Raw genomic sequence first — 115343 nt, forward strand, 5'->3', positions numbered from 1 at the left:
CAGCGAATACCCCACCGATCCGGTGCGGTTGCGGACAGCACCCGAGAATGCGGCTTACCTCATCTACACCTCCGGCTCCACCGGGGAACCCAAAGGCGTGGTGGTCACCCATACCGGCTTGGCCAGTTTGGCCGACAGCCTGGTCGAGCGGCTGGATCTGACCGCGCGGAGCCGGGTCCTGGCACTGGCATCGCCGAGTTTCGACGTCTCGGTGCTGGAACTGCTCATGGCAATCGGTGGCGGCGCGGCACTGGTGGTTCCGCCCGAGGGCGTGGTGGCAGGTGAAGAGCTGGCCGAGGTGCTGTCCGGCCAGGAGATCACCCATGCGTTGATCCCGCCCCCCGTGTTGGCCACCGTCCCCGCATCATCCGAGACGGTACTGCCATGCCTGGTACTCGGCGTGACGGCGTGCCCTCCTGAACTCGTGCACCGGTGGTCGCGCGGGCGCCGGATGATCAACACCTACGGGCCGACCGAGGCGACTGTCGCCATGACCATCGGCCGGCGGATTCCGATCGGTGATGAGGTTCCGCCGGTTGGATATCCGACCGCTAATGCGCGGGCGTTCGTGCTGGACCAATGGCTGAGATGGGTGCCACCGGGTGCGGTGGGCGAGTTGTATATCGCCGGTGTGGGCGTGGCGCGGGGGTATCTGGGGCGAGCCGGGTTGACCGGGGCACGGTTCGTGGCTGATCCGTTCGGCTCCGGTGAGCGGATGTACCGGACAGGGGACCTGGTGCGGTGGAACCAGGAAGGGGAGTTGGTCTTCGTCGGTCGCGTCGATGACCAGGTGAAGGTGCGGGGATTCCGCATCGAGCCCGGTGAAGTCGAGGCGGCGCTGGTGGCGCAGGAGTCGGTGGGGCAGGCGGTGGTGGTGGTCCGTCACAGCAATACCGGCGAACGGCTGGTCGGGTATGTGACCGCCGCCGGGGAGACCCCAGTGGACGCGGTGGCGGTGCGCGAGGGTGTGACGGCCCGGTTGCCGGAATACATGGTGCCGGCGGCGGTGGTGGTGCTCGACGCACTTCCCTTGACGGCGAACGGGAAGATCGACCGCAAGGCTCTACCGGATCCGGACTTCAGCGGGCGCGTTTCGGACCGGGAGCCGGTCACAGAGGTCGAACGGATGCTGTGTGATCTGTTTGCCGAGGTGCTCGGTCTGCGGCGGGTCGGTGCGGACGACAGCTTCTTCGAGTTGGGCGGGGATTCGCTTCTCTCGATGCAACTGGCGGCGCGGGCCCGCCGTGACGGCATGACCTTCGGCTCGCGGGAGGTGTTCCAGCACCGGACGCCTGCGGGCATCGCGACGATCGTGGAGCTGGGCGCGGATGATCCTGCTGCGGGCGGACCTCTCACATCCAGTGTCGATCTCCTCGACCTGGACCAGGGCGAGATCGACGCATTCGAGGCCGAGTTCGACCACCAGTAATTCGACCACCAGTAAGAGGTCGCCTTCTCCCGCTGTTTCCTCTCGTGACGCGTAAGTGTTCCGGTGATGCCGGGCCGCCAGGAGGCGGTGGCCTTGTCGGTGGGGCGCCGGGATCGGTGAGGCGGCGGCCATGAGATCGGTCATGGCCAGGGTGGATCCCGGCTTCGGAACGGGCCGGGAGAGTCCCGCAGCCGCGGGCCGGGCGGCGGTGGAGCATCGCCATCCGTAGGTGCGCTCCACCGTCCATCGCTTCGGGAGACCGGGGCGAATCCTCTGGCCCCCGGGGGGCGTTCGACGATTTGCCTGTCGCTCGGGCGGGGTGGCAGGTCGGCGGTGGGCGGTGCGGCCTTCGCCGGGCGCGAGCGCGGGGCCTGTCGCAGTTCGCGGTGCTCCGCCTCCAGCCGTCGGGTTGCGTTCGGTGACGGCCGGCGGCGGGCTGGTCGCGGAGCCGGGCACGGGAGACGCCCGCATTTCGGGCGACGGTTTCGAAGCTGATCGCGGCGCCGACGGTGTCCATGCCCGCGGTGCGGCGGTCGCTCCGCGGCGGATTGCCGCGGCCCGCCGGTGCTCTGGGGGAAGCGCCGTCAATTGCCCCGCTCGGCGCCGACCGGACACTTCATGGCCCGCGGCACGGGGGAGTCACCGCCGCTCCTTGAGCTGGAGTTCCGGCGTGGCGTTCATGCGCTGCCTGCGCAGAGCCCATTCGTCTCCAGGGCACCCCATGTGGCGGCCCCCGGCCGCCCGGCACCTCGCGGATGGCCAGTCCGACAAGGTCTGGATGTCGCTCCGGTAGCAGGCCGCGGACCAGGTCTGCGGTGATCCCGGCCCCGGCCCCCGGCCCCCGGCCCCGGACATGCGAATTCACACCGCTGAGGCGGCAGGCGGAGCGGTTCGCGTTCTCCGGAACATCTCGCTGTGGCCCCCGGCATCACCGATCCGGATTCAGAGAGCTACAGATCAGAGGCTTTGGGACGGAACAGCACCAAAGTTCTCAGAAGTCAGGTGTGACTGGACATGTTGTCCGGGCTTGCCCGTCAGGCGGATGATTCTTCTGCGCGGCATGTTCCGCATCCGACGTCGACCTCCTCGGCCTGGATCAGGGCGAGTTCGAGGAATTCAAGCTGTGTTCGACGGCGAACGTCAAACCCGTAGCTGACCGAGGGAGACATTGATGGCCCAGTCGCGGATCGAGGACATCTGGCCGCTTTCGCCACTGCAGGCCGGTTTGCTCTTCCACGCGGTTTACGACGGCGAAGGGCCCGACGTCTACATAGGCCATTGGATCCTGGACCTGGACGGGCCGGTGGACGCGGCCAGGCTGCGCGCGGCATGGGAGGCACTGCTGACCCGGCACGCCCCGCTGCGGGCCTGTTTTCGGCAGCGCAAGTCGGGTGAGACGGTGCAGATCGTCCTCAAGCAGGTGGAACTGCCGTGGCGGGTGGTCGATCTTTCCCACCTCGATGACCCCGAGGAGGCCGTGCGGGAGCTGGCCGAGGAGGATCGGACGAAACGATTCGACCTCGCGCAGGCGCCGTTGCTGCGGCTGACCTTGATCCGTCTCGATGACCGTACGCATCGACTGGTGATGACCTGCCACCACACGATCATGGACGGCTGGTCGCTGCCGGTCGTGGTCAACGAACTCTCGATGCTGTACCCGGCCGGCGGCGACCCGCTGGCACTGCCGGCGGTGACGTCGTACCGGGACTACCTCGCGTGGCTGAACAGGCAGGACAAGGAGCGGGCGCTGTCGGCATGGACGGCGCAGCTGCGTGGTGCCGAGGAGCCGACGCTGGTGGCGCCCGCCGATCCGGGGCGAGCGCCCGGCGTGCCGGACAGCGTCGAGGTCGAGCTGCCGCAGGACCTCACGCGCGCGTTGGACGAACTGGCTCGCGGCCAGGGGCTGACGCTGAACACTGTGCTGCAGGGCGCGTGGGCGATGGTGCTGGCGCGGCTGGCGGGCCGGACGGACGTGGTGTTCGGGGCGGCGGTATCGGCGCGCCCGCCGGATCTGCCCGGCGTGGAGGAGATGGCGGGGCTGTTCCTCAACACCGTCCCGGTGCGCGTGCGCCTCCACGGCTCGACGCCGGTCATGGAGCTGCTGGCGGAGTTGCAGAATCGGCAGGCGGCGCTCATACCCGACCAGTTCGTGGGGTTGGTGGACATACAGCAGGCGGCCGGTCCCGGCGCGGTCTTCGACACCTTGCTCGTCTTCGAGAAATTCCCTCATAAGCCCGCTGAATCGGACTCGGCGGGGACTTTCGGTATCCGAGTGAATCAGGGCCGGGTAGCCGCCCATTATCCCCTGACGCTGGTCGTCGTCCCCGGCGAATCGATGCTCCTCAAACTCGACTATCTGACGGAGCTCTTCGACCGGACCACAGCGTTCTCCATCGTCGAGCGTGTGAGGAAAGTTCTGCATCAGCTGACGGGTGCGGGCGAACTGACGGTGGCCGAGGTCGATGTGACGAGCGCGGCCGAGCGTGCGGTGGCGGTCAATGAATGGGGCGCGGCATCCGGCGTGACGCCGAGCCGGCCGGCCCCGGATCTGTTCGACCGCCAGGTGGAGCTCCGCCGCAACCGGGCAGCGGTCCTCGATGGTGACCGGGCGATGTCGTTCGGGGAACTGGCCGAGCACGCGGAGCGGCTGGCCGGCTATCTGCGCGGCAGGGGAGTCCGGCGCGGGGACCGGGTGGCCGTGGTCATGGACCGGTCGCCCGAACTGATCGCGACGCTGCTCGCGGTGTGGAAGGCAGGAGCGGCGTACGTCCCGGTGGATCCCGCCTACCCGGCGGAACGCCTGAAGTTCATGCTCGCGGACGCGGAGCCGGCCGCCGTGATCTGCGCGGAAGCGTACCGGGACGCCGCGCTGGACGGAGGGCTCGATCCGATCGTCCTGGACGATCCCCGGACACGGCAGGCGGTGGCGGAGTGCGCCCGTCTGTCCGTCGGCGCGAGCGCCGACGACCTCGCGTACGTGATGTACACGTCGGGCTCGACGGGAACACCGAAGGGCGTCGCGGTCTCGCACGGCAACGTCGCGGCGCTGGTCGGGGAGCCGGGATGGGCGATCGGCCCCGACGACGCCGTGTTGATGCACGCCTCGCACGCCTTCGACATATCCCTGTTCGAGCTGTGGGTGCCACTGCTGTCGGGTGCCAGGGTGGTGCTGGCCGGATCGGGCGCGGTGGACGGGGAGGCCCTGGCCGGATATGTGGCCGGCGGTGTCACGGTCGCCCACCTGACCGCGGGGGCCTTCCGGGTGGTGGCCGAGGAGTCACCGGAGTCGCTCGCCGGTCTGCGCGAGGTGCTGACCGGCGGGGACGCGGTGCCGCCCGCGGCGGTGGAGCGGGTGCGGCGAAGTAGTCCCGGCGTGCGGGTGCGGCATCTCTACGGCCCGACTGAGGCCACGCTGTGTGCGACGTGGTGGCTGCTCGAACCCGGCGACGCGACGGCATCGGTGCTGCCGATCGGACGGCCGCTCGCCGGGCGGCGCGTCTACGTCCTCGATGCGTTCCTGCGGCCTGTGCCGCCGGGTGTGGTGGGCGAGTTGTATGTCGCCGGAGCCGGTGTGGCGCAGGGCTACCTCGGCCGTGCGGCACTGACGGCCGAGCGGTTCGTCGCCGACCCGTTCGCTCCCGGCGACGCGGCGGCGCACAGCGCCACCATGGGGGATGGTGGCCGGGCGGCGGGCGGGAGGATGTACCGGACCGGGGACCTGGCGTACTGGACGGACCAGGGTGCGCTGGCGTTCGCCGGACGTGTGGATGACCAGGTCAAGATCCGCGGGTACCGAGTGGAGCTCGGCGAGATCGAGGTGGTCCTCGCCGGGCTGCCGGGCGTCGGCCAGGCCGTGGTGTCGGCACGGGGTGAGCACCTGATCGGATACGTGGTCGCCGAAGCGGGGCACGAGATCGACCCGGTGCGGCTGCGCGAACAACTCGCCGGGACGCTGCCCGAATTCATGGTTCCGGCCACGGTGCTGGTGCTGGACCAGTTGCCGTTGACGGTCAACGCAAAGGTGGACCGGCAGGCGCTTCCCGAGCCGGACTTCGCCGCGAAGGCGGCCGGCCGGGAGCCGGACACGGCAGCCGAGCGGACCTTGTGCGGAGTGTTCGCCGAAGTCCTCGGCCTGGAACGAGCCGGGGTCGAGGACAGCTTCTTCGAACTGGGCGGGGACTCGATCTCCTCGATGCAGGTGGCCGCCCGTGCGCGGCGCGAGGGGATCTCCCTCACCCCGCGGCAGATTTTCGAGCACCGGACTCCCGAACGACTTGCGGCACTGGCACAAGAGGCCCCGACGACACCACCACGGGACCGTTCCGAGGCCGTCACAGGCGTGGGGGAAATCCCGTGGACGCCGGTGATGCGTGCCCTCGGGGAGGCCGCGGCGCGCCCCGGCTTCGCGCAGGCGAAAGTCGTCGTCACTCCCGCTGACCTGAGTCCGGATGCCCTGGTGAGCGCCCTGCAAGCGGTACTGGATGTGCACGATCTGCTGCGGGCACGGGTGGAGCCCGACGGGCGGCTGATGGTGGCCGAGCGCGGCGCGGTGGACGCGGCCGGCCTGGTCACGCGGGTGGCGGCCGGGACCGGAGACCTCGATGAGCTCGCCGGGCACGAAGCCAGGACGGCGGCGGGCACGCTGAACCCGTCGGCCGGAATCATGGTGCGGGCCGTGTGGGTCGATGCCGGAAGCGCCCGGCCGGGCCGGTTGGCTCTGGTGGTGCACCATCTGTCGGTCGATGCGGTCTCGTGGGGAACCCTGCTGCCGGATCTGCGTTCGGCCTACGACGCAGTGGTCTCCGGGGAGGCCCCTGCCCTTGAGCCCGCGACGACATCGTTCCGGCAGTGGGCGCGGCGGCTGAGCGAGCAGGCGTTCAGCGAGAGCACGATCGCTGAAGTCGATCACTGGGTCGCCGTACTGGACGGTGCGGATTCGTCCCTCGACAGGCAGACGGGGCAGTCCCACTCGTGGTCATGGACGCTGTCCGGAACCACGGCGCGCAATGTGGTGACCCGACTGCCGGGGGCGTTCCACTGCGGGATTCACGAAGTCCTGCTGGCGGGCCTCGGGGGCGCGCTGGCGCGCCGGCGCGGTGTCGGCGCCGGGATCGTGGTGGACGTGGAAGGCCATGGCCGCCATGCCCTCGACGGTGAGGATCTGTTGCGCACCGTGGGCTGGTTCACCAGCGTCCACCCGGTCCGCCTCGATGTCTCCGACATCGACCTTTCCGCCGCGGCAGCGGGGGACGCCGCGGCCGGGCAGCTGCTGAAGACCGTGAAGGAACAGGCCCGCGCCGTCCCCGGCGACGGTCTCGGCTACGGGCTGTTGCGCTATCTGAACCCCGAGACCGGGGCCAGGCTGGCCGAGTTGCCGTCCCCGCAGATCGGATTCAACTACTTCGGCCGCTCCAGCCCCGCCGTCGGGGACACCGCGTGGCAGGTGAGTGAAGAGCCGCTCGGTGGCGGTCCGGAGATGGCCGCGGCCCACCCGGTGGAAGTCGCCGCGGACGTTCAGGACACGCCCGACGGACCCCGGCTGAGGCTGGCCATCGACGGCAGGGACCTCGACCCCGCCACGGTGGAGCGGCTCGGCGAGGCATGGCTGGAGATGCTGACCGGCTTCGCGGCGCTGGCCGAGGATTCCGGCGCAGGCGGGCACACACCGTCCGACTTCGACCTCGTCGAGCTGACGCAGCGGGACGTGGCGGAACTGGAGGCCGCGGCGCCACGGCTGACGGACGTCTGGCCACTGTCACCGCTGCAGGAAGGCATGCTCTTCGAGCGGGCCTTCGACGAGGACGGCGTGGACGTCTACCAGAGCCAGCGGATCCTGGACCTCGACGGACCGCTCGACGCGCAACGGCTGCGTGCGGCCTGGAATCGGCTGGTCGCCAGGCACGAATCGCTCCGGGCGAGCTTCCACCAGCTCGGATCCGGCGAAACGGTACAGGTCGTCGCGGGCGAGGTCGATGTCCCCTGGCGTGAGGCCGATCTGTCGCACCTCGACGAGGCGGCGGCGTCCGCGGAGGTGGACCGCCTGCTCGCGCGGGATCAGGCGGAGCGGTTCGATGTGACCGAGGCGCCGCTGCTGAGGCTGCTGCTGATCCGTCTCGGTGAGAGCACGCACCGGCTCGTCGTGACGTCGCATCATGTTGTCCTGGACGGCTGGTCCACACCGGTCGTCCTGGGCGAGATGTCGGCGGGTTACGCGGGTGGACAGGGCTCGTCGGCGCCACCGTCCTACCGGGAGTACCTGGCGTGGCTGCGCCGTCAGGATCAGGAGGCGACACGAGCGGCGTGGCAGTCCGAACTCGCCGGGCCGGACGAGCCGACCCTGATGGACGCCGACGCGGACAAGACGATGGTCATGCCGGACGGGCATGCCGCATGGCTGCCCGAGGAGGCGACGCGGGCGCTCACCGACTTCGCACGTGGCCATGGAGTGACACTGAGCACGATCGTGCAGGGCGCATGGGCGTTGGTGCTGGCGCGGCTGGCGGGCCGGACGGACGTCGTGTTCGGGTCGGTGGTGTCGGGGCGTCCCGCTGAGGTGCCGGACGTCGAGCGGATGGTGGGGATGTTCATCAACACCGTTCCGGTTCGCGTGCGGCTCGAAGGCAGCCGGCCGGTGCTGGACATGCTCCAGGACCTGCAGAGGCGTCAATCGGCGTTGATGGAGCATCAACACCTGGGGCTGCCGGAAATCCAGCGGCTGGCGGGGACGGGCGCGGTCTTCGACACGATGGTGATGGTCGTGAACTACCCCGACGACGCCGCCGGCCCCGGCGGCGACGGTGGTTTCGCGATCAGCTCGGTCCGCACCCGGACCGGTACCAGCTATCCGCTGACCGTGAGCGTCTCGCCCGGAGACCGCTTGCGGATCGACGTGGCCTACCGGCCCGACCGGATCGGCCGGGGAACGGCCGCTGAGGTTGCCGGGCAGGTCGCGCGGGTCCTTGAACGGATGGTGGCGCAGCCCTCGCTTCCGGTGGGCCGCCTGGCCGTGACGGAGGAATCGACGCGTGCGTCGGTGCTGGAGCACGGGAACCCGGCCGGCGAAGCGGCCGGCCGCCAGTCGGTGCTGGAGCTGTTCCGGCGGCAGGTCGACAGGTCCCCGGGCGCGGTGGCGGTCATGGATGGGGGACGCACCCTGTCCTACGCCGACCTCGACCGCGGATCGGACCGGCTGGCGGGGCACCTCGCCGGGATGGGCGTGCGGCGCGGCGACCGCGTCGGTGTGGTGATGGAACGCGGCGCGGACCTTTTCGTCGCCCTGCTCGCGGTCTGGAAGGCCGGGGCCGCGCAGGTGCCGGTGAATGTGGAATACCCCGCGGAACGGATCGACCGGATGCTGGCCGATGCCGGCGCACGGGTGGCGGTCTGCCGGGGAGCGACCCGCGACGCGGTGCCGGACGGGGTCGAGCCGGTGGTCATGGACGCACCGGCGATCGAGGAGGTGCCGCACGGGGCACCGGCACTCGCCATCGGGGCGCACGATGTGGCCTACGTGATGTACACGTCCGGCTCGACCGGGGTCCCGAAGGGCGTCGCGGTGCCGCACGGAAGCGTGGCGGCGCTGGCGAGCGACCCTGGATGGTCGCAGGGCCCGGAGGACTGCGTGCTGCTGCACGCGTCGCATGCCTTCGACGCGTCGCTGGTGGAGATCTGGGTGCCACTGGTCAGCGGGGCCCGTGTGCTGGTCGCGGAACCGGGCGCGGTGGACGCGCAGCGGCTGCGTGAAGCGATCGAACGCGGCGTGACCACCGCCCACCTGACGGCGGGGAGTTTCCGGGTGGTGGCCGAGGAATCGCCGGAGTCCTTCCGCGGGTTGCGCGAGATCCTCACCGGCGGGGACGCGGTGCCACTCGCGTCCGTCGCGCGCGTGCGCCGGGCGTGCCCGGAGGTTCGGGTCCGGCAGCTCTACGGCCCCACCGAGGCCACCCTCTGCGCCACATGGCACCTCCTCGAAGCCGGGGACGAGACCGGCGACACCTTGCCGATCGGCCGACCGCTGGCCGGACGGCAGGCTTACGTGCTCGACGCGTTCCTCCAGCCGGTGGCGCCCCACGTGACCGGCGAGCTCTACCTCGCCGGCGCCGGCCTCGCGCACGGTTATCAGGGCGCGAGCGGGCCGACCTCGGAGCGGTTCGTCGCCAGCCCGTTCGCCCTCGGCGACGCGGCGGAGCCGAGCGCCACCACGGGGGGTGGCGGCCGGGCGACGGGCGCGAGGATGTACCGCACGGGCGATCTGGCGCGCTGGACGGACCAGGGTGAACTGCTGTTCGTCGGAAGGGCCGACGGCCAGGTGAAGATCCGGGGCCACCGTGTCGAGCCCGGGGAGGTCGAGGCGGCCCTGGCCGAGGTTCCGCAGGTCGCACAGGCGATCGTGGTGGTGCGGGAGGACCACCCGGGCGAGAAGCGGCTGATCGCGTATGTCACCACGGAAGGGGGTCCGGGACCGGATTCCGACGCGGTCCGCGAGCACCTCGCGGCGCGGCTGCCGGAGTTCATGGTGCCCGCGAGGGTGGTGGTGCTGGACAGCTTCCCGCTGACGCTCAACGGAAAGATCGACCGTGCGGCCCTGCCCGCCCCGGAGTTCACCGGGAAGGCGGTCGGCCGCGAGCCGCGTACCGAGGCCGAGCGAGTGTTGTGCGACCTGTTCGCCGAGATCCTCGGCCTGGACCGGGTCGGCGCCGACGACGGCTTCTTCGAGCTGGGCGGCGACTCGATCCTGTCGATGCGGTTGGCCGCCCGCGCGCGTCGCGAGAACTTCGTCTTCGGGGCGAAGCAGGTCTTCGAGCAGAAGACGCCCGCGGGGATCGCGGCGGTCGCCGAGCGTGGCGGACCGGCGCGGGCCGACCTCGCCGACGGCGTCGGAGAGGTCCCCTGGACGCCAGTGGTGCGGGCACTGCTCGAACGCGATCCCCGCGCGATGACCCGCCGCGCACTGGCGCAGTGGGTGACCGTGGGCGCGCCCGACGACCTCTCCTCGGACGTGCTGGCGGCCGGACTGGCCGCGGTGATCGACACCCATGACATGCTGCGCAGCCGGATCGTCGAGACCGACGGAGAGCAGCCCCGGCTGATCGTGTCCGACCGGGCGGCGGTGGACGCGGCGACGCTGATCGAGAGGGTCGAGGCCGGTGGCGGCGACGCGGACGAGATCGCGGATCGCTGCGCCGGCGAGGCAGCCGCTCGGCTGGATCCCGCCGCAGGCGTGATGATCAGGGCGGTGTGGGTGGACGCCGGACCCGGCCGCGTCGGACGGCTCGTGGTGGTGGTCCACCATCTGCTCGCCGACGTCGTGTCCTGGCGGGTCCTGCTGCCGGACCTTCAGACGGCATGCGCGGCCGTGGCCGCGGGCCGGGAACCGGAGCTGGATCCGGTCGACGTCTCCTTCCGGCGCTGGGCGCGAACCCTGGCCGATCAGGCCGAGACCCGGACCGCGGAGCTGGAGACGTGGACGGCGATTCTCGACGGAGCGCAGCCGCGACTGGGCGAGTTCGACCCCACGCGCGACACCATGGCGACCGCGGGACACAGGTCCTGGACACTGCCGCGGGACAAGGCCCGCGTGCTCGTGGCGAAGGCGACCTCGGCCTTCCACTGCGGTGTCCACGAGGTGCTGCTGGCCACCTTGGCGGGTGCGGTGGCCCGGTGGCGCGGTGGCACGGCCGTCGTGGTGGACGTCGAGGGCCATGGCCGCCGGCCCCTCGGTGAGCTGGACCTGTCCCGGACGGTCGGCTGGTTCACCGACATACACCCGCTCCGGCTGGATGTGACCGGGATCGACACGGCCGAAGCCGTCGCGGGCGGCGACGCGGCAGGCCGCCTGCTGATGGGCGTCAAGGAGAACGTGCGAGCCGTGCCCGACGGCGGGCTCGGCTACGGGATGCTGCGCTACCTCAACGCCGAGACCGGGCCGGCCCTGGCGGCGCTGCCGCAGGCGGAGATCGGTTTCAACTACCTTGGCCGCTTCTCCTCCGGGCCCGAGGGTGCCGCTCAGCCCTGGCAGATGGTGGGGACCATCGGCGGTACGGCGGACCAGGACGCGGCGCTGCGGCACGCCGTGGAGATCAACGCGGTCGTGCTGGACGCCGCCGAGGGACCCGAGTTGGAGCTGACCGTGACCTGGGCCGGGCGCATACTCGGCGAAGCCGAGGCGGAGTCGCTCGCGCGGGGCTGGCTGGAGATGTTGACCGGCCTCGCCGCACACGTCGAAGCCGGCGGCGCCGGCGGGCACACGCCATCGGACTTCCCGCTCACCGCGCTGACGCAGCGGGAGGTGGCGGAGGTCGAGGCCGCCGTACCGGGCCTGCTCGACATCTGGCCGCTGTCCCCGCTCCAGGAGGGTCTGCTGTTCCACGCCGCCGACGAGCGCGGCCCGGACGTCTACGCGAGTATGCGCACCCTCGTCATCGAGGGACGGTTGGACGTCGCCCGCTTCCGCAGGTCGTGGCAGGTCCTGCTGGACCGGCACCCCGCCCTGCGGGCGAGTTTCCATCAGCTCGGGTCCAGCGCGACCGTGCAGGCGATCGCCGGCGAGGTGACGCCGCCCTGGCAGGAGACCGATCTGTCCCATCTGCCCGAGGACGAGGCGCTGGCGGAGACCGACCGTCTCGCGGCGGAACTGCACGCCGAACGGTTCGACCTGACCCGGGCGCCGCAGCTGCGTCTGCACCTGGTGCGTCTCGGCGAACGCCACCACCGGCTGGTCTTCACGTCGCATCACATCGCGGCGGACGGATGGTCCCTGCCCCTCATCACCGCTGAGGTGCTGGCGGCCTACCGAGCCGGCGGTGAGGGCGGGGCGTTGCCGGCCCCGATGTCGTACCGCGACTATCTCGCCTGGACCCTCCGCCAGGACAAGGGTGCCGCCCGGGAGGCGTGGCGGACCGAACTCGCGGGGTTGGACGAGGCGACCCACGTCGTGCCACCGGAAACGGTCATCGCACCGGTCGAGCCCGACCGGGTCGCCTTCGAACTCGACGACGATCTGAGCCGGCGTCTGGTGGAGTTCACCCGCCGGCACGGCGTGACGGCGAACACGCTCTTCCAAGGGGTCTGGGCACTGCTGCTGGCCCGGCTGACCGGACGCGGCGACGTGGTCTTCGGCGCCGCGGTGGCCGGGCGTCCGCCCGAGATTCCCGGTGTCGAGTCCGCGGTCGGCCTGTTCATGAACATGCTGCCGGTCCGGGCCCGCCTGGCCGGCTGTGAACCCTTCCTCGACATGCTGGCGGACCTGCAGCGACGGCAGGTCGCGTTGATACCGCATCAGCACATCGGGCTGACCGAGATCAATCAGCTCGCCGGGCCCGGCGCGGCGTTCGACACGATCGTGGTGTTCGAGAACTACCCGCCCACGCCGCCTTCGTCCGAGGACCCCGACGCACTCGTCATGCGTCCCGCGGGAATTCCGAACGACACCGGGCACTATCCGCTGTCCATGCGCGCGTCCGTAGCGGGTCCCGTCCACGGTGAAGTCATCTTCCGCCCGGACGCCTTCCCGCGAACCCAGGTCGAGGAGTTCCTCGCGTCGATCCTCCGGGCTCTCGAACAGGTCGTGGCCGATCCGCGGACCCCGGTGGGACGCGTCGGCCTGATCGGTCAGGAGCAGCGCCGCCTGGTGGTGGAGGAGTGGAACAAGACCGACGTGCCGTTCGCGGCGGAGACGCTGCCGGTGCTGTTGCGCAGGCAGGTGGAGCTGTCGCCGGACGCGGTGGCGATCGAGGACGCGGGGCGGAGCCTGTCGTTCGGTGAGCTGCTCGACGAGGTGGAGGCGCTGGCGCGGCTGCTCGTGGGATCGGGCGTGCGGCGTGAGGCCCGGGTGGGCGTGGTGGTGGAGCGCTCGGCCGAGCTGGCGGTGACCTTGATGGGGGTCTCGTTCGCCGGTGGGGTGTTCGTTCCGGTCGATCCGAACTATCCGGCTGAACGGATCGAGTACATGCTGGCGGACTCGGCGCCGGAGGTGCTGGTGTGCACGGCGGCGACCCGAGCGGTCGTGCCGCGGGAGTTCGCGGGCACGGTGCTCGTGCTGGACGAACTGCCCGCAGCCGCTTCCGAGGTGGCCCTGCCGCCGGTCGCGCCGGACGATGCCGCGTACGTGATCTACACATCAGGATCGACGGGGGTGCCCAAGGGCGTCCTGGTCACCCACTCCGGGCTCGGCAATCTGGGGCGCGCACACATCGAGCGGATGGGCGTGACGTCCACCTCGCGGGTCCTGCAGTTGTCCGCCATCGGGTTCGACGCCATCGTCTCCGAGCTGTACATGGCTCTGCTGGCCGGCGGGACCTTGGTGCTGCCCGACGCGGAGAGCATGCCGCCCCAGGTGACGCTGGGCGACACGCTGCGCCGGTGGGGCATCACCCACCTCACGGTGTCGCCGAGCGTGCTGGCGGTCGAGGACGACCTGCCCGACAGTCTGGAGACCGTGCTGACGGGCGGCGAGGTACTGCCGCCCGCGCTGGTGGACCGCTGGTCGCCGGGCCGTCGGATGATCAACGCCTACGGGCCGACGGAGACGACCATCTGCTCGACGATGAGCTCCCCGCTGTCTCCGGGACACGAAGTGGTCCCACTCGGCGGACCGATTCGCAACGTGCGGCACTACGTGCTCGATGCCTTCCTGCAGCCGGTGCCGCCGGGTGTGGCAGGCGAGCTCTACATCGCGGGAGTCGGACTGGCCCGCGGCTACTTCCGGCGCCCTGGCCTGACGGCGGAACGGTTCGTCGCCGACCCGTTCTCACCGGGTGGCCGCATGTACCGCTCCGGCGACCGGTTCCGCTGGACCGCCGAGGGCCAGCTGGTCTTCGTCGGCAGGGCCGACGCGCAGGTCAAGGTGCGCGGATACCGGGTCGAACCCGCCGAGATCGAGGCTGTGCTGGCGGAGCATCCCGACGTCGCCCAGGTGGTGGTCGCCGTCCACCGGGACAGGCCGGGCGACAAGCAGCTGGTGGCGTATGCCGTGTCGGCCGCAGGCGCTTCCACCGACGGCGGCGCGCTGATCTCCGCGCTGCGCGAGCTGGCGGCCGAACGCCTGCCGGAGTACATGATGCCCGCGGCATTCGTGCCGCTGGAGCGGATGCCCCTGACCCCCAACGGCAAGCTCGACCACCGGGCGCTGCAGGCTCCCGACTACGCCGGGATGTCTTCCGGGCGGGACCCGCGCACGGCGATGGAGGCGAGGCTGTGCGAACTGTTCGCGGAGGTACTCGGCCTGGACCGGGTGGGTGCCGAGGACAGCTTCTTCGAACTCGGCGGCGATTCGATCATGTCGATGCAGCTATCGGCCCGAGCCCGCAGGAAGGGGCTGGAACTGACCTCGTGGCAGGTGTTCGAAGAAAGGACGCCGGAACGGCTGGCGGTGCTTGTCGCGGAACTCCCTGCCGACAGCGATGCCACCGCGGCGCCCGAGTCCTCGGCGGGCACGCTCGTCGATCTCTCAACGAACCAGATGGACCAGCTAGAGGCCGGACTGGCCGGCGAACAGGCGCTGTGAGGAGCAGACTGTGACAGTTGACGGCACTCGCCCGAAGCCCCGCTCCAGCGTGGAGGACGTCTGGCCCCTTTCCTCGTTGCAGGAAGGGATGCTGTACCACACCGCACTCGACCACGACGGGCCGGACACCTACACGGTGCAGACCGTTTACGGCATCGACGGCCCACTGGACGCCGCCCGGCTGAGGGCGTCGTGGCAGGCCGTCGTGGACCGGCATGCCGCGCTGCGGGCCTGCTTCCGCTATGTCAGCGGCGCGCAGATGGTGCAGGTCATCGCGCGGGACGCCGAGGTCCCCTGGCGGGAGACGGATCTTTCCGGGCTGCCGGACGACAACGCCGACAGCGAGGTGGACCGGCTGGCCGCGGACGAGGTGTCCGAGCGGCTGCACATCGAGACGGCGCCGCTGATGAAACTGCACCTGATCCGGCTCGGCCCCGAGCGCCACCGGCTCGTGCACACCCTTCACCATGTGCTGGTGGACGGCTGGTCGATGCCGGTCATCCACCGCGAACTGGCCGCGATCTACGCGGCGGGCGGGGACGCGTCCGGGCTCCCGCCCACCGTGTCCTACCGGGACTATCTCGTATGGCTGGCCCGGCAGGACAAGGAGTCGGCCAAGGCAGCCTGGCGCGAAGAGTTCGCGGGGCTGGACACGCCCACCACCGTCGCCCCGGCCGATCCGACCCGCGTGCCGGACATCGACACGGTGATGATCGAGCTGTCCACGGAACTGACGGACGGTCTGGCCGGGCTGGCGCGCGGTCACGACCTCACTCTGAACAGCATCGTGCAGGGCGCGTGGGCCGTCGTGCTGTCGCAACTGGCAGGCCGTACCGACGTCGTATTCGGCGCGACCGCCTCGGGGCGGCCCGGCGACCTCGCCGGTGTGGAGTCGATGGTCGGCCAACTGCTCAACACCCTGCCGGTGCGAGTCCGGCTCGACGGCGGGCGGCGGGCCGTCGAACTCTTCGCCGAACTGCAGCGCGACCAGTCGGCACTCATGGCCCACCACCATCTCGGCCTCCAGGACGTGCAGGCCGCCGCCGGACCCGGAGCGGTCTTCGACACGCTCATCATCTACGAGAACTTCCCGCGCAAGGGACTCGGCCAGGCGCCGGAAGGCGGCCTGATCCTGCACCCGATGAAGCGGGGGCGCAACTCCTCGCATTACCCGTTCACCCTGATCACCGGCCCCGGCGAGCGGATGCCGCTCATCCTCGACTACGACCGGGGCCTGTTCGATCACGCGGTCGCCGAATCGGTCGTGGGCGCGCTGGCTCGCGTGCTGGAGCGGCTGGTCACCGAGCCCGATGTGCTCGTGGGCCGCCTGACGCTGCTGAGCGAGACCGAGCGCGCCCTGGTGGTGGACGAATGGAACGCGACCGCGGGCCCGGTGCCGGGGGAGTCCGTGGTCGGGATGTTCGCGCGGCGGGTGGCCGCGGCGCCGGACGCGGTGGCGGTCACCGACGCCGGCGGCGCCGACCTGACCTACGCCGAAATCGACCGGGCTTCGAACCGGCTGGCCGGCCACCTCGCCGCTCGTGGCGTCTGCCGCGGCGACCGGGTCGGGGTGGCCATGGACAGGTCGCCGGACCTGCTGATCGCGTTCCTGGCGATCTGGAAGGCAGGTGCGGCATACGTCCCGGTGGACGTCGAGTACCCGGCCGAGCGGATCGCGTTCATTCTCGACGACTCCACGGTCTCCACAGTCCTGTGCACCGAGGCGACCAGCGCAGTCGCACCGAAGGACGCGATCGTCCTCGACGCCCCGGAGACGCGGGCTGCCGTCGAAGGCTGTGCCGCCACGGCGCCGCGGACCCAGCCGAGCGCCGGCGACCTCGCGTACGTGATGTACACCTCCGGATCCACCGGCCTCCCGAAGGGCGTTGGCATCCCCCACGGGGCCGTGGCCGGCCTGGCCGGTGACGCGGGCTGGCGGATCGGTCCGGGCGATGGCGTGCTGATGCACGCGACGCACGTCTTCGACCCCTCGCTCTACGCGATGTGGGTGCCGCTCGCCATGGGCGGCCGGGTCCTGCTCACCGAGCCGGGAGTGCTGGACGCCGCCGGGGTACGCCAGGCAGTCGAGCGGGGCGCGACCGCCGTCCACCTCACCGCCGGTACCTTCCGCGCCCTGGCGGAGACATCTCCGGAGTGTTTCGCGGGTCTGGTCGAGATCGGGACCGGCGGGGACGTGGTTCCCGCGCAGTCGGTGCGGAACCTGCGGCGGGCCCAGCCCGCCCTGCGGGTGCGGAACACCTACGGACCGACCGAGACGACCCTGTGCGCGACGTGGAAGCCGATCGAGCCCGGCGAGGAACTCGGGGGGGAGCTGCCGGTCGGCCGTCCCATGACCAACCGCAAGGTCTACATCCTCGATGCCTTCCTGCGCCCGGTCGCGCCGGGAGTGGCCGGCGAGCTGTACATCGCCGGAACGGGGCTGGCCCGCGGGTACCTCAGCAGCCCCGGCCTGACGGCCGAACGGTTCGTGGCATGCCCCTTCCTCGCCGGGGAGCCGATGTACCGCACCGGAGACCTGGCGCGCTGGAACCGGGACGGCGAGGTGGTCTTCCTCGGCCGCGCCGACGACCAGGTGAAGATCCGCGGCTACCGGGTGGAGCTGGGCGAGGTGGAGGCCGCGTTGGCGGCCCAGCCCGGGGTGGTCGAGGCGGTCGTCATGGCGCGGGAGGACCAGCCGGGCGAGAAGCGTCTGGTGGGCTGGTTCGTCTCCGACGGCAGTGATGCCGGAGCAGCACAGATCCGGCGGAACCTGGCCCTGGTCCTGCCCGCGTACATGGTCCCGGTGGCGGTTGTCGCCCTGCCCGGCCTGCCGGTCACCGCGCACGGCAAGGTGGATCGCCGGGCCCTGCCCGCCCCGGATCTCGCGGGACACGCGTCGGAGAAGGCCCCGGAGAGCGAGACCGAGAAGGTGCTGTGTGCGCTGTTCTCCGAGATCCTCGGCGTCGACCAGGTAGGCGGCGACGACACCTTCCACGACCTCGGCGGGAGTTCGGCGCTTGCCATGCGGCTCATCGCGCGGATCCGTGAGGAACTCGGCGCGGATCTGCCCATCCGGCAGCTGTTCTCCTCGCCGACACCCGCGGGTCTGGCGAGGGTGCTTGCCGCGAAGTCACGCCCCGCGCTGGAAGCCGCCCGGCGGCCGGACCGGGTGCCGGTCACCGTCCGGCAGCTGCGCGCCCGGCTGCTCGCCGATCCCGGGAAGGAGACGGCCGGCCTGCACGCAGCGGTCGCACTGCGCCTGCGCGGCCGGTTGGACGTGCCCGCGCTGGCGGCGGCGCTCGGCGATGTCGCGGCCCGGCACGAAATCCTCCGCACGACCTTCCCCGGCGATGCGCAGAGCGTCCACCAGCACATTCAAGACACCCTGGCGGTCGAGCTGACTCCCCTCCCGGCCACCGAGGAGGACCTCCCCCGGCTGCTCGCCGAGCAGCGCGAGCAGGTGTTCGACCTCACCGAGGACGTGCCGTGGCGATGTGACCTTTTCGGACTCTCGGAAAAGGAGCACCTGCTGCACCTGCGGGTGCACCGGATCCTCGCCGACGACGACTCGCTGGACGTCTTCTTCCGCGATCTGGCAGCCGCGTACGGCGCGCGGCGCGAGGGCCGGGTCCCGGAACGCGCGCCCCTGGCACTGCAGTTCGCCGACTACGCCATCTGGGAGCAGCGTCTGCTCGCGGACGCGGACGAGCCGCGTAGCCTCACCAACGAGCAGGTCGCCTTCTGGCAGGACAACCTGGCCGGAATCGACGGAGAGACGGTGCTGCCGTTCGACCGCCCGCGGCCGGCGCTCCCCTCGCGTCGGGCCGGTGCGGTCGGACTGCGGCTGGACGCGGGCCCGCACGCCCGGTTGATGGACACAGCGGATTCGGCCGACGCGGACGCGTTCTCGGTGGTGCACGCCGCGCTGGCCATGCTGCTGACGAAACTGGGAGCGGGCCACGACCTGGTGATCGGCACGACGCTGCCCCGGGACGAGGACCTCATCGACCTTGAGCCGATGATCGGGCCGTTCGCCCGGCCGGTCGCCCTGCGCACGGACGTCTCGGGCGACCCGACCTTCCTGGAAGTCGTCACCCGCGTGCAGGAAGTGGTCCAAGCCGCACACGAGCACGTGGACGTGCCCTTCGAGCGGGTCGCCGAGCTGCTCGGCCTGCCCGCCTCACTCGCCCGCCACCCCGTCTTCCAGGTGGGACTGGAGGTGTTGGAGGAGGGGCTCGGCACCTGGGACGCGACGGAACTGCCGGGCCTGCGCACCGATGTCGAACCCGGCGGGGCCGAGGCCATGGAGCTGGACCTCGCGTTCACGCTCACCGACCACCGCGACGACGACAGCGAGGACGGCTTCGAAGGCACCCTGCGCTATGCCACCGACCTGTTCGACCGGGACACGGCCGAGTCGGTGGCCCGGCGGCTGGTCCGCGTCCTGGAACAGGTGGCGGAGGATCCCCAGCGGCGGATCAGCGACCTGGACATCGTCCTGGACGACTCCGAACGCAGCCGTCCGGTCCTCGCACCGGCGCGGTGGCCCGGGGCCGTGCCCCCGGCGCTCGCCGGCCTGGACGAGGACGGTCCGCTCGGCGCGCTCCTGCTCGACGACCAGCTGCGCCCGGTCCCTCCGGGGGCCGTGGGCGATCTCTACGTCACCGGGCCGGCAGTGGACGCGGGCAGGGCCGGTCAGCCGACCGTGCCCTGTCCGTTCGGGACTCCGGGACATCAGATGCTGCGCACGGGCTCGCTCGCCCGGAAGACCTCCGTCGAAACCCTGGTCGTCGTAGGCGAGCGGCGGCGCTCGACCCCTTCGGTGAAGACGGGTGACTACGAGATCCTGCTGCCGCTGCAAGTCGGCGGTGACCGCCCGCCACTGTTCTGCCTCCACGCGAGCGGCGGCCTGAGCTGGAACTATCAGCCGTTGCTGCGGCATCTTCCGGCGAATCAGCCGGTCTACGGAGTGCAGGCGCGCGGCTTGGCCCGTACCGAACCCCTGCCCGGCAGCGTCGAGGAGATGGCGGCCGATTACCTCCAGCAGATCCGCGCGCTGCAGCCGACCGGGCCGTACCACCTCCTCGGCTGGTCCCTCGGCGGGCGGATCGCGCAGGCGATGGCCGCGGTGCTGGAGGCGGAAGGGGAGGAGGTCGCCCTGCTCGCCCTGCTCGACGCCTATCCCGTCTACATGGGACGGAACGCGACCGGCACGGTGAGCGAAGAAGCCATGCGCGACGAGGAGGCCGTGGAAAAGCGCAAGCAGCAGGACCTGGAGCTCGCCGGTGGAATGGTCCAGGGGCCCGGCGCCAGGAAGCGCCTTGAGGCGGTGATGCGAAACCTCTGGAAGGTCGGGCCGCAGCACACCGCCTCGCCCTTCGCCGGCGACATCCTGCTCTTCATCGCCTCGGTGGACCGGCCGGCGCATCTGCCCGTACCGGAGGCGATAGCCAGCTGGAGGGACTTCACCAGCGGAACCATCGAGCCCCACGAGATCCCGTCCAACCACTACGACCTGGTGCAACCCGCGGCTCTGGCCCAGATTGGATCCATCGTCGCCGAGAAACTCCGTTCCCGGCCGAAGAGTGAAAGGACACAACGATGACCAACCCGTTCGACGACGAGAACGGTTCCTTTTTCGTGCTGGTCAACGACGAGGGCCAGCATTCCCTCTGGCCGTCCTTCGCGGAAGTGCCGGCCGGCTGGACCAGTGTCTACGGCGAGGCCGCCCGTCAGGAATGCCTCACCTACATCGAGGAGAACTGGACGGACCTCCGGCCCAAGAGCCTCATCCAGGAAGCCGGCGCCTGAGAAGTAAGGCGTCCAGCTGCTCAATGCGGACGGTTGGACGAGCTCGACGCTCGTCCGGCCGACTCGCGACAACCCTTCCGCATCCGAGGACTGGACGAGGCGAAAGGACCTGTGCAGTGTTCGAGGAGAACAACGTTGTCCGGGGCACGTTCGAGGAGATCAACGTTGACCTGGGCTTGGACATACACCGGCGGGACCGGTTCGATCCGGTGCCGGAGTTACGCGCCCTGATGGCCAAGGGCCCCATGGCCGTACTGGGCGTCGAGGATGCCCCCGAAGGGCGGACCGCGTGGCTTGCCGCCGGGTACGACGAGATCCGGCAAGTTCTCGGCTCGGACAAATTCAGCTCCAAGCTGCTCTACCGTGGCACCGCGGCCGGTTTCATATTCCCCGGCTTCCTCACTCAGTACGATCCACCGGAGCACACGCGCCTGCGCCGGATGGTGACGGGCCCGTTCGCCATCCGGCGAATACAGGGATTCCGGCCGCAGGTCGAGAAGGTCGTCGAGGCCACCCTTGACGACATCGAGACCACCGGTGGCCCGGTGGATTTCGTCCCGCGTTTCGGGTGGCCCATCGCGACGACGGTGACCTGCGACTTCGTCGGCATTCCACGAGATGACCAGGTGGAGCTGTCCCGCGCCCTGCACGCCAGCCGGGCCGAACGGTCGGGCAAGCGGCGCCTGGCGGCGGGAAACAAGTTCTGGGCGTACATGAACCAGGTCGTCACCCGTACCCGGCGCGATCCCGGTGACGACCTGTTCGGTGTGGTGGTGCGGGAGCACGGCGACGAGATCACCGACGCGGAGCTGATCGGAGTCGCCGCGTTCGTCATGGGTGCGGGCGGGGACCAGGTGGCTCGCTTCCTCGCGGCGGGCGCATGGCTGATGGTCGAGGAGCCCGAGCAGTTCGCCCTGCTGCGGGAGAGGCCGGACACCGTGCCGGACTGGCTGGATGAGGTGGTCCGGTATATCACCAGCGACGAGAAGACCACTCCGCGCGTCGCGTTGGAGGACGTGCACATCAGTGGTTGCCCCATCAAGGCGGGCGACACCGTCACACCCTCCTTCCTGGCCGCGAACCGCTGGAACTTCCCCGGCCCCGACGACCGGTTCGACATCACCAGGGGAAAGCCCGCGCATGTCGCGTTCGGGCACGGCATCCACCACTGCCTCGGCCGGTCGCTGGCCGAGTTGGTGTTCCGGGTGGCGATTCCGGCTCTGGCGCACCGCTTTCCCACCCTGCGGCTGGCCGAACCGGATCGCGAGGTCAAGTTGGGCCGGCCGCCGTTCAACGTGGAGGCTCTGCGGCTCAACTGGTAGCGCCGGTCTGGGAGGAGAATCGATGGTGGGGGAGGAGCTTCCCGTTGAGTGACGACGACTCGCGGCCCGTCCACGTTCGCAGGCAGGGTCTCGATCCGGCGGACGAACTGCTCGCCTCGGGACCGCTGACGAGGGTCACCGTCGGATCCGGAGCGGACGCCGAGACCCGCTGGATGGCGACCACGCACACCCTGGTCCGACAGGTGATGGGCGACCACGGAAGGTTCAGCACCCGGCGACGCTGGGACCCCCGGGACGGGGTCGGCGGGGAGGGCATCTTCCGGCCGCGCGAGCTGGTCGGGAACCTGATGGACTACGACCCGCCGGAGCACACCCGGATGCGGCAGAAGCTGACCCCCGGGTTCACTCTGCGCAAGATGCAACGTCTACAGCCGTACATCGAGCAGATCGTGACCGAGCGCCTCGATGCCATGGAGCAGGCGGGATCCCCCGCGGATCTGATCGAGTTCGTCGCCGACCAGGTGCCCGGGGCCGTGCTGTGCGAGCTGCTCGGCGTGCCCCGTGACGACCGGGCCATGTTCATGCAGCTGTGTCACGGACACCTCGACGCCTCGCGAAGCCCGAAGAGGCGGGCCGCGGCGGGCGAGGCGTTCTCCCGCTACCTGTTGGCGATGATCGCCAGGGAACGGAAGGATCCGGGCGAGGGGATGATCGGAGCCGTCGTCGCCGCGTACGGCGACGCAGCGACGGACGAGGAGCTGAGAGGCTTTTGCGTTCAAGTGATGCTGGCCGGCGACGACAACATCTCCGGCATGATCGGGCTGGGCGTGCTGGCGCTGCTGCGGCACCCGGAGCAGATCGGCGCGCTCCGGGACGATGAGAGGTCGGCGCAACGGGCGGTCGAGGAGCTGCTCCGCTACCTGACGGTCACCTATTCCCCGACACCCCGCATCGCCATGCAGGACGTCACCATCGGGGATCAGCTGGTCAAGAAGGGGGAGAGCGTCATCTGCTCGCTCCCGGCGGCCAACCGTGACCCTGCCCTGACGCCGGATCCGGAGCGCCTCGATGTCACGCGCGAGCCCGTCCCGCATGTCGCGTTCGGGCACGGCGTCCATCACTGCCTGGGAGCTGCTTTGGCCCGCCTCGAACTGCGGACGGTCTATACCGCTCTGTGGCGGCGTTTCCCCACGCTGAGGCTTGCGGACCCGGCCCAGGAGAACATGTTCCGTTCGACCACCCCCGCGTATGGACTGACGGAGCTGATGGTCGCTTGGTGATCGCCTGGGACAACTGCTGTGACCCGTGCTGCAAAGTCCACTGAGGAGCAGGTATGAACGGAATCCGATGGATCGCGTCCTATCCCAAGGCCGGGAACACGTGGCTCAGGTGCATGCTGGCCGCCTATATAACGGGCAAGACACCGCAGGTCTGGAACGATGTGTACGCCACGACCCCCGTGCTTGAGGGGATGCTGCGTTTCGGCGACCTGCCGCCGACAGAGCCGGCGGAACCGGTGCTGGTGAAGACGCATCTCAGGGCCGACGTACCGGTGCTGGACGTATTGCGGAAGGCGACCGTCAAGGTTCTCTATCTCGTGCGCAATCCCAGGGACATCCTGCTCAGCTCGCTGCGCATGGCCGCGATACCGCTCGACGACCTGGAGAGAAGCCGCGCCTTCGCCCACGAGTTCATCGCCACAGGCGGCCATCAACTGGCGGCACTCTCGCCGGGGGTCGGTATCGGGTCGTGGCCGGAGAACGTGCGGAGCTGGACCGAGTCGCCGAGTGACCGCTTCCCGGACGCGGGCCTGCTGACGGTGCGTTATGAGGATCTACGGGCCGATCCGGTAGCACGGTTCTCCGAGATCATCGAATTCCTCGACCTCGGGCAGCCCGTCGAGATCGGGGACATACGCCGCGCGGTGGATGCCAGCACCCTGGAACGAATGCGCGAACTGGAGCACCAGAGCGCGCGGTCGGGGGGCGGTACATCGCCCACTGGCCAGGAGGCCAGCGGCGATGGGCCGAAATTCGTGGGCGAGGGCAGGTACGGCGACCGGTCGCTGTCCTTCCTGGGCGAGGATGTCGAGTCCGCCTACCAGGAGTTGTTGCACGGCGACTCCGGATTCGCTCATTACGCGAAGCAGTACGGGTATGCCGGCTAGACGGCTACCTCCGAACGCCGGTCTCGGCCAGTGAAGGAGATTGCACTCGGATGGGGCAGGATATCGGTCAGCTCGCGCCACTCTTACGAGAGCCGCCGAACTTCAAGCTGAGAACGAACTGCGATCCGCATGAGGACAACTTCGAACTCAGAGCGCACGGACCGCTGTTCCGGATCGTCGGGGAGGCATCCGCGCAGCTGGGCCGGGACTATGTCTGGCAGGCATTCGGCTACGAAGTCGTGCGCAGGATATTGGGTGATCACGAGAATTTCACGACACGGCCCCGGTTCACCCATGCGGAATCAGGGGCGCGCATCGAGCCGCAGTTCGTCGGGCAGATATCGACTTACGATCCGCCAGAGCACACACGCCTGCGAAAAATGCTGACACCGGAGTTCACGGTCCGGCGGATCCGCCAGATGGAGCCCGCGATACAAGACCTCATCGGTGATCGGCTCGACATGATGGAGGCTGCGGGACCATCCGCGGACCTCCAGCGGGAGTTCGCCGATCCGATCGGCGCGGGTGTCCTGTGCGAGCTGCTCGGCATTCCGCGGGATGACCGGCGCGAGTTCGTCCGGCGGTTGAGGCGGAACGTCGATCTGAGCCGCGGGCTCAAGGCGAGAGCCGCCGACAGCGCGGCGTTCAACCGGTACCTGGACAACCTCATCACCCGGCAGCGGAAGGACCCCGGCGAGGGGCTCCTCGGCATGCTCGCGCAAGCGCACGGAGACAACATCACGGACGAGGAGTTGAAGGGCCTGTGCATGGCGCTGATCCTCGGGGGTGTCGAGACCGTCGCGGGGATGATCGGATTCGGGGTCGTCGCGCTGCTGGATAATCCCGACCAGATACCGCTGTTCTTCGCAGGCCGCGAGAAGGCCGATCGCGTGGTCACTGAACTGGTGCGATACCTGTCACCCGTGCAGGGGCCGAATCCCCGTCTGGCCATCAAGGACGTGGTCATCGACGGCCAGTTGATCAAGGCGGGGGATTATGTCCTGTGCTCGATTCTCATGGCCAACCGGGATGACGCGCTGACGCCGAATCCCGACATCGTCGACGCGGACCGAGAACCGGTCTCGGACGTCGGATTCGGGCACGGCATCCACTACTGCGTGGGCGCGGCGTTGGCAAGGGCGATGCTGCGAATCACCTATCAGGCCCTCTGGCGACGGTTCCCCGGGCTGCGGTTGGCAGTGCCCATCGGCGAAGTGAAGTATCGAAACGCGTTCGTCGACTGCCCGGACCAGGTGCCGGTGACCTGGTAGCGATCGAGCGCCGCACAGCCTGAAACCCAGCCGTAACAAAGTGACCCGCAACAGAGGAGACGGTGGCGAGATGTCGGTCGAAGAATTCGATGTGGTGGTGGCTGGTGGCGGGCCGGGTGGTTCGACTGTGGCCACGCTCGTGGCCATGCAGGGCCATCGGGTGCTGCTGCTGGAGAAAGAGAACTTTCCCCGGTACCAGATCGGTGAGTCGTTGCTGCCTGCCACGGTGCACGGGGTGTGCCGGATGCTCGGTGTCGCGGACGAACTGGCCGATGCCGGGTTCCCGCTGAAGCGGGGCGGCACGTTCCGCTGGGGCGCCCGTCCGGAGCCGTGGACGTTCCACTTCGGCATCTCCGCACTGATGGCCGGCTCGACGTCGCACGCCTATCAGGTCGAGCGGGCGCGGTTCGACGAGATCTTGCTGAACAACGCCAGACGCAAGGGTGTGGTCGTGCGGGAGGGGTGCGCGGTCACCGATGTGGTGGAAGATGCCGAGCGCGTCACCGGTCTGCGTTACGCCGATCCCGACGGCAGGGAGCATTCGGTATCGGCGCAATTCGTGGTCGATGCGTCGGGCAACAAGAGCCAGCTGTACGGCAAGGTCGGCGGCACGCGGAACTATTCTGAGTTCTTCCGCAACCTGGCACTGTTCGGGTACTTCGAGGGCGGTAAGCGGCTGCCCGAGCCGATCTCGGGCAACATCCTGAGTGTGGCCTTCGACAGCGGCTGGTTCTGGTACATCCCGCTGAGTGACACGCTGACCAGCGTCGGCGCGGTGGTGCGCAGGGAGGAGGCCGAGAAGGTCCAAGGAGACCGGGAGAAGGCGTACCACGCCCTGATCGCCGAGTGCCCGATGATTTCGGAATACCTGTCGGGCGCGACCAGGGTGACGACCGGCACGTACGGGGAATTGCGGGTCCGCAAGGACTACTCCTACCAGCAGACGACTTTCTGGCGGCCAGGGATGGTCCTGGTCGGCGATGCCGCGTGCTTCGTGGACCCGGTGTTCTCTTCCGGGGTGCATCTGGCGACCTACAGCGGGCTGCTCGCGGCCCGGTCGATCAACAGCGTCCTCGCAGGCGAGCTGGATGAGAAGACGGTACTGACCGAGTTCGAGGCGCGGTATCGCCGCGAGTACCAGGTGTTCTACGAGTTCCTCATGTCGTTCTACCAAATGAACGTGAACGAGGACTCGTACTTCTGGCAGGCCAAGAAGGTCACGAACAACCAGAACACCGATATCGAGGCGTTCGTGGAGCTGATCGGTGGGGTGTCATCCGGTGAGACGGCGCTGACGGCGGCGGACAGGATCGCCGAGCGCAGCGCCGAGTTCGCCGCGGCCGTGGACCAGATGGCGGACGGCGACCAGGGCGACATGGTGCCGATGTTCAAGTCGCAGGTGGTCAAGCAGGCGATGCAGGAGGCAGGGCAGGTGCAGATGAAGGCGCTGCTCGGCGAGGACGCCGAGCCCGAGCTGCCGCTGTTCCCCGGCGGGCTCGTGACCTCGCCCGACGGGATGAAATGGCTGCCCCATCATCCGGCATGACCCTCCGCACCACGGGCAGTTCTCCTCCCGGTTTTCGGCCGGGAAGACCCCCAGAGCAGGGGAGGCTCCATTCAAGGACTTCCGGCCGCCTTGCGATCGCACGCTGCCCCACGCTCGGCTCCGCTCGCGCGGGCGGTGCCCCCCACGACGACGCTCCTTGACGGGCAGACATCGCCGGTCACCGCACGAGGAAACAGGGGATGCGAAATGCGTGTGTTGTTGTCGACGTATGGCAGCCGTGGAGACGTCGAACCACTGGCGGCACTGGCGGTGGGGTTGCGGGAACTCGGCGCGGAGGCGCTGCTGTGCGCACCGCCGGACTGCGCGGACCGGCTGGCCGAGGTCGGTGTGCCGCATCTGCCGGTCGGCCCGTCGGCGCGCGCGCCGAGACACGGAGCCGCGCCGCCGTCGCCCGAGGACATGCTCAGATTCTCGGCCGAGGCGATCGCCGTGCAGTTCGACCAGCTCCCGGCCGCCGCCCAGGGGTGCGCCGCGGTGGTGACGACCGGCTTGCTGCCCGCCGCGATCGGCGTGCGGTCGGTGGCCGAACAGTTGGGCATCCCCTACTTCTACGCCTTCCACTGTCCGAGCTACGTGCCTTCGCCGTACTACCCGCCGCCACCGCCCCTCGGCGAGCCGCCCGCACAGGATGTGACCGACATCGGGGCACTGTGGGGCGGGAACAACCAGAGCGCCTACCGGCGGTACGGCGGCCCGCTCAACAGCAGTCGGGGCGCGATCGGCCTGCCACCGGTGGAGGACATCTTCACCTTCGGCTACACCGATCATCCCTGGCTGGCCGCGGACGCGACCCTGGCCCCGTTGCAGCCGACGGACCTCGGCGCCGTGCAGACCGGCGCGTGGATCCTGCCGGACGAACGGCCCCTTTCGGCGGAGTTGGAGGCGTTCTTGGATGCCGGGTCACCGCCGGTGTACGTGGGTTTCGGAAGCCTGCGCGCGCCGGCTGACGCCGTCCGGGTGGCCGTCGAGGCGGTCCGCGCCCATGGCCGCCGGGTGATCCTCTCCCGCGGATGGGCCGATTTGATCTTGCCCGACGACTGGCGGGACTGCTTCACCGTCGGCGAAGTGAACCAGCAGGTGCTGTTCGGCCGGGTGGCCGCCGTCATCCACCACGGCGGCGCGGGCACGACCCACGTGGCCGCGCGGGCAGGCGCCCCCCAGGTCCTGGTGCCCCAGATCGCGGATCAGCCGTACTACGCCTCTCGGGTGGCCGAACTGGGCATCGGGGTGGCGCATGACGGTCCGACCCCGACGTTCGACTCCCTGTCGGCCGCGCTCGACACGGCACTTGCTCCGGGAACCCGAGCGCGGGCGACGGCCGTGGCGGGCACGATCCGCGGCGATGGGGCGACGGTGGCCGCGGAACTGCTGCTCGACGCGGCCGGCCGGGACGAGCCGGCTGTCCCCGTGTGAACCACACAGAGCCGGCGAACCGGCGGGCGGCCGAATGTCCGGACTGCGTGCCCCGTCCCCTCGACGGCAAGCACAGCGGAGACCGCATGCCGGTCGCGTCGCGGTGCCGTATCTGCGACCGCACCGTCAACGCGTTCATCGACCTCGGGCCCCGGCCGCTTTCAGGCGTGTTCGCCGCTCCCGGTGGCAGGCCCGGCTCAGTCCCGGGCAGCACATCCCGGTCCACGAGCGGTAGGTGCCGGACGTGCATGTGCACTGACCTGCCATGCGGGTCATCGCGGTGAATCAGGGAAAGAACGTCCGTCCAGTCCTCACTTGTTGCGTCGTGGGAACGCCGTCAATAAATTGACTGCCATGTTTCGTGGCTCCGACCGGACCCGATTACTGGCCATATCCCCTCATTTGGACGAAGCGGTCCTGTCCTTCGGGGCGGGCCTCTCCCAGGCGGAGCAGGACGGTGCACAGGTGACCGTCTACACGGTATTCGCCGGCACCGTGTCGCCTCCTTACTCTCCGGCGGCGAAGCGATTGCACGGAATCTGGGACATCTCGCCGGACCAAGACGCATCGCTGTATCGCCGAAAAGAAGACATCGCCGCGCTCGACCTCCTGGGGGCCGATCACCGGCATGGCCGATTCCTTGATGCCATTTATCGCAAGTCGCCGGACGGCCAATGGCTGGCCGAGAACGTACCAGGCCGACAGAAGGTGGCGATCACCAGGCAATCGTCACAGAACGATTCGGATCTGTTTTCCGCGGTAAAGGGCGACATCGAGTCGGTTGTCGATGAGTTCGCTCCGACGCTGATCATCACCTGCGCGGCTGCCAACGGTCATATCGACAATGCGATCGCACGGGATGCCGCGCTGTTCACGGCGCATGAGCGGGATATTCCGATGCGACTCTGGGAAGACCTTCCGCACGCGATCTTCGGGTTGGATGCCGTCGAACTGCCGAAGGGCTTTCATCTCGGTCCTCCCGATTTCAGCTCCGTCAAGACGGAGGCGTGGACACGGAAATGCGAAGCCCTGCGGCTCTACTCGTCTCAAATGTCGATGCTCAACGGGCCCGGCAAGGATTTGTTCGCCCAGCTGGAAGAGCATGCCCGGGAAAGCTCGCCACACGGCGGCTACAGCGAAAAGACCTGGTCTGTGGTCTCTCGCGAAGACAGCAACTGAAATCATGGACGCTCTGTTCGCGTCTCTGCCGGTAGATCCCACCGGACCGGCGTCAGGATCTGTGTGAGGTGGGCCGGAATGCGGACACCCTCATCCGGTGGCGCCTCAGACGAATGTCGACCAGGAGGTTGGCCTTATGAGTAATCAGCTGGAGCGTGGCCCGGTACGGACCACTCGCGCGGAAGCTTTGCTGGCCTCCGTGGGGGAGCGGGGCGTCCTGCGCAGTTTCTATGACGAGGACGTCGGGGTCGATCTGATGCAGGAAGCGGACGGCACCTCGGAAGCACGGGAGATGGCCGCCCGCATTCGTCCTGCGTCCGGACCGGTGCTGGAACTCGCCGCCGGGACGGGCCGGTTGACGTTCCCTTTCCTGAAGCTCGGCTTCGAGATGACCGCACTTGAGCTGTCGACCGCCATGCTCGCCACTCTCCGGGGGCAGTTGGAAGACGCGCCGGCAGATCTTCGCGATCGGTGCACTCTGGTTCAGGGGGATATGAGCGACTTCGCGTTGGGCAAGCGCTTTGGAACCGTGGTCATCAGCTACGGCTCGATCAACCTCCTGGACGACGCCGACAGGCCCGGCTTGTACGCGTCGGTTCGCGAACACCTGGTGCCCGGCGGACAGTTCATGATCAGCATGGCCGACACCAGCAGGTCGGAGTCGCTGGAGCGCCAGCAAGAGCTATCAGGCCGGAGCGGTCGGCGGTACGTGCTGCACGTAAGGCGGTCTCCAGCGGAGGGCATCCAGGAAATCACCACCTGCCCCGCCGATGAGACGTCCGCCCCCTTCGTCGTCTGCACGAGCCGCTTGAGGCTCCTGGAGGCGAATCAGGTGGTACGGGAACTCGAACAGGCCGGCTTCGATGTGATCGCGCCGACCTCGTTCAGGTCCGCCGGGGATCGCGGTGGCCATGACGCCTTGTTGCTGGAGGCATCACCGAAGAGCGATCCCGCATGACCAACTGAGCCCGGATCAGGGGAGGTGTGCGGCGATGAGTGCCGCGAGCCGGGAGACGGCCTCCTCGATCAGCTCCGGTGTGAGCAGGCTGATCGAAAGCCGGAGTTGGTTGAACCCGTCCTTGCCGCCGTAGAAGTGGTGCATCGGCGTGAACAGCACGCCGTAGTCGCGGGCGGCGTCTTTGAGCAACTCGTCGTCGACGACGAAGGGCACGGTGACGGTGACGAAGAACCCGCCCGTCGGCGTGTTCCAGCTGACCCCAGGGCAGCCGCCGAGCCTGCGGGCGAGTTCGCCCAGCGTGTGCTGGAGGTTGCGTTGGTAGATGGCGATTTCCCTGGCGTTGGCCTTGAGCAGACTGAACTCGCTGAGCAGGAGCTTTCCGGCGATCACCGCTTGCGCGATGGGCGAGGTGTTCACCGTGAGCATGCCCTTGAGCTTCGAGAGCTGGTCGGCGAGCATGCCGCCCCCGGCGAGGTGCTGATCCGCCACGACGTAGCCGACCCGGGCGCCGGGCATGCCGGTCTTGGCGAAGGAGCCGATATAGGCCACCGTCCCCGACCGGTCGAGCGCCTTCAGAGCAGGAAGGCGCTCGGATCCGTAGAGCCCGTACGCGTTGTCCTCCAAGAGGAGGATGCCGCCCGCCTCGGCGACCTCGAGGAGCCGGTGGCGGGCGGGCACATCCATGCTGGTGCCCGTGGGGTTGGCGAAGTTGGGCGTCACGTAGCAGGCCCGGACACGCTTGCCCTGCTCGTCGGCACGCTTCAGCTGGCGGACGAGGTCCTCGGGGTCGATGCCGTTCTCGGTGGAGCGGACCGGCCAGACCGGGGTGTCGGTCAGCAGCGCGGCCCCGGTCAGTCCGACGTAGGTGGGGGCGGGGGCGAGCAGCACGTCCCGCTCGTCGGCCCGCAGCGTGCGGAGCACCAGAAACATGGCCTCCTGCGCGCCCACGGTGACGACGATGGACTCGGGGGCGGCGTCGATGTGCTCGTCCTCGGAGAGGTTACGGGCGATGAGATCGGCGATGACGCCCTTCGTGGTGCCGTACTGGAAGAGCGTGCGGGTGACCTCCGCCTCGTCGAGCTTCCGCTCGTGCCGGAGATGGTCGCAGTAGGCGTCGATGTACTCGTGGATGAGGCGGACATCGAAAAACTCTTCGTACGGCCGGCCTGCCGCCATGGAAATGGCCACAGGGTATTCGTCGATCAGCTCATTGAGCAGGTTCATCGACGAGATGGCCGGATCGGCGAGCGATCCGTGGAGATTTTCCAGGCTCAATCGAGTGGACAGATCGTATGAATCCATGAATGCTAGGGTTTCCAAACGCGATCGAGGTGTCAAGCAGCGGCCGTGGACGCGATCCGATGGCGATTCCCGCTGATTCGCGCTGCGAGCGTCCGAAATTATGGATGTCTATCGCCGCTCTTCCAGATACCCGATATCCGAAGGTACGGTCACACGTGTGCCACAGCACTCCGGGGAGGACACGACCGTTGCGGGGAAACGAAAACTCTGCGCGCAGTGGATGTGGGCGGAGGACCTTGCATGCTGATGACAACTGAGAACGGGATCCGGTTGTCCTACCACGACCATGGCAATGGTCCGCCCGTCCTGCTGCTCACCGGTACGGGGGCGGCGAGTTCGGTGTGGGACCTGCACCAGGTGCCGGCGCTCCGCGCTGCCGGATTCCGGGTGATCACCATGGACAACCGCGGGATCCCGCCCAGCGACGAGGGCGCGGACGGATTCACCGTCGACGACCTCGTCGCGGACTCGGCCTCCCTGATCGAGCACCTCGGCGTGGCGCCGTGCCGCGTGGTCGGCACCTCGATGGGCTCGTACATCGCTCAGGAGCTGGCACTCGCCCGCCCCGAACTGCTGGATGCGGTCGTGCTGATGGCGGCCTGCGGCAGGAGCAGTCTCGTCCAGCGGGTGCTCGCGGAGGCCGAGGCGGAGCTGATCGAACGCGGTACCGAGCTGCCGCGGGGGTACCTCGCCGCCGTTCGCGCCCTGCACAACCTGGGCTCCGTGACGCTCGCCGACGACGACCTCACCGCCGACTGGCTCGACCTGCTCGCGGCGTCGAATCCGGGCGGCCCGGGAGTCCGGGCCCAGCTGCTGCTGAGCGCGTTGCCCGACCGCATCGCGGCCTACCGCGTGATCAAGGTGCCCTGCCACGTCGTCTCGTTCGAGCACGACCTCGTGGCGCCGCCGGCAGCCGGACGGGAGCTGGCCGCCGCGATTCCCGGCGCGACACACCGCACGATTCCCGGGTGCGGGCACTTCGGCTACCTGGAGAACCCGGAAGCGGTGAACCGCGAGCTGATCCGGTTCCTCCGCGCCGATTCCCGCGCACGACTGGAGGAGACCGCATGACACCCCTTGAGTCAACTGGGGCCTGCCAAGGTGACCACGGAGCGCGCCCTGGGCCGGAGGCCCTGCTGTCGGGGCGGCGGGGTGCGTGCGGCGGTGACGATGTGCTGGGCCGTGCCGGGCGCCCCGCCGATACGATCGGAGCCGCGGAGGAGCGAGCATGACCGGGGCGATAGTGCCGCCGTCCACGGCGCCCGCACTGTTCGAGGCAACTGCCGCTGCGGTGCCGGACCGGCCGGCAGCGGCGATGGGCGACACCACACTGACCTACGCAGAGCTGAACGGTGAGGCCAACCTCTTAGCGCGCCGGCTCGTCAAGCACGGGGTCGGACCGGAACGGCTGGTCGCCCAGGTGATGCCGCGGTCGATCGAGTTCGTCATCGCGATCCTGGCCGTGCACAAGGCGGGTGCCGCGTACGTGCCCGTCAACCGGGACTATCCGGAGGAACGCAGGCGGCAGATGCTGGAGGACGCGTCAGCGCATTGCGTGTTGTCCCTGCCGGGACAGGATGTGGCCGGTGCTCCCCTCGCCATGAGTGTGGAGCGCGAGCCATGCCGGTCCGAGCCGAACCTGGAGGACCACGACCGGCTCAGCCCGTTGCTTCCCGATCACCCCGCGTACGTCATCTACACCTCGGGCTCGACCGGACGGCCGAAAGGCGTGCTGGTCACACACCGCGGGATACCGAACCTCGCTGCCGACTACGTGCGCCGCCAGCGGCTGCTGCCGGAAAGCAGGTTGCTGGCTTTCGCGTCGCCCAGCTTCGACGCCGCCGTCGCCGAGTTCTGGCCGATCTGGCTGGCCGGTGGCTGCCTGGTGCTGGCTCCCGCGGCGGACCTGGTCCCCGGCGAGCCGCTCGCCCGGCTGGTGCGCGATCAGGGCATCACCCACATCACCTTGCCGCCGTCCGCGCTGGCGCCGCTGGAGGAAGCCGGTGGCCTGCCCCCCGGGCTGACCCTCCTGGTCGCGGGTGAGGCGTGCCCGGCACCGGTCGCGAAACGCTGGGCCACCGACCGCCTGATGATCAACGCGTACGGCCCGACCGAGGCCACCGTCGCGGTGACCGCGAGCGAGCCGCTGACCGGCGAAGGAACGCCGCCGATCGGCAGGCCGATCACCGGTGTCCGCACCTACGTCCTGGATGACCGGCTACGGGCCGTCCCGGACGGGGACGTGGGCGAGTTGTACATGACCGGCCCCGGCCTCGCCCGCGGCTACCTGTACCGGCCGGCGGCGACCGCGCAGCGGTTCCTGCCGGACCCGTTCGGCGGTCCGGGCGATCGCATGTACCGCACCGGCGACCGGGTGCGGGCGCGTTCGGACGGCCAGCTCGTCTTCGTCGGCCGCGCCGACGACCAGCTGAAGGTCCGCGGACACCGGATCGAGCCGGGCGAGGTCGAGTCCGCCCTGTTCGAGGTGGACGGGGTGGCCCAGGCGGTGGTGACCGAGCACGAGAACAGGCTGGTCGCCTATGTCGTCGGCACGGGGGGCGCGCGGGTGGCAGCCGAGCACCTCCTGGCGCAGCTGCGCAGGCGGTTGCCCTCCTACCTGGTTCCCGACGTGGTCGTCTACCTGCCGCGCCTGCCGACAACGCCGAACGGCAAGGTCGACCGAGCCGCTCTGCCCGATCCCGAGGACGCCGAACGCGCGACATCGGGGCGAGCGCCGAGCACACCCACGGAGGTCCACCTGGCCGCGCTGTTCGCCGAAGTGCTCGGCGTCAGCAGCGTCGGCGTCGAGGACAGCTTCTTCGAGGTCGGTGGCCACTCGCTGCTCGCGACTCGGCTGGTGGCCCGCATCCGCGAGAGCCTGAACGTCCGGCTGCGGGTGCAGGCATTCTTCAACGCGCCGACCGTGGCACAACTCGCCAAGGTGCTCGACGGCGCACCGACGTGACCTGGAGACCATCCATGCGGACGACGAAAACCGTCGATGAGGCTGATCTCGGCGATCCCGATCTGTACACGACGCCCGACCGGCACGCCCGCTGGCGCGCGCTGGCGGCGGAAGATGCGATGGTGTGGAGCGATCCGGGCAGTTCACCCGCCGGCTTCTGGTCCGTGTTCTCGCACCGGGCGTGTGCCGCGGTCCTCGCGCCCTCCGCGCCGTTCACCTCCGAGTACGGAATGATGATCGGGTTCGACCGCGACCATCCGGACACCTCGGGCGGCCGGATGATGGTGGTCTCCGAACAGGAGCAGCATCGCGAGCTGCGCAGGCTGGTCGGACCGCTGCTCTCCAGGGCGGCTGCGCGGGAACTGGCGGAGCGGGTGCGGACCGAGGTGAGCGGCGTTCTCGACCAGGCGCTCGACGGCGAGGTGTGCGACGTCGCCGCGGCGATCGGCTCGCGTATCCCCGCCGCGGTCGTGTGCGACATCCTCGGAGTACCGGCCGAGGATCAGGACATGCTCATCGAGCTGACGCAACACGCGTTCGGCGGTGCGGACGAACAGTTCGACGGGATGACGCCGCGCCAGGCACACACCGAGATCCTCGTCTACTTCGACGAGTTGATCAGCGCGCGCCGCAAGCGCTCGGGCAGTGACCTCGTCAGCACGCTGGTGGCCGATGACCGCCTCACCACCGATGACGTGATTCTCAACTGCGACAACGTGCTGATCGGCGGCAACGAGACCACCCGGCACGCGATCACCGGTGCGGTGCACGCGCTCGCCACGGTGCCCGGCCTGCTGACCGGCCTGCGCGACGGGAGCGCGGACATCGACACCGTCGTGGAGGAGGTGCTGCGCTGGACCTCACCGGCGATGCACGTGCTCCGGGTGACGACCGGCGAGGTCACGATCAACGGCCGTCACCTGCCGCCCGGCACCCCGGTGGTCGCGTGGCTGCCCGCCGCGAACAGGGATCCCGCCGAGTTCGACGACCCCGACACGTTCCGCCCGGGGCGAAAGCCCAATCGGCACATCACGTTCGGCCACGGGGTGCACCACTGCCTCGGTTCCGCACTCGCCCGGATCGAGCTGTCGGTCGTGTTGCGCGCGCTCGCCGAGCGGATTTCACGGGTGGAACTCGTGAAGGAGCCGGCCTGGTTGCGCGCGATCGTCGTGCAGGGATACCGGGAGCTCCCGGTGCGTTTCACGGGACGCTGACCCGGGAGCCGATTCCCCGGATCGCGCCGCGCGAAGCGCTCGCGTATCCGGGAATTCGCCGCGCTCGCTGTCGTGTGTGGAATGCACACGCCTGGCGTGGTCGGTCTTTGGGGGCGCAAACGGCGTTTGTCCAACCGAAAGCCATTACGTGCGTGCCCGGGATACGTCAAGCTGACACCGTTGATGCGAAATTGGCTCGGCGTCATGCTGTGAATGGCCATCCATCTGTTTCTTGGAGGAAGCCTTGAGTGCTGTGCAGAATTTCGAGACCGAATACGTGGAAATGTATGTCGAGAATCTGGAGGAGGCCGCGTTCGGCTGGGTGGAGAAGTACGCATTCGCCGTCTCCGGTACGAGCCGCTCGGCGGACCACCGGAGCGTCACACTGCGGCAGGGGCCGATAAAGCTGGTCCTCACCGAACCGACGTCGGATCGTCATCCGGCGGCGGCCTACCTCCAGACGCACGGCGACGGCGTGGCCGATATCGCGCTGCGCACCCCGGACGTGACCGCCGCTTTCGAGGCTGCCGTGCGGGGCGGGGCGGTCGCTGTCCGCGAGCCGGCGCGGCTCACCGGGACCGAGCCGCACGGGCCGGCCGTCACGGCAGCCGTCATCGGTTTCGGCGATGTGGTGCACACCCTGGTCCAGAGCGACGAAACCACCGCCGCGCCGGACGCGAACGGCCATCGCGGGGGAGACGTGGGCCTGCTCGGGATCGATCACTTCGCGGTCTGCCTGAGCGGGGGCGACCTCGGTCCTACGGTGGCGTTGTACGAGCGGGCACTGGGATTCCGGCAGATATTCGAGGAGCACATCGTCGTCGGTGCCCAGGCGATGAACTCCATCGTCGTGCAGAGCGCGTCGGGAGCGGTCACCCTCACGTTGATCGAGCCCGACGGGAGCGCCGACCCGGGCCAGATCGACGACTTCCTCAAGGAGCACCACGGGGCCGGCATCCAGCACATCGCATTCACCAGCGACGACGCGGTCCGCTCGGTCCAGGCGCTGTCCCGGCGCGGGGTGGAGTTCCTGCAGACGCCCGGTGCCTACTACGACATGCTCGGTGAGCGGATCGCGCTGGAGACGCACAAACTGGATGATCTGCGGGCGACGAACGTGCTCGCTGACGAGGATCACGGCGGCCAGATGTTCCAGATCTTCACCGCTTCCGCCCATCCGCGGCGGACGATCTTTTTCGAGATCATCGAGAGGCAGGGGGCGCAGACCTTCGGCAACTCCAACATCAAGGCCCTGTACGGGGCCGTGGAGCTGGAACGGACCGGGCAGAACGAGCCGGGCGCCGCTCGACGATGACGTACGTCTGCCTGGCCGACCTCGAACGCGCCGCCCAGGGAGTCCTCCCCGGCGAGATCTGGGATTTCCTCGCCGGGGGCAGCGGCACCGAGGCATCTCTGGCGGCCAACCGCACCGCCTTCGAGCGGACCTTCGTGGTGCCCCGGATGCTGCGTGACCTGACCGACAGCAGCACCGAGACCGACATCCTCGGCCGGCGCGCCGAATTGCCGATGGCCGTCGCGCCGATTGCGTACCAGCGGCTGTTCCATCCCGAGGGCGAGCTCGCGGCGGCCCGCGCGGCTCGGAACGCCGGTGTGCCGTACATCATCTGCACGATGAGCAGCATTCCGCTGGAGGAGATCGCGGCGGTCGGCGGTCGGCCGTGGTTCCAGCTGTACTGGCTGCGCGACCAGAAACGATCCCTGGAATTGGTGCGCAGGGCGGAGGACTCCGGCTGCGAGGCGATCGTGCTCACCGTCGATGTGCCGTGGATGGGGCGGCGGTTGCGTGACATGCGCAACGGCTTCGTGCTGCCGGAGGGGGTGACGGCTGCCAACTTCGAAGCGGGCGCGGACGTGCACCGCCGTACCCGGGGGGTCTCGGCCGTGGCCGCCCACACCGCACGCGAGTTCGCCCCGGCCGACTGGGACTCCGTGGCGGCGGTGTGCGCGCGCACGAACCTGCCGGTGGTGCTCAAAGGGATTCTCGCTGTCGAGGACGCCCGCCGTGCCGTCGAGGCGGGTGTCAGCGGCATCGTGGTGTCCAACCACGGAGGCCGTCAACTGGACGGCGCCGTGCCCGGGATCGAGGTGCTGGGCGAGGTCGCCGCCGCGATCGCCGGCGGCTGTCAGGTGCTGATGGACGGCGGAATCCGCAGTGGCGGAGACGTCCTCAAGGCGGTCGCCCTCGGCGCCTCGGCCGTGCTGGTGGGGCGGCCCGTGATATGGGGGCTGGCCACGGCGGGCGAGGACGGCGCGCGACAGGTGCTCGAACTGCTCGCCGCCGAACTCCGGGACGCGATGGGCCTGGCGGGCTGCGAGTCGGTGCACGCGGCCGGCCGGCTGAGCACGAGGGGGCCCCGGTATGGCTGATGCTCCGCCGGAGGGGCCCGGCGGCGACACCGGCCCCCGGCGGGGTTCCGGCTACGACGGCGAACGGCTCCGCACCGCCTCCTGCCAGGCTGGTCGAGGCGCGCTGTCCGCGGTGAACCCGGCGAATGGTGGTGCTGCGTCTGGTAGTTGAAACCCCGGGAATGTCCGCCCGGCTGTCACGAGGCGGCCAAGCCGCGTTCATGGCATCCGTTGAGACCCGCGAAAGGTGAGATTGATGACCGCGTCACAGATAAAGCCGGTGCGCCGTAGCAAGCTCAGGACATGGAGCTGGATGTATCGATGACGACCAGTATCGCGCCGGCTGCGGACCTTCCCGTCCTCACCGGACCAACCGAGATCACCAGGTGCGCCGGCGTCGGGACCGCGGTCTCCGACACGTCCTACTCCCAACCCGAGCTGCTCGAAATTCTCGGCATCGAGGATCCCAGGATCCGATCTGTCTTCCTGAACAGCGCGATTGACCGGCGCTTTCTCACGCTTCCGCCGGACGGGCCTGATGGAGTGCGCGTATCGGAACCCCAGGGCGATCTCCTGGACAAACACAAGAAGATCGCTGTCGACATGGGGTGCCGCGCGCTCGAAGCCTGCCTGAAGTCGGCGGGAGCGACGCTTTCGGACCTGCGTCACCTGTGCTGCGTCACCTCGACCGGCTTCCTGACTCCCGGCCTGAGCGCACTGATCATCCGTGAACTCGGTGCAGACCCGCACTGCAGCCGTTCGGACATTGTCGGCATGGGATGCAATGCGGGTCTGAACGCGCTCAACGTGGTCGCGGGCTGGTCCGCTGCGCACCCGGGTGAGCTCGGCGTCGTCCTGTGCAGCGAGGCATGTTCCGCTGCCTACGCCCTGGATGGCACGATGCGGACCGCGGTGGTCAACAGCCTGTTCGGCGACGGAGCCGCCGCCCTCGCCCTCGTCTCCGGTGAGGAGCGGGTGCCCGGCCCCCGCGTGCTGAAGTTCGCGAGCTACATCATCACCGACGCGCTCGACGCGATGCGCTACGACTGGGACCGGGGCCAGGACCGGTTCAGTTTCTTCCTCGATCCGCAGATTCCCTACGTGGTCGGTGCGCACGCCGAGATCGTCGTCGAGAGTCTGCTGTCCGGTACGGGGCTGCGCCGCAGCGACATCAGCCATTGGCTGGTGCACTCCGGCGGCAAGAAGGTGATCGACGCCGTCGTGGTCAACCTCCGCCTGAGCCGGCACGACGTCCGGCACACCACCGGTGTGCTCCGCGATTACGGGAACCTCTCCAGCGGCTCCTTCCTCTTCTCCTACGAGCGACTCGCCGAAGAGGAGGCCGCCCGGCCTGGCGACTACGGCGTACTGATGACCATGGGGCCCGGCTCCTCGATCGAAACGGCGCTGATCCAATGGTGACGCGTGCGGAAACGGATGGCGAACTGATGCTGCGCTTGGACGGCACTCGGCCGCTGTCGGCCGCGTCGGTCGAGGAGATGGCCGACCTCTGCGACCGCGCCGAGGACCATCGGGAATCCGGCCCGGTCACCATCCACGTCACGGGTGTCCCACCAGCCGGCTGGTGGACCGAGCTGACCGTCGGCATGGTCTCCAAATGGGAACGGGTGGTGCGCCGGTTCGAACGACTCGGCCGGCTCACGGTCGCGGTGGCGTCGGGCGACTGCGCCGGAACGGCCCTGGACGTTCTCCTCGCCGCCGACGTCCGGATCGTCACTCCTGGCACCCGGTTGCTGCTCTCATGGGCAGGCGGTGCCACCTGGCCGGGGATGACCGTGTACCGGCTCACCCACCAGGCCGGTGCGGCAGGCATCCGGCGGGCCGTGCTGCTCGGGGCCCCGATCGAGGCGGACCGCGCGCTCGCGCTCAACCTGATCGACGAGGTGACCGAGGATCCGGCGACGACGCTTGCCGGCCTGGCCGAGGCGGCCGGTGCCATGGACGGCGCGGAGATGGCGATTCGCCGGCAGCTGATTTTCGAAGCCGGCTCGACCACCTTCGAGGACGCGCTCGGCGCGCACCTGGCCGCGGCGGACCGGGCCCTGCGACGGGGAGCCGTGTCGTGACCGCGGGTTCCACGACTCTGCCGCCAGGGCCGCTGCTCGACCACCGGGCCCTGGCGAAGGCGGCCCAGCGAGTCGACGATCTGCTCGCCGGCCTGCCCTCGCATCCCGTGCGGACTCCTGAGCAGCGCGAAGCCGCGTCCTCGGCACTGGACGAGATCAGGGCGATGCGCACGGACTACATGGAGGCGCACGCCGAGGAGATCTACGACGCACTCACCGCGGGCCGGACCCGGTACCTGCGCATCGACGAACTCGTCCGGACCGCCGCCCGGGCCTTCCCCGGCCTGGTGCCCACTGAGGAACAGATGACGGCCGAACGCGCCCGGCCGCAGGCGGAGAAGGAAGGGCGCGAGATCGATCAGGGCATATTCCTGCGCGGAATCATGCGCGCCCGGACAGCCGGTCCCCACCTGCTCGACGCCATGCTCCGGCCCACCCCCCGGGCGCTGCGGCTGCTGCCCGAATTCACCGAGACCGGCGTCGTGCGGATGGACGCGGTCCGGCTGGAGCGCCGTGACGGCGTCGCGTACCTGACCCTGTGCCGGGAGGACTGCCTGAACGCCGAGGACGTCCAGCAGGTCGACGACATGGAGACCGCGGTCGATCTGGCGCTGCTCGACCCCTCCGTCCGGGTGGGACTGCTGCGGGGCGGGGAGATGAGTCATCCCCGGCATCAGGGACGCCGGGTGTTCTGCGCGGGCATCAACCTCAAGAAGCTCAGCTCGGGCGACATCCCGCTGGTGGATTTCCTGCTGCGGCGGGAGCTGGGCTACATCCACAAGATCGTTCGTGGCGTGTTCACGGACGGATCGTGGCATTCGCGGTTGACCGACAAGCCCTGGATGGCGGCCGTCGATTCGTTCGCCATCGGCGGCGGGGCTCAGCTCCTCCTGGTCTTCGACCATGTGCTGGCGGCGTCCGACGCCTACATCAGCCTGCCCGCGGCCACGGAGGGGATCATTCCCGGGGCGGCGAACTTCCGGCTCACCCGGTTCACCGGGCCACGCATGGCCCGGCAGGTGATCCTCGGCGGCCGTCAGGTGCGGGCGGACGAGCCGGACGCACGGTCGCTCGTGGACGAGGTCGTCTCGCCGGAGGAGATGGACGCGGCGATCGGTGGCGCACTGGCCCGCCTCCGCGGAGACGCCGTGCTGGCCAACCGGCGCATGGTGAACCTGGCCGAGGAGCCGCCCGCGGAATTCGTCCAGTACATGGCCGAGTTCGCCCTGCAGCAGGCGCTGCGCATCTACGGTGCGGACGTGATCGGCAAGGTCGGCAGGTTCGCGGCGGGATCGGCATGAGCGATCCCCCTTCCGGGAGGGTCCTGGGGAGATCCCGGGTGCCCCGGGGTGAGCCAGTGCACGGCCAGGACCCTGCCGGGGTCGCGGGAGAGGCCGAGTTCCTCCCGGACTTCGCGCCGGCACGCCGCCTCGGGACTCTCGCCCGGCTCGGCGCCGCCTCCCGCCCGCAGCCACTGGCTGCGGTAGGTCGGCTTCAACAGCAGGACGCGGCCCAGCTCGTCGGTGAACAGGGCTGCCGCGACCAGCCGGACCGCGTGCCGGGAGTGGGCGTACTCCTCCTGACTCGTCCTCGGCTGCTCCGGGACCTGTGAGGTGCTTCGAGCCGGTGAATCCATCTCGGCCTCCACGACGTGGACGGTCGGTCGGTACGACAACCGTGCGGCGGGAGACCGCCGTACGGGAGGGGCGAAGGTCAGGGCGTAGGCGGCTGCTCCAGGTAGCAGACCGAGCCGCTGCGGCGGGCCTCGGCCACCGCGGCGAGACGGCGGAAGGCGAAGCCGCTCATCCGGGTGCGCCAATCCTCCAGCGGGCGGATCGCGACTTCGGTGTGCTCATCCGGGTCCAGGACGATGCGGTCGATCTGGTCCTGGTCGAGCCGGCCGCCGTCGAAGACGAAGCCGACCTTGTGGGTGGTCCAGTCGCCGAGGGGCGGCAGGAAGTGCACGGCCGGCAGCCGTGGCACATCGGCGATGTGCAGGCCCGTCTCCTCCATGCACTCGCGGACCGCGCAGCCCCACGGTGTCTCGCCCGGGTCGTCCAGATTGCCGCCGGGCCACTGCCACACCGCCGGATTGCGGACGGCGCGCAGTTGGATCGGCCGGTCGGCCTGGTCGGTGACGAAGAAGCATCCGTAAATGGTGGCTTTGGGCAGGGTGGCGATGTACTGCTCGGGCGGAAGCCAGGTACCGCTCATGCCGTCTCCTGAAAGGTCTCGTTGTCGAAGCCGGGGGCCGCGACCTCCTCCCGGCCCTTCACGCGGAGGCCCCCCTCGTGCGGACGCTCCGCGCAGCCGGGGTGAAGCACACCCGGCCGCACCGCCGGTCGCCGGCCTGGTACCGGTGTGGAGGGCGGCTCGCGGCGGCGCCGTCAACCGGACGCCACGGGCGCGGAACGGGCAGCTCGCCGAGATGGCGATGTTCGATTGCGGCCAAGGCGGGTGCTGAATCGGACCGGGGTGCCACGGTGTCCTCCGGATGGGCGCGTGAGGGGTACTGGCGCCCTAAGAACAGGGCCGCAGAGGGTGTGCCGTTACGGGTAATAGATGGACAGGTGTTCTGGGTGGCGGGGGTTTGCCCACCCTGGTAGGCGCGTTGGATTCCGGTGTCATTCGAACGGAGGGCAGTCACCCTTGCGGGCCCCCTTACGGTTACCGGCATCGTGGATGCCGCACCCGCACCCTGGGAAGGCCGTGGAGGGCCGGCGGCTCCAGCGGCTGGAGCCGGATCCGTACACGGCGCGCGTCGTGCTGCGCGTCTTCCGTGCGTACCTGCGCGGACACGGCCTACGTCATCGCAGAGGGGCTGACCAGAGATGGTGCCCTCTGCCCATCGGCACACGACCGCGGTAGGAATGCGCATCTGTCCTCAGATCTCGACCTCCTACGACGGCTGGCCCGGACTCTTGGCAGGGCATCACACGTAGGAAGACGGCCAGCCCTGTGCGATGGCAGGGCCCGTCTGCGTCGGCGGGAATCGGGAGACATCCTGCGGCGCTTGACGGTGAGGCACGGGCCCGCTCGGTAGCTTCCGGGTATGGATGCATCCGAAGGCGTACGTGAACTGCCGATCCGCACAGTCCGGACAGTCCGCACGGAGAGAGCGCTCTCCACCACGGAACGCCCCGCGTGAGTGCTCCGGTTTCCGCCTCTCTCCTGAGTCCGCGGCTCGCCCGCCTGCGTGCGGTCGTGTTCGATACCGACGGAGTGCTGGTCGACTCCGCTCGTCTCCATGCCGCTGCCTGGAAGGTGGCCTTCGATGCTCTGCTGGAAGCCGCGCCGCCTTCCTCCTCCGAAAGCCGGCGGCCCTTCGGCACGGAGGAGTACCGCCGGTATGTGGACGGCCGGCCGCGGATCGAGGGGGCCGGTGCGTTCCTGGCATCGCGCGGGATCCGGCTGCCGCTCGGGGACGAGAAGGACGCCCCGGGCATCGACAGCGTATGGGCGGTCGCCGCGCGTAAGGAGCAGGACTTCACGGCGAGGCTGCGTACCGGAGAGGTCCGGGTGTGGCCGGGTACCGTCCGCCTGCTGAGCGTCTTGCGGGCGGCACGGGTGCCGTGCGCCGCGGTGTCCGCCTCGCGCCACGCTCGCGAACTGTTGACGCGTACGGGGTTGTTGGTTCCCCCGCTGGTTGTGCTGGTGGACGGCCAGGAGGCGGTGCGGCTGGGTCTGGCCGGAAAGCCCGAGCCTGACCTGTTCAGAGAAGCGGCGGCGCGGCTGGAGACCGCGGTCCTGGACACAGCGGTGGTCGAGGATGCGCTGGCCGGGGTGGAGGCTGGGCGCCGCGGTGGCTTCGGGCTGGTGGTGGGAGTGAACCGCAGCGGAGATCCGGATGGTGCGGACGACTTGCTCGAATATGGGGCTGACCTGGTCGTCGACGATCTGGGCGACCTTGTGGAACAGGGAAGAGACGCGTGAGGGGCCCGCACCGCCGTACTGGCTGTCGTCGGCGGGCGGTTCAACCGTGGGGGATGACCGCGACCGGGGGAGTGGCGTGATGCACGGCCGCTTGGGTGACGGGACCCAGCTGCGGTCCGAGGGCCGGATGACGGACTCGGCGCCCGACCACCAGCAGCGACGCGTCGTGTGAGGACGCGACGAGGTGGCGGGTGGCGTTGCCGGGCGCCACGCTCTCTTCCACGGTCACCCCGGGGTGTCGCTCCCGCCAGGGACGGAGCACCTTGGTGAGCATTTCCCGCTCCCGCCTCTCCAGGTCGCCTCGGAGCCGCTGGTCCACCATTCGCGGGCCGTAGGAGAAGACGGGCGGCACCCTCCACGCGTACACCGCGCGGAGGGCGGCGCCACGCAGGGCTGCGGTCTCGAAGGCGAATCGCAGCACCTGTTCGCTGGGCTGGACGAGGTCGAGTCCCACGGCGACGGGGCTGTCGCCGGGGTGCTGTGCGGGCGTCGCGCCTTCCTGGTCCTCGCCCTCGTCGAAGGGCGCACGGACCATCACCACGGGCCCCTCCGTGCGCGACAGGACTTCTTGCCCGACCGAGCCGAGAAGGTATCCGCCCACCCTGCCCAGTGCCCGGGAGCCGAGTACCAGGAGTGTTGTCTCCGGCGCCGGGTCGCTGAGTACATCGGCCGGCACTCCGGGCACGTTCCGGTGATCGATCCGGAGACCGGGATGGCGTTCCGCGAGCCGGCGCGCGGCCCGCCGGGGTACCCGCTCCACCCACTCCTGTTCTTTGTCCGGGTCGGCGGTGAGCGCGTAGGGCTGCCAGCTCCAGACGTGGAGCAGCTGGAGCGGGAGATCCCGTCGCTCGGCTTCGAAGGCCGCCCATTCGAGGGCCGCCTGGCTCTCCGCCGAACCGTCGAAACCGACTGTGACAGCGCTTTTCGTCATACCTGTCTCAGTCCTTCCGCTCCCGGCTTGGCCGTTCCGTTCCGTAGCCGAGTCAACCCGCTGGTGGGGTCGCCTGCACTTTTTCCGGTCCGGAGGGGACGCGGGCCCACCTGCCGGGCTGGCCGACACCGGGTCGAGGGGTCAACCTGGACAGGGGTGAGGGAGGTGAACGATGCCGACTACGGAGATCAACGACGAGACGGTGACGGGACTGGTCGGCGACGCGGTCGCGGCTCCGTCCATGCACAACGCGCAGCCCTGGCGGTTTCTCTATCACCGTGGCGATCACTTGATCGACCTCTATGCGGATCCTCTGCGAACGATGCCGACGGCCGACCCTGAAGACAGGGCTCTGAGGATCGGCTGCGGTGCGGCCCTGCTGAACCTGCGGGCAGCCGCCTGGCACGCCGGGCTGCGGCCTGATGTCTCGGTATCCAGTTCGCCCGACGGGGGCGGGCTGGTGGCCACAGTGCGGCTCCGTGGCGCTGATCCCGGAGAGATCGACTACGACCTCGCGGGTCTCTACGAAATGATCAAGGAACGGCACACGAGCCGGTATCCCTACGCGGACGAGCCGATTCCCGACGGTCTCAAGCAGCGGCTCACGGAGCAGGCCGCGGCCGAGGGAGCCAAGCTCAGCTTCCCCACCGGCTGGCATCTGTCTTTCATCCTGGAGGTCATGGAGGAGGCCGAGGCCGACGCGGAGTACGAAGGCGATCCCGACGAGCAGAAATGGGTGCGCACGGGCACCGCACAGTCCGACACCGCGCGGGACGGCATCACGGAGTACAGCCTCGGGTCCCGTAGGCGGGAGGGGCGAGCGCCGGTACGCAACTTCGCCCGTGGCCACGCGGCGACAGACCGGGGCGCAGCGGCATTCGAACGTATGCCGCAGATGGCGGTCGTCTCGACCGCTGAGGACGATCCCAAGGCGTGGCTGGCCGCCGGGCAGGCCATGGAGCGGGTACTCCTGCTGGCGACCCGGGAGGGGGTGGCCAGTTCCTTCGCCACTCAGGCACTGGAGAGGTCCCACCTGCGCTGGGTCCTGCGCGATCCGGTCCGCGGCGCCGGCCCGGTCCAGATGATCCTGCGTCTCGGCTACGGGCCGATGGGACCGCACACCCCGCGTCGTACCGTGCGGGACGTTCTGGAGATGGCTCCGTGAGGAGGCACCATGGGCACTCAGCGTGTACCGCCGACACAGGACACGGGCGCGGCAGATGCCTCCGACCCCGTCGAGAAGGCCCCGGACTCTCCCGGCGTCGGACTGCCCTCGCCGAGAACGGTGGGCGACGCGATGACGCACACGGTCGTCGCGGTGGGCCGCGAGGCCGACTTCAAGCGCATCGTGAGCACGATGCGGGAGTGGAACGTCAGTGCGCTGCCCGTGCTGGAAGGCGACGGCCGCGTGATCGGCGTCGTTTCCGAGGCCGACCTGCTCCCCAAGGAAGAGTGGCAAGGCCAGGATAGTCGCCTCCGCCCTCCCCCCGAGCCCTCCGAGGAACTCCGGAAAGCAGCGGGCGGGAGAGGCGCGGACCTCATGACCTCGCCGGCCGTCACCGTGCACCCGGACACACTTCTCAGTGAGGCGGCACGCGTCATGGCAGAGAAGAGCGTCAAGCGGCTGCCGGTCACCGACGACGCCGGTTACCTGAGAGGGATTGTCAGCCGCAGCGATGTGCTCAGCGTGTTCCTCCGGCCCGACGCGGAGATCGCCGACGAGATCCGGCGAGAGGTCGTCCACCCGCTTGCGCGGACCTTCGGCGAAGTACAGGTAGCCGTCAAGGACGGTGTGGTGACCCTCTCCGGCGACATCCGGGACCCCGACATCGTTCCGCTGATGGTGCGGATGGTGCTCTCTGTCGACGGTGTGGTGAACGTTCATTTCGCACCGTGACGAGGCGTCAGGAACGTTGGCCGACAGATCTGCTGCCGAGACGGCTGCGGAGTCTCTTCTGCCCAGAGTGCCGGTAAGGGGGGCGGAAGCCTCCGGCGCACTCAGCGCCGGACGGCGCGAGAAGGAGGGTTGACCATGAGCCATCGAACGGTCCGGGACCTGATGACCTGGCCTGCCGTGGTCGTGAGCCCCGGGACAGGGCTCAAGGACACCGCTCGGCTGTTTGCCGAGCACGACATCAGCGCCCTGCCCGTGGTCGACAACCAGGAACGTCCCGTGGGAGTGGTGTCCGAGGGGGACTTGCTGAGGGCTCAGGCCGAACTGCCGGAACCCGCCTCTCTGCTGCCGGTGGGCCGAGAGGGCCATCGGAGGCGGGGCCGGGACAAGAGGGGATTCGGTACCGCGGGAGACTTGATGACGAGCCCCGCCGTGGTGGTCGAGCCCGAGCGGACGGTGGTGGAAGCCGCCCGGCTGATGCGGTCGAACGGCATCAAGCGACTTCCGGTGGTGGACGAATCCGGGCGAGTGACCGGCGTGCTGAGCCGCGCTGACGTACTGCGCGTCTTTCTCCGCAAGGACAGCGCCATCGAAGACGAGATCGTCGACGAGGTGCTCGCCCATGTCCTCGGACTGTCCAGGACACAGGTGGCGGTGAGTGTCGCGGACGGCGTGGTGAGCCTGCGCGGGGAGGTCGGCGGGGGCGACTCCCTGCCGTTGATCGAGCGGCTGTGCCGGAACGTCGACGGTGTCGTGGACGTGCGTCTCGATCTGACCGTGGCCGGGAAGGCAGGAGCGGGACCTGCCGGAATGTGATCCGGGACGCGGCCGGCAGGGGGCGTTTCCGGGGGCCCGGATGCCGCGGAGCGATGGCACGTTCACTGCCGCGATGCTGTGCTGATCTGGAGTGTCGCGGGCAAGAAGGCTGTCCGGCCGGGAGGGTGGTAGGTGATCAAGTCCTGTCATCGGGAGCCAGTACGTGGAGCGTGAGGTGGCGAGGTTGAGGGAAGCGGTGGCGGTCGGTGCCGACGGCTCGGCGGAGAGCATGGAGGCTGTCCGATGGGCGGCCTCGGAGGCCGTGTCGCGTGGTGCCGCGCTGCGCGTCGTCACCGGGGCCGGGCGATGGGCGGCGACTGCAACCGCGGCGGACGGCGGCGCGGATTCGTGGCCGCAGGAGAACGTGCGAGCGGCGGCACGAGTGGCTTCGGACGCCTGGCCGCAGCTTGAGGTCCGCGAGGAAGTGGTCGGCGAGGGCCCTGTCAAGGTCTTGCTGCGTGCGGCCGAGGAGTCGGAAGTACTGGTCATCGGCTCCCGCGCCCTCGGAGCGTTCACCGGATTCGCGGTCGGGTCGGTCGGCCTCTCGGTCATCGCCCACGTGAGAGCGCCGGTGGTCGCCGTTCGAAGTCACGACGGTGCGGAGAGCGGCTCCGCCGCGCCCGTGGTCGTGGGGGTGGACCTGGGGCATTCGTACGACCCGGTGCTCGGCTTCGCGTTCGAGGCTGCCGGTCGCAGAGGGACGGGAGTGCGGGTCGCACACGCGTGGAATGTCGAGTCGCTCTACTCGTACCCGTCCGCCCTGCCGAGTCCGCCAGTGGTCTCGAAGGTGGAGAGACGCGTGGGGCAGGAACTGGAAGAAGCACTCCGCCCCTGGCTGAGGAAATTTCCGCGGGTTCCGGTGGAACGGGCCGTGGCGATGGGCGGGGCCGCGCCCTTCCTGTTGGACGCGAGCACTGGCGGAAGCCTGCTCGTTGTGGGCCGGCGACTGCGCGGCCACCCCTTCCCCACCCGTATCGGGCCCGTTACCCACGCGGCTTTGCATCACGCGCAGTGCCCGGTGGCTGTGGTTCCGCATGAATAGGGAATCGCCGTGCGTCGCGTCAGAGCTTCTCCGGATCAGGTCGAGCGGTCGCGGGCGCCCGCGATAAGAGGGATATGCCGCGAGCAATCCGGCCAAGGGCGGTGAAGAGACGTATGACGGCGTGATTCCTGAGCCGGCTCAGCGGTGAATGCGGTGCGTGAGGACGCTCCTTCCGACGCCGTTGGACAGCAGCCCCGCGCGGGGGGAACCTGGAGACGGCCGGCACAATCGCGGGTCTGCCTTCCCCGGCGAAGGAGCGAGAAATGGCCCATGTCGTCACAGTGGGTATTGATGGCACGCTGGAAAGCTCGGCCGCAGCGGTATGGGCCGCCCAAGAAGCTGTGACCAGAGATTCCTCGCTCCAAGTTCTGCACGTGCGAATCGGGGACAGCGCACTCGACCCGGCGCTGGTACACGCCGAGACGGCGGTTCGGCACGCGGAGCAGGTACTCCGCGAGGCGACCGGGATGCTGGCGGACCGGTTCCCGGCTCTCTCCGTCGAGGGGAAGACGCCCGTCGGAGATCCCGCGCAGGTCCTCACGGAGTTCTCCCGGACATCGGAACTGCTGGTCGTCGGATCGCGTGGGCTCACTCCTCTGGGCGGATTCCTGGTCGGGTCCGTCGCCCTGCCCTCCGTGGCCCACGCCCATTGCCCAGTCGTGCTGGTCAGAGCCGACGGTGGCAACGCGGAGGAGAGGGCGGGATCCGAAACCGAGGCGGGGCGCCAGGAAGGTGAGTCGCGCAGCACCGTGGTCGGGGTGGATATCCGGCACCCGTGCGAGGTACTGCTGGATTTCGCCTTCGAGACCGCTCGGCGCCATTCGACGGAATTGAAAATTCTCCACGGCTGGGACCCGCCCCCTTATTACGGATCCCGGCCTTTTCCGCTGGCGGGTTTGGCCATCGAGGACCTTCTGGCGGAGCGCGCGGCCACATTGGCCGAGACGGTGCAACCGTGGCGCGACAAATACCCCGGAGTGACGGTGGACGCGCGGGCCGTGGGCGAACGGCCCGCCTCCCTGCTGGCGTACGCAGCCGAGGACGCCGGCTTGCTGGTGGTGGGCCGTCGTCGGCGAACACACGGCTTCGGTTCCCACGTCGGCCCGGTCGCGCATGCGGCCATGCACCACGCACGTGTCCCGGTCGCCGTCGTTCCGCATGCCTGAGTAGCCGCGGCCGTGCCCCGGATGTCGGAGAGGCGGACACCCTATGCCCGGAGAAACGACGACGGATCTGTACGAGGTGTCGATGGCGCTGGCGTACCTGCGTGAGGGAATGACGCAGCCTGCCACCTTCGATCTGATTGTCCGCGACCTCCCCGAAGGGCGGGGATTCCTGGTGATGGCCGGCCTGGAGCAAGTCGTCGATCATCTGACTGATTACCGGCTCGACTCCGAAGACCTCCGGGACTTCGCCTCGGCGCTGGGCCGGCCGCCGGAGGACCTTGAGCCGCTCCGGGGGCTGACGTTCACCGGCGAGGTGCGCGCCGTTCCCGAAGGCCGGGTTGTCCTGGGCGGGGGACCGGTACTGGAAGTGACCGCGCCTCTTCCGGTGGCCCAACTGGTGGAGAGCTACGTGCTGAACCAGATCAGCCACCAGACCACGCTCGCCTCCAAGGCGGCGCGGTGTGTACTCGCCGCCGACGGGCACCCCGTGGTGGATTTCTCTCTGCGCCGGACGCATGGAACCGGGGCCGCGCACCATGCCGCAAGGGCGGGGGCGATCACGGGATTCGCGGCGACGAGCAACGTCGCCGCCGCGCTCGAACTGGGCCTGCCTGCCGTGGGCACCATGGCCCACTCCTACATCGAGGCCATAGGCGCGGAAGACGCCGCCTTCCGGGCGTTCGCCCGCGCACACCCCGGACCGGTGACTCTCCTGGTCGACACCTATGAGACCCGACAGGGCGTGCACACCGCCGCCCGAGTCCTGCGCGAGTTGGACATCGCGGAGGGCTCGGCGATCCGCATCGACAGCGGCGACCTCGGCGACGAGGCGCGGCATGCCCGCGGCATCCTCGACACCTACGGGCTGAACACCGTGCGCATAGTCGCCAGCGGCAGCCTGGACGAATACGCGATCGACCGACTGGTGCGGGCGGGCGCGCCCATCGACATCTACGCCGTCGGCACTCGCGTGGGGACCTCGGCCGACGCCCCCTACCTGGATTCCGCCTACAAACTGGTCGAGTACGACTCCCGCCCCGTGATGAAACTGTCCGCCCGCAAAGTGACCCTTCCGGGACGCAAACAGGTTCACCGGCTGGAGGGCTTCCACGACGTCGTCGCACTCGCCGATGAACCACCGCCCGCATCCAGCCGCCCGCTGCTGCACACGGTCATCGAGGCGGGCACCCGTACAGCCCCGCCGCCCGGTCTCGAAGACCTGCGCGAGCGCTGCGCCGCCGACCTCGCCGCACTGCCTGAAGAAGCACGGCGGATCATCGGTCCGGTACCGCTGAGCTGTACGACCTCACCGCGACTGCGGGAGCTCGCCGACACAGTGCGGCGGAACATACGGGACGCCTATCTGCCGCACGCCTCGCGGTAGCCGTGGACCGCGAGGCCGCGGCCCGGCGTCGGGACTGAGGAGCGCCATGGACCATCTCTTGCGCCGAGCGTTCGCGGCGGTTCTGGGTCCGCGTCCCGAATCCCTCCTACTGGCCGTAACGGCCGCCACGCTGACAGCCGGGGGCGTCGCCTGGCTCGTCGGCGCCGGTGGCGTCGCCGACCTGTGCTGGGGACTGTGCACGGCGGCAGCCATCGTGCCCGCCGCAGCGTGGGTGCTGAGCGAGCTCCGAGCGCACCATGCCGGCGTGGACCTGATCGCGGTGCTCGCACTCGGCGGCACGCTGGCCGTCAGGGAGTACCTGGCCGGGGCGCTGATCGCCTTGATGCTCGCCACCGGCCGCACGCTGGAGACGGCCGCCCGGCGACGGGCTTCCCACGACCTGCGGGCCCTCCTGGAACACGCACCGCGCTCCGCCCGCCGCCGTACCGGCAGCGGCGTGCGGGCCGTACCGCTCGCCGAGGTCGCCGTCGGCGATCAGCTCGTCGTCGGCCCCGGGGAGGTCGTCCCCGTCGACGGCCGGGTGGCCGGAGCCACGGCCGTACTGGACGAGTCGGTGCTCACCGGAGAGCCCCTGGCCGTGGAACGTCCGGCCGGTCGGACGGTACGCAGCGGTGCGGTCAACGCCGGCGGCGCCTTCGACCTGCGGGCCACCGCCACCGCTGACGACAGCACGTATGCGGAGATCGTGCGACTGGCACGGCAGGCCGGAGCGGAGTCGGCCCCGCTCGTCCGCCTGGCCGACCGGTACGCCGCCTGGTTCCTGCCCCTGGCCGTCGCGGTCTCGGGCCTGGCCTGGCTGGTCAGCGGTTCCGCGGTGCGTGCGGTGGCGGTCCTGGTGGTGGCCACCCCGTGCCCGCTGCTTCTCGCGGCGCCGGTCGCCATCGTCTCCGGTCTCTCCCGGGCCTCCCGCCTCGGAGTGGTGATCCGCGACGGTGGCGCGCTGGAGAACCTCGGACGGGCCCGCACCCTGCTGCTCGACAAGACCGGCACGCTCACCGGTGGCCGACCGCACGTCCTCGACCTGGCCGCCGCACCCGGCTGGAGACCGGTCGACGTGCTGCGCATGGCGGCCTCGGCCGACCAGTACTCCCCGCACGTCCTGGCGCGGGCCATTGTCGATGCCGCCCGCGACCGAGGACTGGAACTGTCTCCGCCCACGGAGGCTACCGAGGAGCCGGGACGCGGCGCCGCCTGCACCCTCGACGGGCACCGGGTCACCGTCGGCCGCCTTGATCCCCGCCACGAGCTTCTCGGCTGGGCCCGTGCGGCGGACAACCGGGCTCTGCTGGACGGGGCGGCCCTCGCCTGGCTCACCGTGGACGGCCGCCCCGTCGGCGCGGTCCTCCTGCGCGACCCGCCGCGCCCGGACGCGCCGCGGACGCTGCGTCGCATGCGCACGGCGGGCATCCGACGGCTGGTGATGCTCACCGGTGACCGGCCGGAGCCGGCCCGCGAGACCGGAGCCGTCCTCGGACTCGACGAGGTGCGGGCGGAACTCACCCCGGCCGACAAGGTCGCCACTGTGCGCGACGAACGTGCACGGGCGATCACCGTGATGGTCGGGGACGGGGTGAACGACGCCCCGGCGCTCGCCGCCGCGGACATCGGTGTGGCCATGGGCGCCCGCGGCTCCACCGCATCCTCCGAGGCCGCGGACATCGTCCTGACCACCGACCGGGTGGACCGCCTCGCCGACGCCGTCGTCATCGCCGTGCGGGCACGGCACATCGCGGTGCAGAGCGCCCTCGGCGGCATGCTGATGTCACTGGCCGCCATGGCCGCTGCTGCCCTGGGGCTGCTCCCGCCCGCTGCGGGTGCCCTGCTCCAGGAAGGCATCGACGTCGTGGTCATCCTCAACGCGCTGCGGGCGCTGCGCCTTGGCCGGGCCGCGCGGCCTGCGCTCCCGCCGGCCGCGGAGGCGCTCGCCCACCGTTTCGCCGCCGAACACGACGACCTCCAGGAAGTCCTCGAAGCGGTACGCGACGCGGCCGACCGTCTCTCCGACAGCCCCGGGCCGGAGGCCCTCGCGGCGGTGGACCACGCGCACCGGTTGTTGACCGAACGTCTGCTGCCGCACGAACACGCCGAGGAACACCAGCTCTACCCCGCCCTCGCGTCCGCGCTCGGCGGTCCGGAGACCATGGCGGGCATGAGTCGCGCCCACGTCGAGGTCGAACGCCTCGCCAGGCGCATCGCCACCCACCTGGACCTTGCCCGTCCTCGCGAAACCCTGGCGCCGGAGCAGCTGGACGATCTGCGTGCCTGCCTGTACGGCCTGCACGCGCTGCTGCGCCTGCATTTCACGGAGGAGGAAGAGACGTATCTCTCCCTGGCCCCATGACATGTCCCGTCGCGTCCGGTCTCCTCGACCGGACGCGACGGAAGGCCGGTGACGAGTGCGTCCTCGTCGTCACCTGCCACGGCGACGACGAGGTAGCGGCTCAGCGCACGGCGGCCTCCCGACGGAATGGACCGCGTCCCCGATCCCGAGGAGAGCATCGTGCGCCGAGCCGCGGTCACCGCCTGCGGTGATCGCGACGTCTCCCGGCGGTGGCGGTTCCACCAGCGCCCCCCCGCAGGTGCGGTCGGCCACCGGTCCGGGGCTGCACCGGCTCCGTCATCGACACCCGGTACGGGCCCGTCCGGGTCGAGGTCACGCTCAGGGCGGGTGGCTGACCGCCGCACCGGTGCCCCGGCCATGCGACCGCTCTCAGCCACAGCTACCGGCCCCGCCTGGCCTGGCCTGGCCGTTTTCTACGCCACCGCCGCGCTGGGTCTGGGGCCCGATGCGACGGAACGGCTCGCGGGAACGGACGGATACGGCCTGCTGACCGTTTCGCGGGACGAAGTCGTCCCGGGCCCCGCTGGGCCGCTGCGGGAGTCCTCGTCGGGTCTCTCGCTCCGATCGCTGCCCGTGCACTCCGCGGGCAGAGCGTGGTCCGACGGGCTCGGGCGGGACACCGGCCGCTGGCGTGCCGCCGGCCCGGCCGGGCTGCCGTCAGCGGGCCGCGGGTTCCGGAACCACGAGGACGTGACTCCGTGCGTGGCGCAGCACTCCCTGGCTGACGGACCCCAGCAGCATGCCCGTGAAACCGCCGTGCCCGCGTGTTCCCACGACCAGTCCGAGGGCGCCCTCGGCGGCCTGGGACAAGACCTCGACGGGATGGCCGCGAACCACCTCGCGGTCGTAGGGGACACCGGGGTGCTCAGCTCGGGCGGTCGCGATCTCCTTGTCGAGGAGATGCTCTGCTTCCCGGACCGCGGCGCGTTCGTCCAGGACTCCCAGCCGTGGCGGCTGCCAGGCGTACCGGACCCTGACGGCGGCTTCCCGGGCGGCTGCTTGCGCGAACGCGAGGTGCAGCGCACGGGCCGAGGTCGGGCTGCCGTCGGCTCCGGCGACGAAGAACGGCGGCACGGCCGGTTCCGTGTTCTCCCGTACCACGGCGACCGGGCAGTGGACGTGGGCGATGACCGGACCCGCCACGGGCGATGCGGCGATGTGGTGGCTCTCCTGCCAGGGGCGGGTGCCGAGGACGAGCAGCGAAGCGCTCTTGGCATGTTCGCGCAGGGCCCAGATGGGGTCTTCTTCCTCAAGGACGGTGGACACCTCGACGTGAGGACAGCGCTTCAAGACGATCTGCGCTGCCGCTTCCAGGACCCGCTGACCCCGGTCGCGCAGGAGAACGATGAGGTCGGAGCCCATCTTGGGGTCGGTGTAGGCGGGAAAGAACATGGTCCAGGCGTGGAGCAGCAGGAGAGAGGCGCGCTGCCGTGCGGCTTCGTCAGCCGCCCACGTGAGCGCCGTCTGGCCAGCGGGGTCGGGATCGACCCCCACCAGGATGCGGGTACCGGTCAAGGCGGACCTCCATCGCGCGAGGTGTCCCTCGTACCAGAGGACCATCCGCCACGGCTGTCGGCCAGGCGAAGGGGCCCCTGCCCCGGAATCCAGGGGCTCCGCATCCCGGCAGCCGGACGGCCTTCCCTCTCCGCGTCGGCCGCGTCACCCGAGCGGCGCCGCCTCACGCGCGCGCTCCCGCTGCTGTGGTCCCGCACGGGTGCTCTCGCGTCGCCTCCGCCGCGCCCGGTGGAACTCGTCGGATCCCCAGATCAGGAACGGGAAGGTGAGCAGCAGGCCGAGGACCTCCGCGGGCGACATCCGTGCCGCCCACCCCCATGGCCACGCCGATGTGGGCACGGTGCAGGGCCGGGGCGTCGTTGACCCCGTCACCGGTCATGGCCACGATCTGCCCCTGGGCGCGCAGCGCGTCGGCGACCCGGAGTTTGGTCTCCGGCGAGGAGCGGGCGAAGACGATCTCGCACGGCTGTGTGAGCAGTTCGTCGAGTTCGTGGTCCGGCACGGACTCGGCAGCCGGGACGACCCGCAGCTCCGGTTCCCCGATACCCACCTCTCGCGCCACGGCCGCGGCCGTGGCGCCGTTGTCCCCGGTGACGATGTGGACGCGCAGCCCCGCCTCGTGGCAGCGCCGCACCGCGTCCGGTACCTCGTCCCTCGGAGGGTCGTAGAGACCGACAAGACCGAGCAGACGCAGGCCGCGCTCGGCGTCGCCCCGGTCAATCGGGGCAGGCGTACCGGCAGCCAGCTCGCGAGTCGCGACCGCCAGGACGCGCAGTCCGGCGCCGGCCATCTCTTCCCCGGCCGCCTGCGCCCTCGCCGCGCACTCGTCGTCCTGAAGCCGGGACAGGACCGCTTCGGGGGCGCCTTTCACGCTGATCACCAGCCGGTCCCCGTCCATCGCGACGACCGACATGAGGCGCAGGCGCGGGTCGAACCGGAACACGGCCCGGCGCCGTTCGTCGCGCGCTCGCGGGTCCGGCGTCTCGCCGAGCAGCCCGGCGCCCTCCACGAGCGCCGTCTCGGTCGGATCTCCGGCCCACTGACCGTGCTCGTCGAGGCCGACGCTGCTGCACTCCGTCATCGCGCGGGCCAGTTCGCGTGCGTCCTCGCCCGCGGTCGGGAACTCTTCCTGCCCGCGGGCGCCGCCGTCCGGCGTCCAGACCGACCGGAGCCGCATCCGGTTCTTCGTCAGGGTTCCGGTCTTGTCTGTGCAGATCACGTGGGTGGAGCCCAGCGTTTCCACCGCGCTGAGCCGTTTGACGACCGCCCCTCGCCGGGCCAGCACGCGTACCCCCACGGCGAGGGCCAGCGTGATGATCGGGAGCAGACCTTCCGGGACGTTGGCGACCAGCAGACCGATGGCGAAGGTCAGCGCGTCCCGCAGGGGAAGGCCCGTCGCGGATCCCACGACGAGGAAGGCCGCGCCCATACCGGTCGCCACCATCGCGATGAGCCATGCGACGCGTTTGACCTGATGCTCCAGCGGGCTCTCCTCGCGGCGGGTGTGCTGGCTCAGGGCCGCGATCCGGCCCAGCTCGGTGCGTCCTCCGGTCGCGAACACGATCGCCCGCGCCCGTCCCCCGAGGCACGCCGTCCCGCTGAAGACGAGGTTGGGCTCCCGCAGGGTCGGCAGGCCGGCCGGTGCCTCGCCGGTGGTCCGCTCCACTGGTGCGGACTCCCCCGTCAGCATGGAGAGGTCCACTTCCAGGGCCCCCTCGACCAGCCGTCCGTCGGCCGGAACCTTGTCGCCCTCCGCCAGGACGATCACATCCCCCGGGACCAGGTCGCGGGCCTCGACGGTCTTCTCCGCGCCGTCCCGCACGACGGTGGTCCGGTCGGGCAGGTATCCGGCCAGAGCCTCGACCGCGCGCTCGGCCTGCCGTTCCTGGAGGAGCGCGAACGCCGCGTTGAGGAGCACCACCGCGACGATGGCGAAACCCAGGACCGCGGTTCCGGCGACGAACGCCAGGGCGGCGGCGCCCCACAGCAGCAGGGCGAGAGGGTGGACAAGTTGCTGCACGGCCTCTTGCCCCAGCCGGTTGCGCTGCTCGCGGCGCACCTCGTTCGGACCGTGGACCGCCCGCCGGCGCTCCGCTTCTCTGCTGGAGAGACCGCGGGAGCTGGTTCTCAGCTCCGCACGCAGCCGGGGGAGCGGCTCGCGGGGGTCCACGTCCTCTTCTCCCGCCGGGCCGGCGGGGGGTGTCGTGTCCACGACGTCACCTTGTCCGCGGTCCGGCTACCTGTTCAGCACGACCTTGAGCGCTCTTGTCTCCGACGGCCGGGAGAAGATGTCGTAGGCGTCCTCCATCTCCCCCAGGTCGAAGGTGTGGGTCACCAGCGAGGAGACGGGTAGCCGTCCGGCTCGGAGCATTCCGAGGAGCATCGGTGTCGAGTAGGTGTCGACCAGGCCGGTCGTCACGGTCACATCCTTGATCCACAGGTCTTCCAGATGCAGCTGAGCCGGTCCGCCGTGGACGCCGACGTTGGCCACATGCCCTCCCGGGCGCACCATGCGCGTGCACATCTCGAACGTCTCGGCCACTCCCACGGCCTCGATGGCCACATCGGCCCCCAGACCGTCTGTCAGCTCCGAGACGACTCGCTCCGGCCCTTCGCCGGCGGCGACCTTGGTGTCCGCCCCGAGCCGTTCGGCCGCGTCCAGCCGGGCCGTCGCACGGTCCACGGCGATGATCTGCCCCGGGGAGAACAGCTTCGCGGTGGCCACGGCCGCCAGGCCGATGGGTCCGGCACCCACGACCACCACCGTCTGCATGGGGCGCACCGCCCCGTTGAGCACCCCCACCTCGTACCCGGTGGGGAAGATGTCGGCCAGCAGCACCGCGTCCTGGCTGCGGACGCTGTCGGGCAGAGGATGCACCGACAGGTCGGCGAAGGGCACGCGTACATATTCGGCCTGGGCGCCGTTGATCGTGTGTCCCAGGACCCAGCCCCCGCCGGCCCGGCACTGGCCGTAGGACCGGTTGCGGCAGTAGGAGCATCTGCCGCAGGCCGTGATGCAGGAGACCAGCACGCGGTCACCGGCCCGGACGGTGCGTACATCCGCTCCCGCCTCGACGACCTCTCCCACCGCCTCGTGGCCGAGGACCGTCCCCGGTGCGACGTCCGGCACATCACCTCGGAGGATGTGCAAGTCGGTGCCGCAGATGGTGACCGTATCGACGCGCACGATCACATCGGCGGGATCCTCGACGGCGGGATCGGACACCTCGTCCCACGAGGACTTACCTGGGCCATGGAACACAAGCGCTTTCACGTGACCTCCCACCTCCCTGGTGGTTCGCCGCAACCGCACACGACGGCCGCGCGAGGCTGCCAGTCGTTTCCCGGGGTATCCACGAACAAGATCACCATGTGCGGGATCAGCCGGGGCTGTCGCACTCATCCACTCACGGCGGCCGTCGGGGATACGCCTCGCGCCATCGCCCGCCTCCTGGCCGGGGGACATGTGCGGGGGTGAGGCGGATCAGATCATCGGGTGGGGAAGGCGGCTCCGAGGGGGCGAGAGCCGGAGCGAGGCGCACTTCGGCGAGTTCGTGGATCTCGTACGAAGAGCCGACAGCCGCAGGAGCACGTGTTCGAGCTGCGTCGCCGCGTCTTCCGGAACGCTGTCGCCCTGTCCGTCCGTGGCAACGCGGTATGGGGCAACCATGTCGTGTGCGTCCTGGTCCGTGAGCGGTGTCAGCCGGAACGCACCCGCGCTGATCGCGCCGGGGCGGCGAGGGTCAGGACGACGGCGTCGAGTGCGGGGGAACCCAGGAGCAGCCGGACGCAGCTTCCCAGGTCACCAGCTCTCATGGCGCACACCGGGTTGTCGGCGCTCGCCGCCGCGGGCAGCTCGGCCAGGAGCGAACGGGACAGGTGTGCGGGCAGGCGGGGAACCGACAGTCCGGCACCGGTGCACGCGTCGGCCGTCCGGCTCCCCGCCTCACCGGTGCCGGCGAGGATCGCCACGTTCCCCCGGCCGGGCAGAGGCTGGCTGTTCAGGAGCGCCGCGGTCCCCAGCAGTTCGCCGACCTCACCCGTGGCGGTCAGGTGCCGGCCGGTCCCGGAAGCGAGGAGGGGGACGAGTGGGCCGGCGGTGTGGTGCTCGGTGTGGATGTGCACGCCGCCTGTGAGGAAACGCTGGCCTTCGTATTCGAGGCGGCGGAACGCCGGTCGGCGCCGCTCAAGGTGCTCAACGGGTGGGAGCCCCCGCCGACTTATGGCCCACGCCCCATGGTGCTGCCGGGCGGCGCGATCGACGGTGTCCTCGCTGAGCGGGCCGGGGCATTGGCGAAGAAGGTGCGACCCTGGGGTGAGAAGCACCCCGGCGTACGGGTGGACGCCCGCGCCGTGCTTGCCCAGCCCGCGGAACTGCTGTTGGACGCCTCCCAGGAAGCCGCCTTGCTGGTGGTCGGCCGCCGCCGTCGGGACGCGTCGCTCGGCGCACACGTGGGTCCTGTCGCCCACGCGGCAATGCACCACGCCCAGGCGCCTGTTGCGGTCGTCCCGCATCCCTGACACAGACGCCCACCTCTCGACGAGAGCTGATCGGGTTTGTCTCCAACCCGTGCGAGAACCCATGCGAGAGACCACGCGGACCTTGCCGAAGTGACGGGTGAGCCGGGTGTCACGTCAGGATCAGAGCGATGAAGAGCGCGCATACCAGGATGTTCACCAGCCAGCTGTGCGTGTTGGTCCAGTCGCGGATCTTCGGCATGGTCTCAGCGGCATGGTGGCCCGCCGCGAGTCGTGCCAGCAGCGGCAGCGCGGCGATCAGGATGGTCAGCCCGATGAACGGCAGGGCCTCCGGATACGAAGCCCGTGCCTGGTCGAGATGAATGCCCACGGTGAGCATCACCATGAGGTCCGAGGGCATCAGGAGGATGACCATCAAGCCGGTGCGGAGCGCCTGCCGGGGGTCGGCGGACATCAGGGCGTGCAGCCACTTCGGCGGTTTGACGGTCTCCCGTTTCCGCCAGTTGCGCAGCGCGGCCAGGGCCAGGAGCCCCACCAGCGTGTACTGGATGATGTGGCCGACCGAGCCCCGGTTCTTGGAGCTCCCGAGATCGACGGCGCCGCCCAGGGCCGTCGCGATGCCCATCATCGCGGCCACGCCCACGAGGACAGCCACGGTGACGCCCGCCAGGAATCCCAGCGAGACCCGGACGGCATCACGCGCCGTGGCGAAGATGATCGCCGACATGATCTGGGGGCCGGCCATCATCGTGATGGCCAGTGGCAGGATCTTCAGACCGTCCATGGCTGCGGCAATCTGTTCGGTGCGGCTGCTGGCTCCGCCGGTGGGGACACGCGCCGGCTTGCGCCGGGAGTGCGAACAGGTCCAGCGCACACGAGTGGACATCCCTCCACCACCCGGCGGGGGCCGAAAAGGTGAGGATCGGGAGCATCCCGCACTGTGACGACGAGGGGTTCTCTCGTGGGTCTCCACGGGACGGCCCGGCAGCCTCTCGGCGCTCAGTCCGGCCACTTCCACCCGACGACCTCCGGCAGGTCGGACCCATGTTCCCGGATCCACCGGTGGTGGTGTTCCCGGATGTCCGCCATCGACTGACGTACGCCGGCCGCGGTCACCGCAAGCCCCGGAACCCGGTCGATGACGTCCATCACGAGGCGGAAGCGGTCCAGGTCGTTGCGTACGACCATGTCGAACGGGGTCGTCGTGGTCCCCATCTCCTTGTAGCCGCGCACGTGCAGGTGCGGATGGAACGCCCGGCGGTAGGCGAGCCGGTGCACCAGCCACGGGTAGCCGTGGTAGGCGAAGATCACCGGGGTGTCCGCGGGGAAGACCGCGTTGAATTCGAGCTCGTTCATGCCGTGCGGGTGTGCTGCGCGGGGCAACAGGCGTGTCATATCGACGACGTTGACGACACGCACCGCCAGCGTCGGCAGATGCCGTCGCAGCAAGGAGGCGGCGGCCAGGACCTCCTGGGTGGGGACGTCCCCGGCGCAGGCCAGCACCACGTCCGGCGCCCGGCAGCTGTCCTCGGTGCCGGCCCAGCTCCAGATGCCCAGGCCCCGCGCGCAGTGTGCGCGGGCCTCGGCCATCGACAGCCAGTCGAAGCAGGGTTGTTTGCCCGCCACGACGACGTTGACGTACTCCCGGCTTTTCAGTACATGCTCAGCGACGGAGAGCAGGGTATTCGTGTCCGGCGGCAGATAGACCCGTACGACATTGGGGCTCTTGTTGAGGATGTGGTCCACGAAGCCCGGGTCCTGGTGCGAGAAGCCGTTGTGGTCCTGGCGCCACACGTGCGAGGTCAGCAAGTAGTTCAGGGAGGGGACGGGGCGTCGCCAGGGCAGCGCCGCGGAGACCTTCAGCCACTTGATGTGCTGGTTGACCATGGAGTCGACGATGTGGGCGAACGCCTCGTAGCAGGAGAAGAGCCCGTGCCTGCCGGTCAGCAGATAGCCCTCCAGCCAACCCTGGCACACGTGTTCGGAGAGGATCTCCATCACACGGCCGTGCCGGTCCAGGTGCTCGTCGGTGGGCAGAGCGCTCGACTGCCATGCCTTGCCGGAGGCACGGTAGATGTCCTGGAGCCGGTTGGAGGCGGTCTCATCAGGGCCCACCACCCGGAAGTCACGGCGGTCCGCGGTGGCGCGCATCAGGTCTTCCAGCATGCCGCCCAGCACCCTGGTCGGCTCGTGCGTGCCCGAACCCGGCGACTCGACCGGTACGGCGTAGCGCTCGGGGGGTGGCACCGGCAGGTCCCGCGTGAGCAGTCCGCCGTTGCTGTAGGGGGCGGATCCCAGCCGAAGGCTCCCGGCGGGTACGCACTCCAGCACTTGTTCCACCGGGCTGCCGTCCGCGGCGAAGAGGTCCTCGGGGCGGTAGGAGCGCAGCCAGCTCTCCAACTGCCGCAAGTGCTCAGGGTTCTCGCGTACCTCGGGCAGGGGTACCTGGTGCGCGCGCCAGGTTCCTTCGACCGGCAGGCCGTCCACCAGGGCGGGGCCCGTCCAGCCCTTCGGGGTCCGCAGCACGATGACCGGCCAGCGGGCGCGCTCGCTGCCGCCCTTTCCCCGGGCGGCGTCCTGGATCTCGGCGACGCGGTCCAGCGCCGTGTCCAGGGCGTGGGCCATCGCGGTGTGCACCGTGCGGGGGTCATCGCCCGTGACGTAGAGCGGGTCGTGTCCGTAGCCGCGCAGCAGGTGGTCCAGTTCGTCGTCCGGGAGGCGGGCGAGCAGCGTCGGGTTGGCGATCTTGTAGCCGTTGAGGTGGAGGATGGGCAGCACAGCCCCGTCGTGCACGGGGTCGAGGAACTTGTTGCCGTGCCACGAGGCGGCGAGTGGTCCTGTCTCGGCCTCTCCGTCACCGATGACACAGGCGACGAGCAGCGCGGGGTTGTCGAGCGCGGCGCCGTAGGCGTGGGCCAGCGAGTAGCCCAGTTCGCCGCCCTCGTGCAGGGAGCCAGGCGTCTCCGGTGCCACATGGCTGGGCACGCCGCCGGGAAAGGAGAACTGGCGGAAGAGCGCCTCCATCCCGGCCGTATCCCGCCCCACGCTGGGGTAGGTCTCGCTGTAACTGCCCTCCAGCCAGGAGTTCGCCAGCACCGCGGGCCCGCCGTGGCCAGGGCCCCAGACGCAGATCGTCGGCCGGCCGCGTGCTTTGACCACGCGGTTGAGGTGGGTGTGCACGAGGTTCAGCCCGGGGGAGGTGCCCCAGTGGCCCAGCAGCCGCGGCTTGATGTGCGCCGGACGCAGCGGCTCCCGCAGCAGCGGGTTCGCCATCAGGTAGATCTGCCCTGCGGCGAGGTAGTTGGCGGCCCGCCAGTGGGCGTCCAGACCGTCCAGCTCCCGACTTGTGAGGGTTTCCCCGACTGGACCGGGCACGGCGACCTCCTGCGAGGCGGAGGGCGGTCCGGTAGGGAGGGGGGCCGCCCGAGCGGTTCAGATGCCCCCGAACGCCATGATGGCCTCGTCCCACGGAGTCGGCCACAGCGCCGTCCGGCCGACAGGCACCGACACCCCCGGGACAGCACGATGGAGGGAGTGGCGCCGACGCGTCCCGCGCGTGGCGCCGAACGGAGGTGCTCGATGGCGCAGGTCCACGGCGTGGCGGCGGGGCCACGAACGCCACCAGGCAGACCCGGACTCTTGTCCTTCCTGGGCGGAGTGGGCACGGTCACGGGGAGCAAGTTCCTGGTGGAGACCGACCATATGCGACTACTGGTGGACTGCGGGCTCTTCCAGGGGCTTGCCGAACTCCGGCGCCGGAACTGGCGGCCCTTCCCGGCGGACGCCTCGTCGGTGCATGCCGTCCTGCTCACCCACGCGCACCTCGACCACTGCGGCTACCTGCCTCGCCTGGTGCGGCACGGCTTCCGGGGCCCTGTGATGTGCAGTCCGTACACGGCCCGGCTCGCCGAGGTGATCCTGCGGGACAGCGCACGGTTGCAGACGGAGGAGGCCGAGCACGCCAACAGACGCGGCCACAGCAAGCACCACCCCGCGCAGCCGCTGTACGACGAGATGGACATCGACCGCGCGCTGAACCTGTTCCAGCCGGTCGAACCGGGGACAGTCACCGAGATCGACCAGGACACCCACCTGCGCCTGGAACACGCCGGCCACATTCTCGGATCGACCTGGATGCACCTGACACTGGAGGACGGGCACACCCTGGCCACGAGCGGAGACCTGGGCCGGTCCGTCCATCCCCTGCTACGGCCCCCCGAGCCGTTCACCGGGGCAGACGTGCTCCTGCTGGACTCCACCTACGGTGACCGCCACCACGACGAGGGAGACAGCCGCGAGCGCTTCGCCGATGCCCTGACCCGGACGCTGAACCGCGAAGGTGTGGTGGTCATCCCGTCCTTCGCCGTGGACCGTACCGAAGTGGTGCTGCGCGAACTGACGTACCTCCGCCACAGCAGGGTGCTGGCGCCGGAGGTGCCCGTCCATTGGACAGTCCGATGGCCCTGGCCGCCCTGCGCGTCTACCAGGAGGCACTCGCGCAGCGGGCTCCGGAGCTGCGCCCCGAGGTGCGCGAGAGCGGCACTTCCCTGCTGGATCCGGCCCCGTTCACGGCGGCCAGGACAGTCGCCGAATCCGTCGCCATCAACCAGGTGGACGGCCCCGCCGTCATCGTCTCCTCGTCGGGCATGGCCACCGGCGGGAGGGTTCTCCACCACCTGCGCCGGCTGCTGCCCAGTTCGCGCAACGCCGTGGTCATCGTCGGATTCGCGGCCCGGGGTACGCGGGCGAGGGACCTGGTGGACGGGGTCCGGGCGGTGAAGATGTTCGGGGAATACGTGGCGGTGCGCGCTGAGGTCGTCGACGTCCCGGGTTTCTCCGCCCATGCCGACGCCGACGAAGCGGTGGCCTGGCTGCGGGACGCGCCCCCGCCGCACGCGACCTACCTGGTCCATGGCGAGCCCGGCGCCGCCGAGACGCTGCGCAATCGCCTGGATGACGAACTGGGCTGGACCGCTGCCGTGCCCCGTTCGGGTGAACGTGTTCTCGTCCGATGACCTGGCGGACCGGCCGTGGATCCGGGCCGGCCGCGCACGGTGGGAGGAGCGATGACTGATGACGCGTGGACGTGGTCGTACGAGGGGTACGACCCGGCCGGGGAACGGCTCCGCGAGGCGCTGTGCACGCTCGGCAACGGCTACTTCGCCACCCGGGGGGCGGCGCCCGAGGCCACAGCCGACGACTTCCACTATCCGGGCACGTATGCCGCGGGCTGCTACGACCGCCTGACCTCGAAGGTGGCGGGCCGTGAGGTCGAGAACGAGGACCTCGTCAACCTTCCCAACTGGTTGCCGTTCCGCTTCCGCACCCGCCCGGAAGCGGGCCGGCCGGCACCGCCGTGGTGGTCCACGGCCGACCCCGGGCTACTGGAATACCGGCAGTCCCTCGACATCAGGGGCGGCACCCTGAGCCGGGAACTCCACTTGGAGGACGCGGCAGGCCGTCGGCTGCGGGTCCGCCAGCAGCGCCTGGTGCACATGGGCGACGCGCACCTGGCCGTCCTGCGGACCAGTTTCACCGCCGAGGGCTGGGCCGGGGAACTGGAGATCGAGGCGGAGTTGGACGCGACCGTGACCAACGGCGGAGTGGATCGGTACAGGGACCTGCGAGGCAGGCACCTGGAAGCCGTCGAGACCGGATACGCCCCGGACGGCATCGCCTGGGTGTGCTGCGCCACCCGGAGCTCCGGCATCACCGTGGCCATGGCCGCCCGGCTGCGCTCCTCTTCGACCGGGACCTGCGGACCGTCGGCAGAGCCGTGCGCCAAGGAGGGGCCGCGCTCCTCGTGCCGGGTCGCGCAACGACTCGTTGTCCCGCTGCTCCCGGGAGCGGCCGTGCACGTCGACAAGACCGTGGCGCTGTTCACGTCGAGGGACCGGGGTATCGGGGCCCCGCGGCTCGCCGCGGTCGATGCGGTGAGCAGGGCACCGCACTTCTCGGAGCTGCTCGCCTCTCACCGGCGGGCGTGGAAGCACCTGTGGGAGCGGACCGTGCTGGATGTACCGGGGCTTTCCGGCCGCGTCCTGCGGCTCCACCTCTTCCACGTCCTGCAAACCCTCTCCCCCCATTCGGTGGGGATCGACGCGGGCGTGCCGGCCCGGGGACTGCACGGCGAGGCGTACCGGGGACACGTCTTCTGGGACGAGTTGTTCGTACTGCCGTACCTCAACCTGCATCTGCCAGAGGTCTCCCGGGCCATGCTGTCCTACCGGCACCGCCGCCTGCCCGCTGCTTGCCGGAACGCGGAGGACGCCGGATTCGCGGGTGCCATGTACCCCTGGCAGAGCGCGAGCGACGGCCGCGAGGAATCACCGGCTCTCCACCTCAACCCCCGGTCCCGCCGATGGCTGCCGGACCGCTCGCACCTCCAGCGGCACGTCGGCTCCGCTGTCGCCTACAACCTGTGGCGGTACGCCGAGGCCACCGGAGATCTGGAGTTCCTGCACACCCAGGGCGCGGAGATGCTGCTGCGGATCGCCAGGTTCTGGTCCAGCACCGCCGCCTTCGATCCCGACCGGGAGCGCTACCGCATACGGGGCGTCGTAGGGCCCGATGAATACCACGACGCGTACCCGGACTCGGACCGTGCGGGTATCGACGACAACGCCTACACCAACGCGACGGCGTCCTGGGTCCTCTCCCGCGCCTTGGAACTGGCCCGAGCACTGCCCCAGCCGCGACGCGACCACCTCTTCGCCGACATGGCTCTCGACGAGGAAGAGCTGCGGCGCTGGGAGGATGTCTCACGCAGGCTGCTCATCCCGTTCCACGAGAACGTCATCAGTCAGTTCGACGGCTATGAGGCCCTCACCGAGTTCGGCTGGGACCGCTACCGTGCCCGGTACGGGGACGTGCGGCGCCTCGACCGCATCCTTGAGGCCGAGGGCGACACCGTGAACCGCTACCGGGCCTCCAAACAGGCCGACGTGCTGATGCTGGGGTACCTCTTCCCTCCCCGGGAACTGTCCGAAGTCTTCCGTCGCCTGGGCTATGTGGTCGACGACGACATGTGGGACCGCACGGTCGACTACTACCTGTCACGGACGAGCCACGGTTCCACGCTCAGCGGCCTCGTCCATGGGTGGATCCTGGCCCGTGAGCGCCGGCCGGAGGCATGGCGTTACACACACGAGGCGCTGTGGGGAGACGTGGCCGACCTACAGGGCGGAACGACTCATGAGGGCATACATCTCGGCGCCATGGGCGGCACCTTGGACCTGGTGCAGCGAGGGCTGACGGGGCTGGAGATACACGACGGCACACTCCACCTCGACCCCGCACCGCTGACCGAACTGTCCGACTACGGCTTTTCCATCCGGTTCCGCGGGCACTGGGGCATCACCTTCCGGCTGTGCGGCGACACCCTCGAAGTCGGTCTGCCCGCCGCTGAGCGAGGCCCGCTGCGTGTCGGTCTGCGCGATGAGGTCATCACCGTGCACCCGGGCGAGACGCGCACGCTCGATCTGTCCTGACGAGGACCTGCCGCCGGCCGACGCCGGGACGAGGACGGCACCTCGGGTCCTTCTCCGCCGCTCCGGGTTGCCGCACTGTGGCCCCTGCGGGAGCGTGGAAGGCGAGAGAGCTTGTCCCCATGGGAGTGGTGATCCTGATGCGTGCGGAGCTGGGTGACGAACTGATCGTCGAGAGCCGGAGCACGGACCGGGCACGGCGCGACGGCGAGATCGTGGGACTGCATCACGCCGACGGCAGCCCGCCCTACGACGTACGGTGGTCGGACAGCGACCACGCCACGCTCGTGTTCCCGGGCCCGGACGCCCACGTCAAGCACCTCGCGGCCGAATCTCCGGGACGGGACGAGGGAGGCCGGTCGCGATGACGCCCTCGCGAAGCGCTGACAGCGTGGGCCCGTTGTGACGGCCCCCGGTCCGGTACTCGTCGGAGCGGACCGTTCGGAAGCGAGCCTCGCCGCGGTGGAAACGGCGGCGCGGGAGGCCGTCCTCCACGCTCTGCCCCTGAAAGTGGTGCACGCCCTCGACCTGGCGATGCCCGCCCCCGGGTTCGGGACGGTTTTGGACGAGACCGGCCACGACTTTCTGACCGAGGCGGGCAGGCAAGTGCTGTCGGACGGGGTCGCCAGGGCGCGTGCCGCTGCCCCGAAGACCGACGTGACGAGCGAACTCGTACAGGGCGACCCGAGAAGGGTGCTTGCTGAACTGTCCCGGAGCGCGGCACTGACCGTCGTCGGCAGCAGAGGGCACGGCAACCTCGCGGAGCTGCTGCTCGGCTCCGTCGCCCGGTATCTGGCCGCTCATGCCGGCAGTCCCGTACTCGTCGTCCGGGGCGAAGCCCGATCCAGCGGAGCCATCGTCCTGGGCGTCGACGGCTCCGCGGCGGGCGAGGCGGCGGCGGAATTCGCGTTCGCCGAGGCCGCAGCGCGGGGGAGCGGACTCCTGGCCCTGCACGCGTGGTCCGAGTGGACCGTTCCGACGACTTCCCCGACCGATCCGGCATCCCCCTACGCGAAGAACCCGGGCGAGCTTCAGCGGGACGAGGAACGGGTTCTGGCAGAAGTCCTGTCGGGATGGGCCGAACGCTATCCGCACATTCCGGTGGAGCGGCGAAGCGTGCGCGGGCAGCCGCGGCAGTCGCTCATCGAGGCGAGCGGCACCGCCCAGCTCCTGGTCCTCGGAACGCGGGGCGCCGGCGGTTTCCCGGGTCTGCGCCTCGGCTCCGTCAGCAACGCCGCACTCCACCACGCCGACTGCCCGGTGGCCGTAGTGCGAGGCCAAGGCCAGGAGCACGCTGCGAGTACCGCGGCGAAGGGACAGGTATAGCTGGGCGAGTTGGGGGAAGCCGTGGGGGATGTCGTCGCGGGTCTCCCAGCGGATGCGTAAACGTCGGGGCCCGTGCGGCCAGGAGGTGGCGGCTTCGGCGGCCCGGCGGTTGCGCACCGTGCCCGTCGTAGCCGAGATCGACGGCGTCTACACCTGTTCGACCTCTGCGCGCAGTGCGTTGTAGTCCGCGAACGCCATCTCGACGGCCTCGTGGGTCAGGCCGTACCGGGCCAGCCGACCGCGGCAAGAGCGGATCGAAATCCACCTCGTCGTCCGACCGCAACGGCCTCCCTCTCGCAGTCGGGATCTCCGGCGCCAACACCCACGACAGCCCGGCCCTGAGCCGCTGGTGCGCTCCATCCCGTCCGTCCGCAGTCGCCGCGGCCCGCGCCGACGGCGACCGACAAGCTGCACGGTGACAAAGGCTACGACTACGACCATCAGCGCCGATGGCTCCGAGCGCGCGGTACCACCCCTCGCATCGCCCGCCGCGGGAAGGAGTCCTCGCAGCGACTGGGCCGAGACCGCTGGGTCGTCGAGCGCACCATGTCCTGGCTCTCCGGCTGCCGTCGACCGCACCGACGCTACGAGCGCAAGCCCGAGCACTTCCCCGCCTTCACCGCCATAGCCACCAGCCTCATCAACTACCGCCGACTCACCAAGTAGAACGACGTCTTACTGATCTTTTCGTAAGTTCGGTGGGTGTGGTGGGTGGATGGTCAGGCCGGTATGGGTGAGGAATGACCATGGCAGTCGGGAGTCGGGAGTCGGGAGTCGGGAGTCGGGAGTCGGGAGTCGGGAGTCGGGAGTCGGGAGTCGGGAGTCGGGGGTTGGTGTTGATGCGGTGGATGCCTTGTTCGGTGGCGTCGGCGACATCGGCGAGGTGGTCGCCGGCGAGGTTGGCGAGTTCACGCTTCTTGAGAGAGGACCACAACAGCTCCACCGGATTCAGCTCGGGAGCGTAGGCGGGTAATCGCTCCAGGGTGAGCCAGTCCTGTTCGGCGACCCGGGCCCGCATCGCCGGCTCCAGCGGGCGGACAGGCCGTCCCAAACCAGGACCACCCGCTCGCCGCGGTAGAACACCTTGATCTGCTCCAGGACCTCGATGAGGGCGGTGGTGTCGTAGTTGCCGGGCTTGAGGTGGAAGCACAGGCGGGCCCCACGACCGGGGTCGGTGGAGTGGTAGTCCAGGGCCCCGGCCATCGACGCCCGCTTCCAGTTCAGCCGGTGCCGCAGGAGCGGAGTCCGCCCCCGGGGTGAGTAGGTGCGGCGGATCTGAGAGAGCAGCCAGATGCCTGATTCGTCGAGGAAGACGATCCAGGCACGTGTGTTCACGGCTCCGGGAGCTGATCTCCTCTGTAGACGACCTGTGCGACACCCTGCGAAAAGCGGAGCCCCAGCTCAAGGCCGAACTGTATGCAGCCCTGGGACTCCAGCTGACCTATGACCCCGGAAAAGCAACAGTGCGGGTCGAGGCGAACCTCGACCCGCACACGCTGGGGCTTACAACTGTGTCGGGAGGGGGACTTGAACCCCCACGCCCTGTAAAGGGCACTAGCACCTCAAGCTAGCGCGTCTGCCATTCCGCCACCCCGACCGGGTGTGCCGACCAGGCTCTCGTGGCCTGGCGACGGGTTAAACCTTAGCACTGGATCCGGAGTGCGATCACCCTGCTCTTGGGGCGGGGGGACGGGAGCGGGAGGATGGGCGGGTACCTGCGAGAAAGAGGAGGCAGCGTGAGTGCCGAGAGCGCCGGGACCGCCGAGGGAGAGGTCGTCGAGCTGTGCCGCGACCTGATCCGGATCGACACCAGTAACTACGGCAACAACGAAGGGCCCGGGGAGCGGGCCGCCGCGGAGTACGTCGCGGAGAAGCTCGCCGAGGTGGGGCTGGAGCCGCGGATCATCGAATCCCGGCCCGGCCGCGCCTCGACCGTGGCGCGGATCACCGGGGAGGACCCGTCCCGCCCGGCGCTGCTCATTCACGGGCACACCGACGTGGTGCCCGCGAACGCGGACGACTGGACCCACCACCCCTTCTCCGGCGAGATCGCCGACGGCTGCGTGTGGGGGCGGGGCGCCGTCGATATGAAGGACATGGACGCCATGACGCTGGCGGTCGTACGTGACAGGCTGCGTACCGGCCGCAAGCCGCCGCGCGACATCGTGCTCGCGTTCCTCGCGGACGAGGAGGCCGGCGGGGTGTACGGGGCCCGTCACCTCGTGGACAACCACGCCGACCTGTTCGAAGGGGTCACCGAGGCCATCGGCGAGGTGGGCGGGTTCTCCTTCACGGTCAACGAGGATCTGCGGCTGTATCTGATCGAGACCGCCCAGAAGGGCATGCACTGGATGCGGCTCACCGTGGACGGCACCGCCGGGCACGGTTCGATGACCAACAACGACAACGCCATCACCGAACTGTGCGAGGCCGTCGGACGGCTGGGCCGGCACAAGTTCCCCGTCCGGGTGACCAAGACGGTGCGCTCCTTCTTGGACGAGCTGTCCGACGCGCTCGGGATCGAGCTGGACCCCGAGGACATGGAGGCGACCCTCGCCCGGCTCGGCGGCATCGCGAAGATCATCGGGGCGACGCTGCAGAACACCGCGGCACCCACGCAGCTCGGTGCCGGGTACAAGGTCAACGTCATCCCCGGCCAGGCTACGGCCCACGTGGACGGCCGGTTCCTGCCCGGTCACGAGGAGGAGTTCCTCGCGGACCTCGACCGGGTGCTGGGACCGCGGGTGCGCCGCGAGGACGTCCACGCCGACAAGGCGGTGGAGACCAGCTTCGACGGGGCGCTGGTCGATGCCATGCAGTCCTCGCTGCGGGCCGAGGACCCGGTCGCGCGCGCCGTGCCGTACATGCTGTCCGGGGGGACGGACGCGAAGTCGTTCGACGACCTCGGGATCCGCTGCTTCGGCTTCGCGCCGCTCAAGCTGCCCCCGGAGCTGGACTTCGCCGGAATGTTCCACGGGGTGGACGAGCGGGTGCCGGTGGACGGACTGAAGTTCGGGGTCCGTGTCCTCGACCGATTCCTGGACCAGGCGTGACGGGGCGATGTGCGCGGGATTCCCGCTGTTTCCGTGATTTCTGAAACGCGGCTTCCCGATTCGCCTGGATGTGCGTATGTGACTGAGAAGGGTGAATGATTCCATAAGCTCGTAGCCAGATTCCTCCATCCTCGTTACATGGGGTGCGGTCCTCGGCTGGGACCGCATTGCCAACAAGGAGGAATTAATGATCAAGAAGGTTGTCGCCGCCGCGGTTGCCACCAGTGGTCTCGTGCTGGCCGGCGCGGGCATGGCCGTCGCCGACTCCGGTGCGCAGGGTGCCGCCGTGAACTCGCCGGGCGTGGTTTCCGGCAACACGGTGCAGGTCCCGGTCCACGTGCCGGTGAACGCCTGCGGCAACACCATCTCCGTCATCGGGCTGCTGAACCCCGCCTTTGGCAACACCTGCGTCAACAAGTGACGTCGAGTCTCATCCGACTCGTTCAGATGAGCGTCTGAACCCGGACGGCCCCGGAGTGCGTGCCATGCGCTCCGGGGCCGTCCGGTCTTGAGGGGGGCGACCGGTATGGCGCGCGGGACGCGCCTTCGGGCCGGTCGTACGGAAGATCACAAGGCAGGGGAACAGCACAGTGCGTGAGGGCACAAAAAAGGGCCTGATCACCATCGCCGCGGCAGGCGGCGTACTCGCGATGTCGGGTGGAACGGCGTTCGCGGACTCGAACACTCAGGGCGGAAGCGGGAATTCGCCGGGAGTGCTCTCCGGCAACAATGTCGAAGTACCGGTCAATGTGACCGTCAACGTCTGTGGAAACACGGCGAGCGTCGTCGGTCTGCTCAACCCCGCGTCGGGCACCTCCTGCGGCACCGGAAGCCCGGCCGCTGGTGCCTCGCACGAGGGTGGCCGGCACAGCGCCCAGCGCGCGCACGGGCCCCGGGGCGGGCACAGCCCCCAGGGGGGTCACGGCGCCCGGGCCACCGGCGCGGCTCACGGTTCCCCGGGCGTCGGCTCGGGCAACGACGTACAGGTCCCGGTCGATGTCCCGGTGAACGTGTGCGGCAACAGTGTCGATGTCGTCGGCATCGGCAACGGGGTGTGGGGCGAGGGCTGCGACGCCCCCTCGGCGGGGGATCCGGGCGGTCCGGGGCGGCCGGGGGATCCGGGAAAGCCGGGGGATCCGGGGAAGCCGGGGGATCCGGGGAAGCCGGGAGATCCCGGACGGCCCGGTGATCCGGGCGGGCCTGGTGCCCCGGGTGACCCGGGCTCGCCGTCGGACCCGCCGGAGGGTGGCACGCCCTCGCACCCGGGCGGGCCGGGTCAACCCGGTACCGGCGGCCCCGGCGATGTCGTCCCCCTGGGCTCCCAGCCCCAGACCGGGCCGGTCACCGCGTCGTCCGTACCGGTGGCCGATGCCGGGCCGGGCGGCGGCGAGCGGGACCGAACCGGCCGGAGCGGGCAGAAGGCCGCCCGGGGCGAGCTGGCACAGACCGGTGGGGGCTCCGCACTCGGCGTAGCGGCGCCGCTGGGTGCCGGGACGATCCTCGGCGGGTACGTGCTCTTCAGGCGCTCGCGCGCCAGGGGCACGCGCTTGAGCTGACACGCGTGTTCGAGCGGGCGCCCGGCTTCCACGGGGGACGGTCCGCGTTCGCGTGCCGGTGAGGGGTGGGTCCGTGACCGGTCACGGACCCACCCCTCACCAACGCTGTCACCAGGTGGCCCGCAGCTGGCGGATGATCCGGCGGCGCAGCCGCACCCGGCGGCTGCCATCGGGGTACAGCCGCATCCTCGCCAGCTCCCAGTGCCCGTACTCGGCGTGATCGGTCAGCAACTGGGTCGCTGACCGGCGGGAGACGCCCCGTGGGACATACACATCGCGAAATTCGTATTCCGGCATCTCATCTATTGTGCGCGCGGTGCCCGTCTGCGGATAGCGTCTGCACTATGTCTGATGCTGCGCAGCCCACCGCTGCCGACGTACGTGCCGCCGCCGAGGCAGTCAAAGCCGCGCTCGACCGGCACCTGGAGGCCGTCGAGCGACGGGCAGGGGCGTCTAGGGCGCCCGCCCCGGCGGTCTCCGGCGCGGGTGAGGGAGGCGAGAGCGCCTCGGCGCGCACCGCCGAGCTGGACGGCGCCGTCTACGCGGCCTTCGACCAGCTGGCCGCCGCCGGGGAGACCTACGACGAACTGCTCTACGAGCTTTACGACGAGGTCACGCCCTTCGAGATCCCGGGAAGCGACTCGCTGCCCGCGTACGCCGGCCCCGAGGTGCCCAGTGCGCTGAGCGTGCTGATCCGGCGGGACTACACCATCGCCGAGCCGCATCGGCTGCTGGCCCAGGCCGAGCGCGTCACGGAACTGGACCCGGAGTCGGCCGACGACGACGGCGTCGAGGGAGCTACAGCGGGCAGCAGCGTGCACGCCGCGCTGGGCGTGCTGTTCGGAGAGTACGAGCCCGACGAGATCGCCACCCGGCACGAGGAGTTCGGGCTGGAAGAGGGCGACTCCACCCTCTGGGTCTGCGCGACGGACGAGCCCAGCGAGCCCGGCGAATGGCTGGCGTCGCCCTTCGACCAGGCCGACCCGCTGCGGGTGGTCCGCCGCTTCGATGTCAGCTCCGTCTTCGACGACGAGGAACTGCTCCTGGTCGATGAGAGGGCCGAGGACGCCGGGGACGCGGAAGCTGACGAGGAGGACTTGGACGAGGATCTGGACGGCGAAGCCGACTTGGACGACGGCGACGGCGACGGCGGGGCGCGCGGGTCCGGCGGGGCGCGCGGGGCCCGCGTCCGTTAGAGCCTCACCCGAAGTGGGCGCGCCCTGGCTGAGCGACGAGGCTCGGAGCCGGGCCGCACGACCGGGCTGAGGGCCGGGCGCGCGCCCGGCCCTCAGCCCCTGCCCGCGCCCGCCGCCACGTTCACTCCTCGCCTTCGCCTGCCCCCTCGTCCCCGGCAACCGCAAGCGAGCCCGTGGCCGTGTCCGGGACCGCGCCCGGGACCGGGACCGGGGCCGCCGCTTCGGCTGCCGCCGCCTTCGCGGACTCTGTGAGCAGCGTGCGCAGCCGCGTCACCCGCTCCCGGGCCGTGCCGGAGACGACGGCCCGGGGCAGCGCGTCGCCCGCGCCGTGTACGACCGACAAGTGGCGGGCGGCGCGGCCGAAAGCGGTGTAGACCCACTCCCGCGTCAACGCGCCCCCCACGTCGCCCGGCAGCACCACAACGGCGGCCGGCCAGCGGGATCCCGCCGCCTGATGCGCCGTCACGGCCCACCCGTGGCGCACGGTCTCGGCGACCCTGTCCGGCGGCACCGTGACGGTGCGCCCGGCGCAGGCCAGGTGGAGGCCCGCGTCATCGGCCGAGGCGACGGTGCCCATGCGGGTGCGGCCCGGGGCGGGGGAGTGGGCCACCCGGTCGCCGGGGTCGAAGCCGCCGAAGCGCCCCGGGCCCGGGTTGAGCCGCTCCTTGAGCGCGGCGTTGAGTGCGCGCGTGCCCGCGGCGCCGCCGTGGCCCGGGGTGATGACCTGGGTGTCTTCGGAGGGGACGCCGATCGCGCGGGGCACCGAGTCGGCGACGAGCTGCACCGTCCGGTGCACGGCCTCGCCCGGGTCGCCGACCGGCACGATCACGACTTCCTTGCCGGGCGCCTCCACCTGGTTCAGCTCGCCGACGCCGATTCCGGAGACCAGCTCGCCCACCGGTCCCGGATCCGGCGTACGGGAGGCGACCTGGGGGCAGAAGCGGGCCGCCAGCAGGTCCTTGAACACCTGCCCGGGACCGGCGGCGCCGAGCACGCCCGGATCTGCGCTGAGCACCAACCGGGCCCCGTCCGGCAGGGATTCGAGCAGCGCCGCGCCGGTCTCGGCGTCGAGTTGCCCGGCATCGCACACGGCGAGCAGGTCGAGGGCGAGTGCGCCGTCCTCGTCCCGCCCGGGGCCCTCCGCCCCCGCCAGCACCCCCGCGACGGTGGCGGCGGGCAGGTCCGCGCCGGGCGCGGCCTTCTCCCCGCCGGGACGCTCGCCCCCGAGGTGTGCGCCGAGGAGGCCGGCCAGCCGGTCGCGACCGTCTTCGGTATGGGCCAGGACCCAGGCGCGCAGCCCCAGCCGGTGGGCCGTCGCGACCAGCGCGGCGGGCTCGGCGCGGGCTGCCTCGCCACCCGTATGGGCGACCAGGCCGTGTCCGGCCGCGGCGTTGATCAGCTCGCGGGCGGAGGGGGAGGGGGCCGCCGAAGCGGCGGCGGCCCACGCCTCGGACGAGACCCGGACCCGCGCGGCACCGACGGCCCCGCCTCCGCCTCCCTCGCCGTCCGTGGTGTCCCCGCCGCTCTCGCTGCCCCCGGCGCCGTCTGCGGATTCCGCCGCGCCGCCGGCCGTCGCCTCCGTCTCCCCTGCCTCCGGGGCGGTGAAGGTGCTGGTGATGCGGGCGAGGCCGTCGGCCAGGCTCTCCTCGGCCAGTGCGTAGCGATCCAGGCCCACCAGGAGGGTGACCGGGCGCTCCTGCGCTGCCTCCTCCTCGTGGCTCTCGTTCATGGCGGAGGCGACGGGGCCGCCGTCCAGCGCGTCTTCGAAGACCAGCACGGCGCCCGCGTCCACGGCCTGGCGGACGGCCTCTTCCGGGTCGGGCACGGCGTGCTGCGTCAGCCCCTCGGCCAGCGCCTCCGGCCCCAGGACCGTGTCGCCGGCCAGCGCCGCGCGCTCCAGCAGCCAGACCGTCAGCGCCACCGCCCGCCGCTCGTCCCCCGGGTCCGCCTCCTCGCCCAGCAGGGCGCGCGCGAAGCCGTCGGCCTGCTCGGGGCGTACGCCCGCGACTGCCAGCAGCTGCCAGGGGTCGGTCCGCAGCAGGTCGGCGGCGCCCTCCCCGAGCGCCTCTGCCACCCGCGGGCCCAGGGCCTCGGGGGCGCCGCCCTCCGTCAGCAGGGCCCGCACCTCCTCCGGGACGGTGACCGGACCCTCGCCGCGCGCCGCACGGGCCGCGGGCACCGGGCCGGGGGCAGGGCGGCGCGCGCCCTTCGCGGGGCCCGTGGCCTGGGCCGTGGGGGGAGCCGGGCGCGCGGTCTCGGTGAAGAAGGAGGCGGCGGGCCGCTCGCCGCTCTCCACCGCGCGGACGGCCGCGAGGAGTTCGGCTGCCTTGTCGTTCGTCACAGCTCGCTCCAGTCATGGTCGGGGTAGCGGTGCACGGGGGCCGAGACGTCGTCCAGCGCCGCGCGAATTTCCTCGGGAAGAGTAAGGCCCTCCACTGACAGCGCCGCCGTGAGCTGCTGCGCCGTCCGCGCGCCGACCAACGGCGCGACCACTCCCGGCCGGTCGCGCACCCACGCCAGCGCCACCTGCAGCGGGGGCAGCGCCAGCCCGTCGGCCGCTATAGAGACCGCGTCCACCACGCGCCCGGCCGCCTCGTCCAGGTACGGCTCGACGAAGGGTGCCAGCCGCTCGCAGGCACCTCGCGACCCGGCGGGCGGTGGGCCCGGCTGACGGTACTTGCCGGTGAGCACGCCCCGGCCCAGCGGGGAGGAGGGCAGCAGGCCGATGCCCAGGTCCAGCGCGGCGGGCAGCACCTCGCGCTCGATCCCGCGCTGGAGCAGCGAATATTCCAGTTGCGCGGCGGCCAGCCGGGTGCGCGGGCCCGGCGCCGCGAGCTGCCAGGCGGCGGCCTTGGCGAGCTGCCAGCCGGAGAAGCCCGTCACCCCCGCGTAGCGGGCCCGGCCGCTGGCGACGGCGGTGTCGAGGGCGTGGAGCGTCTCGTCCAGGGGCGTGCAGGGGTCGAAGGCGTGCACCTGCCACAGATCGACATGGTCGGTGCCCAGCCGCTCCAGCGAGGCGTCCAGCGCCGAGAGGAGGTGGCCGCGCGAGCAGTCGATTCTGCGGTCGGGGTCGGGCACGCTGCCGGCCTTGGTGGCGATCACCAGGTCGCGGCGCGGCACCAGGTCGTGCATCAGCCGCCCGAGCAGGTATTCGGCCTCTCCGTCGCCGTACACATCGGCGGTGTCGATGAGGTTGCCGCCCGCCTCCCAGAACGCCTTGAGCTGGCCCGCGGCGTTCTCCTCGTGCTCGAAGTGCGCTCCGCGCCCGCCCGAGGCGTGCTCATCGCTGCCCCGCGCCCAGTTGAGAGTGCCCAGGCCGATCCGGGATACGCGCAGGCCAGTGCGGCCGAGGTGCCTTAGCTCCATGGGCGTTGAGCGTACTTGCGGCGGGCGCTAGAGTCCGGGGGGTCACCGACATTACTGATCAGTAAGGGGAGTGGGCGGCATGGGGATGCGACTGGGCATCAACCTCGGCTACTGGGGCGCCGGCATGGATGCCGACAACCTCGCTGTCGCACAGGAGGCCGACCGGCTCGGCTATGACGTCTGCTGGGCGGCCGAGGCGTACGGCTCCGATGCCGCGACCGTGCTCACCTGGGTCGCGGCGCACACCGAGAGCATCGACGTGGCCGCCGGGATCTTCCAGATCCCCGCGCGCACACCGGCCATGACGGCCATGACCGCCGCCACCCTCGACTCCCTCTCCGGCGGGCGCTTCCGCCTGGGCCTCGGCGTCTCCGGCCCGCAGGTGTCCGAGGGCTGGTACGGCGTCAAGTTCGACAGGCCGCTGGCCCGCACCCGCGAGTACGTGGAGATCATCCGCAAGGCCATGTCGCGCGAGCGCCTCAGCTACGAGGGCAAGCACTGGACGCTGCCGCTGCCCGGCGGACCGGGCAAGCCGATCAAGCTCACCGTCCACCCCGAGCGGGAGGAGATCCCGCTCTACATCGCCGCCATCGGCCCCAAGAACCTCCAGCAGACCGGGGAGATCGCCGACGGCGTGCTGCTGGTCTTCTTCTCGCCCGAGCACGCCGAGGAGACCACCCTCCAGCACCTGCGCTCCGGCCGGGAGGCCGCGGGCAAGACCCTGGCGGGCTTCGATGTGTGCCCGACCGTCCCGATGGCCGTCGGCGACGACATCGACGCGCTGGCCGACCTCTTCCGCCCGTACACCGCCTTGTACGTGGGCGGGATGGGCAGCCGCGAGCAGAACTTCTACAACAAGCTCGCCGGACGCATGGGCTACGCGAAGGAGGCCGCCGAGATCCAGGAGAAGTACCTGGCCGGCGACAAGGAGGGCGCGGCAGCCGCCGTCCCCCGCGAACTGATCGACTCCACCACGCTCCTCGGCCCCGTCGAGCGGATCTCGGAGCGGATGAGCGCCTACGCGGACGCCGGGGTGACCACCCTCTCCCTCGCCCCGGCGGGCTTCTCGCTGGAGGAGCGGCTCGCGAGCCTGCGCGCGGGGGTGGCGGCCCTGGACCGCGCCGGCCTCGCCTGACCCGGGAGCTTCCGCACGCACGGCGGTGGTCTCCCGGGGCGGCTGCGCTTGCGTGGCTCGCGCGGCGGCCGTGGTCCGGGTGGCCGCCGTGCCCCGTAAGGAGTAAGCGCCGGGACATGCTTGCGGCCGTGGTGGGGGCTCGGGGGCGGCCCCGCCACGGCCGTCACGGAGCACAACGCCGCCCGGCCCCACCGGTTACGCGGGGCGCGTGGACGGCTGCCCCGACCCGGCCCCGATCGGCTCCTCACGTGTTGCCCGCACACGCATCCGGCATTTGACTCGTTCTCTGCGGACGTTCTCCGCGGGCGTCCGCTGCGGATGTCGTGCTCTGCGGGTTGTCGCACGGAGGTGCCATCGATGCTCTCGGCCAGGAATCTCTTCCAGGAAATCCTCGACAACGACGAGTCCTTCCGGCTGTTCTGCTCCATCGCGGCCAGCGGGGAGGCCCAGGGCGGCTGGGAGAACGGCCGGATCGCGGCGCTCGTACCCGAGAGCAAGCGCCACCTGGCACCCAAGATCGCGCGGCACGGCGCCGACGAGGACAAACACAGCCGGATCTTCACCGCCCTGCTGCACAAGCGGGGACTGGAGGTCACGGAGATCCCCGAGGACACCGACTACACGATGATCCTGGAGGGGCTCGGGATCGGCCTCGGCCACGAGAAGCTGCGTCGCGACGAGCCGCTGAGCGAACACGACGTGCTCAGCTACCTCGCGCACAGCCGCGTCACCGAACAGCGCGCCTCGGAAGAGATGATCCAGTTCAAGAAGTTCTTCGGCGACCATCCGGACCTGGGCCGCGCCGTCCGGATGATCTCGGCGGACGAGGACAACCACCTGGCCTACTGCCACGAGGAACTGCTCCGCCTCACCGACGAGGGGCACGGCCGCGAGATCCGGGCGCTGCTACGCGAGAGCGCCCTCGCCGAGATCAAGGTCTACCGCGACGTCAGCCTTGCCGTCATGAGCCGGATGGCGCGCCTTCTGGGCTGGTCCAGGCCGAAGTTCGGGCTCCTCGCGCTGGGCATCCACGGCAGGTACGCCGCCGAACGGGTGGGCGGATGGCGCCGGATGGTGAGCCTCCGGATGCCCGAGCGGCGCGACGCGCTGGGCGGCGGCCCGGCCGACGCGGCCCCCGAGTTCGCCTGAGCGCGGCGGTCGCGGCGGTTGACGGCGGGGGCCGGGGACCGGGAGCCGAGGAGCCCGCAGGAGCGGGCGGGAGGCGTCGAGTGCACTCCCGCCGGGTGTCACAGCCAGCCGCGCCGCTTGAAGACGCGGAAGAGGACGACGCACACCGTCAGCATCAGCAAGATGACCGCCGGATAGCTCCACACCCAGTGCAGTTCGGGCATGTGGTCGAAGTTCATGCCGTAGACCCCCGCGATCGCGGTCGGCACGGCGAACATGGCCGCCCACGCCGAGATCTTGCGCATGTCGTCGTTCTGGCGCACGCCCATCTGCGCCAGATACGCCGAGAGGATGTCGGTCAGCAGCCGGTCGATGCTCTCCACCTGCTCGTTGACCCGCGAGAGGTGGTCGGCCACATCCCGGAAGAACAGCAGCGCGTCCTTGTGCACGAACGGCACCCCCGCGCCCGTCAGCCGGGTCACCGGGTCCGCCAGGGGCATCGTCGCCCGGCGGAACTCCAGCGCGCGGCGCTTGAACTCGTAGATCCTGCTCGCCGTGTCCGCGCCCACCCGGCTGTTCGTGGCGAAGACCCCGGCCTCCAGCTCGTCCAGATCGGTGTGCAGGGCCGCCGCGACATCCAGGTAGTGGTCCACCACGGCATCCGCCACCGCGTACATCACCGCCGAAGGGCCGTGCCGCAGCACACCGGGATCCTCCTCCAGCCGGGTGCGTACCGCGCCCAGCGGACTCGCCCGGCCGTGCCGCACCGTCAGCACGAACGAGTCGCCCACGAAGACCATCACCTCACCGGTGACCAGGCCCCCGTCGTCGCCCTCGTAGGCGACCGGCTTGAGAACGAGGAAGAGCGAACCGGTGTAGATCTCCAGCTTCGGCCGCTGGTGGGCGCGCAGCGCGTCCTCCACCGCCAGCGGGTGCAGCCCGAAATCCTGGGTGATCTGACCGAACTCCTCCTCGGTCGGCTCGTGCAGGCCGATCCACAAGAACGCGTCCGCCGCCGAGCGGGCCTCGCGCAGCGCGGCGGAGAAGTCCCGCGAAGGCTCGGTACGGCGCCCCTCGCGGTAGAGCGCGCAATCGACGATCACTCCTCGTATTGTTCCGCGATCCGCGCGTCCCACAACCGGAGAGCGTCGCTCGAACCGGACAGCGGCGCTGGAGGCACCTCGCTTAGGCTTGCGGACATGCCCACGCTCATCCTCGTACGGCACGGCAGATCCACCGCGAACACCTCCGGCGTACTGGCCGGCCGCACGCCCGGCGTCACGCTGGACGAGCAGGGCCAGCGGCAGGCCGGGGAGCTGCCCGCGCGGCTGGCCCGGCTGCCGCTGGCCGCCGCCGTCAGCAGCCCGCTCCGCCGCTGCCAGGAGACCCTGGCGCCGCTGACAGCGGCCCGCCCCGGCGTGCCGCTGCACACCGAAGAGCGCATCACCGAGTGCGACTACGGGGAGTGGAGTGGCCGCAAGCTCGCCGAACTGAACGACGAGCCCCTGATGGAGACCGTGCAGCAGCACCCCTCGGCCGCCGTCTTCCCCGCCGGTGAGTCCCTGCGCGCCATGCAGGCCAGGGCCGTGGAGGCGGTACGCGAGTGGAACGCGCGCATCGCGGAGAGGCACGGGGCCGACGCGGTGTACGCGATGTGCTCGCACGGCGACATCATCAAGTCGATCGTGGCCGACGCCCTGGGCATGCACCTGGACCTCTTCCAGCGCATTTCGGTCGGACCCTGCTCGGCGACGGTGATCACCTACACCCCGCGGCGCCCCTTCCTGCTGCGCCTCGGCGACACCGGAGAGCTGGCCTCCCTGGCCCCGCCCGAGCGCGGCGAGGACGACGCGGACGAGGCGGCGGGCCCGGGCCCCGGCGGGGGTGCCGGCCCCGGCCCCGGCGACGGACGCGCGACCGTGGGAGGAAGCGCCTGAGCACGATGATCGGCACGCACAGTAGGGTGCGGGTGTCCGAAGCTTCACGTACCCGTCGACTTTTCGGAGCAGGACGTGTCCCGTCAGGTGTTCCTGTACGACCCGCCGGACCGGTTCATCGCCGGAACGGTCGGGCTGCCTGGCCGCCGCACCTTCTTCCTCCAGGCCAGCGCCGGCGCCCGCACCACGAGCGTGGCCTTGGAGAAGGCGCAGGTGGAGGCGCTCGCCGAGCGGATCGACGAGCTGCTCGACGAGGTGGTGCGCCGCTCGGGCGGCAGCGCCCCCGTCCCGGCCGTCGCCTCCTCCGAGGTCGATGACACCGACCCCCTGGAATCCCCCGTCGAGGAGGAGTTCCGAGTGGGCACCATGGCCCTGGCCTGGGACGGCGAGGGCGAACGCATGGTCGTCGAGGCCCAGGCCATCGTGGAACTGGAGCCCGACGCCGACGAGGACCTCGCGGACGCCGAGGAGCGCCTCCTCCAGGACGACGAGAACGGCCCGCCGATGCTGCGGGTCCGCATCAGCGGCAGCATGGCCCGGTCCTTCGCCAAGCGGGCCATGGAGGTCGTGAACGCGGGCCGCCCCCCGTGCCCGCTGTGCAGTCTGCCGCTCGATCCGGAGGGACACGTATGTCCGCGCCAGAACGGATACCGCCGGGGCGAATGAGCGAGACCTCTTTGACCGGTGAGGCCACCCGCGTCCTGCTCGCCGAGGGCACCCTCACGGTCCTGGGACAGATCACGGAGGCGTCCAACGCCGTGCTGTACGGCACGGTCGAACACGAGGGGCGCACGCTGCCCTGCGTCTACAAGCCGGTGGCCGGCGAGCGCCCCCTGTGGGACTTCCCCGACGGCAACCTCGCCCGCCGCGAGGTCGCCGCCTACGAGGTCTCCCGCGCGCTGGGCTGGCCCCTGATACCCGCCACGGTGCTTCGCGAGGGCCCGCACGGCGAGGGCATGTGCCAGGCGTGGGTCGGCGAACCCCTGGACGCCGCCCAGCGAGCCGAGGCCCCCCGCGAGCCGGATGCCCCGCAGCAACCGGATGCCCGGCGGGAGTCGGACGCACCGGATGAAGGCGAAATACCCCCGCCCGGCGCGGAGAAGGAGCGGGACCCGGGGCAGCCGGAGCCGGAGCCGCTGCTCGCGCTGATCGAGGGGGACGAGCCGGGGGAGGGCTGGAAGGCGGTCGGCTTCGCGGACGTCGGCGGCGGCCGGACGGCGCTGCTCGTACACGCCGACGACCCCCGCCTGCGGCGGCTCGCCGTCCTCGACGCCGTGATCAACAACGGCGACCGCAAGGGCGGACACCTGCTGCCGCTGCCGGACGGCCGGCTGTACGCCATCGACCACGGCGTGAGCTTCCACGTGGACGACAAGCTGCGCACTCTGCTGTGGGGCTGGGCAGGTGAGGAGCTGACCGCCGAGGCCACCGAGGCCCTGCGCGGACTGTCGGCGGCACTCTCACCCGGACTCCGGGCCCAGGACGCCGCGCAGGGAACGGGAACGCCGGCCGTACGCCTCTGCGAGCTGCTGACCGGCGCCGAGGTCGAGGCCATGCGCAAGCGCGTGGAGGCCATGCTCAGCTCCGGGCGGCACCCGCTGCCCGGCAGCGACTGGCCCGCCATCCCCTGGCCACCGCTCTGACGAGCCTGCCCGGAGAGTATGCCGACGCCGGCCCGAGAGGATGCCGACGGCAAAGATGTGCGGGGCACCGGTCCGACCGTATACGGAACACCAGTCCGGGTTAGGCTCAAGGCATGTATGCCTGGCCCGCTACCGAGGTCCCCGTCCTGCCTGGCCAGGGCCGCGACCTCGACATCCACGACACCGCGACCGGCGGACGGGTGACCCTCGTCCCCGGCCCCGTCGCCCGTATATACGTCTGCGGCATCACGCCGTACGACGCCACTCACCTGGGACACGCGGCGACCTATAACGCGTTCGACCTCGTTCAGCGCGTATGGCTCGACACCAAGCGGCAGGTTCAGTACATACAGAATGTCACCGACGTCGATGACCCGCTCCTGGAGCGGGCCGTCGCCACCGGGATGGACTGGACAGCGCTCGCCGAGCGCGAAACCGCGCTGTTCCGCGAGGACATGACGGCACTTCGGATGCTGCCGCCGGAGCACTACGTCGGCGCCGTGGAATCCATCCCGAAGATCGTCCCCCTGGTCGAACGGCTCCGCGACATGGGAGCCGCCTACGAACTCGAAGGGGACGTCTACTTCTCCGTCGAGGCCGACGCGCACTTCGGACAGGTCTCCCGCTACGACGCCGAGACGATGCGACTGCTGTCGGCCGAGCGCGGCGGCGACCCCGAGCGGCCCGGCAAGAAGAACCCGCTCGACCCCATGCTCTGGACCGCGGCACGCGAGGGCGAGCCGCACTGGGACGGCGGCTCGCTCGGCCCCGGCCGGCCCGGCTGGCATATCGAGTGTGTGGCCATCGCCCTGGAACACCTGGGCATGGGCTTCGACGTCCAGGGCGGCGGCTCCGACCTGGCCTTCCCGCACCATGAGATGGGCGCCTCGCACGCACAGGCGCTGACCGGGGAGTTCCCCTTCGCGCGCACCTACGTGCACGCGGGGATGGTCGGGCTGGACGGCGAGAAGATGTCCAAGTCCAAGGGCAACCTCGTCTTCGTCTCCCAACTCCGGCGCGACGGCGTCGATCCGGCCGCCATCCGGCTGGCGCTGCTGGCCAACCACTACCGCGCCGACTGGGAGTACACGGAAGAGGTACTGGCCGAGGCCAAGGCCCGCCTCGGCCGCTGGCGCGCGGCGGTCTCGCGGCCGGACGGCCCGGCCGCCGAAGGCATGCTGGAAGAGGTCCGCACGGCGCTCGCCGACGACCTCGACTCACCCGCGGCACTGGCGGCCATCGACCGCTGGGCCCAGCAACAGGCTTCGGGGGGCGGCACGGACGAGGGCGCCCCCGGGCTGGTCTCCCGTACGGCCGACGCGCTGCTGGGCGTCGCGCTGTGAGGTGAGCGGGGACTTCGGGACCGGCTTGAACTCCGGTGCCGGATGGAGCTGAGTTTTCGAGTTTTCACGAAGAGCCGCGGAGGAGGGGACCGGCGGTGCCGCTCGCGGCACCGCCGGTCGTGTGTGTGCGCGTCAGGTGCGGCGCCTGTCGCCGTTCGGGCAGGGCCGTTACGCCCCGCCGCCGGGATCGCCCGGGCCGCGGGACCCGTCGCTGGGGCCGCCGGACTCCGGGCCGTCGTCCCCGGGCTCTCCTCGTTCCTCGGCCGCTCCGGGCTCGGATTCCTCGGAGGGCCCGGCAGACGATCCCGTCCCGGCCGTGCCTTCGGACTCCTGGGTTCCGGCATCCGGGTCCTCGGCGGCCCGGCGCCCGCCGGCCTTCTTCCTTCCCGTGGCGCCCTTGTCTGCCGGGCCCTTGTCAGCCGCGCCTTCGCCCGTCGCGCTCTCGCCCTTGGCGCCCGCACCCTCGGCACGCTCGTCCGCCGAGCCGCCGTCCGCCGAGTCACCGCTCTCCGGGGCGCCCTCCGGCGCCCCGGACTGTTCCGCGGAGCCGGGCATCGGCGGCTCGCCCGTCGGCTTGTGCGGCGGGGACTGCTGGCCCGGGTCCTTCAGGAACGGCGAGGCCCCGGCGGCTGGGCCGCCCTGCTCGGCCGAACCGTCCCTGCGGCGCAGATAGCGCTCGAACTCCTTGGCGATGGCCTCACCCGAAGCCTCCGGCAGCTCCGCCGTGTCGCGGGCTTCTTCCAGGGACTGGACGTACTCGGCCACCTCGCTGTCCTCCGCCGCGAGCTGGTCGACGCCCAGCTGCCAGGCCCGCGCGTCCTCGGGCAGCTCACCGAGGGGAATCCGCAGACCCAGCAGATCCTCCAGCTTGTTGAGCAGCGCGAGCGTCGCCTTGGGGTTGGGCGGCTGCGAGACGTAGTGCGGTACGGAGGCCCAGAGGCTGGCCGCCGGGACGCCCGCGTGGGTGCAGGCTTCCTGGAGGATGCCGACGATGCCCGTGGGGCCCTCGTAGCTGGACTCCTCCAGATTCATGGTCCGCGCCAGATCGGGGTCGGAGGTCACGCCCGTGACCGGGACCGGACGGGTGTGCGGGGTGTCGCCGAGCAGCGCGCCCATGACGACCACCAGCTCGACACCCAGCTCGTGCGCGAAGCCCAGGATCTCGTTGCAGAACGACCGCCACCGCATGCTCGGTTCGATGCCGCGCACCAGCACCAGGTCGCGCTGTCTGCCCTTGCCGTCGGCGTCCTCCACCCGCACCACCGACAGCCGCGTCGTGGGCCAGGTGATCTTGCGCGCGCCGTCGTCCAGCCACACCTGGGGGCGGTTGACCTGGAAGTCGTAGTAGTCCTCCGCGTCCAGCGCGGCGAACACCTCGCCCTTCCACTCCCGCTCCAGGTGGGTGATCGCGGTGGAGGCGGCGTCGCCGGCGTCGTTCCAGCCTTCGAACGCGGCCACCATGACTGGGTCGACCAGCTCGGGAACCCCCTCCAGCTCGATCACCCAGCGCCTCCTTCCGGCCGTTGCAGAGCCCTTCCGCTCCGCCCCGGCACCCCGTGCCGTACCTGCGTCGCCTGCCGCTGCCAGCGCGTCCACCCGCCGCTGCCAGCTCTTTCGTGCGGGGCCCAGCCTACGGCGTGACGGCGCCCCCGCCGCAGCCCCCGCACGCCTCCAGATCGGTGCCGCACACCACTGGACGACCGGACACGACAGAGCTATACATCGGACCTATGGACAGAGGTCCGATGTATAGCATCGCCGGGTTCGAGGTCCACGACGTCCGCTTCCCCACCTCGGAACAGGCCGTGCTCTCCCTCCCCTCGCCATGCCGGCCGACCATGTGCGCGAGGGAATCCGGGTCAACTGCGTCAACCCCGGCACCGCGGACACCCCATGGATCGGGCGGCTGCTCGATGCCGCACCCGACCCCGAGGCCGAGTGCGCGGCGCTGGAGGCCCGCCAGCCCACAGGGCGCCTGGTGCGGGCAGCGGAAGTCGCCGAAGCCGTGGCCTACTTGGCGAGTCCGTGCGCCGCGGCGGTCACCGGCACGGCGCTCTCGGTGGACGGCGGCATGCAGGGGCTCACACTGCGCCCGCGAAGCCCCGCCGACTGACGCACGCGCCCGGCGCGCCGACCACTGCGCGCCCCGGTCCGCTTCACGCACCGGGCGCGGACCGCGCACCCCCGCGCGCCCAGGGTGCGGGCCCCGCGGCCTGGGCATGAAGCCTTTCCGCCGGGGCGCGGCACCCACACCCCGAAGCCGCGACACCGACCACGAGGACCACGGGAACGTCGCAGGCCACGCGGGCCACGGCAACGCGGCCCGCGTCTACGGCATCCCGTACCCCGGCCGCCCCTGAACCGGCCCCTGGCGCCTGTCGCGGTCCCACCTGCCGTGGCCCCCACCGGCCGCGGTCCCAAAGGCGCGGTCCCGCAGGCCGCGAGCCTGCGGGGGCCGGTACCCCGCAGGCCGGCCCGTCGCGCTTTCACCCGCCGCCGTCGCGGGTCACAGCGTGGAGCGCAGCCACTGTTCGACGCCGGCGATGTGCACCGTGGACCAGGAGCGCGCGGCCTCCGTGTCCCGGGCGCGCAGGGCCGCCAGGATCTGGCGGTGCTCGTGCAGCGTGCGGCTGACCGCGTCCTCCTGCGTCAGTCCGCGCCAGACCCGCGCCCTGGTCGTCGGCCCGGAGAGGCCGTCCAGCAGGGAGCACAGCACGGAGTTGCCGGAGGCCGCCGCGATGCGGCGGTGGAACTCCAGGTCGGCGGTGACCAGTTCCTCCACGGAGGGCTCGGCACCGTGCGCGTCCAACTGGGCTTCCAGCGCGTCCAGTTCATCCTCGCCGATGCGCGAGCCGGCCATCGCCGTGGCGGCGGGCTCCAGGATGCGGCGTACCGCGAGGAACTCCAGCGCGGTGTCGTCGCGGTGGAAGTCCACCACGAAGCTCATGGCCTCCAGCAGCAGTTGCGGGTCGAGGCTGGTCACATAGGTGCCATCGCCCTGGCGCACGTCGAGGATGCGGATCAGGGACAGCGCGCGCACGGCCTCCCGCAGGGAGTTGCGGGACAACCCCAGCCCGGTGGCCAGCTCGTTCTCCTTGGGCAGCCGGTCGCCGGGGCGCAGGGCGCCAGAGACGATCATCCCCTTGATCTTCTCGATCGCCTCGTCGGTTACCGCCACGCCGCCTCCTCGCACCCCTGGCCGTCGGCTTCGTCCGGCCTTCGGTCTCGCCATGCGCCCACCCAGACATCCGATGTCTGGCCCTCATTATGGCCCGGGTCCCGTGAGACGGCCCTCGGGGGTGCGCCTTCTCGTTGTTTTCGAGTACGGCGAACGTGATGTCCGGGCCGGGGGTCTTCCGCCGGATATGCCGCGTGCGTCCGGCACTTCGCCGGTGCGGGGCTCGTAATTCCCCCGCACGTCTCTTGACGCACCAGCCTCGCCCGCACTTAACTCCGTCCACAAGAATAGACATCGTTTTCATACATGGACGAGTGGTGCGAGCGCGGCCGTGCGGCCATATCGCCCCGCCCGGGACACCTCCGGGACACCGCCCCGGACCGGCGGCGCGCGCTGGGCGCGTGCCGGCGCGTCCGCGGCGCTCTCCCCTGCCCACCTACCCGGCGTACCGGCGTACCGGCACGTGTACCCGCGCCCAAGGAGGAACGAGGAACGATGAAGCCCCCTCTCCGCCGTCCGCCCGCGCCTTCCCGCCGTCCGCAGGGCCGCCGCGCCGCCGTGCCTGCCGCCGCGCTCGCCGCCGCGTGTGCGCTGCTGGCCGGAGGATGCACGGTCGCCAACTCCGGGTCGGCCGCCGGTGCCGACGCCGTCCAGATCGTGCTGCCCGAGGAGCCGCCCACCCTGGAGCCCTGCGACGCCTCGCTGACCGCCACCGGCCGCGTCGTACGCTCCAACATCACCGAGCCGCTCGCCGAGCGCGTGCCCGAGACCGGCAAGCTCGAACCCAAGCTCGCCACCGGGTGGCGGCACACCTCGCCGACCACCTGGGAGTTCACCCTCCGCCAGGGCGTCACCTTCCACGACGGCACGGCCTTCACCGCGAAGGACGCCGCCTTCTCCATCGAGCGGGCGACCGGCTCCGGCATCGAGTGCAACGTGGACGGCTATGTCTTCGGCGACAGCGAGATCACCGCCACCCCGCTCAACGGCACCACGCTCAAGGTCACTTCGCCGCAGCCGGACCCCATCTTGCCGCTGCGGCTGTCCTTCGTGGAGATGGTGCCGACGACCACGGCCGCCACATCCAAGGTGCGCGAACCGGTCGGCACGGGCCCCTACCGCATCGACGCCTGGAACCAGGGCATCAATCTGCGCCTCGCCCGCTACGACGGCTACTGGGGCAAGGCTCCCGACTACGCCGCGGCCCTCTACACCTGGCGGGCCGAGGGCAGCGTCCGCGCCGCGATGATCAGCAGCGGTGAGGCGGATGTCGCCGTGGGGCTGGCACCGGCCGACGGCGCCGGCGACAACGCCGTGGAGTACCCGAACAACGAGACCTCCTACCTGCGCATGGACGCGGACAAGCCCCCGCTGGACGACCTGCGGGTACGTCGCGCCATCAACTACGCCATCGACAGAAAGGGACTGGTCGCCTCCGTCTTCGCCGGGCTCGGCAAACCCGCGGGGCAGCTCGTCCCCGACGGGGTGACCGGCTACAACCCCGGCATCAAAGCCTGGCCGTACGACATGAAACGGGCCAAGACCCTCATCGGCCAGGCCCGCGCCGACGGCGTTCCCGTCCGCACCAAGATCACCATCATCGGCCGCAACGGCATCTACCCCAAGGCCGCCGAGGCCATGGAAGTGGTGCAGAACGCGCTGCGCGAGGCCGGACTGAACGTGGAGGTGAAGATGCTGGATGTGAACGCCTGGACGGAGTACCTGCTCCGCCCGTTCCCCGGGAATGCCGGGCCGACCCTGCTCCAGGCCCAGCACGGCAACCAGGCCGGTGACGCCGCGTTCACCATGGACCAGATCTACGGCAGCAAGGGCGCCCAGAGCAGCTACGGCACCCCCGCCCTCGACAAGAAGATCCAGCGGGCCGCACGCGCCGCCGGAAGCGACCGGCAAGCCGGCTTCGCCGACGCCCTCGCCCACCAGAACGAAAAGGTCGTACGGGACGCCGTGCTCGCCCACATGACGGGCATCATCGCGCTGGCGCCCGACGTGTCGTACAAGCCGAACCGGGCCAGCGGCGACGAGATGCACCTGGCCGAGATCCACCCGGCGGGCTGAGGGACACATGCTGACATTCCTGCGACGCCGCATCGTCTCCAGCGCGATACCGCTCCTGGTCGTGGTGCTGGGCGTGTTCTTCCTGGCCCGCCTCACCGGCGACCCGGCCAACCTCTACCTGCCGCTCAGCGCCACCCCGAAGATGCGGGAGGCGTTCTCCGCACAGCACGGCTTCGACGATCCGCTGCTGGCGCAGTTCGGCGACTACCTCGCCCAACTCGCCCGGCTCGACTTCGGTGAGTCCCTGCGCACCGCGCAGCCCGCCGCCGAGGCCGTGCTGCGCGCGTTCCCCGCCACGCTCCAACTCGCGGGCGCCACCATGCTGTTGGCGCTCGCTGGCGCGATCGTCGTCGGCAGCCTGGCCGCCTACCGGCCGAACTCGCCGGCCGACCGGATCGCCGGATTCCTGTCCTCGACGGCCGCCAGCACCCCGGACTTCTGGTTCGCGATCATGGGCGTGCTGGTCTTCGCTGTCACCCTGGACTGGCTGCCGACCTCCGGCACGGCCGGTACCGCGGCCTGGGTGCTGCCCGTGGCCACCTTGCTCATCCGGCCGTTCGGTGTCCTCGTCCAGGTGGTCCGCGGCGCGATGGTCACCGCGCTGTCCGAGCCGTACATCAAGGTGGCGCGCGCCAAGGGAGCCGCCGAACAGCGGGTGATCTTCAAGCACGCGCTGCGCAACGCCGGGGCACCGGTCCTCACCGTCGCCGGAGACCTGGCCGTCGGGCTGATCAACGGCGCCGTGGTCGTCGAGACCATCTTCGGCTGGCCGGGCATCGGCAAGCTGATGATCGACTCCATCCTCCAGCGCGACTTCGCGGTGCTCCAGGCGGCGGTCCTGCTGACCTCACTGACGATCTTCGCGCTCAACATCCTCATCGACAGCGGCTACGCGCTGCTGGACGCGCGCGTCAGACAGGGGGCGATGGTGTGAGTACGCACGAGAGCGAGCGGAAAGCCCACACAGGACAGACCGGGCGAGGTCGGGCCGGGCGAGAACGGGCGGGCCGGGCCGGGCCGCTGCGGCTGCTGGCCGCGGACCGGACGGCGTCGGCGGCCTGCGCGGTGCTGCTGCTGGTCGGGCTGTGCGCGGTGCTGGGACCGCCGCTGCTCGGCGATCTCGCCCGGGAGCAGAACCTCCACGCGGTGAAACTGCGGCCGTTTTCCACCGCGGAGGGCTGGGAGTTCGTACTCGGCAGCGACTCCCTCGGGCGCAGCCTCCTGGCCCGGCTGGTCGTCGCTGCGGGCACGACGATGTCCGTCGCCGTACCCGCCGTCCTGCTGTCGCTGCTGGCCGGCTCCGTATGGGGCATGTGGGCCGGTTTCCACCGCGACTGGCGCGAGACGGTCTCGATGCGCGTCGCCGATGTGATCCTCAGCTTCCCCTCGCTGCTGCTCGCCGTGGTGGTGCTGTACGTGTTCGACCCGAGCGTTGCCAACATCGTGGCTGTGCTGGCGATCGCCCGGATCCCGGTCTATCTGCGCACCGCGCGGGCGGAGTCGGCGGAGCTGCGCGGCAGGCTGTTCGTCGATGCGGCACGCACCTTCGGCACCCGTGACCGGACGATCATCCGGCGCCATGTCGCCCCGGTCGTGCTGCCCACGCTGCTCACCGTGGCCGCCGTGGACTTCTGCTTCGTGATGCTCACCGAATCCTCGCTGAGTTTCCTCGGCATCGGGATCCAGCCACCCGACGTGTCCTGGGGACTGATGGTCGCCCAGGGCCGGCAAGAACTGCGGAACGCCTGGTGGACCGCCGTCTTCCCGGGCCTGGCGATCATCGTCACGACCGGCGCGGCGACCGTGCTCGCCGGCTGGGCCCGGATCGCCGGCGACCCCGCACAGCGCTGGCGGCTGACCATGCCGGAGCGCGGACGCCCAGGCCGCCGGAGCGCCGGCGCCGATGCCGTCGTCGCGAGGAGGGAGCGGACATGAGGGAGCACGCTGATGCTGCCGCCGCGCTGGCGGTCAGCGGCCTGTCCGTGGAACTGCGCACCCCGGACGGGCCGGTGCGCGTGGTGCGGGACGTCGGCTTCGCTGTCCGCTCCGGGCAGACCCTGGCCTTGCTCGGCGAATCGGGCTGCGGCAAGACCATGACGGCGCAGGCCGTGGCCGGTCTCCTCGACCCGGTCGCCGAGGCCGTCGAAGGCCAAGTGCTCCTGGGCGGCCGGGACGTGCTGCGCCTCTCCCGCCGCGAGCGCCGGGGCCTCGCCGGACCGGAACTGGCCATGGTCTTCCAGGACGCGCTCACCGCCCTCAACCCGGTCTACACGGTGGGCTCGCAGTTGGCCGAACCGTTCCGCATCCACGAGCGGGCCTCCCGGCGCGCCGCCGGTGAGCGAGCCGTCGAGCTGATGGAACGGGTCGGCATCCCGGAGCCGAGGCTGCGGGCGAAGGCATACCCGCACCAGTTCTCCGGGGGCATGCGCCAGCGGCTGCTGATCGCGATGGCGATCGCGCTGCGGCCCGCCGTGCTGCTCGCGGACGAGCCGACCACCGCGCTGGATGTCACCGTGCAGGCCCAGATCATGGAACTGCTCGCTCAGTTGCGGCGGGAGACCCGGATGGCGCTCGTCCTGATCACCCACGACCTGGCGGTGGTCGCCGAGCAGGCCGACCAGGTGGCCGTCATGTACGCCGGCAGCATCGTGGAATCCGGCCCCGTCACCGAGGTCTTCGCCGCCCCCCGGCACCCCTACACCCGGGGACTGCTGGACTCGGTGCCCGCGGGCCACCCCCGGGGCACCACGCTGCCGTCGATCGAGGGCGGCCCGCCGCGGCCCGCCGATGTTCCGGCCGGCTGCGCGTTCCGCGCCCGCTGCCCCCTGGCGCGCGAGCGGTGCGCCACCCAGGCGCCGCCCTTGTCCGCCGCGGGGACGGGACGGGCTTCGGCCTGCCACTACTGGAAGGAGCTGGCCGATGCCTGACCCCGCGAACACCCCCCGCACCCCGGCCCCCGCCACCGCCACCGCCCGCACCACCACCGCCGACGGTGAACCCCTGGTGGAGGCACGCGGGGTGACCAAGACCTTCCGGGTGCCGCGCAGCGCCTCGGGCAGCACCCGGCTGCACGCCCTGGCCGGCGTGGACCTCACCGTGCGGCGCGGCCGGACCCTGGGCCTGGTGGGGGAGTCCGGGTGCGGAAAGTCCACGCTGGCCCGGGTGCTGCTCATGCTGGAGCGCCCGGACGCGGGCACGGTGCGCTATGCGGGCGCCGACCCCTTCGCGCTGCGCGGCGAACCGCTGCTGCGGTGGCGGCGCCGGGTGCAGATGGTCTTCCAGGACCCGTTCGCCTCCTTGAACCCCCGGCTGAGCGCCGGGGAACTGATCGCCGAACCGTGGCGCTCGCACCCCGGCCTGATCTCGCGGGACGGGCGCGAGCGCCGGGTGCGTGAGCTGCTGGACATGGTGGGGCTGCGCCCCGGCGACGCGCACCGCTATCCGCAGGAGTTCTCCGGCGGGCAGCGGCAGCGCATCGGCATCGCCCGCGCGCTGGCGCTGAACCCGGAGGTCATCGTCTGCGACGAACCGGTCTCGGCACTGGACCTCTCGGTGCAGGCGCAGGTCCTCAACGTCCTCACCGATGTGCAGGCCGAGTTGGGGGTGGCGTACGTGTTCATCTCGCACGACCTGCCGGTGGTGCGGCACATGTCCGATCAGGTGGCGGTCATGTACCTCGGCCGCGTGGTCGAATCGGGGCCCGCCGAGAGGGTTTTCACCGCGCCCCGGCACCCCTATACGGCCTCGCTGCTGTCCGCCGCACCCCGTCCGCCGGCTGCGGCGGCCGAGGGCGGCCGGACGGGGCGCATCGTGCTCGCGGGCGAGGTCCCCTCCCCGGCCGACCCGCCGTCGGGCTGCCGCTTCCGCACCCGGTGCTGGCAGGCCGAGGAGGTGTGCGCGGAGGTCCTGCCGCCCGACGCGCCCGTGCTGGCCGGGTCAGCACCGGCCGGGCCCGTCTCCGGCGGGCCCGCACCCGAGGAGCCCGTGCCCGACAGGCCCCGGCACCTGGTGGCCTGCCACCTGCCTCTGGAACCGGCCGACAGGGCAGCGGGCCGGTGAACAACGCATAGCTCACACTGTCCGTGATCCACGGCACGCTCAGCTCACTGCTCACTGCTCACTGCTCACAGCGTTCAGCACGCGGCCCCGGCCACATGGGCCGGGGCCGCGTGCTCAACAGGGCAGGGCAGGTCAGCCGCGCTCGCCCAGCGTCTTCTCGATGCGCGCACGCACCTCGTCGGTGTCCAGGCCACGGATGGTCAGCGTCGTCCTGCGCCGTGCGACGTCGTCCACCGTCTCGGCCCACTCGTGGTCGCGGGCGTAGACGACCTGCGCCCAGATCTCCGGCCCGTCGGGGTGGATACGCTCGCCCAGCGACGGGTCCTCGTTGACCAGCCGCGCGATGTCGAAGGAGAGCGAGCCGTAGTGCGTGGCCAGCTGACGCGCCGTCAGCGGGTCCATGCGCACGCCCGGTTCGTGGTCCACCAGCAGCCGGTGCGCGACCGCGTTGGGGTTGGAGATGCCGGGCAGCGGGGTGCGCCGCACCAGGTCCTTGACCGGCACCACGTCTTCCATGGTTCCCGACAGCGCGCCGCCGGGCAGCCTCTCCAGCTTGTTCATGACCGTGCGGCCGATGTGCCGGTAGGTCGTCCACTTGCCGCCCGCGACCGACAGCATGCCGCCACGGCCCTCGGTCACGACCGTCTCGCGCTTGGCCGACTCGACGCCGCCGGGCCCGCCCGGCAGCACCCGCAGCCCCGCGAAGGCGTACGTCATCAAGTCCCGGGAGAGGTCGGCGTCGCGGACGGAGAAGGCCGCCTCGTCCAGGATCTGCTGGATGTCGGCCTCGGTGGCCCGCACGTCGGCCGGGTCGCCCGTGTACTCCTCGTCGGTGGTGCCCAGCAGGAGCTGGTCCTCCCACGGCAGCGCGAAGGTGATGCGGTACTTGTCGATCGGCGTGGCCATCGCCGCGCGCCAGGGCGAGTTGCGCTTCAGGACGATGTGCGCGCCCTTGGACAGGCGGATCGACGGCGCGGCGCCGCTGTCCTCCATGGTGCGCAGGTGGTCCACCCACGGGCCGGTCGCGTTCAGCACCAGCCGCGCGTTGACCCCGAACTCGGTGCCGTCCATCCGGTCCTTCAGCTCGGCGCCGGTCACCCGGCCCCTCGTGAAGCGCAGCCCGGTGACCTCGGAGTGGTTGAGTACCACGGCGCCCGATTCGACGGCGGCGCGCACCGTCATCACGGCCATCCGCGAGTCGTTCATCTGGTGGTCGCCGTAGACCGCGACCGCCTTCAGGTTGTCGGTGCGCAGCGCCGGGTTGTCGGCTGCCGCCTTGGCCGGGGAGATGACCCGGCCGACACCGTCGCCGAAGGCGGACAGCGCCGAGTAGGCGAAGACACCGGCGCCCAGCTTGGCGGCGCCGTGCGGCCCGCCCTTGTAGACGGGCAGGTAGAAGGTGAGCGGGTTGACCAGGTGCGGGGCCACATCCTTGGCCAGCACCCGCCGCTCGTGGTGGTTCTCCGCGACGAGCTTGACCGCACCGGTCTGCAGGTAGCGCAGCCCGCCGTGCACCAGCTTCGAGGACGCGGAGGAGGTGGCGCCGGCGAAGTCACCGGCATCCACCATCGCCACCCGCAGTCCCGACTGCGCCGCATGCCAGGCGACCGAGGTCCCCAGAATGCCGCCGCCTATCACCAGGAGGTCGTACGTCGCGTTCGCGAGCAGCTCTCTGGTCTCGGCGCGGCCAGGATTGCTGCCGGCAGCCGGGTGCGTCCCAAGCGCTGGGACGCTCTGCAGGGTGTTCATCGCTCTCAGTTCTCCTCTTCGATCCAGCCCATGGTCCGCTCGACGGCCTTGAGCCAGCTCTTGTATTCCCGCTCACGCGTCTCGGCGTCCATGCGGGGGGTCCATTCGGCAGCGCGCTTCCAGTTGACACGCAGCTCCTCGGTGTCCGACCAGAAACCGACCGCCAGCCCGGCCGCGTACGCCGCGCCCAGACAGGTGGTCTCGGCGACCATCGGACGCACGACCGGTGCGTCCATGACGTCCGAGATGGTCTGCATCAGCAAGTTGTTCGCGGTCATCCCGCCATCGACCTTCAGCGCGGTCATCTCCACGCCGGAGTCCTTCTGCATCGCATCGACGATCTCCCGGGTCTGCCAGGCCGTCGCCTCCAGCACCGCGCGGGCCAGGTGCGCCTTGGTGACATAGCGGGTCAGGCCCGCGATGACGCCGCGCGCGTCCGAGCGCCAGTACGGTGCGAACAGTCCGGAGAAGGCCGGGACGAAGTAGGCGCCGCCGTTGTCCTCGACGGAGCTGGCCAGGGTCTCGATCTCGGCCGCGCTGTTGATCAGGCCCATCTGGTCGCGCATCCACTGCACGAGCGAGCCGGTGACCGCGATGGAGCCCTCCAGCGCGAAGACCGGCTTCTGGTCGCCGATGCGGTAGCCGACGGTCGTCAGCAGCCCGTTGTAGGAGTTGACCGGCTCGTGCCCGGTGTTCATCAGCAAGAAGGTGCCGGTGCCGTAGGTCGATTTCGCCTCGCCCTGTGCGAAGCAGGTCTGGCCGAACAGCGCCGCCTGCTGGTCGCCCAGCGCGGAGGCGACCGGCAGCCCGGACAGCTCACCGGTGGCCTCTCCGTACACCTCGGCGGAGGAGCGGATCTCGGGCAGCAGCTCCATCGGGACGCCGATGGAGGCGCAGATCTTCTCGTCCCAGGCCATGGTGTGCAGGTTCATCAGCATGGTGCGCGAGGCGTTGGTGACGTCGGTGACGTGCACGCCTCCGTTGGGCCCGCCGGTGAGGTTCCAGATGACCCAGGAGTCCATGGTGCCGAAGAGGATCTCGCCTCTCTCGGCGCGCTCGCGCAGCCCCTCGACGTTGTCGAGCAGCCAGCGGATCTTGGGTCCGGCGAAGTACGAGGCCAGGGGGAGGCCCGTCTCGCGGCGGAACCTGTCCTGGCCGACGTTGCGGCCCAGCTCCTTGCACAGCCCGTCGGTGCGCGTGTCCTGCCACACCAGGGCGTTGTGCACCGGCTTGCCGGTGGCCTTCTCCCACAGCACGGTCGTCTCGCGCTGGTTGGTGATCCCGAGCGCGAGGACGTCCTTCTTGGTGATGCCGGCCTTCTCCAGCGCGCCGGTCACGACCTGCTGGACGTTGGTCCAGATCTCGGCGGCGTCGTGCTCGACCCAGCCCGGCTTCGGCAGGATCTGCTCGTGCTCCTTCTGGTCGACCGCGACGATCCGGCCGTCCTTGTCGAAGACGATGCAGCGGCTGGAGGTGGTGCCCTGGTCGATGGCCGCGATGAAGGGCCCGCCACCGTGTGCGGAGGCGTTCGTGGTGTGGGTGTCGCTCATGGTTACTCCGATACTTCGTTCGGTTCGGTCAGCGGGTCCGTCCGGCGCTCATCAGCCCCACGCGAGGTTGTAGACCCCGGCGGCGGCTGCGCCGCCCGCCAGCGGGCCGACAACCGGGACCCAGGCGTAGGCCCAGTCGCTGCCGCCCTTGTTGGGCAGCGGCAGCAGCGCGTGGACGATACGCGGACCGAGGTCACGCACGGGGTTGATGGCGTAGCCCGTCGGACCGCCGAGGGAGAGACCGATACCCACCACGACCAGCGCGGTGATCAAGGCACCCAGCGTGCTCAGGCCCTTGCCGTTGTCACTGAGGCCCTGCGTGAGGATCGCGAGGAGGAGCACGAACGTCGCGATGAACTCGGTGAGGAAGTTCTGCACCGGGTTGCGCACCTCGGGAGAGGTGAAGAAGACGCCGTGCACCGGGCCCGGGTTCGCCTTCCTCATCTCCACGGCCTCCGGCTCACGGAGCGTGACCTGGAACTGACCGTAGTAGGCGATCCACACGAGTACCGCGCCGAGGAGCGCGCCCAGCAGCTCGCTGCCGATGTATACGGGCACATCGCTCCAGGCGGTGTCGCCCTTGATGGCGAGGCCGAGAGTGACCGCGGGGTTCAGGTGGGCGCCGGAGGGCTGGGCGATGTAGGCGCCGGTGAGAACGGCGAAGCCCCAGCCGAAGGCGATGGCGACCCACCCGGCGTCGAACGCCTTGGACCGCTTGAGGTTGACGGCGGCGCACACGCCGCCGCCGAGGAGGACCAGCACCATCGTGCCGAGAACCTCGCTCGTGAAGATGTCGGAGCTGGACACCCGCGACTCCTTTGTCCTTTGTCCAGATAGATAGGCGGGCCGGTTTAACGTCCGGTGTTCGACAATGTCGACCGCTGGACGGCAACTTTTCTCCTTAATGAAGACCTCGTCAAGGGGGTGTGACGGATCACTCTCGGATGCCCATCCTGATCTCATTTGCACCATTCGGCACGTGTTGGCGGCATATAGCCTAGTTCGTCCGGTGGTGCAGTCGGACAGCGGGGGACGCCCCGGGAGTTCGCCGTCCCTGCGGGCCCGGTGCGGAACGCGCCACCCGGCCGCGAGGAACGAGCCGGCCGGAAGAGGCGGGCGGCCGATACGCCGGCCCGCCCGCCGGGAGAGAACCGCTCGGCCGCGACGGGCGGCCAGCCGCTCAGAAGCGGTGGGCGCCGACCGGGGCGGGCACTCGGCCGCTCGGCCGCGACGGGCACTCAGCCGCTCAGAAGCGACGGGCCCCCAGGTCGTGGGAGACCGCCCGCGCCGTGTCCCGCACGGCCGCCACAAGCCGGGGCAACAGTTCCTCGCCCTCACAGACCCGCTCGACAGCCCCGGTGACCCCCACCGCGCCCACCGGCATCCGGCGCCGATCGTGGATCGGTGCCGCCACCGAGGCGAGTCCGTCCCAGGTCTCCTCCACATCCGCCGCCCATCCGCGGGCCCGGGTCAGCTCCACCGCCGCCTCCAGATCCGCCGGATCCGTCGCGGTGCGCTCCGTGAAGGCCAGGCGCTCCCCGTCCAGTGCCTCGCTCAGCGCCACCGGGTCATAGGCCGCCAGCACCTTGCCCAGAGCGGTGCTGTGCAGCGGCTGCATGGCACCGACCTCCAGGACCTGCCGGCTGTCATCCGGCCGGAAGACGTGGTGGACGATCAGCACGCCCTGCTGGTGCAGCACACCCAGGTAGACGCTCTCGCCGCTGGAGCGGGCCAGGTCATCCGTCCACACGAGGGCCCGCGCCCGCAGCTCGTGCACGTCCAGATAGCTGTTGCCCAGGCGCAGCAGCTCGGCGCCGAGCTGATACTTGCCCGTGGCGGGATCCTGCTCGACGAAGCCCTCCTGCTGAAGGGTGCGGATCAATCCGTGCGCCGTGCCCTTGGCGAGATCCAGAGTCGTGGCGACCTCGGAGAGACCGAGGCGCCGCTCACCGCCCGCCAGCAAGCGGAGCACTGCCGCCGCGCGCTCCAGCGACTGGATGGTCCGGGCCATCGGTCCTCCCTGACCTGCTGTCCTCGGTTCGACAATGCCGAACGGTATCGCCTGATGCCGACGCGACGGTAGTCGAGATCGAGCCGAGGACTGTCCACTCGATGGAATGTCCACCGGCACTCTTGCGCTCGCCCGCTACGCTGACCGGGTGCGCTGCTCGCAACCGGGCACGCAAAGCCGACAGCCGTCGCATCCCAGGGAGCTTCTTCCATGGCCTCGTCGCCGCACAGCACGCCCGTCCCCTCGAACCTCAGCCGCGCCGACGCGCTGCGCGAGGCCCTCGCCTCACGCGTCGTGGTGGCGGACGGGGCGATGGGCACGATGATCCAGGCGCAGGATCCGTCCCTGGACGACTTCCAGCAGCTGGAGGGCTGCAACGAGATCCTCAACGTGACGCGCCCCGACATCATCCGCTCCGTGCACGAGGAGTACTTCGCCGCGGGCGTGGACTGCGTGGAGACGAACACCTTCGGCGCGAACCACGCGGCGCTGGGGGAGTACGACATCACCGACCGGATCTTCGAGCTCTCGGAGAAGGGCGTCGTCATCGCCCGGGAGGTGGCGGAGGAGTTCGAGGCGCGGGACGGCCGCCCGCGCTGGGTGCTGGGCTCCATGGGCCCGGGCACGAAGCTGCCGACCCTGGGCCACGCGCCCTACACCACGCTGCGGGACGCCTACCAGCAGAACGCGGAGGGAATGCTCGCCGGAGGCGCGGACGCCCTGCTGGTGGAGACCACGCAGGACCTGCTGCAGACGAAGGCGTCGGTGATCGGCGCGCGGCGGGCGATGGACGCGGCCGGGATGCCGGTGCCGCTGCTGGTGTCGGTGACGGTGGAGACGACCGGCACGATGCTGCTGGGCTCGGAGATCGGCGCGGCACTGACGGCGCTGGAACCGCTGGGCATCGACATGATCGGCCTCAACTGCGCCACAGGCCCGGCCGAGATGAGCGAACACCTGCGCTACCTGGCCCGGCACTCGCGTATCCCCCTCTCCTGCATGCCGAACGCGGGTTTGCCGGTACTGGGGAAGGACGGCGCGCACTACCCCTTGACGCCGGGCGAACTGGCCGACGCGCACGAGGGTTTCGTCCGCGACTACGGGCTCTCTCTGGTCGGCGGCTGCTGCGGGACGACACCGGAGCACCTGCGGCAGCTGGTGGAGCGGGTGCGGGGCGCCGAGCAGACGGCGCGCGATCCGCGCCCGGAGCCGGGGGCCGCTTCCCTGTACCAGGCGGTGCCCTTCCGGCAGGACACCTCGTACCTGGCGATCGGCGAGCGGACCAACGCGAACGGGTCGAAGAAGTTCCGGGAGGCCATGCTGGAGGGCCGCTGGGACGACTGCGTGGAGATGGCCCGCGACCAGATCCGCGAGGGCGCCCACATGCTCGACCTGTGCGTGGACTATGTCGGCCGGGACGGTGTGGCCGACATGAAGGAGCTGGCGGGCCGGTTCGCGACCGCGGCGACCCTGCCGATCGTCCTGGACTCCACCGAGGTCGAGGTCATCCGCACGGGCCTGGTGTGCCTGGGCGGCCGGGCCGTCATCAACTCCGTCAACTACGAGGACGGGGACGGGCCCGAGTCCCGTTTCGCGAAGGTCTCCGCACTCGCCCGCGAACACGGCGCCGCGCTGATCGCGCTGACCATCGACGAGGAGGGCCAGGCGCGCACGGCGGAGGCGAAGGTGGCGGTGGCCGAGCGGCTCATCGACGACCTCACCGCGCATTACGGTATCCGCGAGTGCGACATCCTCATCGACTGTCTGACGTTCACCATCTGCACGGGACAGGAGGAGTCCCGCAAGGACGGCGTCAACACCATCGAGGCGATCCGGGAGCTGAAGCGGCGGCGTCCGCAGGTGCAGACGACCCTGGGCCTGTCGAACATCTCCTTCGGCCTGAACCCGGCCGCCCGCGTGGTGCTCAACTCGGTCTTCCTCGACGAGTGCGTGAAGGCCGGTCTGGACTCGGCGATCGTCCACGCCAGCAAGATCCTCCCGATCGCGCGGCTGGAGGAGGAGCAGGTCAGCACCGCACTCGACCTCGTCTACGACCGCCGCACCGAGGGCTACGACCCGCTGCAGAAGCTGATGGCGCTGTTCGAGGGCGTCGATATGAAGTCGATGAAGGCGGGCAAGGCCGAGGAACTGGCGGCACTGCCGCTGGACGAGCGGCTGCAGCGGCGGATCATCGACGGGGAGAAGAACGGCCTGGAAGCGGATCTGGACGCGGCGCTGGAATCGCGTCCGGCACTGGAGATCGTCAACGACACCCTGCTGGCCGGGATGAAGGTCGTCGGCGAACTGTTCGGCTCGGGCCAGATGCAGTTGCCCTTCGTGCTCCAGTCGGCCGAGGTGATGAAGACGGCGGTGGCCTACCTCGAACCGCACATGGAGAAGACCGACGACGACGGCAAGGGCACCATCGTGCTGGCCACGGTGCGGGGAGACGTCCACGACATCGGGAAGAACCTCGTGGACATCATCCTGTCCAACAACGGCTACACGGTGGTCAATCTCGGCATCAAGCAGCCCGTCTCGGCGATCCTGGAGGCCGCCGAGGAGAACAAGGCGGATGTGATCGGCATGTCCGGGCTGCTGGTGAAGTCCACGGTCATCATGAAGGAGAACCTTCAGGAGCTGAACCAGCGGAAGATGGCCGCCGACTTCCCCGTCATCCTCGGCGGCGCCGCCCTGACCCGGGCATACGTCGAGCAGGACCTGCACGAGGTGTACGAGGGCGAAGTCCGCTACGCGAAGGACGCGTTCGAGGGGCTGAGCCTCATGGACGCCCTCATGGGCGTCAAACGCGGCGTCCCCGGCGTGGAGCTGCCGCCCCTCAAACAGCGGCGGGTGCCCAAGCGCGACCTGCACATCGCCGAACCCGAGGTCAACGACGGATCCATCCGCTCCGACGTGGCCACCGACAACCCGGTGCCCGAGCCCCCGTTCTGGGGCACCCGGGTCGTCAAAGGTCTCAACCTGCGCGAATACGCTTCCTGGATCGATGAAGGCGCGCTGTTCAAGGGCCAATGGGGCCTGAAGGAATCCCGCGCCGGCGACGGCCCCTCCTACCAGGAACTGGTGGAGACCGAGGGCCGGCCCAGGCTGCGGGGCTGGCTCGACCGGCTCCAGGCCGACGGCCTGCTGGAAGCGGCCGTGGTCTACGGCTACTTCCCCTGCCACTCCAAGGGCGACGACCTGATCGTGCTGAACGAGGACGGCTCCGAGCGCACCCGCTTCACCTTCCCCCGCCAGCGCCGGGGGCGGCGCCTGTGCCTGGCCGACTTCTTCCGCAGCGAGGAGTCGGGGCAGACCGACGTGGTCGGTCTGCAGGTCGTCACCATCGGCTCCAAGGTCGATACGGCCACCGCCGAACTGTTCGCGAACAACAACTACCGCGACTACATGGAGCTGCACGGCATCTCCGTCCAGCTCGCCGAGGCCCTGGCCGAGTTCTGGCACGCCCGGGTGCGCGCCGAGCTGGGATACGCGGGCGAGGACCCGGACGCCATGGAAGGCATGTTCGATTTGAAGTACCGGGGTGCCCGCTTCTCCCTGGGCTACGGGGCCTGCCCCAACCTGGAGGACCGCGCCAAGATCGCCGACCTGCTCCAGCCCGGACGCATCGGTGTCGAGCTGTCCGAGGAGTTCCAGCTCCACCCCGAACAGTCCACCGACGCGATCGTCATCCACCACCCCGAAGCCAAGTACTTCAACGCCCGCTGACGCCGGCCGTCGTACACTGTTCGGTCCGGTACAGGCCGGTTGTTCTCTTCCGCCGAGGAGGGCAACCGGCCTTCTCGTCCCTCTGGAGGTGTTCGCGGATGGCCGATTCTCTCCCCGCCGTCAGCACTCTTACGGCCGAAGAGCCCGCACTCCAGGCAGTGCTGCTCGACATGGACGGCACCCTGGTCGACACCGAGGACTTCTGGTGGGACGCGGAGGTCGCGGTCTTCGCCGAGCTGGGCCACCAGCTGCGCGAGGAGTGGCGCACCGTCGTGGTGGGCGGGCCCATGACACGCAGCGCAGGCTTCCTGATCGAGGCCACGGCCGCCGACATCCCCCTGGATGAGCTGAGCATCCTGCTGAACAACAAGTTCGTCGAGCGGATCGAACGCGGCGTCCCCCTCATGCCGGGCGCCCGCAGACTGCTGGCCGAGCTGGCGGCACACCGGATCCCCGCCGCTCTCGTGTCCGCCTCGCACCGCTCCGTCGTGGACCGCATGCTCGGCTCGCTCGGCCCGGAGAACTTCGCCTTCACCGTCGCCGGGGACGAGCTGCCCCGCACGAAGCCGCACCCGGACCCGTATCTGACGGCGGCCCGCCGGCTGGGCGTCGATCCCGCCCGCTGCGCGGTGCTGGAGGACACGGCCACCGGTGTCGCGGCGGCCGAGGCCGCGGGGTGCCACGTGGTCGCGGTGCCTTCCATCGCGCCGATCAAACCCAAGTCGGGGCGCACCGTGGTCAGTTCGCTCGAAGAAGTCGATCTCTCTTTTCTGCGCTCCCTGGTGCTGATTCCGCGCTGAATTTCCCTTTCCCGCAGAAGGTATTCCCGAGCTTCCCGGAGGGGTGGACGGAGGGCGTCCGGATACTCATTGTCCGTGACAGGGGATCGCCAATTCGGCTGCCCGGTGCGTGGATTGGTCCAGTGACGTTCATCACTTTCAGGTCTCTCGACAGGAGTATCGACCTGTGATCCCCCCGTGCCAGTCGGGGGAATTGTCCATCCCAAGTGTCCGTATTGGCGATCAACGCGAGATACGTTCCCGTGTCCGGATAGCGGACAGGATGCTCGTGGTTCCTCTGCGTGAAACCGCTCCCATGACCTGCGTTTCAGGGACATTCCCGCATGGCGATTAATGTCGTCGCACCGGCCATTTCACCCCTGCAGCAAACCCGGCCGGGCGAGGAGATCGTCGACCATGAACCGTAGAACTATGGCGTTGCCCGTGCTCGCCGGGCTTCTCGCGCCCGTGCTCGCCGGCTGCGGATCCGAGCAGGACACAGGCGCGGGCGGAGATGCCATCGTCGTCGGCACGACCGACCGCTTCGTGGCCGACAAGCAGACCCCCGCCCCCTTCGATCCAGCCGCCGCCTACGACGTCGCGGCGTGGAGCGTCATGCGCAACACCTTCCAGACGCTCGTCAGACTGCCCCGCACCGGCACCGAACCCGAGATGGACGCCGCCCGCACATGCGGCTTCACCGACGCGCAGAACGAGCAGTACCGCTGCACGCTGCGCAAGGGGCTCACCTTCTCCAACGGGCACAAGGTCGATGCCAAGGACGTCGCGTTCTCCCTCGAACGCGTGCTGCGGATCAAGCACCGCAGCGGCCCCTCGTCCCTCTTCGCCGACCTCGACCGCGTCGAGGCAATCGGAGCGCACGAGGTCGTCTTCCACCTCAAGAAGCCCGACGCGACCTTCCCCTACAAGCTCAGCACCCCGGCCGCCGCCATCGTGGACAGCCAGACCTACCCGGCCCGGTCCCTCGCCAAGGGTTACGAGCTGACCGGATCGGGCCCCTACCAGCTCGACAGCTTCGACAACAAGGCCGACACCGCGGTCCTCAGCAAGAACCCGCACTACAAGGGCGGGCTCACCCTCCACAACCAGCAGATCCAACTGCGCTTCTTCAACGGCTCCCACAGCATGGAACAGGCCCTCAAGGCCGGTGACATCGACATCATGAGCCGCACCATCTCGCCCAACCAGGTCCAGGAACTGGACATGGCACAGGGCAAAGGCATCAACCTCGTCGAACAGCCGGGCCAGGAGATCCGCTACCTCGCCTTCAACATGCAGGCCCCCACCACCCGCAAGAAGGCCGTCCGCAAGGCCATGGCACAGCTCATCGACCGGCAGAAGATCGTCAAGGACGCCTACGACCGCAGCACCCAGCCGCTCTACAGCCTCGTCCCGGCGGGCCTGCCCGCCCACCGCAACTCGTTCTTCAACATCTACGGCGAGCCCGACAAGGCGGCGGCCAAGCGCACCCTGGAACACGCCGGCATCCACGACCCCGTCAAGCTCACCCTCCACTACACCTCGGACCACTACGGCGACGCCACCGCCAAGGAGTTCGCCGTCCTCAAGAAGCAGCTCAACGGCAGCGGCCTGTTCGACGTGAAGACCGAGGGCGTCACATGGGACGACTACCGCCCGGCCGCCACCAGCGGCAAGTACGAGGTCTACGGCTACGGCTGGTACGCCGACTTCCCGGACGCCGACAATTTCCTCGCCCCGTTCTTCGAGAAGGACAACTTCCTGGGCTCGAAGTACAGCAACGCCGAGATCCGCGACAAGATCGTCCCGCAGACCCGCCGGCAGACCCGGCGCGCCGGCACCACCGGCGCCTTCGGCCGCGCACAGGACATCATCGCCAAGGACGTCCCCGTACTGCCGCTGTGGCAGGGCAAGCAGTACCTGGCAGCCCGCGACGACATCACCGGCACCGAGTGGGCGCTCAACTCCGCCTCCGTACTCCAGTACTGGGAGCTGGGCCGGGGCGCCGGAGACTGACCGCAGGGGCCGAACGGACGCCGACCGGCCGCGGCAAGCCGCGAGGGGAGCCTCCCCGCAGGGAGGCTCCCCTCATCCGGCTGCAAAGCCGCGAGGACGCATCCGGCTGCGGCCGGTTTCGCCCTTCGCCCGTGGCGCCACGGTGCCGAGCCCCGCGGCGGGCGCGCCAGCGGCCACGGCACGCCCACGACGTCCTACGACGTGCCCGGCCGCACCAGCCCGCTCTCGTACGCGTACACCGCCGCCTGCACGCGGTCGCGCAGCCCCAGCTTGGTCAGCACATGGCCCACATGCGTCTTGACCGTCGTCTCGCTCACGAAAAGATCCGCCGCGATCTCCGCATTGGACAGCCCCCGCGCCACCAGCTTCAGGACCTCCACCTCACGCTCGGTCAGCTGATGCAGAGTGTCCGGCATCGCTTCCTCACCCGAGGGCAGCTTGCCCGCGTACTTGTCCAGCAGCCTGCGCGTGATGCTCGGCGCCAGCATCGCCTCGCCGGCGGCCACCACCCGGATGGCCTGCACCAGCTCACCGGCGGGCGCGTCCTTCAGCAGGAACCCGCTCGCACCGGCGCGCAACGCCTCCACCACGTACTCGTCCAGGTCGAAGGTCGTCAGCACCAGCACCTTCGCCGGGCCGTCCTTGGCCGGACCCGTGATCCTGCGGGTCGCCTCCACCCCGTCCATCCGCGGCATCCGGATGTCCATGAGGACCACATCGGGCTGGAGCGCCCGCACCTGATCGAGCGCCTGCAAGCCGTCCCCGGCCTCACCCACGACCGCTATGTCCTGCTCAGCCTCCAAGATCATCCGGAAGCCGGTGCGCAGCAGTGGCTGGTCATCCACCAGCAGTACGCGGATTGCCACAGGAACTCCTCCAGAGGGCGGCAGCGGGCACCCCATTCTTGCCTAGTCGCCCTCCGCCCGGACCGCTGCCCCCTCGCCGGCCTGGACAGTCCCGCCGGCCGCCGAAGCCGCTCCGTCCCCGGCCGACCCGGCTCCGTCCTCCCCAGCGGAGACCGGCCCGCCGTCGGCGGGGCCCGCGCCCTCCTGCGGCGGCCTCGGCTCGGGCAGCCTCGGCTGGATCATCAGCGGATACGGCGGGGGAGTGCCCCCGAACTCGGGGCAGTGCGCCTGATGGTCGCACCAGTCGCACAGCTTGCCCGGCTTCGGCCGCCAGTCGCCCGTCTCCGTCGCACGCGTGATCGCGTCCCACAGGGCCAGCAGCTTGCGCTCCACGCCCCGCAGATCACTCTCGTCGGGGTCGTAGGTGAGCACATCACCGCTGCCGAGGAAGACCAGCTGCAACCGCGTGGGCACCACGCCCCGCAGCCGCCACAGCACCAGCGCGTAGAACTTCATCTGGAAGAGCGGGCCGTCCGCGTACTCGGGGCGCGGCGCCTTTCCCGTCTTGTAATCGACGATCCGCACCTCACCCGTAGGAGCGATGTCCACCCGGTCGATGATGCCGCGCAGCCGCAGACCGGACTCCAGCCGCGCCTCCACGAACAGCTCACGCTCGGCCGGCTCCAGCCGCGTCGGATCCTCCAGCGTGAACCACCGCTCGACCAGCTGCTCGGCCTCCGCCAGCCACTGTCCCAAACGGGCCCCGTCCCGCGTGTCCTCGGCGAACAGCTCCGCCAGCTCGGGACGCTTGGCCAGCAGCCGCTCCCACTCCCCGGCGACCAGGGAACGGGCCCGCGGCGCGCTGCGCTCCCGGGCAGGAGCGTCGAAGAGTCTCTCCAGCACCGCGTGCACCACCGTCCCCCGAGTGGCGGCGGCGGAGGGCTTCTCCGGCAGTTTGTCGATCACCCGGAAGCGGTAGAGCAGCGGGCACTGCATGAAGTCGCCCGCCCGGGAGGGGGACAGCGAGGTCGGCGGTGTGGCCGCGCTGGTTCTCATGGGGAAAGACCCTACGGCCCACCACTGACAAGGGACACTTACCATCGACGGCAGACCCCTCGCATCGCATGATCGTCAGGACCGCGCGGAGCAGCGGGGTGCGAGAGGGCAGCAGCAGAGGGGAACCCGTGGCGGACACGGACAACGACGGGAAGCCGCGGAGCGACGGCTCAGGCGGGGCGAGCGGCGGCGAGCGCCGGTCCCCGAGCACGCCCGAGACCGCGTCCGAGGCCATGGGGGAGGACAAACCCGCCCCCGCGAACACCCCCGCCGCTGAGGCCGCCCCACCCCCTGAGCGAAACTCCCGGCCCGCCCTCGAAGAGGGCCACCAGGCCGCCTCCGAAGACGGCCCGGCCCCCGTACGCGAGGAAAAACCCGACCGCGCCGGACACGGCCCCGCCGAGCCCGCTCCGACCGAACACCCGGCCGAACAGACCGGGCCCGCTCCGGACGCGCGCCCGGCCGACGAGCAACCGGAGTCCGCCGCGGGCAAGCCGGAACCCGTCCTGGAGAAGCCGGAGCCCCCCGCGGACGGGCCGGCGTCCGCCCCGGGCAAGCCGGAGTCCCCTGCGGAGGAGCCGGATTCCGCTCGGGAGGAGTCGGAGTCCGCCGCGCACGAGCCGGAGCCCGCCGCACACAAGCCGGGTTCCGCTCCGGACAAGCCGGCACCCGCCCCGGGCGACCGGTCCACTCCGGACGGGCGTCGGCCCGCCCCGGCCAAGACCCTGCCCGCCGAGCGCGAGCGCCCGCGCCCGGCAGGCGGCGGCATTCTGATGGGCCGCCCCTTCGGCGTACCCGTCTACGTCGCCCCTTCCTGGTTCCTCGTCGCGGCGCTCATCACCTGGGTCTTCGGCGGCCAGCTCGACCGTGTGCTGCCCGAACTGGGTGCCGCGCGCTACCTGATCGCCCTGTTCTTCGCCGTCGCCTTCTACGCCTCGGTCCTCGTCCACGAACTGGCCCACACCGTCGCCGCGCTCCGCTTCAAGTTGCCCGTGCGCCGCATCCAGCTCCAGTTCTTCGGCGGCGTCTCCGAAATCGAGAAGGAGTCCGAGACCCCCGGCCGCGAATTCATCCTCGCCTTCGTGGGACCGCTGCTCTCACTCGTCCTCGCGGGCGTCTTCTTCGTGGGCATGCGCGCCGTGGAGCCCGGCACCGTCCCCGGCGTCCTGCTGGCCGGACTGATGATCTCCAACCTCATCGTCGCCGTCTTCAACCTGCTGCCCGGCCTCCCCCTGGACGGCGGACGCATGCTGCGCGCCGTCGTCTGGAAGATCACCGGCAAGCCCATGACCGGCACCGTCGCCGCCGCCTGGGTGGGCCGGGCGCTGGCCGTCGCCGTGCTGATCGGCCTCCCGCTCGCCGCCCAGACCGGCGGCGTCGCCAAGGGCGGTGTGAGCGGAATGGACTCCCTCACCGACGCCCTGCTCGCCGCGATCCTCGCCGCCATCATCTGGACCGGGGCCGGAAACAGCCTGCGTATGGCCCGGCTGCGCGAGCGCCTCCCCGAGCTCCAGGCCCGCAACCTCACCCGCCGGGCCGTCCCCGTCCGCACCGACACCCCGCTCTCGGAGGCACTCCGCCGTGCCAACGAGGCCGGAGCCCGCGCCCTCGTCGTCGTCGACGGCCGAGGAGAGCCGCTCTCCCTCGTCCGCGAGGCCGCCCTCGCCGGCGTGCCCGAACACCGCCGTCCCTGGGTCGCCGTCAGCACCCTCGCCCAGGACCTCAAGGACGGGATGCGGGTCCCCGCCGAAATGGCCGGCGAGGACCTGCTGGAGTACCTGCGCGCCACCCCCGCCACCGAATACCTCGTGGTCGAGGAGACGGGCGAGATCTACGGAGTGCTCTCGGCCGCCGACGTCGAGCGCGCCTTCGTCGCGGCCATGGCAAAGCCCTCCGCGTAACAGGCTGCTCAGGACCGGATAGGCTGTGCGCATGTCCGAACCGACCGGTGCCGCCCGCCGTCGCGGGCCCTTCAAGGTCGGGGATCAGGTCCAGCTCACAGACCCCAAGGGACGCCACTACACGATCACCCTCGAAGAGGGGAAGAGCTTCCACACCCACAAGGGAGCCTTCCCCCACGACGAGCTGATCGGTGCGCCCGAGGGAAGTGTCGTCCGTACCACGGGAAACGTCGCCTACCTGGCGCTGCGCCCCCTGCTCCCCGACTACGTCCTGTCCATGCCGCGCGGAGCCGCCGTCGTCTACCCCAAGGACGCCGGACAGGTACTCGCCATGGCCGACATCTTCCCCGGCGCACGCGTCGTCGAAGCCGGCGTCGGCTCCGGCTCGCTGAGCACCTTCCTGCTCCGCGCCATCGGCGACCAGGGCATGCTCCACTCATACGAGCGCCGGGCCGACTTCGCCGAGATCGCGCAGCAAAACGTGGAGCGCTACTTCGGCTCCCCGCACCCCGCCTGGACCCTCACCGTCGGCGACCTCCAGGACAACCTCTCCGACACCGACGTCGACCGCGTCATCCTCGACATGCTCGCCCCTTGGGAATGCCTTGAGCCGGTCTCCAAGGCCCTGGTGCCCGGCGGCATCCTGTGCGCCTACGTCGCCACCACCACGCAGATGGCCCGCATGGTCGAGTCCATCCGCGAGTTCGGCACCTTCAACGAGCCGCAGGCGTGGGAGACGATGGTGCGCAACTGGCACATCGAGGGCCTCGCCGTACGCCCCGACCACCGGATGATCGGCCACACCGGCTTCCTGCTCACCGCACGCCGCCTCGCCGACGGCGTAGAGCCCCCCTTGCGCCGCCGCCGCCCCGCGAAGGGCGCGTACGGCGATGACTACACCGGCCCCGGCAGCCAGTCCGGAGGTCGCACCTCCGCCTGACGGCCCCGCGTCCCCGGCCCCAAGCCGCCACACTGGCCGGGCAACAGGGCCGAGAACCTCACACGAAGAGCCGAGACGAGGCACCGGAGGCACCTGCCCCGGTGCCTCGTCGTCGGCTCGTACGAAGCCGTCACCGGTCCCGCTCCAGTCCTCAAACAGGAGCGAAACCAACACTGTTGAGCCTGACGCCGGGCCGCCCGTTCATGCGTTTGCATGATCGTAGGACGCACTCCATCTCGGCAAAGCGACACCCAATCGGCAATCCCGCCGCCCCGCAGGCACCAACGGGACCCGGGCGTTCCACGCCGGTGTGACGTATGGCACGATGCTGAGCACCTCCCCGCACCCACCTCCCCAGGAGTCACCCCGCGTGACGGATCTGCCACACACCCGTACCCGTACGGTCCACTGGCTGGCCACCGCCGCAGCGCTGGCCGCCGTGCTCGGTGCCTCGGCGCTCCTGCCCTCCGACGCCACCGCCAACCCGGCCCCCCGAGCGGAATCCGGCAAGGCCCCCGACCCCGCCACCGCGCACTACCCCCTCGACTGCGGCCCCGCCGGCACCAAGACGGACGTACTCGACGAGGGAGCCGCGGACTTCGACGGCGACGGCGCCGCCGAAACCGTCGCCGTCGTACGCTGTCGGGCCCAAGGCGGCACCCCGCCCAGCGCGGTCTTCGTCCTCACCCACGCCGCCGACAGCCGCACCCCCGAAGTGGCCGCCACGCTCGTGGCTCAGAAAGAACGGATGACGGTCAAGGACCTCAAGGTCCACGGCACCACCATCTCCGCGAAGCTCCTCGGATACTCCACCCCCGACGTACCGCGCTGCTGCCCCGACAAGCAACGCCGCGTCAAGTGGGAATGGAAGAGCGGGAAGTTCGCACTCACCCCCGCACCCGTCGCCGGCGGCGGCATCAGCGCCTGAGCGGCACTCCGGAACACGCTGCGGGCCTCCCCGCGGCACCCCGGAACACGAGATTCACTCGGCCTCGGGGCCGTAGACCTCGACCTTGTCCGAAATTCGCCGCACATGGATACAGTCCCCGGGGCACTCCTTGGCCGAGTCCGCGACATCGCGCAACAGCGGAAGGGGGACGGCCGTGGTCGCACCGGGATCCTGGAGCAGCTCGTCATCCCCGCTCTTCACATACGCCAGCCCGTCGATGTCCAGCTCGAAGACCTCCGGAGCGTACTGCGCGCAGATCCCGTCACCCGTGCACAGGTCCTGATCGATCCAGACCTCAAGGGCCTCCTCCGCTGTGCTCATCCTGGTGACCGCCGCTCCTGCAACTCGTGACGAAATAGGGCCGCCCCTGAAGGGTGTTGAACGACTTGACGATACAACCGGTCGCTTTCAGATGGTGATGGGTGGGTATTCCCCAGTCGTGAGGGAGTGCGCAAGGGTGAAGATCGGACACGCCCCGACCGTTCTTTGTGATCTAGGGGTTTCAACCCGCACCGGCCCAGGTAGGGTCGAAGCGTCCAGCTCCCCCTGGAGGAGGTGAGGACCGTGGCAGCCCACGACGACGACATCAACCGCGGCATCCGGCCCGGTCGGGGTTCGGAGGACCCGTCCGGCCAGATCGCCTATCTTGAGCAGGAAATCGCCGTCCTGCGCCGCAAGCTCGCCGACTCTCCGCGTCACACGAGGATTCTCGAAGAGCGGATCGTCGAGCTGCAGACCAACCTGGCCGGCGTGTCCGCCCAGAACGAGCGGCTCTCCAACACTCTCCGCGAGGCACGCGACCAGATCGTGGCCCTCAAAGAAGAGGTGGACAGGCTCGCCCAGCCACCGGCCGGCTTCGGCGTCTTTCTGCAGGCCAACGAGGACGGCACCGCCGACATCTTCACCGGAGGCCGCAAACTCCGGGTGAACGTCAGCCCCAACGTGGAACTCGAAGAGCTGAAGCGCGGCCAGGAGCTGATGCTCAACGAAGCGCTCAACGTGGTCGAGGCCATGGAATTCGAGAGTGCCGGTGACATCGTCACCCTCAAAGAAGTCCTGGAAGACGGAGAGCGCGCCCTGGTCGTCGGCCACACCGACGAAGAGCGCGTCGTACGGCTCGCCGAACCCCTGCTGAACGCGACCCTCCGCGCCGGAGACGCCCTCCTCCTGGAGAGCCGCTCCGGATACGTCTACGAGGTCGTACCCAAGAGCGAAGTCGAAGAACTGGTCCTCGAAGAGGTCCCCGACATCGACTACACCAAGATCGGCGGCCTCGGCGGACAGATCGAACTGATCAGGGACGCGGTAGAGCTGCCCTACCTCTACCCCGACCTCTTCCGCGAGCACGAACTGCGCCCGCCCAAGGGCGTCCTGCTCTACGGCCCGCCCGGATGCGGCAAAACCCTGATCGCCAAAGCCGTCGCCAACTCGCTGGCCAAAAAGGTCGCCGAGGTCACCGGCCTCCCACAGGGCAAGAGCTACTTCCTGAACATCAAGGGCCCCGAACTGCTCAACAAATACGTGGGCGAGACCGAACGGCACATCCGCCTCGTATTCCAGCGGGCCCGCGAAAAGGCCAGCGAGGGAACCCCCGTCATCGTCTTCTTCGACGAAATGGACTCCCTCTTCCGTACCCGCGGCTCCGGAGTCAGCTCGGACGTGGAAAACACCATCGTCCCCCAGCTCCTCTCCGAGATCGACGGCGTGGAAGGTCTGGAGAACGTCATCGTCATCGGCGCCTCCAACCGCGAAGACATGATCGACCCCGCCATCCTCCGACCCGGCCGCCTCGACGTGAAGATCAAAATCGAGCGCCCGGACGCCGAAGCCGCCAAGGACATCTTCTCGAAGTACCTCACCGCGAACCTCCCGCTGCACTCCGACGACGTCTCCGAACACGGCGACAGCAAGCCCGCCGCAGTCGACGCCATGATCCAGTCGGTCGTGGAGCAGATGTACGCGGAGTCCGAGGAGAACCGTTTCCTGGAAGTCACCTACGCCAACGGCGACAAGGAAGTCCTCTACTTCAAGGACTTCAACTCCGGCGCCATGATCGAAAACATCGTCGGCCGCGCCAAGAAAATGGCCATCAAGGCGTACCTCGACCAGAACCAGAAGGGCCTGCGCGTCTCCCACCTGCTCGCCGCCTGTGTCGACGAGTTCAAGGAGAACGAAGACCTCCCCAACACCACCAACCCGGATGACTGGGCCCGCATCTCCGGCAAGAAGGGCGAACGGATCGTCTACATCCGCACGCTCGTCACCGGCAAACAGGGCGCGGACACCGGCCGTTCCATCGACACGGTCGCCAACACCGGTCAGTACCTGTAGCGAGGACCAGTCCGGCTGCGGGGCCCCAAGGGCACCCGCAGCCGGACTGTTTCCCCGGAGCGCCAAGGAAGTCCGCAGAGTGATCTCCCCACTTCAGCCTGTGCGGCATAGGCTCTTCCGTACCGCCGTGAAGCGCAGTGCGGACGAGGGGACCGCGCACGGGCCGGATGCGCAGCGGGACTTGAACGGTGGTCCAACGGCGGACCGCCGTCAGGCAAGGAGGGCCGCATGACCGTACGGCGAGTAATGGGCATCGAGACCGAGTACGGCATCTCCGTGCCCGGCCACCCCAACGCCAATGCCATGCTCACCTCGTCCCAGGTCGTCAACGCCTACGCGGCGGCGATGCACCGGGCGCGCCGCGCCCGCTGGGACTTCGAGGAGGAGAACCCGCTGCGGGACGCCCGCGGCTTCGACCTGGCACGCGAATCCGCCGACAGCAGCCAGCTCACCGACGAGGACATCGGCCTGGCCAACGTCATCCTCACCAACGGGGCACGGCTCTACGTCGACCACGCACACCCCGAATACAGCGCACCCGAGGTCACCAACCCCCGCGACGCGGTGCTGTGGGACAAAGCGGGTGAACGCGTCATGGCCGAGGCCGCCGAACGCGCCGCCGAGGTCCCCGGCACCCAGCCCATCCACCTCTACAAAAACAACACCGACAACAAAGGCGCCTCCTACGGGACGCACGAAAACTATCTGATGAACCGGGAAACCCCGTTCTCGGACATCGTGCGCCACCTGACCCCGTTCTTCGTCTCCCGCCAGGTCGTCTGCGGCGCCGGCCGCGTCGGCCTCGGCCAGGACGGCAGCGAGCACGGCTTCCAGCTGAGCCAGCGCGCCGACTACTTCGAGGTCGAGGTCGGCCTGGAGACGACCCTCAAGCGCCCCATCATCAACACCAGGGACGAGCCGCACGCGGACGCCGAGAAATACCGCCGCCTCCACGTGATCATCGG

General features: G+C 70.3%; 82 protein-coding genes, 1 tRNA gene and 4 pseudogenes (2 of these 87 cut by a window edge). 60 read left to right on the top strand and 27 right to left on the bottom strand.

Annotated elements, in window-relative coordinates:
- Positions 1-1429 carry the 3' end of an amino acid adenylation domain-containing protein gene (locus ABD339_RS00430; RefSeq protein WP_344560927.1) on the top strand. It extends 8033 nt beyond the left edge of the window, so only the last 1429 of its 9462 coding nucleotides appear in the window; the start codon falls outside the window, past its left edge; its stop codon occupies positions 1427-1429.
- Positions 1430-2071: 642 nt separating this feature from the next.
- On the opposite strand, the pseudogene ABD339_RS00435 reads toward ABD339_RS00430, so the two are convergent.
- Positions 2072-2249 (bottom strand): annotated as a pseudogene (locus ABD339_RS00435) (aminoglycoside phosphotransferase); the annotation flags it as partial.
- 351 nt (positions 2250-2600) lie between these two features.
- Here ABD339_RS00435 and ABD339_RS00440 point away from each other — a divergent pair.
- The 11 genes from ABD339_RS00440 to mpaM all read left to right on the top strand — a co-directional run bounded on the left by ABD339_RS00440 (position 2601) and on the right by mpaM (position 30582).
- The gene (locus tag ABD339_RS00440; protein WP_344560929.1) at positions 2601-14933 is read left to right on the top strand and encodes a non-ribosomal peptide synthetase; all 12333 of its coding nucleotides are present in this window, start codon (positions 2601-2603) and stop codon (positions 14931-14933) included.
- Positions 14934-14943: 10 nt separating this feature from the next.
- Positions 14944-20538 carry an amino acid adenylation domain-containing protein gene (locus ABD339_RS00445; RefSeq protein WP_344560931.1) on the top strand — a complete coding sequence of 1865 codons (5595 nt, stop codon included), beginning with the start codon at positions 14944-14946 and terminating at the stop codon, positions 20536-20538.
- A complete protein-coding gene (locus ABD339_RS00450) occupies positions 20535-20744 on the top strand; it encodes an MbtH family protein (protein ID WP_344560933.1) in 210 nt (69 codons plus the stop codon). Before ABD339_RS00445 ends, ABD339_RS00450 begins: the two co-directional genes overlap by 4 nt.
- Before the next feature lie 116 nt (positions 20745-20860).
- A complete protein-coding gene (locus ABD339_RS00455; protein WP_344560935.1) occupies positions 20861-22066 on the top strand; it encodes a cytochrome P450 in 1206 nt (401 codons plus the stop codon).
- A gap of 44 nt (positions 22067-22110) precedes the next feature.
- On the top strand, positions 22111-23307 hold the full coding sequence (locus ABD339_RS00460) for a cytochrome P450 (protein WP_344560936.1): 1197 nt from the start codon (positions 22111-22113) through the stop codon (positions 23305-23307).
- Between the two features lie 53 nt (positions 23308-23360).
- Positions 23361-24194, top strand: coding sequence for a sulfotransferase domain-containing protein (locus ABD339_RS00465; protein WP_344560938.1), 834 nt, complete (start codon positions 23361-23363; stop codon positions 24192-24194).
- 50 nt (positions 24195-24244) lie between these two features.
- The gene (locus tag ABD339_RS00470) at positions 24245-25465 is read left to right on the top strand and encodes a cytochrome P450 (protein ID WP_344560940.1); all 1221 of its coding nucleotides are present in this window, start codon (positions 24245-24247) and stop codon (positions 25463-25465) included.
- 70 nt (positions 25466-25535) lie between these two features.
- Positions 25536-27011 carry a tryptophan 7-halogenase gene (locus tag ABD339_RS00475; RefSeq protein ID WP_344560942.1) on the top strand — a complete coding sequence of 492 codons (1476 nt, stop codon included), beginning with the start codon at positions 25536-25538 and terminating at the stop codon, positions 27009-27011.
- Positions 27012-27218: 207 nt separating this feature from the next.
- A complete protein-coding gene (locus ABD339_RS00480) occupies positions 27219-28445 on the top strand; it encodes a glycosyltransferase (RefSeq protein WP_344560944.1) in 1227 nt (408 codons plus the stop codon).
- Between the two features lie 354 nt (positions 28446-28799).
- The gene (locus ABD339_RS00485; RefSeq protein WP_344560946.1) at positions 28800-29624 is read left to right on the top strand and encodes a PIG-L deacetylase family protein; all 825 of its coding nucleotides are present in this window, start codon (positions 28800-28802) and stop codon (positions 29622-29624) included.
- 136 nt (positions 29625-29760) lie between these two features.
- Positions 29761-30582 carry a daptide-type RiPP biosynthesis methyltransferase gene (mpaM, locus tag ABD339_RS00490; protein WP_344560948.1) on the top strand — a complete coding sequence of 274 codons (822 nt, stop codon included), beginning with the start codon at positions 29761-29763 and terminating at the stop codon, positions 30580-30582.
- A 15-nt stretch (positions 30583-30597) separates the two neighbouring features.
- Here mpaM and ABD339_RS00495 read toward each other — a convergent pair whose 3' ends face one another.
- Entirely contained in the window at positions 30598-31884 is a 1287-nt protein-coding gene (locus tag ABD339_RS00495; protein WP_344560950.1) for an aminotransferase-like domain-containing protein, read from the bottom strand.
- Positions 31885-32124: 240 nt separating this feature from the next.
- Between ABD339_RS00495 and ABD339_RS00500 the strand changes: the two genes are divergently transcribed.
- The 8 genes from ABD339_RS00500 (at position 32125) to dpgC (ending at position 41818) form a co-directional block, all read left to right on the top strand.
- Positions 32125-32955, top strand: a complete 831-nt coding sequence (locus ABD339_RS00500; RefSeq protein WP_344560952.1) for an alpha/beta fold hydrolase — start codon at positions 32125-32127, stop codon at positions 32953-32955.
- A 157-nt stretch (positions 32956-33112) separates the two neighbouring features.
- Positions 33113-34849 (top strand): amino acid adenylation domain-containing protein, encoded by a 1737-nt coding sequence (locus tag ABD339_RS00505; RefSeq protein WP_344560954.1) that lies wholly within the window; start codon positions 33113-33115, stop codon positions 34847-34849.
- Between the two features lie 14 nt (positions 34850-34863).
- Entirely contained in the window at positions 34864-36063 is a 1200-nt protein-coding gene (locus ABD339_RS00510) for a cytochrome P450 (RefSeq protein WP_344560956.1), read from the top strand.
- A gap of 283 nt (positions 36064-36346) precedes the next feature.
- Positions 36347-37378, top strand: coding sequence for a 4-hydroxyphenylpyruvate dioxygenase (gene hppD / locus ABD339_RS00515; RefSeq protein ID WP_425575856.1), 1032 nt, complete (start codon positions 36347-36349; stop codon positions 37376-37378).
- Complete coding sequence (locus tag ABD339_RS00520; RefSeq protein WP_344560958.1) at positions 37375-38451, top strand: alpha-hydroxy acid oxidase; 1077 nt, start codon at positions 37375-37377, stop codon at positions 38449-38451. The genes hppD and ABD339_RS00520 overlap by 4 nt, the downstream gene beginning before the upstream one ends.
- 282 nt (positions 38452-38733) lie before the next feature.
- Positions 38734-39852 (top strand): 3,5-dihydroxyphenylacetyl-CoA synthase DpgA, encoded by a 1119-nt coding sequence (gene dpgA / locus ABD339_RS00525; RefSeq protein WP_344560960.1) that lies wholly within the window; start codon positions 38734-38736, stop codon positions 39850-39852.
- Positions 39846-40517: an enoyl-CoA-hydratase DpgB gene (gene dpgB, locus ABD339_RS00530; protein WP_344560962.1), complete on the top strand. Its 672-nt coding sequence runs from the start codon at positions 39846-39848 to the stop codon at positions 40515-40517. Before dpgA ends, dpgB begins: the two co-directional genes overlap by 7 nt.
- Complete coding sequence (gene dpgC / locus ABD339_RS00535; protein WP_344560964.1) at positions 40514-41818, top strand: (3,5-dihydroxyphenyl)acetyl-CoA 1,2-dioxygenase DpgC; 1305 nt, start codon at positions 40514-40516, stop codon at positions 41816-41818. Before dpgB ends, dpgC begins: the two co-directional genes overlap by 4 nt.
- On the opposite strand, the gene ABD339_RS00540 is transcribed toward dpgC, so the two are convergent.
- Both ABD339_RS00540 and ABD339_RS00545 read right to left on the bottom strand, forming a co-directional pair.
- Entirely contained in the window at positions 41764-42153 is a 390-nt protein-coding gene (locus ABD339_RS00540) for an NUDIX domain-containing protein (protein ID WP_344560966.1), read from the bottom strand. The two genes, dpgC and ABD339_RS00540, sit on opposite strands and share 55 nt — an antisense overlap.
- 77 nt (positions 42154-42230) lie before the next feature.
- Positions 42231-42731, bottom strand: coding sequence for an NUDIX domain-containing protein (locus ABD339_RS00545; protein ID WP_344560968.1), 501 nt, complete (start codon positions 42729-42731; stop codon positions 42231-42233).
- 990 nt (positions 42732-43721) lie between these two features.
- On the opposite strand from ABD339_RS00545, the gene ABD339_RS00550 reads away from it, so the two are divergent.
- The gene (locus ABD339_RS00550) at positions 43722-44450 is read left to right on the top strand and encodes an HAD family hydrolase (RefSeq protein WP_344560970.1); all 729 of its coding nucleotides are present in this window, start codon (positions 43722-43724) and stop codon (positions 44448-44450) included.
- A gap of 40 nt (positions 44451-44490) precedes the next feature.
- On the opposite strand, the gene ABD339_RS00555 is transcribed toward ABD339_RS00550, so the two are convergent.
- Positions 44491-45381 (bottom strand): universal stress protein, encoded by an 891-nt coding sequence (locus ABD339_RS00555; protein ID WP_344560972.1) that lies wholly within the window; start codon positions 45379-45381, stop codon positions 44491-44493.
- Positions 45382-45553: 172 nt separating this feature from the next.
- Between ABD339_RS00555 and ABD339_RS00560 the strand changes: the two genes are divergently transcribed.
- From ABD339_RS00560 to ABD339_RS00590, 7 genes are all read left to right on the top strand, one after another.
- On the top strand, positions 45554-46546 hold the full coding sequence (locus tag ABD339_RS00560; protein ID WP_344560974.1) for an Acg family FMN-binding oxidoreductase: 993 nt from the start codon (positions 45554-45556) through the stop codon (positions 46544-46546).
- 9 nt (positions 46547-46555) lie between these two features.
- Positions 46556-47278 (top strand): CBS domain-containing protein, encoded by a 723-nt coding sequence (locus ABD339_RS00565; protein WP_344560976.1) that lies wholly within the window; start codon positions 46556-46558, stop codon positions 47276-47278.
- Positions 47279-47413: 135 nt separating this feature from the next.
- Positions 47414-48091: a CBS domain-containing protein gene (locus ABD339_RS00570; protein ID WP_344560978.1), complete on the top strand. Its 678-nt coding sequence runs from the start codon at positions 47414-47416 to the stop codon at positions 48089-48091.
- 175 nt (positions 48092-48266) lie between these two features.
- The gene (locus ABD339_RS00575; protein WP_344560980.1) at positions 48267-49133 is read left to right on the top strand and encodes a universal stress protein; all 867 of its coding nucleotides are present in this window, start codon (positions 48267-48269) and stop codon (positions 49131-49133) included.
- A gap of 263 nt (positions 49134-49396) precedes the next feature.
- Positions 49397-50299, top strand: coding sequence for a universal stress protein (locus ABD339_RS00580; RefSeq protein ID WP_344560982.1), 903 nt, complete (start codon positions 49397-49399; stop codon positions 50297-50299).
- A gap of 43 nt (positions 50300-50342) precedes the next feature.
- Complete coding sequence (locus ABD339_RS00585) at positions 50343-51683, top strand: nicotinate phosphoribosyltransferase (RefSeq protein ID WP_344560984.1); 1341 nt, start codon at positions 50343-50345, stop codon at positions 51681-51683.
- A gap of 46 nt (positions 51684-51729) precedes the next feature.
- Complete coding sequence (locus ABD339_RS00590) at positions 51730-54045, top strand: heavy metal translocating P-type ATPase (RefSeq protein ID WP_344560986.1); 2316 nt, start codon at positions 51730-51732, stop codon at positions 54043-54045.
- A gap of 657 nt (positions 54046-54702) precedes the next feature.
- Here ABD339_RS00590 and ABD339_RS00595 read toward each other — a convergent pair.
- The 4 genes from ABD339_RS00595 to ABD339_RS00610 all read right to left on the bottom strand — a co-directional run bounded on the left by ABD339_RS00595 (position 54703) and on the right by ABD339_RS00610 (position 59685).
- On the bottom strand, positions 54703-55560 hold the full coding sequence (locus tag ABD339_RS00595; protein WP_344560988.1) for a universal stress protein: 858 nt from the start codon (positions 55558-55560) through the stop codon (positions 54703-54705).
- A 163-nt stretch (positions 55561-55723) separates the two neighbouring features.
- Positions 55724-57772 carry a cation-translocating P-type ATPase gene (locus ABD339_RS00600; RefSeq protein ID WP_344560990.1) on the bottom strand — a complete coding sequence of 683 codons (2049 nt, stop codon included), beginning with the start codon at positions 57770-57772 and terminating at the stop codon, positions 55724-55726.
- A 24-nt stretch (positions 57773-57796) separates the two neighbouring features.
- A complete protein-coding gene (locus ABD339_RS00605; protein ID WP_344560992.1) occupies positions 57797-58834 on the bottom strand; it encodes an alcohol dehydrogenase catalytic domain-containing protein in 1038 nt (345 codons plus the stop codon).
- A 425-nt stretch (positions 58835-59259) separates the two neighbouring features.
- Entirely contained in the window at positions 59260-59685 is a 426-nt protein-coding gene (locus tag ABD339_RS00610; RefSeq protein WP_344560994.1) for a hypothetical protein, read from the bottom strand.
- On the opposite strand from ABD339_RS00610, the gene ABD339_RS00615 reads away from it, so the two are divergent.
- The gene (locus ABD339_RS00615; RefSeq protein ID WP_344560995.1) at positions 59674-60081 is read left to right on the top strand and encodes a universal stress protein; all 408 of its coding nucleotides are present in this window, start codon (positions 59674-59676) and stop codon (positions 60079-60081) included. The genes ABD339_RS00610 and ABD339_RS00615 overlap by 12 nt on opposite strands.
- A gap of 109 nt (positions 60082-60190) precedes the next feature.
- On the opposite strand, the gene ABD339_RS00620 is transcribed toward ABD339_RS00615, so the two are convergent.
- Both ABD339_RS00620 and ABD339_RS00625 read right to left on the bottom strand, forming a co-directional pair.
- Positions 60191-60925: a GAP family protein gene (locus ABD339_RS00620; protein ID WP_344560996.1), complete on the bottom strand. Its 735-nt coding sequence runs from the start codon at positions 60923-60925 to the stop codon at positions 60191-60193.
- 113 nt (positions 60926-61038) lie between these two features.
- On the bottom strand, positions 61039-63414 hold the full coding sequence (locus ABD339_RS00625) for a phosphoketolase family protein (protein ID WP_344560998.1): 2376 nt from the start codon (positions 63412-63414) through the stop codon (positions 61039-61041).
- Between the two features lie 327 nt (positions 63415-63741).
- Here ABD339_RS00625 and ABD339_RS34010 point away from each other — a divergent pair, with 327 nt between their 5' ends.
- The 6 genes and pseudogenes from ABD339_RS34010 to ABD339_RS00665 all read left to right on the top strand — a co-directional run.
- Complete coding sequence (locus tag ABD339_RS34010; RefSeq protein WP_486388333.1) at positions 63742-64818, top strand: MBL fold metallo-hydrolase; 1077 nt, start codon at positions 63742-63744, stop codon at positions 64816-64818.
- 2 nt (positions 64819-64820) lie between these two features.
- A complete protein-coding gene (locus tag ABD339_RS34015; protein ID WP_486388335.1) occupies positions 64821-65054 on the top strand; it encodes an MBL fold metallo-hydrolase RNA specificity domain-containing protein in 234 nt (77 codons plus the stop codon).
- Between the two features lie 51 nt (positions 65055-65105).
- Entirely contained in the window at positions 65106-67529 is a 2424-nt protein-coding gene (locus ABD339_RS00645; RefSeq protein ID WP_344561003.1) for a glycoside hydrolase family 65 protein, read from the top strand.
- Between the two features lie 137 nt (positions 67530-67666).
- A pseudogene (locus tag ABD339_RS00650) lies at positions 67667-67861 on the top strand (DUF1918 domain-containing protein); the annotation flags it as partial.
- A gap of 67 nt (positions 67862-67928) precedes the next feature.
- The gene (locus ABD339_RS00655) at positions 67929-68852 is read left to right on the top strand and encodes a universal stress protein (RefSeq protein ID WP_344561007.1); all 924 of its coding nucleotides are present in this window, start codon (positions 67929-67931) and stop codon (positions 68850-68852) included.
- A 224-nt stretch (positions 68853-69076) separates the two neighbouring features.
- A pseudogene (locus ABD339_RS00665) lies at positions 69077-69518 on the top strand (IS5 family transposase); the annotation flags it as partial.
- Here the strand turns inward: ABD339_RS00665 and ABD339_RS00670 are convergent.
- From ABD339_RS00670 to ABD339_RS00680, 3 genes are all read right to left on the bottom strand, one after another.
- Positions 69508-69870 carry a transposase gene (locus tag ABD339_RS00670; RefSeq protein ID WP_344561572.1) on the bottom strand — a complete coding sequence of 121 codons (363 nt, stop codon included), beginning with the start codon at positions 69868-69870 and terminating at the stop codon, positions 69508-69510. The pseudogene ABD339_RS00665 and the gene ABD339_RS00670 overlap by 11 nt on opposite strands.
- Entirely contained in the window at positions 69801-70187 is a 387-nt protein-coding gene (locus tag ABD339_RS00675) for a transposase (protein ID WP_344561009.1), read from the bottom strand. Before ABD339_RS00675 ends, ABD339_RS00670 begins: the two co-directional genes overlap by 70 nt.
- A gap of 177 nt (positions 70188-70364) precedes the next feature.
- A tRNA-Leu gene (locus ABD339_RS00680) sits at positions 70365-70449 on the bottom strand.
- Between the two features lie 139 nt (positions 70450-70588).
- On the opposite strand from ABD339_RS00680, the gene ABD339_RS00685 reads away from it, so the two are divergent.
- From ABD339_RS00685 to ABD339_RS00695, 3 genes are all read left to right on the top strand, one after another.
- A complete protein-coding gene (locus tag ABD339_RS00685; protein WP_425575847.1) occupies positions 70589-71905 on the top strand; it encodes a M20/M25/M40 family metallo-hydrolase in 1317 nt (438 codons plus the stop codon).
- Positions 71906-72092: 187 nt separating this feature from the next.
- Entirely contained in the window at positions 72093-72326 is a 234-nt protein-coding gene (gene chpH / locus ABD339_RS00690) for a chaplin ChpH (RefSeq protein WP_344561013.1), read from the top strand.
- 169 nt (positions 72327-72495) lie between these two features.
- The gene (locus ABD339_RS00695; protein ID WP_344561015.1) at positions 72496-73461 is read left to right on the top strand and encodes a chaplin family protein; all 966 of its coding nucleotides are present in this window, start codon (positions 72496-72498) and stop codon (positions 73459-73461) included.
- A 108-nt stretch (positions 73462-73569) separates the two neighbouring features.
- Here ABD339_RS00695 and ABD339_RS00700 read toward each other — a convergent pair whose 3' ends face one another.
- Positions 73570-73758, bottom strand: a complete 189-nt coding sequence (locus ABD339_RS00700; RefSeq protein ID WP_344561017.1) for a DUF5703 family protein — start codon at positions 73756-73758, stop codon at positions 73570-73572.
- A 47-nt stretch (positions 73759-73805) separates the two neighbouring features.
- Here ABD339_RS00700 and ABD339_RS00705 point away from each other — a divergent pair, with 47 nt between their 5' ends.
- Positions 73806-74657 carry a hypothetical protein gene (locus ABD339_RS00705; RefSeq protein ID WP_344561019.1) on the top strand — a complete coding sequence of 284 codons (852 nt, stop codon included), beginning with the start codon at positions 73806-73808 and terminating at the stop codon, positions 74655-74657.
- 121 nt (positions 74658-74778) lie between these two features.
- Here the strand turns inward: ABD339_RS00705 and ABD339_RS00710 are convergent, their stop codons facing one another.
- Complete coding sequence (locus ABD339_RS00710; RefSeq protein ID WP_344561021.1) at positions 74779-76998, bottom strand: helix-hairpin-helix domain-containing protein; 2220 nt, start codon at positions 76996-76998, stop codon at positions 74779-74781.
- Positions 76995-78023 (bottom strand): aldo/keto reductase, encoded by a 1029-nt coding sequence (locus tag ABD339_RS00715; protein ID WP_344561022.1) that lies wholly within the window; start codon positions 78021-78023, stop codon positions 76995-76997. The genes ABD339_RS00710 and ABD339_RS00715 overlap by 4 nt, the downstream gene beginning before the upstream one ends.
- Positions 78024-78108: 85 nt before the next feature.
- On the opposite strand from ABD339_RS00715, the gene ABD339_RS00720 reads away from it, so the two are divergent.
- Positions 78109-79158 carry an LLM class F420-dependent oxidoreductase gene (locus ABD339_RS00720; RefSeq protein ID WP_344561574.1) on the top strand — a complete coding sequence of 350 codons (1050 nt, stop codon included), beginning with the start codon at positions 78109-78111 and terminating at the stop codon, positions 79156-79158.
- A gap of 357 nt (positions 79159-79515) precedes the next feature.
- A complete protein-coding gene (locus tag ABD339_RS00725; protein ID WP_344561023.1) occupies positions 79516-80307 on the top strand; it encodes a ferritin-like domain-containing protein in 792 nt (263 codons plus the stop codon).
- Between the two features lie 98 nt (positions 80308-80405).
- Here ABD339_RS00725 and corA read toward each other — a convergent pair whose 3' ends face one another.
- Entirely contained in the window at positions 80406-81398 is a 993-nt protein-coding gene (gene corA, locus ABD339_RS00730; RefSeq protein WP_344561576.1) for a magnesium/cobalt transporter CorA, read from the bottom strand.
- Between the two features lie 87 nt (positions 81399-81485).
- Between corA and ABD339_RS00735 the strand changes: the two genes are divergently transcribed.
- From ABD339_RS00735 to mshC, 4 genes are all read left to right on the top strand, one after another.
- Positions 81486-82223, top strand: coding sequence for a histidine phosphatase family protein (locus ABD339_RS00735; RefSeq protein WP_344561024.1), 738 nt, complete (start codon positions 81486-81488; stop codon positions 82221-82223).
- A gap of 75 nt (positions 82224-82298) precedes the next feature.
- A complete protein-coding gene (locus ABD339_RS00740; protein ID WP_344561026.1) occupies positions 82299-82889 on the top strand; it encodes a DUF3090 domain-containing protein in 591 nt (196 codons plus the stop codon).
- Positions 82853-83866, top strand: a complete 1014-nt coding sequence (locus ABD339_RS00745; protein ID WP_344561028.1) for an SCO1664 family protein — start codon at positions 82853-82855, stop codon at positions 83864-83866. Before ABD339_RS00740 ends, ABD339_RS00745 begins: the two co-directional genes overlap by 37 nt.
- Before the next feature lie 113 nt (positions 83867-83979).
- Positions 83980-85209, top strand: coding sequence for a cysteine--1-D-myo-inosityl 2-amino-2-deoxy-alpha-D-glucopyranoside ligase (mshC, locus tag ABD339_RS00750; protein WP_344561030.1), 1230 nt, complete (start codon positions 83980-83982; stop codon positions 85207-85209).
- 168 nt (positions 85210-85377) lie between these two features.
- Here the strand turns inward: mshC and ABD339_RS00755 are convergent, their stop codons facing one another.
- Positions 85378-86712 (bottom strand): PAC2 family protein, encoded by a 1335-nt coding sequence (locus ABD339_RS00755; protein WP_344561032.1) that lies wholly within the window; start codon positions 86710-86712, stop codon positions 85378-85380.
- 313 nt (positions 86713-87025) lie between these two features.
- On the opposite strand from ABD339_RS00755, the pseudogene ABD339_RS00760 reads away from it, so the two are divergent.
- Both ABD339_RS00760 and ABD339_RS00765 read left to right on the top strand, forming a co-directional pair.
- Positions 87026-87322: pseudogene (locus ABD339_RS00760) on the top strand (SDR family oxidoreductase); the annotation flags it as partial.
- A gap of 106 nt (positions 87323-87428) precedes the next feature.
- A complete protein-coding gene (locus ABD339_RS00765; protein ID WP_344561034.1) occupies positions 87429-87569 on the top strand; it encodes a hypothetical protein in 141 nt (46 codons plus the stop codon).
- A gap of 146 nt (positions 87570-87715) precedes the next feature.
- Here the strand turns inward: ABD339_RS00765 and ABD339_RS00770 are convergent, their stop codons facing one another.
- A complete protein-coding gene (locus ABD339_RS00770; protein ID WP_344561038.1) occupies positions 87716-88387 on the bottom strand; it encodes a FadR/GntR family transcriptional regulator in 672 nt (223 codons plus the stop codon).
- A 495-nt stretch (positions 88388-88882) separates the two neighbouring features.
- On the opposite strand from ABD339_RS00770, the gene ABD339_RS00775 reads away from it, so the two are divergent.
- The 5 genes from ABD339_RS00775 to ABD339_RS00795 are packed head-to-tail and all read left to right on the top strand — an operon-like array spanning position 88883 to position 94522.
- A complete protein-coding gene (locus ABD339_RS00775) occupies positions 88883-90463 on the top strand; it encodes an ABC transporter substrate-binding protein (protein WP_344561041.1) in 1581 nt (526 codons plus the stop codon).
- A gap of 7 nt (positions 90464-90470) precedes the next feature.
- Positions 90471-91397 carry an ABC transporter permease gene (locus tag ABD339_RS00780; RefSeq protein WP_344561043.1) on the top strand — a complete coding sequence of 309 codons (927 nt, stop codon included), beginning with the start codon at positions 90471-90473 and terminating at the stop codon, positions 91395-91397.
- The gene (locus ABD339_RS00785; RefSeq protein ID WP_344561045.1) at positions 91394-92398 is read left to right on the top strand and encodes an ABC transporter permease; all 1005 of its coding nucleotides are present in this window, start codon (positions 91394-91396) and stop codon (positions 92396-92398) included. The genes ABD339_RS00780 and ABD339_RS00785 overlap by 4 nt, the downstream gene beginning before the upstream one ends.
- Positions 92395-93390, top strand: coding sequence for an ABC transporter ATP-binding protein (locus tag ABD339_RS00790; protein WP_344561047.1), 996 nt, complete (start codon positions 92395-92397; stop codon positions 93388-93390). Before ABD339_RS00785 ends, ABD339_RS00790 begins: the two co-directional genes overlap by 4 nt.
- Positions 93383-94522, top strand: coding sequence for an ABC transporter ATP-binding protein (locus ABD339_RS00795; RefSeq protein WP_344561049.1), 1140 nt, complete (start codon positions 93383-93385; stop codon positions 94520-94522). The genes ABD339_RS00790 and ABD339_RS00795 overlap by 8 nt, the downstream gene beginning before the upstream one ends.
- Positions 94523-94654: 132 nt before the next feature.
- Here the strand turns inward: ABD339_RS00795 and ABD339_RS00800 are convergent, their stop codons facing one another.
- The 4 genes from ABD339_RS00800 to ABD339_RS00815 all read right to left on the bottom strand — a co-directional run bounded on the left by ABD339_RS00800 (position 94655) and on the right by ABD339_RS00815 (position 99832).
- Positions 94655-96271, bottom strand: coding sequence for a glycerol-3-phosphate dehydrogenase/oxidase (locus ABD339_RS00800; RefSeq protein WP_344561050.1), 1617 nt, complete (start codon positions 96269-96271; stop codon positions 94655-94657).
- A gap of 5 nt (positions 96272-96276) precedes the next feature.
- Entirely contained in the window at positions 96277-97821 is a 1545-nt protein-coding gene (gene glpK / locus ABD339_RS00805) for a glycerol kinase GlpK (protein WP_344561052.1), read from the bottom strand.
- A gap of 51 nt (positions 97822-97872) precedes the next feature.
- Positions 97873-98628: an MIP/aquaporin family protein gene (locus ABD339_RS00810; RefSeq protein ID WP_344561054.1), complete on the bottom strand. Its 756-nt coding sequence runs from the start codon at positions 98626-98628 to the stop codon at positions 97873-97875.
- A 439-nt stretch (positions 98629-99067) separates the two neighbouring features.
- Positions 99068-99832 (bottom strand): IclR family transcriptional regulator, encoded by a 765-nt coding sequence (locus ABD339_RS00815; RefSeq protein WP_344561056.1) that lies wholly within the window; start codon positions 99830-99832, stop codon positions 99068-99070.
- A 210-nt stretch (positions 99833-100042) separates the two neighbouring features.
- Here ABD339_RS00815 and metH point away from each other — a divergent pair, with 210 nt between their 5' ends.
- The 3 genes from metH (at position 100043) to ABD339_RS00830 (ending at position 106356) form a co-directional block, all read left to right on the top strand.
- Positions 100043-103561: a methionine synthase gene (gene metH / locus ABD339_RS00820; RefSeq protein WP_344561058.1), complete on the top strand. Its 3519-nt coding sequence runs from the start codon at positions 100043-100045 to the stop codon at positions 103559-103561.
- A gap of 98 nt (positions 103562-103659) precedes the next feature.
- The gene (locus ABD339_RS00825; protein WP_344561060.1) at positions 103660-104361 is read left to right on the top strand and encodes an HAD family hydrolase; all 702 of its coding nucleotides are present in this window, start codon (positions 103660-103662) and stop codon (positions 104359-104361) included.
- Between the two features lie 396 nt (positions 104362-104757).
- Positions 104758-106356, top strand: coding sequence for an ABC transporter substrate-binding protein (locus tag ABD339_RS00830; RefSeq protein ID WP_344561062.1), 1599 nt, complete (start codon positions 104758-104760; stop codon positions 106354-106356).
- A gap of 194 nt (positions 106357-106550) precedes the next feature.
- On the opposite strand, the gene ABD339_RS00835 is transcribed toward ABD339_RS00830, so the two are convergent.
- A complete protein-coding gene (locus tag ABD339_RS00835; protein WP_344561063.1) occupies positions 106551-107222 on the bottom strand; it encodes a response regulator in 672 nt (223 codons plus the stop codon).
- 42 nt (positions 107223-107264) lie between these two features.
- Positions 107265-108257, bottom strand: coding sequence for a RecB family exonuclease (locus ABD339_RS00840; RefSeq protein ID WP_344561065.1), 993 nt, complete (start codon positions 108255-108257; stop codon positions 107265-107267).
- Between the two features lie 233 nt (positions 108258-108490).
- Here ABD339_RS00840 and ABD339_RS00845 point away from each other — a divergent pair, with 233 nt between their 5' ends.
- The 3 genes from ABD339_RS00845 (at position 108491) to ABD339_RS00855 (ending at position 112026) form a co-directional block, all read left to right on the top strand.
- A complete protein-coding gene (locus tag ABD339_RS00845; RefSeq protein ID WP_425575857.1) occupies positions 108491-110158 on the top strand; it encodes a site-2 protease family protein in 1668 nt (555 codons plus the stop codon).
- 31 nt (positions 110159-110189) lie between these two features.
- Entirely contained in the window at positions 110190-111098 is a 909-nt protein-coding gene (locus ABD339_RS00850) for a tRNA (adenine-N1)-methyltransferase (protein ID WP_344561069.1), read from the top strand.
- Between the two features lie 370 nt (positions 111099-111468).
- On the top strand, positions 111469-112026 hold the full coding sequence (locus ABD339_RS00855) for a hypothetical protein (protein WP_344561071.1): 558 nt from the start codon (positions 111469-111471) through the stop codon (positions 112024-112026).
- Between the two features lie 54 nt (positions 112027-112080).
- On the opposite strand, the gene ABD339_RS00860 is transcribed toward ABD339_RS00855, so the two are convergent.
- Positions 112081-112368 (bottom strand): ferredoxin, encoded by a 288-nt coding sequence (locus ABD339_RS00860; protein WP_344561072.1) that lies wholly within the window; start codon positions 112366-112368, stop codon positions 112081-112083.
- A gap of 243 nt (positions 112369-112611) precedes the next feature.
- Between ABD339_RS00860 and arc the strand changes: the two genes are divergently transcribed.
- Positions 112612-114378, top strand: coding sequence for a proteasome ATPase (arc, locus tag ABD339_RS00865; RefSeq protein ID WP_344561073.1), 1767 nt, complete (start codon positions 112612-112614; stop codon positions 114376-114378).
- A gap of 228 nt (positions 114379-114606) precedes the next feature.
- A protein-coding gene (gene dop, locus ABD339_RS00870) for a depupylase/deamidase Dop (protein WP_344561075.1) crosses the window boundary here: on the top strand, positions 114607-115343 show its 5' portion. The gene runs 775 nt beyond the window's last position; 737 of the gene's 1512 nt are visible here — the first part of the coding sequence; the start codon lies at positions 114607-114609; the stop codon falls past the right edge of the window.

The sequence above is a fragment of the Streptomyces axinellae genome (assembly GCF_039532135.1).
Taxonomy (GTDB): domain Bacteria; phylum Actinomycetota; class Actinomycetes; order Streptomycetales; family Streptomycetaceae; genus Streptomyces; species Streptomyces axinellae.

Coding starts and splice junctions, on each gene's coding strand:
- ABD339_RS00800 (WP_344561050.1), bottom strand. CDS start 96,271: ATGAACACCCTGCAGAGCGTCCCAGCGCTTGGGACGCACCCGGCTGCC.
- ABD339_RS00505 (WP_344560954.1), top strand. CDS start 33,113: ATGACCGGGGCGATAGTGCCGCCGTCCACGGCGCCCGCACTGTTCGAG.
- ABD339_RS00840 (WP_344561065.1), bottom strand. CDS start 108,257: ATGAGAACCAGCGCGGCCACACCGCCGACCTCGCTGTCCCCCTCCCGG.
- ABD339_RS00620 (WP_344560996.1), bottom strand. CDS start 60,925: ATGTCCACTCGTGTGCGCTGGACCTGTTCGCACTCCCGGCGCAAGCCG.
- ABD339_RS00540 (WP_344560966.1), bottom strand. CDS start 42,153: ATGGATTCACCGGCTCGAAGCACCTCACAGGTCCCGGAGCAGCCGAGG.
- glpK (WP_344561052.1), bottom strand. CDS start 97,821: ATGAGCGACACCCACACCACGAACGCCTCCGCACACGGTGGCGGGCCC.
- ABD339_RS00815 (WP_344561056.1), bottom strand. CDS start 99,832: ATGGCCCGGACCATCCAGTCGCTGGAGCGCGCGGCGGCAGTGCTCCGC.
- ABD339_RS00715 (WP_344561022.1), bottom strand. CDS start 78,023: ATGGAGCTAAGGCACCTCGGCCGCACTGGCCTGCGCGTATCCCGGATC.
- ABD339_RS00500 (WP_344560952.1), top strand. CDS start 32,125: ATGCTGATGACAACTGAGAACGGGATCCGGTTGTCCTACCACGACCAT.
- ABD339_RS00590 (WP_344560986.1), top strand. CDS start 51,730: ATGGACCATCTCTTGCGCCGAGCGTTCGCGGCGGTTCTGGGTCCGCGT.
- ABD339_RS00555 (WP_344560972.1), bottom strand. CDS start 45,381: ATGACGAAAAGCGCTGTCACAGTCGGTTTCGACGGTTCGGCGGAGAGC.
- ABD339_RS00480 (WP_344560944.1), top strand. CDS start 27,219: ATGCGTGTGTTGTTGTCGACGTATGGCAGCCGTGGAGACGTCGAACCA.
- ABD339_RS34010 (WP_486388333.1), top strand. CDS start 63,742: ATGCGACTACTGGTGGACTGCGGGCTCTTCCAGGGGCTTGCCGAACTC.
- hppD (WP_425575856.1), top strand. CDS start 36,347: ATGTATGTCGAGAATCTGGAGGAGGCCGCGTTCGGCTGGGTGGAGAAG.
- ABD339_RS00495 (WP_344560950.1), bottom strand. CDS start 31,884: ATGGATTCATACGATCTGTCCACTCGATTGAGCCTGGAAAATCTCCAC.
- ABD339_RS00565 (WP_344560976.1), top strand. CDS start 46,556: ATGGGCACTCAGCGTGTACCGCCGACACAGGACACGGGCGCGGCAGAT.
- ABD339_RS00585 (WP_344560984.1), top strand. CDS start 50,343: ATGCCCGGAGAAACGACGACGGATCTGTACGAGGTGTCGATGGCGCTG.
- ABD339_RS00720 (WP_344561574.1), top strand. CDS start 78,109: ATGCGACTGGGCATCAACCTCGGCTACTGGGGCGCCGGCATGGATGCC.
- ABD339_RS00570 (WP_344560978.1), top strand. CDS start 47,414: ATGAGCCATCGAACGGTCCGGGACCTGATGACCTGGCCTGCCGTGGTC.
- ABD339_RS00560 (WP_344560974.1), top strand. CDS start 45,554: ATGCCGACTACGGAGATCAACGACGAGACGGTGACGGGACTGGTCGGC.
- ABD339_RS00850 (WP_344561069.1), top strand. CDS start 110,190: ATGTCCGAACCGACCGGTGCCGCCCGCCGTCGCGGGCCCTTCAAGGTC.
- ABD339_RS00450 (WP_344560933.1), top strand. CDS start 20,535: ATGACCAACCCGTTCGACGACGAGAACGGTTCCTTTTTCGTGCTGGTC.
- ABD339_RS00545 (WP_344560968.1), bottom strand. CDS start 42,731: ATGAGCGGTACCTGGCTTCCGCCCGAGCAGTACATCGCCACCCTGCCC.
- ABD339_RS00765 (WP_344561034.1), top strand. CDS start 87,429: ATGAAGCCTTTCCGCCGGGGCGCGGCACCCACACCCCGAAGCCGCGAC.
- ABD339_RS00440 (WP_344560929.1), top strand. CDS start 2,601: ATGGCCCAGTCGCGGATCGAGGACATCTGGCCGCTTTCGCCACTGCAG.
- mpaM (WP_344560948.1), top strand. CDS start 29,761: ATGAGTAATCAGCTGGAGCGTGGCCCGGTACGGACCACTCGCGCGGAA.
- ABD339_RS00825 (WP_344561060.1), top strand. CDS start 103,660: ATGGCCGATTCTCTCCCCGCCGTCAGCACTCTTACGGCCGAAGAGCCC.
- ABD339_RS00580 (WP_344560982.1), top strand. CDS start 49,397: ATGGCCCATGTCGTCACAGTGGGTATTGATGGCACGCTGGAAAGCTCG.
- ABD339_RS00845 (WP_425575857.1), top strand. CDS start 108,491: ATGGGGGAGGACAAACCCGCCCCCGCGAACACCCCCGCCGCTGAGGCC.
- ABD339_RS00475 (WP_344560942.1), top strand. CDS start 25,536: ATGTCGGTCGAAGAATTCGATGTGGTGGTGGCTGGTGGCGGGCCGGGT.
- ABD339_RS00700 (WP_344561017.1), bottom strand. CDS start 73,758: ATGCCGGAATACGAATTTCGCGATGTGTATGTCCCACGGGGCGTCTCC.
- ABD339_RS00735 (WP_344561024.1), top strand. CDS start 81,486: ATGCCCACGCTCATCCTCGTACGGCACGGCAGATCCACCGCGAACACC.
- ABD339_RS00705 (WP_344561019.1), top strand. CDS start 73,806: ATGTCTGATGCTGCGCAGCCCACCGCTGCCGACGTACGTGCCGCCGCC.
- ABD339_RS00775 (WP_344561041.1), top strand. CDS start 88,883: ATGAAGCCCCCTCTCCGCCGTCCGCCCGCGCCTTCCCGCCGTCCGCAG.
- ABD339_RS00830 (WP_344561062.1), top strand. CDS start 104,758: ATGAACCGTAGAACTATGGCGTTGCCCGTGCTCGCCGGGCTTCTCGCG.
- ABD339_RS00470 (WP_344560940.1), top strand. CDS start 24,245: ATGGGGCAGGATATCGGTCAGCTCGCGCCACTCTTACGAGAGCCGCCG.
- ABD339_RS34015 (WP_486388335.1), top strand. CDS start 64,821: ATGTTCGGGGAATACGTGGCGGTGCGCGCTGAGGTCGTCGACGTCCCG.
- dpgA (WP_344560960.1), top strand. CDS start 38,734: ATGGAGCTGGATGTATCGATGACGACCAGTATCGCGCCGGCTGCGGAC.
- ABD339_RS00510 (WP_344560956.1), top strand. CDS start 34,864: ATGCGGACGACGAAAACCGTCGATGAGGCTGATCTCGGCGATCCCGAT.
- ABD339_RS00745 (WP_344561028.1), top strand. CDS start 82,853: ATGTCCGCGCCAGAACGGATACCGCCGGGGCGAATGAGCGAGACCTCT.
- ABD339_RS00790 (WP_344561047.1), top strand. CDS start 92,395: ATGAGGGAGCACGCTGATGCTGCCGCCGCGCTGGCGGTCAGCGGCCTG.
- chpH (WP_344561013.1), top strand. CDS start 72,093: ATGATCAAGAAGGTTGTCGCCGCCGCGGTTGCCACCAGTGGTCTCGTG.
- mshC (WP_344561030.1), top strand. CDS start 83,980: ATGTATGCCTGGCCCGCTACCGAGGTCCCCGTCCTGCCTGGCCAGGGC.
- dpgB (WP_344560962.1), top strand. CDS start 39,846: ATGGTGACGCGTGCGGAAACGGATGGCGAACTGATGCTGCGCTTGGAC.
- ABD339_RS00645 (WP_344561003.1), top strand. CDS start 65,106: ATGACTGATGACGCGTGGACGTGGTCGTACGAGGGGTACGACCCGGCC.
- ABD339_RS00795 (WP_344561049.1), top strand. CDS start 93,383: ATGCCTGACCCCGCGAACACCCCCCGCACCCCGGCCCCCGCCACCGCC.
- ABD339_RS00725 (WP_344561023.1), top strand. CDS start 79,516: ATGCTCTCGGCCAGGAATCTCTTCCAGGAAATCCTCGACAACGACGAG.
- ABD339_RS00670 (WP_344561572.1), bottom strand. CDS start 69,870: ATGCGGGCCCGGGTCGCCGAACAGGACTGGCTCACCCTGGAGCGATTA.
- ABD339_RS00485 (WP_344560946.1), top strand. CDS start 28,800: ATGTTTCGTGGCTCCGACCGGACCCGATTACTGGCCATATCCCCTCAT.
- metH (WP_344561058.1), top strand. CDS start 100,043: ATGGCCTCGTCGCCGCACAGCACGCCCGTCCCCTCGAACCTCAGCCGC.
- ABD339_RS00780 (WP_344561043.1), top strand. CDS start 90,471: ATGCTGACATTCCTGCGACGCCGCATCGTCTCCAGCGCGATACCGCTC.
- ABD339_RS00465 (WP_344560938.1), top strand. CDS start 23,361: ATGAACGGAATCCGATGGATCGCGTCCTATCCCAAGGCCGGGAACACG.
- ABD339_RS00860 (WP_344561072.1), bottom strand. CDS start 112,368: ATGAGCACAGCGGAGGAGGCCCTTGAGGTCTGGATCGATCAGGACCTG.
- ABD339_RS00520 (WP_344560958.1), top strand. CDS start 37,375: ATGACGTACGTCTGCCTGGCCGACCTCGAACGCGCCGCCCAGGGAGTC.